General features: G+C 73.5%; 102 protein-coding genes, 1 pseudogene and 1 riboswitch (1 of these 104 running past the window's edge). Of the genes and pseudogenes, 49 read left to right on the top strand and 54 right to left on the bottom strand.

Features of this window, described 5'->3' with window-relative positions; genetic code table 11:
- Positions 1 to 36 precede the first annotated feature (36 nt).
- The gene (locus tag ACFZAU_RS01245) at positions 37 to 2,214 is read left to right on the top strand and encodes a pectate lyase-like domain-containing protein (protein ID WP_500550518.1); all 2,178 of its coding nucleotides are present in this window, start codon (positions 37 to 39) and stop codon (positions 2,212 to 2,214) included.
- Between the two features lie 53 nt (positions 2,215 to 2,267).
- Here ACFZAU_RS01245 and ACFZAU_RS01240 read toward each other — a convergent pair whose 3' ends face one another.
- A complete protein-coding gene (locus ACFZAU_RS01240; protein WP_500550517.1) occupies positions 2,268 to 3,464 on the bottom strand; it encodes a low temperature requirement protein A in 1,197 nt (398 codons plus the stop codon).
- 78 nt (positions 3,465 to 3,542) lie between these two features.
- A complete protein-coding gene (locus ACFZAU_RS01235; protein ID WP_499602962.1) occupies positions 3,543 to 4,412 on the bottom strand; it encodes an RNA polymerase sigma factor SigF in 870 nt (289 codons plus the stop codon).
- A 181-nt stretch (positions 4,413 to 4,593) separates the two neighbouring features.
- Here ACFZAU_RS01235 and ACFZAU_RS01230 point away from each other — a divergent pair, with 181 nt between their 5' ends.
- From ACFZAU_RS01230 to ACFZAU_RS01220, 3 genes are all read left to right on the top strand, one after another.
- On the top strand, positions 4,594 to 5,001 hold the full coding sequence (locus ACFZAU_RS01230; protein WP_500550516.1) for an ATP-binding protein: 408 nt from the start codon (positions 4,594 to 4,596) through the stop codon (positions 4,999 to 5,001).
- A gap of 144 nt (positions 5,002 to 5,145) precedes the next feature.
- Positions 5,146 to 5,790, top strand: a complete 645-nt coding sequence (locus tag ACFZAU_RS01225) for a hypothetical protein (protein WP_500550515.1) — start codon at positions 5,146 to 5,148, stop codon at positions 5,788 to 5,790.
- Positions 5,787 to 6,443 carry a hypothetical protein gene (locus tag ACFZAU_RS01220; RefSeq protein ID WP_500550514.1) on the top strand — a complete coding sequence of 219 codons (657 nt, stop codon included), beginning with the start codon at positions 5,787 to 5,789 and terminating at the stop codon, positions 6,441 to 6,443. The genes ACFZAU_RS01225 and ACFZAU_RS01220 overlap by 4 nt, the downstream gene beginning before the upstream one ends.
- Positions 6,444 to 6,569: 126 nt before the next feature.
- On the opposite strand, the gene ACFZAU_RS01215 is transcribed toward ACFZAU_RS01220, so the two are convergent.
- Positions 6,570 to 7,073, bottom strand: coding sequence for a DUF6328 family protein (locus ACFZAU_RS01215; protein WP_500550513.1), 504 nt, complete (start codon positions 7,071 to 7,073; stop codon positions 6,570 to 6,572).
- 162 nt (positions 7,074 to 7,235) lie between these two features.
- Positions 7,236 to 7,499 (bottom strand): GlsB/YeaQ/YmgE family stress response membrane protein, encoded by a 264-nt coding sequence (locus ACFZAU_RS01210; RefSeq protein ID WP_500550512.1) that lies wholly within the window; start codon positions 7,497 to 7,499, stop codon positions 7,236 to 7,238.
- A gap of 171 nt (positions 7,500 to 7,670) precedes the next feature.
- On the opposite strand from ACFZAU_RS01210, the gene ACFZAU_RS01205 reads away from it, so the two are divergent.
- On the top strand, positions 7,671 to 8,498 hold the full coding sequence (locus tag ACFZAU_RS01205) for a DUF1206 domain-containing protein (protein WP_500550511.1): 828 nt from the start codon (positions 7,671 to 7,673) through the stop codon (positions 8,496 to 8,498).
- A 16-nt stretch (positions 8,499 to 8,514) separates the two neighbouring features.
- Here ACFZAU_RS01205 and ACFZAU_RS01200 read toward each other — a convergent pair whose 3' ends face one another.
- The 4 genes from ACFZAU_RS01200 to ACFZAU_RS01185 form a co-directional block, all read right to left on the bottom strand.
- Positions 8,515 to 8,952 (bottom strand): response regulator, encoded by a 438-nt coding sequence (locus ACFZAU_RS01200; RefSeq protein ID WP_499603288.1) that lies wholly within the window; start codon positions 8,950 to 8,952, stop codon positions 8,515 to 8,517.
- 2 nt (positions 8,953 to 8,954) lie between these two features.
- A complete protein-coding gene (locus tag ACFZAU_RS01195) occupies positions 8,955 to 10,568 on the bottom strand; it encodes a sensor histidine kinase (protein ID WP_500550510.1) in 1,614 nt (537 codons plus the stop codon).
- Positions 10,565 to 11,782: a PP2C family protein-serine/threonine phosphatase gene (locus tag ACFZAU_RS01190; protein WP_500550509.1), complete on the bottom strand. Its 1,218-nt coding sequence runs from the start codon at positions 11,780 to 11,782 to the stop codon at positions 10,565 to 10,567. The genes ACFZAU_RS01195 and ACFZAU_RS01190 overlap by 4 nt, the downstream gene beginning before the upstream one ends.
- Positions 11,783 to 11,978: 196 nt before the next feature.
- Positions 11,979 to 12,470 carry a MarR family winged helix-turn-helix transcriptional regulator gene (locus ACFZAU_RS01185; protein ID WP_500550508.1) on the bottom strand — a complete coding sequence of 164 codons (492 nt, stop codon included), beginning with the start codon at positions 12,468 to 12,470 and terminating at the stop codon, positions 11,979 to 11,981.
- A gap of 136 nt (positions 12,471 to 12,606) precedes the next feature.
- Here ACFZAU_RS01185 and ACFZAU_RS01180 point away from each other — a divergent pair, with 136 nt between their 5' ends.
- The 5 genes from ACFZAU_RS01180 to ACFZAU_RS01160 all read left to right on the top strand — a co-directional run bounded on the left by ACFZAU_RS01180 (position 12,607) and on the right by ACFZAU_RS01160 (position 18,164).
- Complete coding sequence (locus ACFZAU_RS01180; protein WP_500550507.1) at positions 12,607 to 13,764, top strand: PP2C family protein-serine/threonine phosphatase; 1,158 nt, start codon at positions 12,607 to 12,609, stop codon at positions 13,762 to 13,764.
- A 230-nt stretch (positions 13,765 to 13,994) separates the two neighbouring features.
- Positions 13,995 to 15,587, top strand: a complete 1,593-nt coding sequence (locus ACFZAU_RS01175) for a PP2C family protein-serine/threonine phosphatase (RefSeq protein ID WP_500550506.1) — start codon at positions 13,995 to 13,997, stop codon at positions 15,585 to 15,587.
- Entirely contained in the window at positions 15,584 to 16,681 is a 1,098-nt protein-coding gene (locus ACFZAU_RS01170; protein WP_500550505.1) for a cobalamin B12-binding domain-containing protein, read from the top strand. The genes ACFZAU_RS01175 and ACFZAU_RS01170 overlap by 4 nt, the downstream gene beginning before the upstream one ends.
- On the top strand, positions 16,678 to 17,070 hold the full coding sequence (locus ACFZAU_RS01165) for an STAS domain-containing protein (RefSeq protein ID WP_500550504.1): 393 nt from the start codon (positions 16,678 to 16,680) through the stop codon (positions 17,068 to 17,070). The genes ACFZAU_RS01170 and ACFZAU_RS01165 overlap by 4 nt, the downstream gene beginning before the upstream one ends.
- Positions 17,071 to 17,387: 317 nt before the next feature.
- Positions 17,388 to 18,164, top strand: a complete 777-nt coding sequence (locus ACFZAU_RS01160; protein ID WP_500550503.1) for a MerR family transcriptional regulator — start codon at positions 17,388 to 17,390, stop codon at positions 18,162 to 18,164.
- A gap of 50 nt (positions 18,165 to 18,214) precedes the next feature.
- Here ACFZAU_RS01160 and ACFZAU_RS01155 read toward each other — a convergent pair whose 3' ends face one another.
- The 4 genes from ACFZAU_RS01155 to ACFZAU_RS01140 form a co-directional block, all read right to left on the bottom strand.
- Positions 18,215 to 20,398 (bottom strand): 3-hydroxyacyl-CoA dehydrogenase NAD-binding domain-containing protein, encoded by a 2,184-nt coding sequence (locus tag ACFZAU_RS01155; RefSeq protein ID WP_500550502.1) that lies wholly within the window; start codon positions 20,396 to 20,398, stop codon positions 18,215 to 18,217.
- A 45-nt stretch (positions 20,399 to 20,443) separates the two neighbouring features.
- On the bottom strand, positions 20,444 to 21,658 hold the full coding sequence (locus tag ACFZAU_RS01150; protein ID WP_500550501.1) for an acetyl-CoA C-acetyltransferase: 1,215 nt from the start codon (positions 21,656 to 21,658) through the stop codon (positions 20,444 to 20,446).
- 83 nt (positions 21,659 to 21,741) lie between these two features.
- Positions 21,742 to 22,884, bottom strand: a complete 1,143-nt coding sequence (locus ACFZAU_RS01145; RefSeq protein WP_500550500.1) for an acyl-CoA dehydrogenase family protein — start codon at positions 22,882 to 22,884, stop codon at positions 21,742 to 21,744.
- A 30-nt stretch (positions 22,885 to 22,914) separates the two neighbouring features.
- Positions 22,915 to 24,132 carry a CaiB/BaiF CoA transferase family protein gene (locus tag ACFZAU_RS01140; RefSeq protein WP_500550499.1) on the bottom strand — a complete coding sequence of 406 codons (1,218 nt, stop codon included), beginning with the start codon at positions 24,130 to 24,132 and terminating at the stop codon, positions 22,915 to 22,917.
- A 140-nt stretch (positions 24,133 to 24,272) separates the two neighbouring features.
- Here ACFZAU_RS01140 and ACFZAU_RS01135 point away from each other — a divergent pair, with 140 nt between their 5' ends.
- The 5 genes from ACFZAU_RS01135 to tgmB all read left to right on the top strand — a co-directional run bounded on the left by ACFZAU_RS01135 (position 24,273) and on the right by tgmB (position 28,753).
- Positions 24,273 to 25,178, top strand: coding sequence for an amidohydrolase family protein (locus tag ACFZAU_RS01135; RefSeq protein ID WP_500550498.1), 906 nt, complete (start codon positions 24,273 to 24,275; stop codon positions 25,176 to 25,178).
- Positions 25,175 to 25,729 carry a GNAT family N-acetyltransferase gene (locus ACFZAU_RS01130; RefSeq protein WP_500550497.1) on the top strand — a complete coding sequence of 185 codons (555 nt, stop codon included), beginning with the start codon at positions 25,175 to 25,177 and terminating at the stop codon, positions 25,727 to 25,729. The genes ACFZAU_RS01135 and ACFZAU_RS01130 overlap by 4 nt, the downstream gene beginning before the upstream one ends.
- Positions 25,730 to 25,893: 164 nt before the next feature.
- Entirely contained in the window at positions 25,894 to 27,381 is a 1,488-nt protein-coding gene (locus tag ACFZAU_RS01125) for a cryptochrome/photolyase family protein (RefSeq protein ID WP_500550496.1), read from the top strand.
- A gap of 242 nt (positions 27,382 to 27,623) precedes the next feature.
- Entirely contained in the window at positions 27,624 to 27,815 is a 192-nt protein-coding gene (tgmA, locus tag ACFZAU_RS01120) for a putative ATP-grasp-modified RiPP (RefSeq protein ID WP_018562451.1), read from the top strand.
- A 14-nt stretch (positions 27,816 to 27,829) separates the two neighbouring features.
- Entirely contained in the window at positions 27,830 to 28,753 is a 924-nt protein-coding gene (tgmB, locus tag ACFZAU_RS01115) for an ATP-grasp ribosomal peptide maturase (RefSeq protein WP_500550495.1), read from the top strand.
- 54 nt (positions 28,754 to 28,807) lie between these two features.
- Here the strand turns inward: tgmB and ACFZAU_RS01110 are convergent, their stop codons facing one another.
- The gene (locus ACFZAU_RS01110) at positions 28,808 to 30,034 is read right to left on the bottom strand and encodes a saccharopine dehydrogenase family protein (RefSeq protein WP_500550494.1); all 1,227 of its coding nucleotides are present in this window, start codon (positions 30,032 to 30,034) and stop codon (positions 28,808 to 28,810) included.
- A gap of 116 nt (positions 30,035 to 30,150) precedes the next feature.
- Between ACFZAU_RS01110 and ACFZAU_RS01105 the strand changes: the two genes are divergently transcribed.
- From ACFZAU_RS01105 to ACFZAU_RS01095, 3 genes are all read left to right on the top strand, one after another.
- Complete coding sequence (locus ACFZAU_RS01105; RefSeq protein ID WP_500550493.1) at positions 30,151 to 30,861, top strand: TetR/AcrR family transcriptional regulator; 711 nt, start codon at positions 30,151 to 30,153, stop codon at positions 30,859 to 30,861.
- A gap of 206 nt (positions 30,862 to 31,067) precedes the next feature.
- Positions 31,068 to 31,889 carry a DUF3152 domain-containing protein gene (locus tag ACFZAU_RS01100; RefSeq protein WP_500550492.1) on the top strand — a complete coding sequence of 274 codons (822 nt, stop codon included), beginning with the start codon at positions 31,068 to 31,070 and terminating at the stop codon, positions 31,887 to 31,889.
- A 397-nt stretch (positions 31,890 to 32,286) separates the two neighbouring features.
- On the top strand, positions 32,287 to 32,547 hold the full coding sequence (locus tag ACFZAU_RS01095; RefSeq protein ID WP_500550491.1) for a hypothetical protein: 261 nt from the start codon (positions 32,287 to 32,289) through the stop codon (positions 32,545 to 32,547).
- A gap of 612 nt (positions 32,548 to 33,159) precedes the next feature.
- Here the strand turns inward: ACFZAU_RS01095 and ACFZAU_RS01090 are convergent.
- Both ACFZAU_RS01090 and ACFZAU_RS01085 read right to left on the bottom strand, forming a co-directional pair.
- The gene (locus ACFZAU_RS01090; RefSeq protein ID WP_500550490.1) at positions 33,160 to 33,654 is read right to left on the bottom strand and encodes a hypothetical protein; all 495 of its coding nucleotides are present in this window, start codon (positions 33,652 to 33,654) and stop codon (positions 33,160 to 33,162) included.
- Positions 33,655 to 33,930: 276 nt separating this feature from the next.
- The gene (locus tag ACFZAU_RS01085; RefSeq protein ID WP_500550489.1) at positions 33,931 to 34,767 is read right to left on the bottom strand and encodes a DUF1963 domain-containing protein; all 837 of its coding nucleotides are present in this window, start codon (positions 34,765 to 34,767) and stop codon (positions 33,931 to 33,933) included.
- A 432-nt stretch (positions 34,768 to 35,199) separates the two neighbouring features.
- Between ACFZAU_RS01085 and ACFZAU_RS01080 the strand changes: the two genes are divergently transcribed.
- From ACFZAU_RS01080 to ACFZAU_RS01060, 5 genes are all read left to right on the top strand, one after another.
- Positions 35,200 to 36,564 carry a cytochrome P450 gene (locus ACFZAU_RS01080; protein WP_500550488.1) on the top strand — a complete coding sequence of 455 codons (1,365 nt, stop codon included), beginning with the start codon at positions 35,200 to 35,202 and terminating at the stop codon, positions 36,562 to 36,564.
- Positions 36,565 to 36,600: 36 nt separating this feature from the next.
- Positions 36,601 to 37,755, top strand: a complete 1,155-nt coding sequence (locus ACFZAU_RS01075) for a spore photoproduct lyase family protein (RefSeq protein WP_500550487.1) — start codon at positions 36,601 to 36,603, stop codon at positions 37,753 to 37,755.
- 163 nt (positions 37,756 to 37,918) lie between these two features.
- Positions 37,919 to 38,575 (top strand): TetR/AcrR family transcriptional regulator, encoded by a 657-nt coding sequence (locus ACFZAU_RS01070; RefSeq protein WP_500550486.1) that lies wholly within the window; start codon positions 37,919 to 37,921, stop codon positions 38,573 to 38,575.
- Between the two features lie 48 nt (positions 38,576 to 38,623).
- A complete protein-coding gene (locus ACFZAU_RS01065; protein ID WP_500550485.1) occupies positions 38,624 to 40,870 on the top strand; it encodes an MMPL family transporter in 2,247 nt (748 codons plus the stop codon).
- Between the two features lie 123 nt (positions 40,871 to 40,993).
- Positions 40,994 to 41,761, top strand: a complete 768-nt coding sequence (locus tag ACFZAU_RS01060) for a uracil-DNA glycosylase (protein ID WP_500550484.1) — start codon at positions 40,994 to 40,996, stop codon at positions 41,759 to 41,761.
- A gap of 36 nt (positions 41,762 to 41,797) precedes the next feature.
- Here ACFZAU_RS01060 and ACFZAU_RS01055 read toward each other — a convergent pair whose 3' ends face one another.
- Complete coding sequence (locus tag ACFZAU_RS01055) at positions 41,798 to 42,676, bottom strand: DcsG N-terminal domain-containing protein (protein ID WP_500550483.1); 879 nt, start codon at positions 42,674 to 42,676, stop codon at positions 41,798 to 41,800.
- 113 nt (positions 42,677 to 42,789) lie between these two features.
- On the opposite strand from ACFZAU_RS01055, the gene ACFZAU_RS01050 reads away from it, so the two are divergent.
- Positions 42,790 to 43,233 (top strand): YchJ family protein, encoded by a 444-nt coding sequence (locus ACFZAU_RS01050; RefSeq protein ID WP_500550482.1) that lies wholly within the window; start codon positions 42,790 to 42,792, stop codon positions 43,231 to 43,233.
- Between the two features lie 507 nt (positions 43,234 to 43,740).
- Here ACFZAU_RS01050 and ACFZAU_RS01045 read toward each other — a convergent pair.
- Both ACFZAU_RS01045 and ACFZAU_RS01040 read right to left on the bottom strand, forming a co-directional pair.
- Positions 43,741 to 44,460, bottom strand: a complete 720-nt coding sequence (locus tag ACFZAU_RS01045; RefSeq protein WP_500550481.1) for a response regulator — start codon at positions 44,458 to 44,460, stop codon at positions 43,741 to 43,743.
- Positions 44,457 to 45,347 carry a sensor histidine kinase gene (locus ACFZAU_RS01040; protein WP_500550480.1) on the bottom strand — a complete coding sequence of 297 codons (891 nt, stop codon included), beginning with the start codon at positions 45,345 to 45,347 and terminating at the stop codon, positions 44,457 to 44,459. The genes ACFZAU_RS01045 and ACFZAU_RS01040 overlap by 4 nt, the downstream gene beginning before the upstream one ends.
- 140 nt (positions 45,348 to 45,487) lie before the next feature.
- Between ACFZAU_RS01040 and ACFZAU_RS01035 the strand changes: the two genes are divergently transcribed.
- The 3 genes from ACFZAU_RS01035 to ACFZAU_RS01025 all read left to right on the top strand — a co-directional run bounded on the left by ACFZAU_RS01035 (position 45,488) and on the right by ACFZAU_RS01025 (position 50,584).
- Entirely contained in the window at positions 45,488 to 46,195 is a 708-nt protein-coding gene (locus tag ACFZAU_RS01035) for an ABC transporter ATP-binding protein (RefSeq protein WP_499603009.1), read from the top strand.
- Complete coding sequence (locus ACFZAU_RS01030; RefSeq protein ID WP_500550479.1) at positions 46,192 to 48,504, top strand: ABC transporter permease; 2,313 nt, start codon at positions 46,192 to 46,194, stop codon at positions 48,502 to 48,504. The genes ACFZAU_RS01035 and ACFZAU_RS01030 overlap by 4 nt, the downstream gene beginning before the upstream one ends.
- A 796-nt stretch (positions 48,505 to 49,300) precedes the next feature.
- Complete coding sequence (locus ACFZAU_RS01025) at positions 49,301 to 50,584, top strand: tetratricopeptide repeat protein (RefSeq protein WP_500550478.1); 1,284 nt, start codon at positions 49,301 to 49,303, stop codon at positions 50,582 to 50,584.
- 18 nt (positions 50,585 to 50,602) lie between these two features.
- Here ACFZAU_RS01025 and ACFZAU_RS01020 read toward each other — a convergent pair whose 3' ends face one another.
- Complete coding sequence (locus ACFZAU_RS01020) at positions 50,603 to 50,980, bottom strand: RNA-binding S4 domain-containing protein (protein WP_499603013.1); 378 nt, start codon at positions 50,978 to 50,980, stop codon at positions 50,603 to 50,605.
- A gap of 167 nt (positions 50,981 to 51,147) precedes the next feature.
- Here ACFZAU_RS01020 and ACFZAU_RS01015 point away from each other — a divergent pair, with 167 nt between their 5' ends.
- Positions 51,148 to 52,464, top strand: coding sequence for a M28 family metallopeptidase (locus tag ACFZAU_RS01015; protein WP_500550477.1), 1,317 nt, complete (start codon positions 51,148 to 51,150; stop codon positions 52,462 to 52,464).
- A gap of 583 nt (positions 52,465 to 53,047) precedes the next feature.
- Positions 53,048 to 53,434, top strand: coding sequence for a hypothetical protein (locus tag ACFZAU_RS01010; protein ID WP_499603015.1), 387 nt, complete (start codon positions 53,048 to 53,050; stop codon positions 53,432 to 53,434).
- 98 nt (positions 53,435 to 53,532) lie between these two features.
- On the opposite strand, the gene yczR is transcribed toward ACFZAU_RS01010, so the two are convergent.
- Complete coding sequence (yczR, locus tag ACFZAU_RS01005; protein WP_500550476.1) at positions 53,533 to 55,023, bottom strand: MocR-like transcription factor YczR; 1,491 nt, start codon at positions 55,021 to 55,023, stop codon at positions 53,533 to 53,535.
- Positions 55,024 to 55,121: 98 nt separating this feature from the next.
- Between yczR and yczE the strand changes: the two genes are divergently transcribed.
- Entirely contained in the window at positions 55,122 to 55,802 is a 681-nt protein-coding gene (gene yczE, locus ACFZAU_RS01000; protein ID WP_500550475.1) for a membrane protein YczE, read from the top strand.
- Positions 55,799 to 56,590 (top strand): glycerophosphodiester phosphodiesterase family protein, encoded by a 792-nt coding sequence (locus ACFZAU_RS00995; RefSeq protein WP_500550474.1) that lies wholly within the window; start codon positions 55,799 to 55,801, stop codon positions 56,588 to 56,590. The genes yczE and ACFZAU_RS00995 overlap by 4 nt, the downstream gene beginning before the upstream one ends.
- Before the next feature lie 31 nt (positions 56,591 to 56,621).
- On the opposite strand, the gene ACFZAU_RS00990 is transcribed toward ACFZAU_RS00995, so the two are convergent.
- Entirely contained in the window at positions 56,622 to 57,227 is a 606-nt protein-coding gene (locus ACFZAU_RS00990; protein WP_500550473.1) for a class F sortase, read from the bottom strand.
- Positions 57,228 to 58,737: 1,510 nt separating this feature from the next.
- Here ACFZAU_RS00990 and ACFZAU_RS00985 point away from each other — a divergent pair.
- From ACFZAU_RS00985 to ACFZAU_RS00975, 3 genes are all read left to right on the top strand, one after another.
- Positions 58,738 to 59,973 (top strand): hypothetical protein, encoded by a 1,236-nt coding sequence (locus ACFZAU_RS00985; protein ID WP_500550472.1) that lies wholly within the window; start codon positions 58,738 to 58,740, stop codon positions 59,971 to 59,973.
- 167 nt (positions 59,974 to 60,140) lie between these two features.
- Positions 60,141 to 61,580, top strand: coding sequence for an MFS transporter (locus ACFZAU_RS00980; protein WP_500550471.1), 1,440 nt, complete (start codon positions 60,141 to 60,143; stop codon positions 61,578 to 61,580).
- A gap of 256 nt (positions 61,581 to 61,836) precedes the next feature.
- Complete coding sequence (locus ACFZAU_RS00975; protein ID WP_431949087.1) at positions 61,837 to 62,211, top strand: RNA polymerase-binding protein RbpA; 375 nt, start codon at positions 61,837 to 61,839, stop codon at positions 62,209 to 62,211.
- A 62-nt stretch (positions 62,212 to 62,273) separates the two neighbouring features.
- On the opposite strand, the gene fxsA is transcribed toward ACFZAU_RS00975, so the two are convergent.
- From fxsA to lnt, 3 genes are read right to left on the bottom strand one after another with little or no spacing between them, the layout of a single operon-like run.
- Positions 62,274 to 62,918: an FxsA family membrane protein gene (gene fxsA, locus ACFZAU_RS00970; RefSeq protein WP_500550470.1), complete on the bottom strand. Its 645-nt coding sequence runs from the start codon at positions 62,916 to 62,918 to the stop codon at positions 62,274 to 62,276.
- Between the two features lie 43 nt (positions 62,919 to 62,961).
- Positions 62,962 to 63,756: a polyprenol monophosphomannose synthase gene (locus ACFZAU_RS00965; RefSeq protein ID WP_500550469.1), complete on the bottom strand. Its 795-nt coding sequence runs from the start codon at positions 63,754 to 63,756 to the stop codon at positions 62,962 to 62,964.
- Positions 63,753 to 65,411: an apolipoprotein N-acyltransferase gene (lnt, locus tag ACFZAU_RS00960; RefSeq protein ID WP_500550468.1), complete on the bottom strand. Its 1,659-nt coding sequence runs from the start codon at positions 65,409 to 65,411 to the stop codon at positions 63,753 to 63,755. Before lnt ends, ACFZAU_RS00965 begins: the two co-directional genes overlap by 4 nt.
- Positions 65,412 to 65,641: 230 nt before the next feature.
- Between lnt and ACFZAU_RS00955 the strand changes: the two are divergent.
- A pseudogene (locus tag ACFZAU_RS00955) lies at positions 65,642 to 65,875 on the top strand (cytochrome P450); the annotation flags it as partial.
- An 822-nt stretch (positions 65,876 to 66,697) separates the two neighbouring features.
- Here the strand turns inward: ACFZAU_RS00955 and ACFZAU_RS00950 are convergent.
- The 3 genes from ACFZAU_RS00950 to ACFZAU_RS00940 form a co-directional block, all read right to left on the bottom strand.
- Positions 66,698 to 68,248 carry an amidohydrolase gene (locus ACFZAU_RS00950; RefSeq protein WP_500551098.1) on the bottom strand — a complete coding sequence of 517 codons (1,551 nt, stop codon included), beginning with the start codon at positions 68,246 to 68,248 and terminating at the stop codon, positions 66,698 to 66,700.
- A gap of 188 nt (positions 68,249 to 68,436) precedes the next feature.
- Positions 68,437 to 68,877 carry an Lrp/AsnC family transcriptional regulator gene (locus tag ACFZAU_RS00945; RefSeq protein ID WP_018562423.1) on the bottom strand — a complete coding sequence of 147 codons (441 nt, stop codon included), beginning with the start codon at positions 68,875 to 68,877 and terminating at the stop codon, positions 68,437 to 68,439.
- Between the two features lie 80 nt (positions 68,878 to 68,957).
- Complete coding sequence (locus ACFZAU_RS00940) at positions 68,958 to 71,375, bottom strand: PP2C family protein-serine/threonine phosphatase (RefSeq protein WP_500550467.1); 2,418 nt, start codon at positions 71,373 to 71,375, stop codon at positions 68,958 to 68,960.
- Between the two features lie 271 nt (positions 71,376 to 71,646).
- On the opposite strand from ACFZAU_RS00940, the gene ACFZAU_RS00935 reads away from it, so the two are divergent.
- From ACFZAU_RS00935 to ACFZAU_RS00915, 5 genes are all read left to right on the top strand, one after another.
- Entirely contained in the window at positions 71,647 to 72,108 is a 462-nt protein-coding gene (locus ACFZAU_RS00935; protein ID WP_500550466.1) for an SRPBCC family protein, read from the top strand.
- Positions 72,109 to 72,426: 318 nt separating this feature from the next.
- Complete coding sequence (locus ACFZAU_RS00930) at positions 72,427 to 73,683, top strand: carboxylate-amine ligase (RefSeq protein WP_500550465.1); 1,257 nt, start codon at positions 72,427 to 72,429, stop codon at positions 73,681 to 73,683.
- Positions 73,640 to 74,755 carry an iron-containing redox enzyme family protein gene (locus ACFZAU_RS00925; RefSeq protein ID WP_500550464.1) on the top strand — a complete coding sequence of 372 codons (1,116 nt, stop codon included), beginning with the start codon at positions 73,640 to 73,642 and terminating at the stop codon, positions 74,753 to 74,755. The genes ACFZAU_RS00930 and ACFZAU_RS00925 overlap by 44 nt, the downstream gene beginning before the upstream one ends.
- Positions 74,756 to 74,922: 167 nt before the next feature.
- Positions 74,923 to 75,804, top strand: a complete 882-nt coding sequence (locus ACFZAU_RS00920) for a YhjD/YihY/BrkB family envelope integrity protein (protein ID WP_500550463.1) — start codon at positions 74,923 to 74,925, stop codon at positions 75,802 to 75,804.
- Entirely contained in the window at positions 75,758 to 75,892 is a 135-nt protein-coding gene (locus ACFZAU_RS00915; protein WP_499603291.1) for a CsbD family protein, read from the top strand. The genes ACFZAU_RS00920 and ACFZAU_RS00915 overlap by 47 nt, the downstream gene beginning before the upstream one ends.
- Before the next feature lie 134 nt (positions 75,893 to 76,026).
- Here the strand turns inward: ACFZAU_RS00915 and paaE are convergent, their stop codons facing one another.
- The 6 genes from paaE to ACFZAU_RS00885 all read right to left on the bottom strand — a co-directional run bounded on the left by paaE (position 76,027) and on the right by ACFZAU_RS00885 (position 81,125).
- Positions 76,027 to 77,136: a 1,2-phenylacetyl-CoA epoxidase subunit PaaE gene (gene paaE / locus ACFZAU_RS00910; RefSeq protein ID WP_500550462.1), complete on the bottom strand. Its 1,110-nt coding sequence runs from the start codon at positions 77,134 to 77,136 to the stop codon at positions 76,027 to 76,029.
- Positions 77,136 to 77,657, bottom strand: a complete 522-nt coding sequence (paaD, locus tag ACFZAU_RS00905; RefSeq protein WP_500550461.1) for a 1,2-phenylacetyl-CoA epoxidase subunit PaaD — start codon at positions 77,655 to 77,657, stop codon at positions 77,136 to 77,138. Before paaD ends, paaE begins: the two co-directional genes overlap by 1 nt.
- On the bottom strand, positions 77,654 to 78,511 hold the full coding sequence (paaC, locus tag ACFZAU_RS00900; RefSeq protein ID WP_500550460.1) for a 1,2-phenylacetyl-CoA epoxidase subunit PaaC: 858 nt from the start codon (positions 78,509 to 78,511) through the stop codon (positions 77,654 to 77,656). The genes paaD and paaC overlap by 4 nt, the downstream gene beginning before the upstream one ends.
- Before the next feature lie 9 nt (positions 78,512 to 78,520).
- Positions 78,521 to 78,829, bottom strand: a complete 309-nt coding sequence (gene paaB / locus ACFZAU_RS00895; RefSeq protein WP_396571443.1) for a 1,2-phenylacetyl-CoA epoxidase subunit PaaB — start codon at positions 78,827 to 78,829, stop codon at positions 78,521 to 78,523.
- Positions 78,826 to 79,809 carry a 1,2-phenylacetyl-CoA epoxidase subunit PaaA gene (gene paaA / locus ACFZAU_RS00890; protein WP_500463363.1) on the bottom strand — a complete coding sequence of 328 codons (984 nt, stop codon included), beginning with the start codon at positions 79,807 to 79,809 and terminating at the stop codon, positions 78,826 to 78,828. The genes paaB and paaA overlap by 4 nt, the downstream gene beginning before the upstream one ends.
- 110 nt (positions 79,810 to 79,919) lie before the next feature.
- Complete coding sequence (locus tag ACFZAU_RS00885; RefSeq protein WP_500550459.1) at positions 79,920 to 81,125, bottom strand: thiolase family protein; 1,206 nt, start codon at positions 81,123 to 81,125, stop codon at positions 79,920 to 79,922.
- Between the two features lie 110 nt (positions 81,126 to 81,235).
- On the opposite strand from ACFZAU_RS00885, the gene paaI reads away from it, so the two are divergent.
- Positions 81,236 to 81,649 carry a hydroxyphenylacetyl-CoA thioesterase PaaI gene (gene paaI, locus ACFZAU_RS00880; protein WP_499603035.1) on the top strand — a complete coding sequence of 138 codons (414 nt, stop codon included), beginning with the start codon at positions 81,236 to 81,238 and terminating at the stop codon, positions 81,647 to 81,649.
- Complete coding sequence (gene paaK / locus ACFZAU_RS00875; RefSeq protein ID WP_500550458.1) at positions 81,646 to 82,992, top strand: phenylacetate--CoA ligase PaaK; 1,347 nt, start codon at positions 81,646 to 81,648, stop codon at positions 82,990 to 82,992. The genes paaI and paaK overlap by 4 nt, the downstream gene beginning before the upstream one ends.
- Positions 82,993 to 83,085: 93 nt before the next feature.
- On the opposite strand, the gene ACFZAU_RS00870 is transcribed toward paaK, so the two are convergent.
- Genes ACFZAU_RS00870 through ACFZAU_RS00840 form a run of 7 tightly spaced genes read right to left on the bottom strand, consistent with a single transcriptional unit; the run spans position 83,086 to position 92,391 of the window.
- Positions 83,086 to 84,342, bottom strand: coding sequence for an MFS transporter (locus ACFZAU_RS00870; protein ID WP_500550457.1), 1,257 nt, complete (start codon positions 84,340 to 84,342; stop codon positions 83,086 to 83,088).
- 57 nt (positions 84,343 to 84,399) lie between these two features.
- Positions 84,400 to 85,368, bottom strand: coding sequence for an acetylxylan esterase (locus ACFZAU_RS00865; RefSeq protein WP_500550456.1), 969 nt, complete (start codon positions 85,366 to 85,368; stop codon positions 84,400 to 84,402).
- A gap of 10 nt (positions 85,369 to 85,378) precedes the next feature.
- Entirely contained in the window at positions 85,379 to 86,983 is a 1,605-nt protein-coding gene (locus ACFZAU_RS00860) for a glycoside hydrolase family 43 protein (RefSeq protein ID WP_500550455.1), read from the bottom strand.
- Positions 86,980 to 89,277: a beta-xylosidase/alpha-l-arabinosidase gene (locus ACFZAU_RS00855; protein WP_500551097.1), complete on the bottom strand. Its 2,298-nt coding sequence runs from the start codon at positions 89,275 to 89,277 to the stop codon at positions 86,980 to 86,982. The genes ACFZAU_RS00860 and ACFZAU_RS00855 overlap by 4 nt, the downstream gene beginning before the upstream one ends.
- A gap of 47 nt (positions 89,278 to 89,324) precedes the next feature.
- The gene (locus ACFZAU_RS00850) at positions 89,325 to 90,143 is read right to left on the bottom strand and encodes a carbohydrate ABC transporter permease (protein ID WP_500550454.1); all 819 of its coding nucleotides are present in this window, start codon (positions 90,141 to 90,143) and stop codon (positions 89,325 to 89,327) included.
- Positions 90,143 to 91,072: a carbohydrate ABC transporter permease gene (locus ACFZAU_RS00845; protein WP_500550453.1), complete on the bottom strand. Its 930-nt coding sequence runs from the start codon at positions 91,070 to 91,072 to the stop codon at positions 90,143 to 90,145. The genes ACFZAU_RS00850 and ACFZAU_RS00845 overlap by 1 nt, the downstream gene beginning before the upstream one ends.
- A gap of 14 nt (positions 91,073 to 91,086) precedes the next feature.
- Positions 91,087 to 92,391: an ABC transporter substrate-binding protein gene (locus ACFZAU_RS00840; RefSeq protein ID WP_500550452.1), complete on the bottom strand. Its 1,305-nt coding sequence runs from the start codon at positions 92,389 to 92,391 to the stop codon at positions 91,087 to 91,089.
- 140 nt (positions 92,392 to 92,531) lie between these two features.
- Between ACFZAU_RS00840 and ACFZAU_RS00835 the strand changes: the two genes are divergently transcribed.
- Together ACFZAU_RS00835 and ACFZAU_RS00830 are read left to right on the top strand one after the other, a co-directional pair.
- Positions 92,532 to 93,581 carry a LacI family DNA-binding transcriptional regulator gene (locus tag ACFZAU_RS00835; protein ID WP_500550451.1) on the top strand — a complete coding sequence of 350 codons (1,050 nt, stop codon included), beginning with the start codon at positions 92,532 to 92,534 and terminating at the stop codon, positions 93,579 to 93,581.
- Between the two features lie 214 nt (positions 93,582 to 93,795).
- A complete protein-coding gene (locus ACFZAU_RS00830; protein ID WP_500550450.1) occupies positions 93,796 to 94,233 on the top strand; it encodes a hypothetical protein in 438 nt (145 codons plus the stop codon).
- 64 nt (positions 94,234 to 94,297) lie between these two features.
- Here ACFZAU_RS00830 and ACFZAU_RS00825 read toward each other — a convergent pair whose 3' ends face one another.
- The gene (locus ACFZAU_RS00825; RefSeq protein ID WP_500550449.1) at positions 94,298 to 95,476 is read right to left on the bottom strand and encodes an acyl-CoA dehydrogenase family protein; all 1,179 of its coding nucleotides are present in this window, start codon (positions 95,474 to 95,476) and stop codon (positions 94,298 to 94,300) included.
- A gap of 341 nt (positions 95,477 to 95,817) precedes the next feature.
- Between ACFZAU_RS00825 and ACFZAU_RS00820 the strand changes: the two genes are divergently transcribed.
- The gene (locus ACFZAU_RS00820; RefSeq protein ID WP_500550448.1) at positions 95,818 to 96,276 is read left to right on the top strand and encodes a hypothetical protein; all 459 of its coding nucleotides are present in this window, start codon (positions 95,818 to 95,820) and stop codon (positions 96,274 to 96,276) included.
- An 87-nt stretch (positions 96,277 to 96,363) separates the two neighbouring features.
- Here ACFZAU_RS00820 and ACFZAU_RS00815 read toward each other — a convergent pair whose 3' ends face one another.
- From ACFZAU_RS00815 to ACFZAU_RS00795, 5 genes are all read right to left on the bottom strand, one after another.
- Entirely contained in the window at positions 96,364 to 96,738 is a 375-nt protein-coding gene (locus ACFZAU_RS00815; RefSeq protein ID WP_089223338.1) for a hypothetical protein, read from the bottom strand.
- 116 nt (positions 96,739 to 96,854) lie between these two features.
- Positions 96,855 to 97,247, bottom strand: a complete 393-nt coding sequence (locus ACFZAU_RS00810) for a roadblock/LC7 domain-containing protein (protein ID WP_499603048.1) — start codon at positions 97,245 to 97,247, stop codon at positions 96,855 to 96,857.
- A gap of 80 nt (positions 97,248 to 97,327) precedes the next feature.
- Positions 97,328 to 98,314, bottom strand: coding sequence for a transcriptional regulator (locus tag ACFZAU_RS00805; protein ID WP_500550447.1), 987 nt, complete (start codon positions 98,312 to 98,314; stop codon positions 97,328 to 97,330).
- Positions 98,311 to 98,694, bottom strand: coding sequence for a hypothetical protein (locus ACFZAU_RS00800; RefSeq protein WP_499603050.1), 384 nt, complete (start codon positions 98,692 to 98,694; stop codon positions 98,311 to 98,313). The genes ACFZAU_RS00805 and ACFZAU_RS00800 overlap by 4 nt, the downstream gene beginning before the upstream one ends.
- Before the next feature lie 135 nt (positions 98,695 to 98,829).
- A complete protein-coding gene (locus tag ACFZAU_RS00795; protein ID WP_500550446.1) occupies positions 98,830 to 100,170 on the bottom strand; it encodes an aminotransferase-like domain-containing protein in 1,341 nt (446 codons plus the stop codon).
- A 132-nt stretch (positions 100,171 to 100,302) separates the two neighbouring features.
- Between ACFZAU_RS00795 and ACFZAU_RS00790 the strand changes: the two genes are divergently transcribed.
- Positions 100,303 to 101,103 carry an alpha/beta fold hydrolase gene (locus ACFZAU_RS00790; RefSeq protein ID WP_500550445.1) on the top strand — a complete coding sequence of 267 codons (801 nt, stop codon included), beginning with the start codon at positions 100,303 to 100,305 and terminating at the stop codon, positions 101,101 to 101,103.
- Here the strand turns inward: ACFZAU_RS00790 and ACFZAU_RS00785 are convergent.
- The 3 genes from ACFZAU_RS00785 to ACFZAU_RS00775 form a co-directional block, all read right to left on the bottom strand.
- Positions 101,100 to 103,256 carry a putative bifunctional diguanylate cyclase/phosphodiesterase gene (locus tag ACFZAU_RS00785; protein WP_500550444.1) on the bottom strand — a complete coding sequence of 719 codons (2,157 nt, stop codon included), beginning with the start codon at positions 103,254 to 103,256 and terminating at the stop codon, positions 101,100 to 101,102. The two genes, ACFZAU_RS00790 and ACFZAU_RS00785, sit on opposite strands and share 4 nt — an antisense overlap.
- Positions 103,253 to 104,068: an SAM-dependent methyltransferase gene (locus tag ACFZAU_RS00780; protein WP_500550443.1), complete on the bottom strand. Its 816-nt coding sequence runs from the start codon at positions 104,066 to 104,068 to the stop codon at positions 103,253 to 103,255. Before ACFZAU_RS00780 ends, ACFZAU_RS00785 begins: the two co-directional genes overlap by 4 nt.
- A gap of 208 nt (positions 104,069 to 104,276) precedes the next feature.
- Positions 104,277 to 105,428, bottom strand: a complete 1,152-nt coding sequence (locus ACFZAU_RS00775; protein WP_500550442.1) for a transglycosylase family protein — start codon at positions 105,426 to 105,428, stop codon at positions 104,277 to 104,279.
- A gap of 2 nt (positions 105,429 to 105,430) precedes the next feature.
- A riboswitch (cyclic di-AMP (ydaO/yuaA leader) is annotated at positions 105,431 to 105,622 on the bottom strand.
- Positions 105,623 to 106,254: 632 nt separating this feature from the next.
- Here ACFZAU_RS00775 and ACFZAU_RS00770 point away from each other — a divergent pair.
- Positions 106,255 to 107,262, top strand: coding sequence for an aldo/keto reductase (locus ACFZAU_RS00770; protein WP_499603056.1), 1,008 nt, complete (start codon positions 106,255 to 106,257; stop codon positions 107,260 to 107,262).
- Between the two features lie 64 nt (positions 107,263 to 107,326).
- Here ACFZAU_RS00770 and ACFZAU_RS00765 read toward each other — a convergent pair whose 3' ends face one another.
- Complete coding sequence (locus ACFZAU_RS00765; RefSeq protein WP_500465139.1) at positions 107,327 to 107,959, bottom strand: GNAT family N-acetyltransferase; 633 nt, start codon at positions 107,957 to 107,959, stop codon at positions 107,327 to 107,329.
- Positions 107,960 to 108,052: 93 nt separating this feature from the next.
- On the opposite strand from ACFZAU_RS00765, the gene ACFZAU_RS00760 reads away from it, so the two are divergent.
- Positions 108,053 to 108,550 carry a peptidylprolyl isomerase gene (locus ACFZAU_RS00760; RefSeq protein WP_018562386.1) on the top strand — a complete coding sequence of 166 codons (498 nt, stop codon included), beginning with the start codon at positions 108,053 to 108,055 and terminating at the stop codon, positions 108,548 to 108,550.
- Between the two features lie 63 nt (positions 108,551 to 108,613).
- Here ACFZAU_RS00760 and ACFZAU_RS00755 read toward each other — a convergent pair whose 3' ends face one another.
- From ACFZAU_RS00755 to ACFZAU_RS00745, 3 genes are all read right to left on the bottom strand, one after another.
- Entirely contained in the window at positions 108,614 to 109,063 is a 450-nt protein-coding gene (locus ACFZAU_RS00755) for a phospholipase (RefSeq protein ID WP_499603058.1), read from the bottom strand.
- A 253-nt stretch (positions 109,064 to 109,316) separates the two neighbouring features.
- Positions 109,317 to 109,955 (bottom strand): cytochrome b/b6 domain-containing protein, encoded by a 639-nt coding sequence (locus ACFZAU_RS00750; protein WP_500550441.1) that lies wholly within the window; start codon positions 109,953 to 109,955, stop codon positions 109,317 to 109,319.
- Complete coding sequence (locus ACFZAU_RS00745) at positions 109,939 to 110,649, bottom strand: molybdopterin-dependent oxidoreductase (protein WP_500550440.1); 711 nt, start codon at positions 110,647 to 110,649, stop codon at positions 109,939 to 109,941. The genes ACFZAU_RS00750 and ACFZAU_RS00745 overlap by 17 nt, the downstream gene beginning before the upstream one ends.
- 190 nt (positions 110,650 to 110,839) lie before the next feature.
- Between ACFZAU_RS00745 and ACFZAU_RS00740 the strand changes: the two genes are divergently transcribed.
- On the top strand, positions 110,840 to 111,412 hold the full coding sequence (locus tag ACFZAU_RS00740; protein WP_500550439.1) for a TetR/AcrR family transcriptional regulator: 573 nt from the start codon (positions 110,840 to 110,842) through the stop codon (positions 111,410 to 111,412).
- 96 nt (positions 111,413 to 111,508) lie between these two features.
- Here ACFZAU_RS00740 and ACFZAU_RS00735 read toward each other — a convergent pair whose 3' ends face one another.
- Positions 111,509 to 111,601, bottom strand: the final stretch of a protein-coding gene (locus tag ACFZAU_RS00735) for an SDR family NAD(P)-dependent oxidoreductase (RefSeq protein WP_500550438.1). It continues 702 nt past the right edge of the window; only the last 93 of its 795 coding nucleotides appear in the window; its start codon lies off the right edge, out of view — the gene reads right to left on this strand; its stop codon occupies positions 111,509 to 111,511.

Raw genomic sequence — 111,601 nt, 5'->3', positions numbered from 1 at the left:
CCTAAATTAAGTCGTGAGGCTGACACAGGAGTTCCTATGAGACCCGAAGTCAACGCCGCCCGCCGCAGACCCCTTTGGCTGATCGCCCTGCTGGCGGTCCTGCTCGCCCTGATCACCGTCCCGGCCGGCCCCCTCACCGGGGCCCACGCCGCCGCCTGCGGCACCGCCAACGCCGCACAGGGCAGGACCGCCACCGCCTCCTCCTCCGAGAACGGCTCCTTCACCGCCGCCAACGCCGTCGACGGCAACGCCGGCACCCGCTGGTCCAGCGCCTTCAGCGACCCCCAGTGGATCCAGGTGGACCTCGGCAGCTCACAGACCGTCTGCGAGGTCGTGCTGAACTGGGAGGCCGCCTACGGCAAGGCCTACCAGATCCAGCTCTCCGCCAACGGCACCGACTGGACCACCGTCGCCTCCACCACCACCGGCGCCGGCGGCACCGAGACCCGTGCCGTCAGCGGCACCGGCCGCTACCTGCGCGTGTACGGCACCACCCGCGCCACCGGCTACGGCTACTCGCTGTGGGAGCTGGCCGTGCACACCACCGACGGCGGCACCGGCCCGGTGATCCCCGGCGGCGGCGACCTCGGCCCGAACGTCCTGGTCTTCGACCCCTCCACCCCGGGCATCCAGGCCAAGCTGGACCAGGTCTTCCAGCAGCAGGAGTCGGCGCAGTTCGGCACCGGCCGCTACGCGCTGCTGTTCAAGCCCGGCACCTACAACAACATCAACGCCAACATCGGCTTCTACACCTCGATCGCCGGGCTGGGCCTCTCCCCCGACGACACCACCTTCAACGGCGACGTGACCGTGGACGCCGGCTGGTTCAACGGCAACGCCACCCAGAACTTCTGGCGCTCGGCGGAGAACCTCGCCCTCAACCCCGTGAGCGGCACCGACCGCTGGGCCGTCGCCCAGGCCGCGCCCTTCCGGCGCATGCACGTCAAGGGCGGCCTCAACCTGGCGCCCAACGGCTACGGCTGGGCCAGCGGCGGCTACATCGCCGACAGCAAGATCGACGGCACCGTGGGCCCGTACTCGCAGCAGCAGTGGTACACCCGCGAGAGCTCGGTCGGCGGCTGGACCAACGGCGTGTGGAACATGGTCTTCTCCGGTGTGCAGGGCGCCCCGGCGCAGAGCTTCCCCAACCCGCCGTACACCACGCTCGACACCACCCCCGTCTCCCGTGAGAAGCCCTTCCTCTACCTCGACGGCAACGACTACAAGGTGTTCGTCCCGGCCAAGCGGACCAACGCCCGCGGCACCAGCTGGGGCAACGGCGCGCCGCAGGGCTCCTCGATCCCGCTGAGCCAGTTCTACGTGGTCAAGCCGGGCGCGACGGCCGCGACCATCAACGCCGCTCTCGCCCAGGGCCTGAACCTGCTGTTCACCCCGGGCGTCTACCACGTCGACCAGACCATCAACGTGACCCGCGCCAACACCGTCGTGCTCGGCCTCGGCCTCGCCACGGTCATCCCCGACAACGGCGTGACGGCGATGAAGGTCGCCGACGTCGACGGCGTGAAGCTGGCCGGCTTCCTGATCGACGCCGGCGCGGCCAACTCCCAGGTGCTGCTCCAGGTCGGCCCGCAGGGCGCGGCCGCCGACCACGCCGCCAACCCGACGACCGTGCAGGACGTCTTCATCCGGATCGGCGGGGCCGGCCCGGGCAAGGCGACCACCAGCATGGAGGTCAACAGCGACGACACCATCATCGACCACACCTGGATCTGGCGCGCCGACCACGGCGCCGGCGTGGGCTGGGACACCAACCCGGCCGACTACGGCCTGCGCGTGAACGGCGACGACGTCCTGGCCACCGGCCTGTTCGTCGAGCACTTCAAGAAGTACGACGTCCAGTGGAGCGGCGAGCGGGGCCGGACGGTCTTCTTCCAGAACGAGATCGCCTACGACGCCCCCAACCAGGCCGCCATCCAGAACGGCGCGACGAAGGGCTGGGCCGCCTACAAGGTGGACGACTCGGTGAACACCCACGAGGCCTGGGGCCTGGGCAGCTACTGCAACTTCACCACCGATCCGACGATCCGCATGGACCACGGCTTCGAGGTCCCGGTGAAGTCGGGGATCAAGATGCACGACGTCCTGGTGGTCTCGCTGGGCGGCATGGGCCAGTACGACCACGTCATCAACGGCACCGGTGCCGCGACCTCGGGCACCTCGACCGTACCGTCCACGGTGGTCTCGTTCCCCTGACGGCTCCGGGCAGGGGTGCCCCGTCCTCCGGCGGGGCACCCCGTCCGCCGTCCTCAGGCGGCCGGCCGGTGGCGGGAGTGCAGCACCTCGCCCACGGCGACCGCCGCCGCCGTGGCGGCCCCCGCCAGCGGCACCGCCGCGCTCCCGCAGAAGGTGCTCGCCAGCACCAGCAGGGCGCAGGCGGGCAGCACCGCGTGCTCGGCGAACCCGCGCTTGGCGCTGCGGGAGTGGATCAGCCAGACCGTCAGCAGGAAGAGCGCGGTCGGCACCGTGACGGCGGTCGCGGCGGCCGTCTGCGAGATGTGCGCCTTGTGCACGGCCTGCTCGACCACCACCTCCAGCCCCGCCCCGATGGCGGCGGCCGAGCCGAAGACGAGGTAGTGCCCGTAGCCCCACAGGAACGCCCGCGCGCTGCTGGTGAGGTGCTGGTGGACGGGGATGGCGAAGTACAGCCAGTAGGCGGAGAACACGATGAGCAGTCCTCCGAGGCCGACCGGCAGCAAGTCGCCGAGCGCGGAGAACTCGTCGACGGCCGACTGCACGGCCACCGTCGCGGCGGCCACCGACTCACCGAGCACGATGAGGGTGAAGAGGCCGTAGCGCTCGGAGATGTGGTGCGGGTGCCAGGTGGTGCGCTGCGCCCGCTCGGCCCAGACGGGAACCACCAGTTCCGCGACGGCCAGGATCAGGAACCCCCAGTACCACAGCCCGCCGACGGGCTGCAGCAGCAGGACGACCCATCCCACCTGGACGACGACGAGTCCGGCGGCGTAGCTCAGCGCCGTGGTCCGTGCCGGTCCGGTCGCGTTGCGTGCCGCGCGCAGCCACTGGAAGGCCAGTGCGACGCGCATGATGACGTAGCCGGCCACGGCGATCGAGAAGTCGTTGGCGTCGAAGGCACGGGGGACCCCGGCCGCCAGGACCAGGACGCCGGTGATCTGGACGAAGGTGGCGATGCGGTAGGGCACGTCGTCGGTGTCGAAGGCCGAGGCGAACCAGGTGAAGTTCAGCCACGCCAGCCAGATCGCGAAGAAGACCAGGCAGTAGCCGAGGACACCCTGCCCGGCGTGCCCCTCGGCGACCGCGTGCACCAGCCGCGCGCCGGCCTGCGCCACCGCCACCACGAAGCAGAGGTCGAAGAACAGTTCCAGCGGGGTGGCGACCCGGTGCGGCTCGTGCGGGTCGCGGGGCGTCATCCGGACCAGCGGGCGGAAGCGGCGGTCCGGCGCCGCCTGATCGTGATCGGTCATCCGCGCATCGTAGGCGGTGCGCACGTGCCCGCGCCCGGAGGACCGGGCGCGGGCACGTGACGGGGGACGGGGCGGAGGTCAGCCGGTGCTGCCGTCCTGGAGCATTCCGGCCCGCAGCCGGGCCAGGGTGCGCGAGAGCAGCCGGGAGACGTGCATCTGCGTGCAGCCCATGATCTCGCCGATCTGGGACTGCGTCAGTTCCTCCACGTAGCGCAGGTGGAGCAGCCGCCGGTCGCGCTCGTCGAGCTCCACGACGAGCGGGGCGAGCGAGCCGAGGTCCTCGACCAGTTCCATGGCGGGGTCGACCGCGCCGATGAAGTCGGCGAGCACGGTCTCGCCGTCGTCGCCGTCGTCGCCGTTCATGGCGGCGTCCAGGGAGGACGCGGTGTAGCCGTTGGAGGCCACCTGGGCCTCGACGACCTCGGCCTCGGAGATGTCCATCAGCGCCGCGAGCTCGCTCACCTTAGGGGCGCGGCCCAGCCGGGAGGACAGCTCGTCCCGCGCGCGGGCGAGTTCCACCCGGCGCTCCTGGAGGCGGCGCGGCACGTGCACGGCCCAGGTCGTGTCGCGGAAGAAGCGCTTGATCTCACCGACGATGTACGGCACCGCGAAGGTGGTGAACTCCACCTCGCGCGAGATGTCGAACCGGTCGATGGCCTTGATCAGCCCGATCGTCCCGACCTGGACGATGTCCTCCATCTCGTCGCTGCGCTCGCGGAAGCGCTTGGCCGCGAACCTCACGAGCGACATGTTCATCTCGATGAGGGTGTTGCGGGCGTACTGGTACTCGTGGGTGCCCTCCTCGAGCACCGTCAGGCGCTCGAGGAAGAGCTTCGACAGGCGGCGCGCGCTCGTGGGAGCCACGCTGCTCGGGTCGGTGATCTGCGGCAGTACGTCGACCTCGGGGCTCTCGACCCCGGTGCTCGTCCCGCTCACCTCGGCGATCACGGCTCCTCCTCGCACCTCTGCACCTCTGCGTCGTGTTCGTACGTTGCCCCTCGGGTACCCCCTCCGCGCGGAAGCATTCCCCCCGATCCCGGAAGAACGTGAATCCCGCCGGCGGCAGCGTAGGACCGGCCGGCCCGGGCAGACCAGAGAGGGACCGATGATGCCTACGGGGTGATCGTGCGTGTACATCATTGACCTAGACGCGGAGGGCGGGGGGCTCCTGCGGCCCACCACCGCGGAGCGGACGCTGCCCACCACCATCGGCGAGGCTCGTGACTTCGCCCGGACCAGACTCAAGGACGTCGATCCGGAGCGTGTCGAGGACTGCCTGCTGGTCGTCTCCGAACTGGTCACCAATGCCTTCCGCTACGGCGGCGGGCTGGCGGGCCTCGACGTGGAGGCGGCGCAGGACGCGATCCGCGTGTCCGTCCAGGACCGCAACGACGAGCTGCCGGCCGCGCCGCCGCCGTCCGACCACTTCCTGCCCGGCGGCTACGGGCTGCGCCTGGTACGGCGGCTGGCCCGGGACGTCCGGGTGACGCTGCTGCGCGCGGGCGGCAAGGTCATCCACGTGCACCTGCCGCGCTGACGCGCCGCTCCCCCGGCCCCCTGCCACGACGTCGTACGTGTGGGCGAACGGATTGCGGTAACACGCACCCTTGGTGCAAGGAGACCCGCACCACGGTCAGTTCGAGCGTCGGGGCCGGACGACGGCCCCCGGGAGGCAGACACCATGACCACGGGCATCATCATCGGGGCGGTCGTCGTCGTTGTCCTGATCGCCCTCGCCGCGGTCGCCACGCAGCGGCGCGGCGGCGGCACGGGACGGTTCAGGCGACGCTTCGGACCGGAGTACGAACGCACGGTCGCCCGGCACGACGGCGACACGGAGGCGGCGCACCGGGAACTGCAGGAGCGCGTCGACCGGCACGGCGGCCTGAACCCTGAGCCGCTGAGCGCACGTCAGACCGAGGAGTACCGCGTCGAGTGGGCCGCCCTGCAGGAGCGGTTCGTCGACTCCCCCGCCCAGGCGGTCCGGGACGCGTCGCTGCTGCTGGACCGGCTGGCGCACGACCGCGGGTTCCCGGAGCACGGCTCCGGCGAGCAGATCGACGCCCTGTCGGTCCACCGCCCGCGGCACCTCCAGGCCTACCGCGACCTGCGCGGGGTCGCGGAGACCCGCAACGACGGTGACCGCACCGCGGCGGACACCGAGGAACTGCGCGCGCGGCTGCTCGGCGCCCGGGCGCTGTTCGACGACCTCATCGCGGTGGACAAGGAGCCCAGCACCGCCTCGCGCGAGGACGGCGCGGGTGAACCGGGCTCCGGCCGACGCGGCTCCCACCGCTTCCACCTCCCCTCCTGGAGCAGCCGATGAACCCCACGCACGAGCACCACGACACCGACCGGGACGACGCGCCGGACCGTACCGACGCCACCGGCACGCCCGACCGGACCGACGCCACCGACACCCCCGCCACGGCGACGGACGGCACCGGACGCGAGGAACGCAACGCATCGGCCGGACGGACCCCCGGCACGCCGAAGTCCCCCGCGCGGCGCGGCGCGCAGGAGACGGCCGAATCGCCCGCCGCGCGCCGGCCCGCCGGATGGTCACGGCCCGAGGACGGCGAGGAGCAGGCGGGGGCCCGGAAGACCGCCGGCGGCACGTCATCGGCGGAGGAGGGGCCCGGCACCCCTGAGCGGCCCGCGGCCGCCCCGCGTCCGGCGCGGGACGAGCGGGTGCCCGCCCCCGGCACGCCGGCACGGCCGGACGGCACGGGGGACAAGCTGCGGCAGCGGCTGCAGCACGCGGTCGGCGGCTTCGTCGACGAGCCGCGCCACGCCGTGGAGGAGGCCGACGAGGTCCTCGGTGAGGCCACCGAGCGGCTGATCGGAGAACTGCGCGGCCGGCGCGAGGAACTGCGCACGGGCTGGCGGGCCGACGGGCACGACGGCGGCGACACCGAGAAGCTGCGCGTGGCCCTGCAGGGCTACCGCGACCTCGTCGACCGCGTCCTGCACGTCTGAGGACCGCGACGTGCGCACGACGCACCATCCGCGCACCACGCGGACTTGAGCGCACCACGTGAACGACAGGAACGCGGTGGCCGGGAGACCCGAGGTCTCCCGGCCACCGCGTTCCTCGCGCACCGGTCAGTCGCCCGCGTGGCGGTACCGGGCCCACAGCGGCAGGCCGTACCAGCAGACCAGGTACCAGACCAGGACGGCGGCGACGAGCCAGGGCACGTACGCGTCGTGGGTGGCGGCACGCAGCACCAGCAGCAGCGCCGATGTCATCGTGGCCAGCAGCAGCACGAGTCCGACGAAGGTGAGCCGCGAGGCCCAGCGCACCGCCTGCGGCTTGATGCGGCTCCCGGAGACGATCCGGTGGAAGGAGACCGGGCCGATGAGCGCCCCGGTCGCGCAGGCGCCGAGCACCACGGTGACGATGTAGATCGTGTGGTCGGTCGTCCCGAGCCGCTGGTAGTGCGGGGTGAACACGACGGTCAGCAGGAATCCGAAGAGGATCTGCACGCCCGTCTGGGCGACCCGCACCTCCTGGATGAGCTCTCCCCACTTCCGGTCGGCGCGCTCTTCCTCGGTCTCGTCACGCCCGGTTGCCGGGCCGGTCCGTCCGTCCGCGTCGTCACTGGGCACGGCACCCTCCCATTGGTCGATCGTGCGCCTCATGGCTGACTTACCACCGGCCGCTCCTGCGTCGCGCGTCGAGCCCCGGGTACGCCGAGGGACGGCGACCGGTCCGGCCGCCGTCCCGTACGCGGTCCGGCCGCCCCCGCGGGGGCGGCCGGACCGCGGTGCTCACCGCCGCGACCTGCTCCGCGACAGCAGGCTCACTCCGACGGCCGCGAGGCCGATCTGTATCAGCCACTCGATCCAGTCGACGCCGTCGGTGTCGGCGACGCCGACACCGTGGGCGATCGCGCTGCCGATGAAGGCCGCGACGATGCCGACGACGATCGTCCACAGCACTCCGATCGGCTGCCGCCCCGGCGCCACCAGACGCCCCAGCACACCGATGATCAGACCGATCACGATGGCACTGATGATGCTCGAGATCTCCATCTCCACCTCAACCCCAGCTTCGTCCGGCGCCTGGCCGGAAGTGTGTTCGCACCACGCGGATACCCCCGGTCGGACACTCCACGCAGCCCACCCGGCGCCCGGTCGCCGGGTGTGTTCCGGCCGCGACGGGGCACCCGGTGCACCGAAGGCAGTCGGGGCAGGGAGGCCGGAGTGGACACGACGGTGGGTGCGGGCGCGGTACGGCCCGGGACGCAGGGGAGGAAGGCGATCCGCGCCGGGGCGCGGGCGGGCCTGACCGCGCGTGGGGTCATCTACGCACTGCTCGGGGTGCTGGCGCTGCGGGTCGCCTTCGACGGGTCCCGTGAACAGGCCGACCGGGGCGGCGCGGTGGCCCAGCTCGCGGACCGGCCCTTCGGCGGGTTCCTGGTCTGGGCCCTGGCGGTGGGGTTCGCCGGGATGACGCTGTGGCGGTTGTCGGAGGCGGTGTTCGGTGCGGCGGGACCGGACGGGGACAAGGCCGGCAAGCGGCTGATGTCCGGGGCCCGCGCGGTGTTCTACGGCTTCGTGACGTACTCCGTGGTGACCTTCGCGGTGAACGGCTCCTCCGCCGGCGGTTCCAGTGACGAGACCTCGAAGGACGTCACCGCGCACGCCCTTGGCTGGCCCATGGGCCGCTGGCTGGTGGGCGCGGCGGGCCTGGTCCTCGCGGGGGCCGGGGCGTGGATCGCGGTGCGGGCGATCATGCGGCGCTTCCGCAAGCACCTGCGGACCGGAGCGATGTCACCGCGGGTCCGCAAGGTGGTCGACTTCCTCGGGGTCGCCGGCGGGACCAGCCGGGGTGTGGTGTTCGCCGCCGCGGGCTGCTTCGTCGTCGTCGCGGCGGTGCGCTTCGACCCGGACCGGGCGAAGGGCCTGGACGACACGCTGCGCACGTTCCGGGACACCCCGGCCGGACCGTGGCTGCTGGCGGTGATCGCGGTGGGCCTGGCGCTGTTCGGGGTGTTCTCCTGGGCGATGGCCCGCTGGCGGCAGGTCTGAACCGCGCCGGGCCGGGTCAACGGCCCGGGAGCTTCACCACCGTCACGAAGAAGTCGTCGATCTGGCGGACCACGTCGATGAACCGGTCGAAGTCCACCGGCTTGGTCACGTACGCGTTGGCGTGCAGCTTGTAGCTGCGCAGGATGTCCTCCTCGGCCTCGGAGGTGGTGAGGACGACGACCGGGATGGTGCACAGGTCGGCGTCGGCCTTGATCTCGGCGAGCACCTGGCGGCCGTCGAAGCGGGGCAGGTTGAGGTCGAGGAGGATCAGCCCGGGGCGCGGCGCACCGGCGTGGGCGCCGCGCCGGTTGAGGAAGTCGAGGGCCTCCTCGCCGTCCCGTACGACGTGCAGGACGTTGCGGACCTTGTTCTCCTGGAACGCCTCGCGCGTCATCAGTTCGTCGCCGGGGTCGTCCTCCACGAGCAGCACGATGATCGGTTCCGGTTCCTGCACGTTCACGCGGACCCCTCCTCCGGTGCGGGTTCCCACTCGGCGGTCGCCGGCAGGGTGAAGCGGATGCGGGTGCCCTCCGGCCGCCCGGGATCGAGCCAGATCCGGCCGCCGTGGTACTCCACGATCTTCTTGCACAGCGCGAGCCCGATGCCCGTACCGCCGTAGCTGTCGCGGCTGTGCAGACGCTGGAAGATGACGAATATCTTGTCGGCGAACTCCGGCGCCACACCGATGCCGTTGTCGGTGACGGAGAAGCGGAGCATGCCGTCCCCGTCCGAGGGCTCAGCGCCGTCCGGCGTCCCCGGGTCGTCCAGGGTGATGGTCACCCGCGGCGGCCGGTCCTCCGCGCGGAACTTGACGGCGTTGCCCACCAGGTTCTGCCAGAGCATGGTCAGCAGGGTCGGGTCGCCCACGGTGGCGGGCAGCGCGGGCGGCCGCTCGACGACGGCGTCCGACTCCTCGATCGCGACGGACAGGTTGCCCAGCGCGCGGTCCAGCGGCTCGTCCAGGGCGACCGGCACACTGGCGTCGCCCAGCCGCCCGACCCGGGAGAACGTCAGCAGGTCGTTGATGAGCACCTGCATGCGCTTGGCGCCGTCGACGGCGAAGGCGATGTACTGCGTGCCGCGTTCGTCGAGGCTGTCGCCGTAGCGCTTCTCCAGCAGCTGGCAGAAGGACGCCACCTTACGCAGCGGTTCCTGCAGGTCGTGGGAGGCGACGTAGGCGAACTGCTCCAGCTCCGCGTTGGAGCGGCGCAGTTCGCCGGCCTGCAGCTCGCGCAGTTCGCCCTCGTGGCGCAGTTGTTCCGCCTTGCGCCGCGACTCCCCGAGCTCCGTGACGATGCGCAGCCGCATCCCCTCCACGGCGGTCCCGACGGCGTGCAGGTCGGCGGGGCCCTGGGCCTGGATGCGGCGGTCGTACTCGCCGCCCGACACCTCCTGCACGGCCTCCCGGAGCCGGTTCAGCGGGCGGACGACCACCAGCCGCACCACGGCCGCGAGCGCGACGGCGGTGAGGAAGAACGCCAGGACCATGAGCCCGAAGACCCGGTCCCGCAGGGTGCGGGCGTCCGCCAGCTGCCGCGTCCCGGCGGCCCGTTCGGCGTCCAGCCGGCGGACCTGCGCCGCGGACAGGACGCGCACCCGGTCGAAGGCCTCCTTGCCCCGGCGGGTGGTGGCCGCGTCGGGGGTGCCGCCGCCGAGGGCCTTGGTGCGGTCGACGACCTGCTGCGCGTACCGCCGGCGCCAGTCGGCGGCGGCCTGCCGCAGCGCGTCGAGGTCGCGGACGAGTTCGGGCAGGCCGTCCACCAGGCCGCGCGTGCGCCGGGCGGCGTCCTCCTCGACGGCGCGGCCGCGGGTGTAGGGCTCCAGGAAGTCCAGGTCGCCGGTGATGGCGTAGCCGCGGACCCCGGTCTCCTGGTCCACCAGGGCGGTCTGCAGGCGGTAGGCCTCGACCCGCGCGGGCGAGACCCGGTCGATGAGGTGGTCCGAGACCTCCGCCGTGCGGCGCAGCTGGGTGAAGCCGACGCCCGCGGCCACGGTCATGAACACCCCCAGGGCGGCGAGGACCAGCACGATCCAGCCCTGGACGGTCAGCCGCGCGCGGGCGGCCCTCACGACGAGGCGTTCCAGGTGAGGTGGACCACGGCCAGGTCGTCGTCCAGGCCGCCGTGGTCGGCGGCCAGGGCCTCGGCGCGGGCGATGATGGTGTCGACGAACTCCGAGGCGGGCAGCGTGGCGTGCGCTCTGGCCAGGGCGAGCAGGCCGTCCTCGCCCAGCCGTCCCTGGTCGGTGCGGCCCTCGAACAGCCCGTCCGTGAAGAGCATCAGCGACTGGCCGGGGCGCAGTTCCAGCCGGCCCTCGGGCCAGTCCCCCTGGCCGGGCACCACACCCAGGGCGGGCCCGCGGGGCGGTTCGATGTACTCGACGGTGCCGTCCGGGATCAGGCTGAGCAGTCCGTGGTGCCCGGCCCGCCACACACGGGCGCTGCGGCGGTCCGGGGCGAGGGTGAGGATGGTGGCGGTGGCGAAGATCTCCGGGGCGGCGCGTTCGGCGACCAGCACCTGCTCCAGCAGGGCGAGCTGCCGGGAGCCCTCGACCCCGGTCAGCACCAGGGTGCGCCAGGCGATGCGCAGTCCGACGCCGAGCGCCGCCTCGTCGGGCCCGTGCCCGGACACGTCCCCGATGAGGGTGTGGACGACGCCCTCGTCGGTCTCCACGACGTCGTAGAAGTCGCCGCCGAGGAGGGCGTCCGCCCGGCCGGGACGGTAACGGGGCGTGACGGTGACGTCCTTGGTGCGCAGCATGGGCAGCGGGAGCAGCCCGCGCTCCAGGCGGGCGTTCTCCTGGGCCCGCATCTGGCTGGCCCGCAGGGCGACGGCCGCGCGTTCGGCCTGCTTGCGTTCGACCGCGTAACGCAGCGCGCGGCCGAGGAGTTCGCCCTCGACGCGTCCCTTGACCAGGTAGTCCTGGGCCCCCGCGGACAGCGCGGCCAGGCCGGTCCGTTCCTCGGCGAGACCGGTGAGCACGACGACGGCGGCGCGGTCGGTGAGCGACAGGGCGCGGCCGAGGGCGTCGAGGCCCTGGCCGTCGGGCAGGTGCAGGTCGAGCAGGACGCAGTCGGCGGGACGCGCGGCCAGTTCGACGCCGGCCTCGGCCAGTGTGCGCACCCAGCGCAGGTCGACGGGCACCCCGCTGTCGGCGACCAGTTCCTCCACCAGGAGCGCGTCCCCCGCGTCGTCCTCGACGAGCAGGACGGCGAGCCGGGTGCGCCGGCCGTCCCCCTGTCTGGGGACGACGCCCTCGGGGGGCGTCAGCGTGTTGCCTTCCACATCGTCTCCCACCCTGCGGTGGCCCCGGGTGGGGCGATCGGATCGTACGCGACCGGCACCCGGGCCGGGTGGCCTTTGGGACAGTGCCGGTCATCTTCGATCATTGCCGTTTGGCAACAGTAGTCGAACGCAACAATTGCACGAAGGGCCGCCCGCACGCCAACGTGTCCGGACGCCGTCAGCACGTCCCGGTCGGCTACGCGGTGTGACTGTGCTCCCCGGCAGCCGGCACGGCACCGAGCCCCGTCGACTCGGCGGCCGAACAGAACGCGGTCAGCCCCTCCAGCAGCGCGCGCCGGGCCCGTTCGGGCATCGCCGCCACGACCGTCGACAGTTCCCGCTCGCGGCGTTCCCGCAGCTGGGCGAGGAAGGCGACACCGCGCGGGGTGAGCCACAGGCACACCTCACGGCGCGAGGTGGGGCTGGTGTCCCGGGTGAGGTACCCCACCGCCTGGAGGCGGTCGCAGAGCCGGCTCACCGCGGGCGGCCCGGCGCCCAGCACGTCGCACAACGTCCGCAGGTTGATCCCCTCGTTGCCCTCCAGCGCGAACAGCAGGCGCAGCTGCGAGGGCGGCACGGGAGGATCCCCCGCGTCCCTGCCGCGGCCCCACAGCACCTCGAGTGCCTCGACCACGGACGACGCCGCGTCCACGGCGGCGTCCCGCTGCGATCCGGCGGTGGCGGGCAAGAGACCCTCCTCACGGCGTGCCGCCCGCGGGATACCGCCGGCGAGCGGGTAGACGAAGACAGGACAGGGCGCGCCAAACCGCGCGCCACCACGCTAACCGACCCGCCCACCGACCCAGAAGGACCGTCACACCCCGGTGAACCGACACACCCCGCTCGCCGCCGAACGCGCCCTGCGCGCGGCGCCCCCGCACGCCCTGCCCGCCGCCCTCGCGGACGTCCTGCGCACCCACTGCGCGGCCCGCTCCGTGGAGGTCCTGCTCGCCGACTACGGCCTGGCGGCGCTCCAGCCGGTCTCCGCCCCCGAGTCCGCGGAGGCCGCCGTACCCCTCGCGGCGACGCCCGAGGGCCGGGCCTTCGGATCCCAGCAGCCGTTCGCCGAGCCGGCGGGCGACGGCGGCGTACGCCTCCACCTGCCGGTGAGCGTGCGCGGCGACCGGATCGGCGTGCTCAGCGTCACACTCCCCGGTGAGCCCGCGCCCGAGGAGGTGCGCGACCTCGGCGAGGTCGCCGAGATCCTCGGCCACCACCTCCTCGTCGCCGACCGGGACACCGACCGCTACCTGCGCGCCCGGCGCCGGGACCGGCTCACCCTCGCCGCCGAGGTGCAGTGGGAACTGCTGCCCGGACGGGCCTGCGCCCGGCCCGAGTACGCCCTCGGCGCCCAGCTGGAGCCCGCCTACGACATCCACGGCGACAACTTCGACTGGTCGGCCTCCGCGACGGACCTCACGCTGTCCGTCACCAACGGCATGGGGCAGGGCATCGAGGCCGCCCTGCTGACCAGCCTCACCGTGAACGCCCTGCGCAACGCACGGCGCGCCGGCGTCCCCCTCGCCGACCAGGCCATGCTGGCCGACCAGGCCGTCTACGCCCGCCACCGGGGCGAGCAGTACGTCTCGGTGCTGCTGATGCGCTTCGACCTGGTGACCGGCGCGGCCGAGGTGGTCGAGGCCGGGTCGCCGCGCGTGTACCGGCTGCGCGGCTCGGCGGTGGAGCGGATCGGCTTCGAGGCGCAGTCGCCGCTGGGCATGTTCGAGGACACCCCCTACGTCCCGCAGCCCTTCGAGGTCCGCTCCGGGGACCGGCTCCTGGTGGTCAGCGACGGCGTGTACGCGACCGCCTCACCCGGCGGCGAGACGTACGGCGAACGGGCGCTGTCCCGTGCGGCGCTGGCCACCCGGCTGCTCCCGGCCGCGGACGTCCCGCGCGCGATCCTGGGTGAACTGCCGGGCCACCGCGTCCTGCCGGAGGCGGAGGACGACGCCCTGGTGGTGTGCCTGGACTGGCGGTGAACCGCAGGGTGGAGCTTGCCTGGTGAGGGGCGATGGGGAAGACTCTTGCCGAAGGGCAACTGTTTGCCCAGCCAACCTTCGTCCAGGTACGAGAGGGTGACCGGAGCGAGCCCGACGGTCCCACACGGCCCCGGCCTTGCTGCTACCGCATTGTGACGTCTCTCCCGCCTCCGCGCTCCTCAGTGGTTCGAGAGCAGGGGTCAGGCACCTCCGCTCGGGTCGGACTGCGGGTGCTGCGCGCGCTGATCGATTCCCTGACCGAGACCGCCGTCGTGGTGTGCGACCGTGCCGGGGTGATACGTGCCGTGAACGCCGTCGTCACCTCCTGGGCCCCGCAGGTCGTGGCCGGCCGTCCGCTCGCCGGCACCGCCCCGGCGTGGCTGACGGCCGCGGACGCCTCCGGTGCCCCCACCGCCCACGGCGGCGTGGGGGGCCGGCAGGTGACCGCGCGCCGCGCCGACCTCCCGGGCGGGCACCACGCCTGGTACCTCACCGACGTCACGGACGCCCGCAGCACCGACCGGGAACTGCGACTCGCCCACGAGCACACGGAGTTCCTCGCCGAGGCGTCCGCCCGGCTGCTCTCCTCCCTCAACCTGCGCAAGTGCCTGGCCGCGACGGCCGAACTCGCCGCCACCCGGCTCGCCGACGCCGCGGTGGTCATCACCCCGCCCGACCGGCGGGGGCTCCGGCTGACCCGGGCGGTCGGGGACCGCACCGGCGTGGAGGAGTGGTGCCTGTCCGCCGACCCCGCCGAAGTTCCCGGGCTGGCCGAGGCCCTGGCCGGCTTCCCCCCGGTGCCGTCCCGCTGGATCGATCCCGCGCAGGCACCGGACTGGCTGCTCCCCGAGGACTTCGGCACGCCGGAGTCGCTGCTGGTGACCCCGCTCCCGGGCAACGGGGTCCCCTCGGGCGCCCTCGTCCTGATGCGCCGCTCCGGCGGGCCGTTCACCGTCGAGGAGGAGACCTTCGCCCGGGTCTTCGCCGCCCGGGCCGGAGCCGCGATCTCCGCGTCCGTCCTCTACACCGAACAGGCGCGCAGTGCCGCCGTGCTCCAGGAGGACCTGCTGCCGCCGCTCCTCAAGCCCATCAAGGGCACCGAGGTCGCCGGCTCCTACCGGCCGTCCCGCGAGACGCTCCGCGTCGGCGGGGACTTCTACGACGCCTACCCCGCCGAGGACTCCGACGGCGAGAGCACCGTGGTGCTCGGGGACGTGTGCGGCAAGGGCCTGGAGGCGGCCGTCCTCACCGGCAGGATCCGCAACACCCTCAGCGCCCTGCGGCTGGTCGAGACCGACCACGTACGGCTGCTGACGCTGCTCAACCACGCGCTCCTCAACACCGCCCACGCGCGCTTCGCCACCATGGTGCTGGCGGGCGTCACCCCGCTCGGCCACGGCCAGGTGCGGCTGCGGCTGACCGCGGGCGGGCATCCGGCCCCGCTCATCCTGCGCGCCTCCGGCGAGGTGGAGGAGGCCGACACCTCCGGCACCCTCATCGGCGCGGTGCCGGACGTACGGGCCACCACCTTCACCACCGTGCTGCAGCCCGGCGAGAGCTGCCTGCTCTACTCGGACGGCGTCACCGAGGCCCGCGGCGGGGTGACGGGCCGTGAGTTCTTCGGCTCGGAGCGGCTGAAGACGACCGTGGCCGGCTGCGTCGGCATGCCGGTGGAGGCCCTCGTCGAACACGTGGAGATGCGCACCACCGAGTGGCTCGCCGACGGCCCGCACGACGACATCGCGCTGGTCGGCATGGCCGCCCCGCGCGGCACCCACCTGAGCGCGGTGAACGGCCACGGACCGGGCAGGTTCACGGGATGAGCACCGTGAACACCCACCGGGCCGCCGCCGGCCCGGCCGAGGACCGGGCCGGCGCCCTGTTCGCCGCCATCGCGGACGGCGACGAGTACGCGGCCGTGGCCGTCGTCGAGGCGGCCGTCGGCGACGGACTCCGGCCGGAGCGCATACTGCAGGAGGTCGTCGCCCCGGCGCAGCGGCGGATCGGCAGGGAGTGGGCGGCCGGCCGGATCACCGTCGGCCAGGAGCACGCCGCGACCGCGATCAGCGAGCGCGCCGTCGCCGCCCTCACCGGCGGCCCGCCGGACCGGCGTGCCTCGCCGCCGCTGGGCCGCGTGGTGGTCGCCTGCGTGGACGGCGAGTGGCACACCATGCCGGCGCGGCTCGTCGCCGAGACGCTGCGGCTGCGCGGCTGGCACGTCGACTTCCTGGGCGCCCACGTGCCGGCCCGGCACCTGGTGGCGCACCTGCACGAGACCGGCCCCGACGCCGTGGCGCTGAGTTCGTCGCTCAGCGTACGGCTGCCCAAGGCGCACGCCACGATCACCGCCTGCCAGGCGGCGGGCGTGGCGGTGCTGGCGGGCGGCCGGGGCTTCGGCCGCGACGGCCGGTACGCGTTCCGGCTCGGCGCGGACGCCTGGGCGGCGTCGGCCCCGGACGCGGCAGACCGGCTGGCGTCGGCCTGGCCGCCGCAGATGCGGCAGCCGCACGAGACCCTCGCCCACCTCGCCGACGACGAGTACACCCTGGTGGTACGGGCCAGGTCCCGGCTCGTCGCCGGGACCATGGAAGCGCTGCCCGGCGTCCTCCCGGCGAGCCGCTCGTACACCGGGCACCAACTCGACCGCACCGCCGAGGACCTGGGCCACATCGCCGACCATCTGGCGGCCGCGCTGTACGTCGACGACGCGGAGCTGTTCGGGGACTTCCTCGTCTGGACCGCGCGGATCCTCGCGGCCCGCGGGGTTCCGGCGACCGCGCTGACCGTGAGCCTGGAGCTGATGGCCACGAGCCTGCGTGACTTCCCCCGGGCGCTCGCGCTCATCGCGTCGGGCGTCGCCGCGATCCGAGGGACGGAGGAGGTGACCGGCCCGGAGCGGCCGGCGAACACCGCATGACGCACTCGCACCTGCCACCCCTGCACCTGACGACCGAGCGCCCCGGCCCCGGCACCGGCACCGGCCCGGGCACCGTGGTCCTCCGCGTCACCGGGGACCTCGACCACGAGACCGCGCCGGACCTGCTGGACGCCGTGTCGGGCGAACTCTCCCCCGGCGACGCGCCCGCGGAGCTGGTCCTCGATCTGTCCGGGGTCGCCGTGTGCGACTCCTCGGGCCTGTCCGCGCTGATCGTCGCCCTGCGCAGGACGTCGGCCGCGGGCACGGCCCTGCGGCTGACCTCCCTGCCGCCGCAGTTGCTGCGGGTCGTCAAGGTCACGGGCCTCGCGGCGCACTTCGCGGCCGCCCTCGACGCCGACCCCCACTCCCGCCGCCCCGCGGAGTCCTGAGCCCCACGTCCGACGACCCTCACGGGATCACGCCGCACGCGTGTCGTCGACCGGCTTCCGCGACGGGCGCGGCACGCGACCCGAGTTCGACAGCCTCGCCGGGTCGTCCCGGCACCGCCCGCCGGCCGCCGCGGGATCACGCCGCACCGTCCGTGCATCGCCGACGGCGGCACACGTGCCCCGGAGGCACAGCCGCACGGGACCGGCGCACGGTCGTCGGGCGCCGCCTCCGGGCCCGCGCGGCCCCGGCTGAGGACCCCGACCGGTCATACTGGTGTCATGACCAGCGCGGCGAGGCAGAGAGCGAGATCCGGCGCATGACGCAGTCCCCCGCCCGGCAGACCGCGCCGGCGGCCGAGGAGCCGCGCCTGACGGTGGACGAGCTGGCGGCACGGTCCGGTACGACGGTCCGCACGATCCGCTTCTACAGCGCCAAGGGCCTGCTGCCGCCGCCCGAACTGGGCACCCGCCGCATCGGTCTGTACGGTCCCGACCACCTCGCCCGGCTGGCGCTGATCGAGGAGCTGCAGCGGCAGGGCCTGACGCTCGCCGCGATCGGCCGCTACCTGGACCAACTGCCCGCCGACATCACCCCCGAGGACCTCGCGCTGCACCGGGCGCTGGTGGCGACGTGGATGCCGGACGCCGCGGAGGAACTGGCCCGTGAAGGGCTGGAGCAGCGGGCGGGCCGGCCGCTGAGCGGAGGCGACCTGGACCGGCTCGCGGCCATGGGCGTGCTGCACCCCACCACGGACCCCAGGGTGCTGCTGGTGAATCCGGCGCTGCTGCACCTGGGCGTGCGCCTGCTGGACGTGCCGATCCCGCTGGAGACGCTGCTCGCCACCCGGGAGATCGTGCTGAAGCACGCCCGCGCGGTCGCCCACGAGCTGCATCGGCTGTTCCAGCAGGAGGTCTGGCAACCGTACGTGGCCGGGCGCCCGGCGCCGGAGGAGCGGGCCCGGATGCGCGGGCTCACCGACGACCTGCAGCCGATGGTCGTCCAGGCCCTGGTCACGGCCTTCCAGCGGTCGCTCGCCGAGGAGCTGCGGGCCACGGCCGCCGGGCTCGGCGACCGGGGGCGCGGCGAGGAGTGACGGCGGCGCCGCGGCCCCCGGTGCGGGGGCCGCGGCGCCGGTCGGTCGGGTCAGCCGTCGGTGAAGGTCTCGCCCCGCTCGGCCTTGCGCACCAGCAGCTCCGGTGCCGCGAAGCGCTCCCCGTAGGCGGCCCTCAACTGCTCGGCGCGGGCGAGGAAGCCGGCTGGGCCACCGGGGTAGCCGTTGACGTACTGCAGGACGCCACCGGTCCAGGCGGGGAAGCCGATGCCCAGGACGGAGCCGATGTTGGCGTCGGCGACGGAGGTGAGGACGCCCTCCTCCAGGCAGCGCACGGAGTCCAGGGCCTCGACGAAGAGCATGCGCTCCTTGAGGTCCTCGAAGGGTACGGCCGCCGCCTCCGGCTCGGTGAAGTGCTCGCGCAGTCCGGGCCACAGGCCGGCCCGCTTGCCGTCCGTGTAGTCGTAGAAGCCGGCGCCGCCGCTGCGTCCGGTGCGTCCGAACTCCTCGACCATGCGGTCGACGACGGCGTCGGCGGGGTGCGGCCGCCAACTGCCCCCGGCCTCCTCCACCGCCCGCCGCGACTCCTCGCGGATCTTCCGGGGCAGGGTGAGCGTCAGCTCGTCCATCAGGGAGAGCACCTTGGCCGGGTAGCCGGCCTGGGCGGCGGCCTGCTCCACGGTGGCGGGGTCGACGCCCTCGCCGACCATCGCGACGCCCTCGTTGATGAAGTGCCCGATGACGCGCGAGGTGAAGAAGCCGCGCGAGTCGTTGACGACGATCGGGGTCTTGCGGATCTGCCGGACCAGGTCGAAGGCGCGGGCGATCGCCTCGTCGCCGGTGCGGGCGCCCTTGATGATCTCGACCAGCGGCATCTTGTCGACCGGCGAGAAGAAGTGCAGGCCGATGAAGTCCTCGCGGCGCTGCACGCCCTCCGCGAGGAGCGTGATGGGCAGGGTGGAGGTGTTGGAGCACAGCAGGGCGTCGGGGGCGACGACGCCCTCGATCTCCTGGAAGACCTTGTGCTTCAGGGCGGGGTCCTCGAAGACCGCCTCGATGACGGCGTCGCAGCCCGCCAGGTCCTGCGGGTCGGCGGTGGGGTGGATCCGGGCGAGCAGTTCGTCCCGCTTGTCCTGGGTGGTGCGGCCCCGGGCCAGGGCCTTGTCGAGGAGGCCCGCGGAGTACGCCTTGCCGCGCTCCGCCGCCTCGGCGCTGACGTCCTTCAGGACGACCTCGATGCCGGCCCTGGCGCAGGAGTAGGCGATGCCGGCGCCCATCATGCCGGCGCCGAGCACGGCCACCTTGGTGACGGTGCGGGCCGGGACGTCCTTGGGGCGGCTGGCTCCGGAGTTGACGGCCTGCATGTCGAAGAAGAAGGCCTGGATCATGTTCTTCGCGATCGGGCCGGTCACCAGCTCGGTGAAGTAGCGGGCCTCGATGGCGAAGGCGGTGTCGACGTCGACCTGGGCGCTCTCCACGGCGGTGGCCAGGATGTTGCGCTGCGCCGGGTAGGGGGCGCCGGCGAGCTGCTTGCGCAGGTTCGCCGGGAAGGCGGGCAGGTTGGCGGCGAACGCGGGGGTGCTGGGGGTGCCGCCGGGGATGCGGTGGCCCTTGACGTCCCAGGGCTGCGCGGACTCGGGGTGGGCGTCGATGAAGGCGTGCGCCTTGGCGAGCATGTCGTCGCGGTCGGTCGCGACCTCGTGGACCAGGCCGTTCTCCAGGGCGCGCCGCGGCTCGTACTGGTTGCCCTGCAGCAGCACCTTCAGCAGCGCGTCGGTGATGCCGAGCAGCCGCACCGTGCGGACCACCCCGCCGCCGCCGGGGAGCAGGCCGAGCGTCGCCTCGGGGAGCCCGATCTTCGAGCCGGGGGCGTCGAGCGCGACCCGGTGGTGGCAGGCGAGCGCGATCTCGTAACCGCCGCCGAGGGCGGCGCCGTTGATCGCGGCGACGACGGGCTTGCCGAGGGTCTCGATGCGGCGCAGGTCGCGCTTCATGCCCGTGCCGGCCTCGAAGATCTGCGGGGCGTCCTCGGGACCCGCCTTGATCATGTCCTTGAGGTCGCCGCCCGCGAAGAAGGTCTTCTTCGCGGAGGTGACGATGACGCCGCGGACGGCGTCGCGTTCCGCCTCCAGGCGGTCGGCGACGGCCCGCAGGGACTCCCTGAAGGCCTGGTTCATGGTGTTCGCGGACTGGTTCGGGTCGTCGAGGACGAGCGTGACGACCCCGGTCTCGTCCTGTTCCCAGCGGATGGTGGTGTTCGTCGGAAGTGCGCTCATGTTCGGTCGGCTCCGTAGCGGGTGAAGCGGGACGGGACGGGGGTGTCAGAGGCGTTCGACGACGGTGGCGATGCCCATGCCGCCGCCGACGCACAGCGTGGCGAGTCCGTACCGCTGGTCGCGGCGCTCCAGTTCGTCGACCAGGGTGCCCAGGATCATGGCGCCGGTGGCACCGAGGGGGTGGCCGAGCGCGATGGCGCCGCCGTTGACGTTGACCTTGTCGTGGCTCAGGCCCATCTCGCGCATGAAGCGCAGGACGACGGCGGCGAAGGCCTCGTTGATCTCGACGAGGTCGATGTCGTCGACGGTCAGCCCGGCCTTGGCGAGTGCCTTGCGGCAGGCGGGGGCGGGGCCGGTGAGCATGATGGTGGGGTCCGAGCCGGACACCGCGGCGGAGACGATGCGGGCGCGCGGGGTCAGTCCGTAGCGCTCCCCCGTCTCGCGGTTGCCGATGGCCACCAGGGCGGCGCCGTCCACGATGCCGGACGAGTTGCCCGCGTGGTGGACGTGGTCGATCCGCTCGATCCAGTGGTACTTCTGCAGCGCGACGGCGTCGAAACCGCCCGCCTCGCCGATCGTGGCGAAGGACGGCTTGAGCCCGGCCAGGCTCTCGGCGGTGGTGCCGGGGCGGATGTGCTCGTCGCGGTCGAGGACGACCAGGCCGTTGCGGTCGAGGACGGGGACGACGGAGCGGTCGAAGCGGCCCTCCTTCCACGCCTCGACGGCGCGGGCCTGCGACTCGGCGGCGTAGGTGTCGACGTCGTGGCGGCTGAGGCCCTCGATGGTGGCGATGAGGTCGGCCCCGACGCCCTGCGGCACGAAACCCGTGGTGTAGCTGGTCATCGGGTCCATGGCCCAGGCGCCGCCGTCGGAGCCCATCGCGACGCGGGACATCGACTCGACACCGCCCGCGAGGACGAGGTCCTCCCAGCCGGAACGGACCTTGGCGGCGGCCATGTTGACGGCCTCCAGACCGGAGGCGCAGAAGCGGTTCTCCTGGACGCCGGCCACGGTCTCGGGCAGCCCGGCGGCGATGGCGGCGGTCTTGGCGATGTCGGAGCCCTGGTCGCCGATCGGGGTGACGACGCCGAGCACGATGTCGTCGATCGCGGCCGGGTCCAGGCCGGGCAGGCGGCGGCGCAGTTCGTCGATGAGCCCGGTGACCAGGTCGATGGGCTTGGTGCCGTGCAGGGAGCCGTTGGCCTTGCCGCGCCCGCGCGGGGTGCGGATGGCCTCGTAGACGTAGGCGTCGGTGCTCAACGTCGGGTGCCTTTCGGTGAGGGTGCCGGTGTGGGCAGGGTCCGGGTGGGTCTGTGGGGTGGGGCGGGACGGGGCCGCGGTGGTCAGCCGAGCAGCGAACGGCCGATGATCTCCTTCATGATCTCCGTGGTACCGCCGTAGATGGTCTGGACGCGCCCGTCGGTGAAGGCCCTGGCGATCGGGAACTCGCGCATGTAGCCGTAGCCGCCGTGCAGTTGCAGGCAGCGGTCGGTGACCCGCTTCTGCAGTTCCGTCGCCCACCATTTGGCCATCGACGCGTGGACCGCGTCGAGGCGGCCCGCCGTGTGCTCGCCCACGCAGCGGTCGACGAAGGTGCGGGTGACGGCGCATTCGGTGGCCATCTCGGCGATCTCGAACCGTACGTGCTGCAGCCGGGCGAGCGGCCGGCCGAAGGCCTCGCGCTGCTTGACGTAGGTGGTGGTGAGCTCCAGCAGGTGCTCGGCGGCGGCCGCCGCGGCAATGGCGATGGTGAGCCGCTCCTGGGCGAGGTTGGCCATGAGGTGGAGGAAGGCCTGGTTCTCGGTGCCCAGCAGGTTCTCCTTGGGCACCCGCACCTGGTGGAAGAAGAGTTCGGCGGTGTCCTGGGCCTTCTGGCCGATCTTGTCGAGGTTGCGGCCGCGCTCGAAGCCGGGCATGCCGCGTTCCACCACGAGCAGGCTCAGCCCGCGCGCACCGCCCTCGGGGGTGGTGCGGGCGACGACCACCACGAGGTCGGCGAGGATCCCGTTGGAGATGAAGGTCTTGGAGCCGTCGAGTATCCAGGCGTCGCCCGCGTCCGTGGCGGTGGTGCGGATGCCCTGCAGGTCGGAGCCGGCGCCGGGTTCGGTCATGGCGATGGCCGTGATGGTCTCGCCGCTGCAGAATCCCGGCAGCCAGCGCCGCTTCTGCTCCTCGGTGGCCAGTCCCGTCAGGTAGGGGCCGACGATGTCGTTGTGCAGGCCCAGGGCGAGCCCGTGCGCACCGGCGCGGGCGAACTCCTCGGCCAGCACGACCGCGTGGCGGAAGTCGTCGTTGCCCCCGCCGCCGTACTCCTCGGGCACCGCGGGGCCGAGCAGGCCCTGGCGGCCGGCGGCGAGCCAGGCCTCCCGGTCGACGATGCCGGCCTTCTCCCAGCGCTCGTGGTGCGGCAGCACCTCCTTGGCCAGGAAGGCCCTGACGGTAGCCCGGAACGCCTCGTGCTCGGCCGTGAAGAGCTCGCGCTGCATGCTGGTGCCTGCCTTCCGCCGCTGGCCCGGCTACGGGAGCCGGTCCGCGGCCCGCTCGACGAGGGAGGTGACGGGCGTCGCGGCGGCGGGCGCGACCGCCCGCGGCACCGGGAGGTCCCAGTCGCGGGCGACCTCCGCGGTGTGCGCGCCGGGCAGGGCGGGCGGTCGCCGCAGCGCGCCGGGGGTGACGGAGAAGCGCGGGGCGGGGGCGGGCTGGGTGACGCCGCCGGGGCCGGCGAAGGTGCCGCGGGCCGCCAGGTGGGGATGGGCCGCGGCCTCGGCCAGCGACAGCACCGGCGCCGTGCAGGCGTCGCTGCCCTCGAAGACCTCCGTCCACTCCTGGCGGGTACGGGACCTGAAGCGGGCCGCGATCACCGCGCGCAGTTCGTCCCAGCGTCCGAGGTCGCCCCGGTCCGGCGCGTCCTCGGGGAGGCCGAGCAACCGGGCGAACTCGGCGTAGAAGGCGGGCTCCAGGGCGCCGACGGCCATCCATCCGCCGTCGGCCGTCTCGTAGACGGCGTAGTAGGGGCAGCCGCCGTCCAGCAGGTTGACGCCCCGCCGGTCCTGCCAGCCGCCGGCGGCGGCCATGCCGCGGATCATCGCGCCGAGGTGGGCGACACCGTCGACGATCGCCGCGTCGACGACCTGGCCTGTGCCGGTGGTCCGGGCGTGGTGCAGGGCGGCGAGCACCCCGGTGACCAGGTAGAGGGAGCCCCCGGCGTAGTCGCCGAGCAGGTTGGCCGGGATCGCGGGCGGTCCGTCGCCGGGGCCGATCATCCCGAGGGCCCCGGCGACGGCGATGTAGCCGATGTCGTGCCCGGCGCGCGGGGCGAGCGGCCCGTCCTGGCCCCAGCCGGTCATGCGGCCGTAGACGAGGCGGGGGTTGCGGGCGTGGCAGTCGGCCGGGCCGACGCCCAGACGTTCGGCGACGCCGGGGCGGTTGCCCTCCAGCAGGACGTCGGCGCGGGCGGCCAGGTCCAGGACCAGCCGTACGCCCTCCTCGCTCTTGAGGTCGGCTACCACGGAGCGCTTGTTGCGGTTGGTGACGTCGTGCGCCGGGTCGATGCCGAGCCGGGAGCCGCCGGGCCGGTCGACGCGGACGACGTCGGCGCCGAGGTCGCCGAGGAGCATGGCGGCGAACGGGGCTGGGCCGACCCCGGCCAGTTCCACCACGCGCACACCGGTGAGCGGCCCGCCCGCGGTGGACGCCTCGGACGCCTCCCGCGGTCGCGTTCGCGCCTCGGTCATCGGGGGCCTCCGGCTTCACGGCGAGCATGACAGTATTGCTGTAACACTGGCGATGCTATGGATGCGCGATGCCGTTGACAAGGGCCGCAGCCCCGGCGGGCCGCGGTTCGTGTGAGGATCACCACCATGGAGGAGGCACAGTGGCAGAGGTGACGGACGCAGGCCCGCCGGACGACGCCGTACGGGTGAGGGAGCTCTGGCAGGGCCTGGGCCTGCCGGGGATCGTGGACGTGCACACGCACTTCATGCCGGACCGCGTGCTCGCCAAGGTCTGGGCGTACTTCGACTCCGCCGGCCCGCTCACGGGCCGGCCGTGGCCGATCGCGTACCGCACCGGCGAGGAGGAGCGGGTGGCCACGCTGCGGGCGTACGGGGTTCGCGCCTTCACCTCGATGCTCTACCCGCACAAGCCGGCGATGGCCGCCTGGCTGAACGCCTGGGCCGCGGACTTCGCCGCCCGGACGCCCGACTGCCTGCACACGGCGACCTTCTTCCCGGAGCCGGAGGCGCCCGGCTACGTCCGGCAGGCCCTGGAGGCCGGCGCCCGGGTCTTCAAGTGCCACGTGCAGGTGGGGGCCTTCGACCCCAACAACCCGCTGCTCGACCCCGTCTGGGGGCTGCTCGCAGACGCCGGCGTCCCCGTCGTCACCCACTGCGGCTCGGGTCCCGTCCCCGGCCGGCACACGGGTCCCGGCCCGATCGCCCGGCTGCTGGCCCGGCACCCCCGGCTGCGGCTGGTCGTCGCGCACATGGGCATGCCCGAGTACGGGGCGTTCCTGGACCTCGCCGAGCGGTACGAGGGCGTGCACCTGGACACCACGATGGCGTTCACGGACTTCAGCGAGGCCGCCGCGCCCTTCCCGCCCCCGGAGCGCAAGCGGCTGGCCGACCTCGGCGAACGCGTGCTGTTCGGCAGCGACTTCCCCAACATCCCGTACGCGTACCTGCACGCGCTGCGGGCGCTGACGCGGCTGGAGCTGGGCGACGCGTGGACGCGGGGCGTCCTGCACGGCAACGCCGTACGCCTCTTCGGGATGCCGCGATGATGCCGCCCGGGCGGCCCGCGGGGCCGGAGGCGATCACCACGCCGCGGCTGCTGCTCGAACCGCTGCGGGTGGAGCACGCGGAGGAGATGGCCGACGTGCTCTCCGACCCCGGGCTCCACGAGTTCACCGGCGGCACCCCGTACGACGCGCCGGGCCTGCGCGCCCGCTACACGCGCCTGGTCGCCGGCTCAGGGGACCCCGCGGTCTCCTGGTGGAACTGGGTGCTCCGGCTCCGCGAGGACGGCCGCCTCGCCGGCACCGTGCAGGCCACGGTGGGGTGGGACACCCCTGACGGCACGGTCGCGGAGGTCGCCTGGGTGGTCGGCACGCCGTGGCAGGGCCGCGGCATCGCCACCGAGGCGGCCGTCGCCCTGGTCAGATGGCTCACGACGCTCCCGGTCGGCCACGTGATCGCCCACGTCCACCCGGAGCACGGGGCTTCCGGGGCGGTCGCGGCCGCCGCGGGCCTGGCGCCCACGTCCGTCGTCGTGGACGGCGAGACCCGCTGGCGGCGCGACGTCACCCCGCCTTCCGGCGCCGCACGGGGCTGACCGGCCCGGGCGCACGGAGGAGGGTGCGGGGTAGGGCACGGTACGGCGACACCGGCGGGCCGCCACGGGCGCCGTTGCGGGCGCCGGCCGCCGGCGTGATGAAGGATGTCCCCGCCCGGAACATCCCGTTACGTCCCGCCGCACACGCCCCGGAGGTACCCCTTATGGCGCCACGTCCGCACTGGCTCTTCGGCGACCAGTTGGGGCCGCACTTCCTCGGCCGCGGCGTCCCCGTGGTGATGATCGAGGCACGCTCGGCGTTCGCCCGGCGCCGCTCGCACCGCGCCAAGGCACACCTCGTGCTGTCGGCGATGCGGCACCGGGCGGCGGAACTCGGCGACAGGGTGCGCTACGTGCGGGCCGCGACCTACCGCGAGGGGCTGCGCGAGGCGGTCGGCGACGCGCGGGTGACAGTGTCCCGGCCGGCCTCGCGGGCCGCGCTGCGCCTGGTGGAGGGGCTGGACCAGGTCGAGGTCCTGCCGGACCGGGGATTCCTGGTGTCGCGCGAGGACTTCGCCGGCTGGCTCGAAGGGCGCCGCGGCGGACGCCTGCTGCTGGAGGACTTCTACCGCTGGGTGCGCCGGTCCCACGACCTGCTGATGGACGGCGGCGAACCGGCGGGCGGCCGCTGGAACCTGGACCACGACAACCGGGAGCCGCCGCCGCGCGACCGGGACGACCTCGGGGTGCCGCCGCCGTGGCGGCCGCGCGAGGACGAGATCGACGAGGAGGTCCGGCGCGACCTGGACCGCTGGGAGCGCGAGGGCCTGGTCCGCTTCGTCGGACGCGACGGCCCGCGGCTGTTCCCCGCGACCCGGCACGAGGCGCTGGCGGCGCTGCGCGCCTTCGTGGCGCACCGGTTGCCGGATTTCGGCCGGTACGAGGACGCGATGCTGGCCGGGGACCCGGTGATGAGCCACAGCCTGCTCTCCGCCCCCCTGAACCTGGGGCTGTTGCACCCCGCCGAGTGCGTCGAGCGGGCGGAACGCGCCCTGCGCAGCGGTGAGGCGCCGCTGAACAGCGTGGAGGGCTTCGTCCGGCAGGTCGCCGGATGGCGGGAGTACGTGCAGCAGGTCTACTGGCACTTCGGCGCGGACTACCGGCAGCGCAACGCGCTGGATCACCACACGCGACTGCCGCGGTGGTTCCTGGAACTGGACGCGGACGCGGTGCGGGCCCGCTGCCTGTCGACGGTGCTGGCCCAGGTCCGGGACACGGGCTGGACCCACCACATCCCCCGGCTGATGGTGCTGGGCAGCCACGCACTCCAACAGGGCTGGGACCCGGCGGAGTTGACGGACTGGTTCCACCGATGCTTCGTCGACGGCCACGACTGGGTGATGGCGCCGAACGTGGTCGGGATGTCCCAGTACGCGGACGGCGGGCTGATGACGACCAAGCCGTACACCTCGGCGGGCGCCTACATCCACCGCATGAGCGACCTGTGCGACGGCTGCGCCTACCGGCCCGCCGAACGGACGGGCGAGCGCGCCTGCCCGTACACGACCGGCTACTGGTCCTTCGTGCACCGGCACCGCGATCTGCTCGCCGCCAACCACCGTACGGCGAGGGCGGTTCGGGCTCTGGAGCGGCTGGGGAACCTGCCCGAGGTGCTGGCGCTGGAGGAGGAGCGCGGGCGCCGAACTCCGTGACGGAGTGCAACCTCGGCCGCGCAGCGGGTACCCGAACACAGGTGCCCCCGGGCGACACCTACGAAAGAGAGTCACCGTGTCACTCTGCGTAGCGAACCGATGCACTTCAGGCACGTATAGTTACCTGCGTCACAGCAGTAACAGGGAACGGTTCAGGGCACCACGTGAGTCTCATACGTAGGGCCGCAGTTGGGCGCTGGAGCTGGTTGCTGCCCGACGCGCAGGAGAAGTGAGGAGAAGCCATGCGACCGTTCGCGCTGATTCATGCCCGACCGGCCACACCCGAAACATTTGTAGCGCCGTACACCTACGATTCCGCCCTGCAGCTGAACGTGCTCCCCGACGGCCGCCCCGTCATCACCGACCGCGCGCTGCTGCTCGCCACGGCCGCCACCGTCTCCACCGCCGGCTCCAAGACGCACTTCGACGACTGAGCACCCCGAACCCGATGACCGTCCTGATCCTCACCTCTCCCGAGGACGTGACAGCCGACCTGGTGGTGGCCGCGCTGCACGACCGCGGGACGCCGGTGGTCCGCCTGGACCCTGCGGACCTGCCCGGCGAGGTGTCCATGTCGGCCGAGTACGTACGCGGTGACGTACGCGGGTACCTCTCGGTCCAGGAGCGCATGGTGAGCATGGACAGCGTGCGCTCCCTGTGGATACGAAGACCCGGCACACCCGGCGCGGGCGCGGTGGAGCAGTCCGAGTGGCTGACCGCCGAGGCCGGCGCGGCACTGTACGGGGCGCTGCGCTGCGTCCGGGCCCGGTGGATGAACCACCCGGCCGCCGCGACGCAGGCCCGCTACAAGCCGTGGCAGTTGTTCACCGCGCACCACTCGGGGTTCGCGGTCCCCGCCACGCTCATCACCACCTTCCCGCAGGCGGCACGGGAGTTCGCCGAGCAGCACCCGCAGCTGGTCGTCAAGTCGGTCTCCGGCACGCACCCGGGCGATCCGCCGATGGCGCTGCCGACCACGCTGGTCGCCCCGGACGCCGACTTCTCCGCGGTCGCGGCCGGGCCGACGCTGCTGCAGCAGTACATACCCAAGGCCGCCGACATCCGCCTGACCTGTGTCGGGACGGAGTTGTTCGCGGCCCGCAAGAAGTCCGGTCCCGACCAGGTGGACGGCCGTTTCGGCAGCCCCGCGGACGTGGACTGGGAACCCGTGCAGCCGCCGGTGCGCATCGCGCGCTCGGTGCGGGAGTACATGACCGCGGCCGGACTCGCCTACGGCGCCTTCGACTTCGCCGAGGACACCGACGGGACCTGGTGGTTCCTGGAGTGCAACCAGGGCGGTCAGTTCGGCTTCGTCGAGCTGGCGACGGGGCAGCCCATCACCGCGGCCATCGCCGGCTGGCTGACCGGCTGATCACCCGGCCGACAGATCACCTGGCCGGCTCACCTGCCGACGGCTGACCACACGTCAGGACTCGCGCACGCCCCACGGGGCGCCGTAGGAGGTCAGCAGGTCGAGGAACGGCCGCGGGGCGAAGGCCTCGGGGCCGAGGACACCGATGCCCGCCCAGGTGCCCGCGGCCATCAACTCCAGCGCCACCACGGGGTTGACGGCCGTCTGCCAGACGACGGCCTGCGAGCCGTACTCGCGCATCGACCACTGGTTGTCGACGACGTGGTACAGGTACACCTCGCGCGCCCGGCCGTCCTTCGTCCCCTTCACCCACGTGCCGGCGCAGGTCTTGCCGTGCATGCGCTCGCCCAGCGTCGCCGGGTCGGGCAGGCAGGCGGCCACCACGTCCCGCGGGCTGACCAGGACGGATCCCCCGCCGCTCGGCACCTGGACGGGCTCGGTGCGGTCCAGGCCGAGCTGGTGGAGGGTCCTGAGCGTGCCGATGAACTCCTCCCCCAGGCCGTACTTGAAGGTGACGCGCCCCGCGTCGACCCAGCGCGGCATCAGCAGCACCTCCTCGTGCTCGACGTTCACGCAACCGACGGGGCCGATGCCCTCGGGGAAGTCGAAGACCTCCGGCTCGCTGAAGGGCGGGGTCGTGAACCAGCCGCGTCCGGCCTCGTACACCACCGGCGGGTTCAGGCACTCCTCGATCGTGGTCCAGATGCTGAACGACGGTGCGAAGTCGTGGCCCTCGACGGTCAGGTTCGCCCCGTCGCGCACCCCGATCTCCTCGATCGCGTCGAACAGTTCGTCGGCGGCGTAGCGGGCGAAGACGTCCGAGAGGCCCGGCTCCACGCCCATGCCGACCAGGGCCAGCCGGCCGGCCCGCTCCCATTCGGCGGCCCGCTCGAACTGGGCGTCGCCGAGCTTGACCCCGCACTCCTCGTAGGGGCGCTCCGGATGCGGGCGGGAGAGCGACATGGCCATGTCCAGGTAGTCGGCGCCGGCGGCGAGGGCCGCGCCGAACAGGGGCATCACGAAGCGCGGGTCGGTGGCGTTGAGCAGGACGTCGCAGCGCTCCTGGGCGAGCAGCGCGCCGACCGCCGCCTGGTCGGAGGCGTCGACGCGGGCGGCGGAGAACCGGCCGCCGCCGTCCGCGGACGCCACGGACGCCACGGCCGCCTCGGCGCGGACGAGGTCCCGGTCGGCGACGACCATGGCCTCGAAGAACGGGCGACGGGCGGCGATCCGGGCGATGGCGGTACCCACCCCGCCGGCTCCCACGAGCAGTACACGCATGGCTGACAACTCTCCGTTCCGAGGCGGAGGCGCCTCTGCCCAGGGATGAAACGCCGCCCGTCACCGTATGGTCAATGGTGTTGGCATAAGGACGCACGCCGGGAAGGGAGGGCCTCGTGCCCAAGAAGGTCGTCGAGGAGGCGGCACGCCGGCGCCGCCGCCCCACCAGGAACGGGGCGGTGCTCTCGCACCGGCTGATCGTCGACACCGCGCTGCGCATGCTGCACGAGCACGGCCCCGCCGGGCTCACCGTGCGGCGGCTGGGCACCGCGCTCGGCGCCGACCCGAGCACGCTCTACCGGTACTTCCGCGGCATGGACGACCTCACCCTGGCCATCGCGGACGACCTCATGGGCCGGGCGATGGAGGGCTGGCGGCCCACCGGCGGCTGGCGCACCGACCTGCGCGACCTGGGGATGCGCATCCACACCGCGTACCTCGCCCACCCCCAGGCGGCGGTGCTCACCGCCAGCCGGGTCTCCGGCCGGGCCCACGAGACGGCGGCCGACGAGGCGGTCCTCGGCGTCCTGCGCACCGCCGGGTTCCCCGACCCCGCCGCGGTGGCGATCTACCAGGCCCACATCGACCAGGCCCTGGCCTTCGCGGCGCTGGACGCGGCGACCCTGGCCCTCCCCGAGGCCGCCCGGGCCGCCGACCGGGACGTGTGGCGGGAGACGTACGCGCACCTCCCGGCACGGACCCACCCGCACATCGCGGCCACCGCGGACCTGCTGGTCGCCCGGATGAACCGCAGCGCCTACCCCACCGCCCTCGACATGCTGCTCGACAGCGCCGCCGCCCGGCTGGCGGCGTCGCGCCGGGGCTGAGGGCTCGCCCGACCCTCCCGCCGCCCCCGCATACTGGAAGGCCGGACCCGCCCCTGACCTGCGCGGGTCCCGGAACGACAGAGCGAGTGGGGTTGGTGGAACGTGCGGATGCCGGTCGTCGAGGACGAGGAGACACGCACGGACGCGACGACCGGGCGAGCGCCGCGGCGGACGTCCGGACCGGGCGCCCGTGGGGAGTGCGACGCATGACACGCATCCGCACCGAGCAGCGTCGCGCGACCAGGCCCCGGCGGCGCCTGACGGCGTCGCGCCTCACCGTCCTCGCGGTCCTGGCCGTCTGCGCCGTGGGACTGTGCGCCATGCTGGCCGGGCGGGACGCCGGCGGGCGGACGGCCCCCGCGGCCGCCCAGCACGGACCGGCCGCCTCCGCCGTGCCGTACACGGCATCCACGCCGACGACCGCCACGGCACCGACCGCGACCCCGACGCACAGGCCGGCCCGGGTGCCGGAACACGGCGACGGCCGGTTCACCGAGGCCCCCGGCACCTCGCGGACCATCGGGCACGGCCCCCTGCTGCGGTACGGCGTGGAGGTCGAGGACGGCACCGGGTTCACCGCCGCCTCGGTGGCCGCCGAGGTGGACCGCATACTCGCCGACAAACGCGGCTGGACGAGGGCCGGCGCCGCCTTCCGGCGCGTCGACGCGCCGCCGTACGACTTCCTCGTGCGCCTGGCCACCCCGGACACCACGGACGACTTGTGCGCGAAGTACGGCCTGGACACCGGCGGCGAGGTGAACTGCAGCGGCGGCAAGGACGTCGTCGTCAACCTCAAGCGCTGGGTGCTGCTCAGCCCCTACTACAAGGGCCGCCCGGCCGAGTACCGCGCCCTGATCATCAACCACGAGGTGGGCCACCGCCTCGGCCGCGGTCACCGCGGCTGCCCCGGCCCCGGGCGCCCCGCACCGGCGATGATGCAGCAGATCAAGGGCCTCCACGGCTGCACGCCCAACGCCTGGCCCTTCGACCGCCACGGCCGCGCCGTCACCGGCCCCGCCGTCCCGTGACCGGAACGGCGGGCGTGCGCCCGGCGCGGCGCTCAGCCTAACCAGCCGCCCCGGCGCGTACCGCGCCACCGGGCCTCCCCCTCGGCCGTGAGCCGGAAGCCGGCGTCTCGGCCAAGGTCGGCATACGAAGCAACGGGGACGATATATCGAATTTGCGGGCACAGGGTACGACGTTGGCGGCTCCTACAACCAGGGACCCGATATTTGCGGGAACCGCGATGCAAACCAAGAACTCTCAAGGAAACCAGGTCGGCGCGGTAGAGTACGGTCTCGGGTTGAGGCTCGGGGACGCCTGTACACAGGCTTCAACCGAACCCGGAGCGATTGGTTCCAAGACGATGTCGGCGGGCGCACGGGGTGGTTTCCGTGTGCCCGCCGTGGATGATTGAGGTCTCAGATGGGCATCTTCTTGTCGGCCGGCACAGCGGGAGATGATGGCGATATCTGGGTTCTGTATATCGGTGCGTCACTCATAATTCTGGTGGGGCTGTTTTTCGCAATGAACGCGGCAGGTATTGCATATCGCTTCTTTGGTTTTGTGGTGAAGTACATGCAGCCTGGTCGCGCCACCCCAGGAACCTTGAGACTTGTCGGCGCTGGATGGGTCGTGGTGGGCACTCTGATGCTGATGCCGGAGATTGTCCAAGCGTTCCGGTAACCGCTGGAGAAGCTTGAGGGAACATCATCAGCCCACTGGGCAAGTTCGACACCGGTGGATGTCTCAAAACCCTTACAGTCGGCGGCGGAGGCATCGCGGCAGGGGTGCGACACACACTTGGTCACCTTTGGCTGGGGTTCAATATTCTGACCGGTCCTGATGGATCAAGATTGGGCTGCGCATGTTCTCCCTCTCTGTCTCGCACCTGACTGCTGACCGCCGGGGAAATCCGTGGATCGCGCTGCTGCTCAGTTTTCCGCTGGTATCCGTTGGCGCGTTCGTGGCAGGTAATGTGCTAGGACTTCCGGCCCGCTTGTTCGAAGCTTTCTCTGGACGGTCGGCGGACGACAATGAATCCGTCTCTAGATCCTTTTCGTTTCAGAGGATGGGTGGAGCTTTCATGGCGTGCGGTGGAATTGTGGGAGTGATCGTTTCAATCGTGCGATTGCTCTAGGGTGGGACACTCCGGCAGGTAAGTGAGAGTCGCCCGTTTCCGATCCACCGTTCCGGCGGCATCGGGGTGGCGGGATAGCTAATGGAACACGTCGTCCGCCCGAACGCACCATCAGGCGGGACGACTGCGTTCGTCATCGATTGCTGAAACGTCGCAAGCTATCCGCAAATATTTGGCGGGTGACCTGCCCGCGGCCTGTGGTTCAGATGGCTAATGCCGATCGACCTCATCCCCTTCATTGCGGGAATTCTGTTCGGCATATTGTGGCTAATTCCCGTAGGTGCTGTAGCGATGGGTGATGGCTGGGGGCGGAAAAATCGGCGCCGGAAGAACAAGGCTCGCAGATTTAGCCAGGAGCGGTACAACAGACGGCGGGTGGTTGGGGTGGTTGGGGATTGAGCGCCCCCCAAGTACTCCTCCAGCAGCCGACCGCTGTCGCTGAAGCTGTGGGTGGTGTCAGTAAGGGACAAAGCCTCGCCCCAGCGGCCGAACCCACCGTCGGCGACTTCGAGATAGATCCGCTTGAGGAGTGGCGGCATCGGATGCCCCACTGCGGTCTCAAGCTCGGCCACGGCCTCGGGCGGCCCGGGTGTCGGCAGCTCGCCAGCCGCATCCTGCTCTCGGATCCTGTGGATGATCTCGTCGTCGGTCAAGCCGGCATTCGTAGCAGCTGCCACCGACATCAACCACACCGCCCCCGGGACAACGAGGGCCTCGGTCAGGTACGCGGAGACCCGGGCGCGGGCTCCGCCCAGCGACCCGCGCTGGGGAGTCCGGCGAGTGACCAGCTCGCAGCCAGCCTCTCGTTCCGCACCATCAGGACCGAATTCATGGCGCGCCGTGTCCGACCGCCGCTGGTGGGCTGCGGCAGGGCTTGACGGCCCGGCGAGCCGGTGACCGTTCGTCACGTCACAGGCTCGCCGGCCGGGTCAGGGGTTGTAGTAGCCGGTCACGTAGGTGCGGTCGAAGCGACCGGCCTCCAGGTCCGCGCGCTGGATAGACCACTGCATTTTCGTGCCTTCCCGGTCTGCGACATCCGCGTCCCAGTGAACCAGCGCAACCCAGTCCTCGGGGTCGCCCGACACCGGCTCACCGCCGCCCCACCGCCCTTGCTCGGCCTGCTGCACAGCGCAGCTCACGATCTCCTCCAGCGGGTCCGGGTACGCCGCGTAGCCGCCGAGCTGCAGATGCCGGTTCCTGCCCGCGACGTCCCTCCAGACAGCCTGGAGCCCGTCCTGGTGCGGGAAACCGTCAGGTGATTGGTCAGGCAGGTCCGGTTCGGCCGTGACTCTCAACTCGCCCTGCGGGAAGTTGTCGAAGTTCTCCCGGAACTCGCCGACGTAGTTGACCCCGTGGGCCGTCCAGGTATATCTGTCGCGCTCTGTCACCGGGGTGCCGGCCGGGACATAGACGGCATGGCCGCGGTTGTCGCCGTCCCATAGCTCCCAGATCTCGGCGAAGAGCAGCAGGCGTCCGTCCGGCGGCAGAGGAAGGTCCGTCGAGCCCTTCGGCAACGCTGCGAAGTCGATGTACCCGACGTACGGGTGCCTGGGGTCCGGGACGTCGGCGGGCAGCAGCAGTGGCCCGCCGAACCTCCCCGCGACCGGCCCCTCTCCGTCCAACCTGAGGATCGCGCAAGGCCGGGCGTGGCCGATCCACCGGTCCACCTCCTCCGCCGGTATCGGGTCCACGCTGTGGAACACACTGCCCACCTCAACGGCCCTTGTACGAAAGGGAATCAACGCTTTACGAAGCTCATCTGTCACACCGGCAAAGGTAGTCGCCGCCAACGACAACTTGCCCGGGCTGCCCGAGGCAACTCATAGCGGTGGCATCCTTGATCATCGTGAGTTGTCGGGGCCGGTGACGGCGCGGCCGTGGCGGTCACACGATCTACAGCTGGAGTATTAAGGGATGCCGGGTCCGGGCGTGTGTTGAACGGTTTCGAGCGCCTTGCTCGGGGTGAGCTCGAAAATCCCTAGGGGGCGGTTGGGTCAGCCGAATGACAGCGCCCCGCGGCGCCGTGGGTCCGCACTCACGTCCTGCAGCACCGTCACCCCCGCCCGTCCGGACCGCCCGGCGACGCGCTTCGGGGGGGCTCGTCCCGAGGCCCCCTGGCGCACGGCGCGCCGCGCCGCTTTGCTGGGGGGCGGACCGCTCTGCCCGTGCCCCGCCGTCGAGCCCGAGGACAGGACGACATGACCGCGGAGACCACCGCACAGCCCGAGGACGCCGCAGGCGTCCGGCCCGTCCCCGGCCCGCGCGGGCTGCCGCTGCTCGGCAGCCTGCCGGCCTTCGCCCGCGACCCGCTCGCCTTCTTCGTCAGGCTGCGCGGCCACGGCGACCTGGTGCGCTGGCGGCTCGGCCCGCAGCGCGCGCTGTTCCTCTCCCGGCCCGAGCACATCGGCGAGTTGCTCACCGGCGTCGAGACCGTCTTCCGCCATCCCGAACTCGGCTGGGCCTTCAAGCTGGTGCTCGGGGACGGCGTCGTCACCAGCGAGGGTCCCGCGTGGCGCCGCAAGCGGGCGCTGGTGCAGCCCGCCGTGCGCCCTCGGCAGGTGCGTTCGTACGCGGGCACGATGGCCGAGTGCGCGGCGGCCACCGGCGAGCGGTGGCAGGCCGGCCGGCGCCTGGACGTGCGACGGGAGATGCTGGCGCTCACCCAGCGGATCGCGGTGCGCACCCTGTTCGGCGCCGACACCGAGGGGCGGGAGGACGTGATCGGCCGGGCGATGGACGTCGCCCAGCGCGCCATCGGCGACGAGTTCCGGGGCATCACCCTGTTCCTGCCGCCGTGGGTCCCGACGCCGGGCCGTCGGCGGCTCAAGGCCGCGGTGAAGGTGATCGACGCGGAGGTGGCCCGGGTCACCGGGGCCCGGCGGCGCGGCGGCGAGGAGCGCGACGACCTGCTGAGCCGGCTGCTGGCGGCCGTCGACGAGGAGGGCCGTCCGCTCACCGACCGGGAGGTCCGCGACGAGGCGGTCACGCTCTACATCGGCGGCCACGAGACCACGGGCACCACCCTCACCTGGGCCTGGTACCTGCTCGCGCGGAACCCCGCCGCGCGCGAGCGGCTCACCGACGAGCTCGCCCGGGTGCTGGGCGACCGCGACCCGGGGTTCGACGACCTCAAGGAACTGAGCTGGACGGAGCAGGTCGTCAAGGAGACCCTGCGGCTCTACCCTCCCGTGTGGCTGATGACCGGGATCGCCACGGCGGACTCCGTGCTCGACGGACGGCCGGTTCCCGAGGGCACCGTGCTGTGGTCCAGCCAGTGGAGCGCGCACCGCGACGCGCGCTGGTTCCCCGCGCCCGGGGAGTTCCGGCCCGAACGGTGGGAGGGGGAGGAGGCGGCCGCGCTGCCGGACCACGCCTGGTTCCCCTTCGGCGGCGGCGCGCGGGCCTGCCTGGGCGCCCGCTTCGCAATGGTGGAGGCGGTGCTGGTGCTGGCAACGCTCGCCCGGCGCTTCCACGTGGACGTCGACCCCGGCGAGATCCCGCCGCGCCCGGGACTTACCCTGCAGCCGGGCCGGGAGGTGACCGCGACGCTGCGTGCCGTGTGAGCCGACGGCCCCGCCCGTCCGGGTAGGGTCGGGATGATGGCACCGGAACCGGAAGGGCTGTTCCCGCTCGACGACGTCCTGCCCACGCGGCACACGGCGCAGGCCCCCACGTCCTTCCGCGACTCCCCCGCCGCGGCGCGCCTGCTGGACGTCCGCACCGTGTACGCCGAGCCGGAGGCGGCCGCCTCGCCGCGGGGGCGGGAGATCCTGGCCCGCTTCCCGGACGCCGAGGTGGTCGAGGTGCCGTCGCACTGGCGGATCCCGGGCCTGCACGGCAACGAGGGCAACGCCGCGCGCTGGGTGCGGATCAAGGCGGGGACGCTCGTCCTCGGGGTGAAGAAGACCCTGGCCGTGCGCCCCAACGGCCGCTCCGCCGACTGGATCGCGCCCGGCGCCTCCAACGGCTGCGCCATGGCCTGCGCCTACTGCTACGTCCCGCGTCGCAAGGGCTACGCCAACCCGGTCACCACCTTCACCAACGTCGACCGGATCATCGCCCGCGTCGCACGGCACGTCGCGGAGCAGGGCCGCAAGCCCGCTCCCAACCAGTGCGACCCGCGCGCGTGGGTGTACGACGTCGGCGAGAACGGCGACTGCTCGGTGGACGCCCTGATCGGCGACAACACCGCCGACCTCGTGGCGGCCTTCCGGCACTGGCCCACGGCGAAGGCGTCCTTCGCGACCAAGTTCGTCAACCCCGACCTGCTGCTGCTCGACCCGCGCGGACGCACCAGGATCCGCTTCTCCCTGATGCCGCCCGAGGACTCCCGGCTGCTGGACGTCCGGACCAGCCCGGTGGCCGAACGGATCGCCGCCGCGGGCGACTTCCTCGAGGCCGGGTACGAGGTGCACTTCAACCTGTCGCCGGTCGTCGTGCGGCCCGGCTGCCAGGACGCGTGGGCGGAGCTGTTCCGGCGGCTGGACGACGTCCTTCCGGCGGCGGTGAAGGCCCAGGCGGCGGCCGAGGTGATCATGCTCACCCACAACGCCGGGCTGCACGAGGTGAACCTGGGCTGGCACCCCCGGGCCGAGGAGGTGCTGTGGCGCCCGGAATTGCAGGAGCCCAAGCGGTCGCAGAACGGGGACCTCAACGTGCGCTACCGCGCCGCGGAGAAGGCGGCGTCCGTGCGCCGGCTGCTGGACCTCGCCGCGGAGCACGCGCCGTGGCTCCGCATCCGCTACGCCTTCTGAGGCCGGCCCCGGGCTCCCCTTCTCACGTGCCTTGCGCGCGTTCCCCCCGGGAGTTCCCGTTCGCGGCGTGATGCAGGCCACGTACGAAACCGTTTCGTTTCGACGAGCCGGAGCTTAGCCTCTGAGGAGTACGAAACGGTTTCGTTCAGGACGGAGAGGGTTCATGACCGCACCGGTCGCCGCCCGCCGCGGCAGCCGCCTCACCCCGGAGCGCGAGGCCGCGGTCTACGCGAGCACCCTCGACCTGCTCCGCGAGGTCGGCTACGAGGCCCTGACCATGGACGCCCTCGCCACCCGCGGCCACTGCAGCAAGGCCACCCTGTACCGGCAGTGGGGCGGCAAGGCACAGCTGGTCGCCATGGCCCTGCACCACGAGCAGCCGGCCGGCGCCGGTGACGTCGACACCGGGAGCCTCAGCGGCGACCTCCGTGCCCTGCTGACCCTCGTGGACGACCGGCGGATGGAGCGCCAGTGCGCGCTCATGCGCGGCCTGACCATGGCCCTGCAGGGCAACCCCGACCTGATGCGGGCCCTGCGCGAGGTCATGGTCCAGCCGGAGCGCTCGGGCCTGGACGCCCTGCTGCGACGTGCCGTCGACCGCGGGGAGATCAGCGCGGACAACCCGGCGCTCCCCCACCTCCTGCAGATGCTGCTGGGCGCCTTCGTCACCCGGCAGGTGCTCGAGGGCGAGCCGCCCACGCAGGCCTACCTGCTGGCCTTCCTCGACGCGGTCGTGCTGCCCGCGCTCGGCGTCCGCCCCGCACCCGCCGACGGACCTCCCGCCCCCGCGTCCGCCCCCGCCGCCGCACCCGCTCCCTGACGGCGCCCCTCCACCTCCGCCCCCGAACCCGACAGGGAGTACGCCCCCGTGGCCACGTTCCTCTACCGGACCGGCCGGTTCGCCTTCCGGCGACGGCACTTCGTCGTCCTGATCTGGGTGGCGCTGCTCGCCCTCGCCGGCGTCGGCGCCGCCAACGCGCCCGCCGCGGGCAGCTCCTCCTTCTCCGTGCCCGGCACCGAGTCCCAGAAGGCCTTCGACCTCCTCGACGAGCGCTTCCCCGGCACCGGCTCCGACGGTGCGACCGCCCGCGTGGTCCTCAAGGCCCCCGCGGGCGGGAAGATGACGGAACGCGCCACCAAGAAGACCGTCCGGAAGGTCGTCGACGAGCTGCGGCGCGGCTCCGAGGTCGCCTCCGTCGACGACCCGTACACCGCGAAGGCCGTGAGCGAGGACCGGACCGTCGCCTACGTCCGCGTGGCGTACGAGGTCCCCGGCATGGAGCTGCGGGACTCCTCCCGCGAGGCGCTGGAGACCGCCGCGGAGCACGCCCGTGACACCGGGCTGACCGTGGAGATCGGCGGCGACGCACTGCAGACGGCCCCCGAGACCGGGGCGACCGAGGTGATCGGCATCGCCGTCGCGGCGGTCGTCCTGGTGATCACCTTCGGTTCCCTGGTCTCCGCCGGCCTGCCCCTGGTCACGGCACTGATCGGCGTCGGGATCGGCGTCAGCTCCATCACCGCGCTGGCGAGCGCCCTCGACCTGGGCTCCACCACCTCGATCCTGGCCATGATGATCGGCCTGGCCGTGGGCATCGACTACGCCCTGTTCATCGTGTCCCGCTTCCGCGCCGAACTCGCCGAGGGGCGCCGGGGCGAGGAGGCGGCCGGGCGCGCCGTCGGCACCGCCGGCTCCGCCGTGGTCTTCGCCGGACTGACCGTCGTGATCGCGCTGGTGGGCCTGTCGGTCGTCGACATCCCGATGCTGACGAAGATGGGCGTCGCCGCCGCCGGAACCGTCGTCATCGCCGTCCTCATCGCCCTCACCCTGGTGCCCGCGCTCATCGGCTTCGCCGGCCGGCGGATCCGCCCGGCCGACGCCGGCGGGCTGTTCCGCCGCCGCGGCAGGAACGCCCACCATGCCCACCGCAGGCCCCCGGCCGAGCGGCCCAACATGGGCACCCGCTGGGCCCGTTTCGTCATCCGGCGTCCCGTCGCCGTGCTGCTGGTCTGCGTCGCGGCGCTCGGCGCGGCGGCCGTACCCGCCGCGTCGATCGAGCTCGGCCTCGGCGACGACGGCTCCCAGCCCGCCTCGACGACCCAGCGCCGGGCGTACGACCTGCTGTCCGAGGGCTTCGGCCCCGGCTTCAACGGGCCGCTCGTCGTGGTCGCCGACGTCAGGGGCGCGGACGACCCCCGGGGCGCCGTCCGCGAGACGACCACGGAAATCAAGGGCCTGGACGACGTGGCGGCCGTGACCCCGGCGAGGTTCAACAAGGCCGGGGACACCGCGACCATCACCGTGGTGCCCGCGTCCAAGCCGAGCAGCACCGAGACCGAGGACCTGGTCGCGGCGATCCGCGGCACGGGCGACCGGATCACCGACCGCACCGGTGCCAAGGTCTCCGTCACCGGCACCACGGCGATGAACATCGACACCTCGCAGAAGCTCACCGACGCGCTGCTGCCCTACCTGGCGCTCGTCGTCGGCCTCGCCTTCGTGCTGCTGATCGTCGTGTTCCGTTCGGTGCTCGTCCCGCTGAAGGCCGCCCTGGGCTTCCTGCTCTCGGTGACGGCGGCCCTCGGCGCGGTCGTCGCGGTGTTCCAGTGGGGGTGGCTGGCCTCCCTGCTGGGTGTGGAGCAGACCGGGCCGATCATGTCGATGATGCCGATCTTCCTGGTGGGCGTGGTCTTCGGCCTCGCCATGGACTACGAGGTCTTCCTGGTCACCCGCATCCGTGAGGCGCACGTCCACGGCGAGCGGCCCGGGCAGGCGATCGTCACCGGCTTCCGGCACGGTGCCCGGGTGGTCACCGCGGCCGCGGTCATCATGATCGCCGTCTTCGCCGGGTTCATCGGCTCCGGCGAGGCGATGATCAAGTCGATCGGCTTCGGTCTGGCCATCGCCGTCTTCTTCGACGCCTTCATCGTGCGCATGGCCGTCGTCCCCGCGGTGCTGGCGCTGCTGGGCCGGCGGGCCTGGTGGCTGCCGTCCTGGCTGGACCGGATCCTGCCGGACGTCGACGTCGAGGGCGAGGGGCTGCGCCCCGCGGGCGCGGCGGACGGGGCGGAGCCGTCCGGTCCGGCGGTGGAGCCGGAGCCGGCCCGCGCCTGACCCCGCGTACGTCCCACGCCTCCCCGGCCCACGCCGCCCCCCTGCGGCGTGGGCCGGGGGCTGGGTAGCGTGGGGCGCGGGGCCGTACGACCGACGTACGGGCAGTGAAGGGACGGCGCGCAGGTGCAGCAGGAATCGGCGGACTTCCCCGCACTCGCCGCGCCCGCGGCGGCGGACCTGACCGCGCTCGACGAGCGGCTGACCAGCTGCCGCGCCTGCCCGCGGCTGGTCGCCTGGCGCGAGGAGACCGCCCGGGTACGGCGCCGCGCCTACGCCGGGTGGGAGTACTGGGCCCGTCCCGTGCCGGGCTTCGGCCCGCCGGACGCCTCACTGGCCCTGGTCGGCCTGGCCCCCGCGGCGCACGGCGGCAACCGCACCGGCCGGATGTTCACCGGCGACCGCTCGGGCGACGTGCTCTTCGAGGCGCTGCACGCCGTGGGCCTGGCCTCCCAGCCCACCTCCGTCGAACGAGGCGACGGCCTGGAGCTGTACGGGGTACGGGTGACCTCGCCCGTCCACTGCGCGCCGCCCGCCAACAAGCCCACCACCCAGGAACGGCTGACCTGCCGCCCGTGGCTCGTACGCGAACTGGAGCTGCTGCGGCCCACGCTGCGCGCGGTCGTCGTGCTCGGCGCGTTCGGCTGGCAGGCGCTGCTGCCCGTGCTCGGCGGCGCCGGATACGGGCTGCCGCGCCCGCTGCCCCGGTTCGGGCACGGCGTGCACGTGGAACTGGCGGGCCCGGAAGGGGAGCCGCCGCTGCACCTGTACGGCTGCTACCACGTCAGCCAGCAGAACACCTTCACCGGGCGGCTCACCCCCGCCATGCTGCGCGAGGTCCTGGCGGCGGCCGGCGAGCAGGCCGGGCTGCCCGTGACGCGCCGGGACGGCTGAGACCGGCCGGGAGCGACGTGACCCGGCGGGTCCCGCTCAGCCCGCCGCGCGCACGATCGCGCCGGCGACCACCGGCAGCGAGTCCGGGTGGTCGGTGAGGAACAGGTTGGGCTCGATCAGCTCCAGCTCCATCACGCGCGGGGTGCCGTCCTCGGCATCGACCAGGTCCACCCGGGCGTAGAGCAGCTCCGGCCGTCCCGGCACGGCGGCCAGCGCCCGCTCCGCGGCGGCCAGTTCGGCCTCCGTCGGGCTCCAGGGGCGCACCCCGGGGTGGGCGACCTTGCGCTGGTCGTAGCGCGTGTCCGGGGACAGCACGGCGTTCTTGGCGATGGCGTGCAGGAAGCGGCCGCCGAGGAAGACCAGGGCCCGCTCGCCGGTGGTGTCGATCCGCGGCATGTAGGGCTGGACCATCGCGGTGATGCCCTCGTCGTGCATCCGCGCCACGTGCGCCCGCGCCTCCTCGTGCTGCTCCGGACGGTAGCGCGCGGCGTAGCGGGCCCCCGCGCCCGCGGCGGGCTTGACCACGAACTCGTGGCCGGCCGGCAACCCGTCGGTGCCGCCGCCCGGTGGCAGGTAGCTGGTGGCGACCGCGGGCACGCCGAGGGAGGCCAGCTCGCCCAGGTAGCGCTTGTCGGAGTTCCAGCGCACGACCTCGGGCGGGTTGAGCAGGGTGGTGGCGGCACCGCAGCGGTCGGCCCAGGCCAGGAACTCCGCGGTGCGCCAGGTGTAGTCCCAGGTCGACCGTATGAGCGCCAGGTCGAACCCGGCCCAGTCGACGTCCGGGTCGTCCCAGTTCACGACCGCCGCCCCGGCGTCCGCGGCGGCGACGGCGTCCCGCAGCAGGGACAGGTCGCGGTCGACGGTGCCCTCCGGAAGGTGCGCGGTCGTCACCAGGGCGATCCTCGGCTGCGGCACGGTGGCTCCTCGGGGTCGGGCGGGGATCTTGCCGTCCCGCAGGCTACCCGGGCGGAATCGCCGGTGGTCACCGGGCCCGCGGGCACGCCCCGGCAGCCGTGCACAATGGCGGCATGCCCAAGTCCCGCCCCGGCCGCCGCTCCGCCCCGCGCCCCCACTCCCGTCCCGTGCCGCACTCCCCCGGCACACCCTGCCCCTGCGGGCTGCCCGCCGCGTACGGGGACTGCTGCGGCCGCTACCACTCCGGCCACGCCGCCGCCCCCACCGCCGAGGCCCTGATGCGCTCCCGCTACAGCGCCTTCGCGGTGCACGACGCGGCGTACGTGCTGCGCACCTGGCATCCGGAGACCCGGCCCGCGGAGCTGGACCTCGACCACCACCTGCGCTGGGAACGGCTGGAGGTCCTCGCGACGACGGACGGCAGCGCCTTCCACAGCGAGGGCACCGTCGCCTTCCGCGCGCGCTACAGCCTGCGCGGCAAGCACGACGTGATGGAGGAACGGAGCCGCTTCGTCCGCCACGACGGCGCCTGGGTCTACGTGGCGCCCCTGCCCTGAGCGCCACCGCACGACGGTGCGGCCGAGCCGTCGGTGGGGCTCGCGTTCGGATCGCCGCGGCCGGCGTACGCCACGAGCCCGACGGGCACGTGGTACGCGCTGGACGCCGTCTGTCTGCTGCAGAGCAGTTCGGCCGTCGCCGCAGTACCCCGGCGGCGGCACGATGGCGTCCGGCCCACCGCCCTCGCCATGCCCGCGGTCCGGCACAGCGGCGAACACCCGTCGGCACCCGGGCGATCCGGTCGCACCTTCGCGGCCCTGGAGCCACGACCAGGCCACGCAATCGCACCGGGCGACACCACCGCCGACGCACCGGGCGCGCGGTCCCGCCCGGACGACGCCGCCATCGGCCGCACGCAGCCCCCGATGCCTCACCGGCGGCACGGTGGCGTCCGGCCCACCGCACTCGCCGTGCCCCCCGCAACAACGAACACCCGTCGGCACCCGGGCGATTCGGCCGCACCTTCCGGCCCTGGCGCCACGGCCGGCGCACCGGACACGGCAAGGTCACTGCTGCGGAAAGCCCCCGCCGGGGAGGCCGCCGGGGCGGACCAGGCCCGTCTCGTAGGCCAGGACGACCGCTTGGGCCCGGTCGCGCAGCGCCAGCTTGGCGAAGATACGGGCGACGTGCGACTTCACCGTCGCCTCGCTCAGCGTCAGTTCCGCGGCCAGTTCGAGGTTGGACAGACCCCGGCCCAGCAGCGTCAGGACCTCCCGCTCACGGGGAGTCAGGGCGGCGAGGCCGGCGTGGGCCGCAGGCCCGTCCGGAGCCGCCGCCCCGGAGGCGAAGCGTTCCACCAGTCTGCGGGTGATCGACGGTGCCAGCAGGGCGTCCCCGGTGTCGACGAGCCGTACGGCCGCCGCCAGGTGCTCGGGCGTGACGTCCTTGAGCAGGAAACCGCTCGCCCCCGCCGACAGCGCCGTGTAGACGTAACGGTCCAGGTCGAAGGTGGTCAGCATGAGCACCCGGCACTCCGGGGCCTGCTCCAGGATGCGGCGGGTGGCCTCCAGGCCGTCCATGACGGGCATGCGGATGTCCATCAGCACGACGTCGGGCCGCAACCGGCGTGCCTCGGCGACCGCCTCCGCGCCGTCCGCCGCTTCGCCGACCACCGTGATGCCGCGCGCGGTGAGGATGAGCCGGAAGCCGGTCCTGATGAGGGTCTGGTCGTCGGCGATGAGCACACGGGGAGCCGGTCCCCCCTGCCCCTCCGCTGCCGCCGTCACGGCCGGTCCAGCGGGATGCGCGCCCTGACGCGGTAGCCGCCGCCGAGGCGGCGCCGGGCGTCCAGGTCTCCCCCGTACACCGCGACCCGTTCGCGCAGGCCCAGCAGTCCGCGCCCGGTGCCCTCCCTGCGGCGCCGCACGGCCCCCGACCCGGCCCCCGTCCCGGCCGCGGCACCGCCCCCGTCGAGCACGCTGGGGCCGGTGTTGAGCACCTCGACGCGCAACGCGCGCTCCGCGTACCGCACCGTCACCTCCGCCTTTCCGCCGTCGCCGTGCCGGAGCGCGTTGGTCAGCGCCTCCTGGACGATGCGGTACGCCGTCACGTCGATGCCCTGCGGCAGCGGGCGCGGTTCGCCGGAGACGCGCACCTCGACGGGCAGGCCGGCGAAGGAGATCCGGTCGACGAGCGCGCCCAGCCGGTCGAGGCCGGGCTGCGGGGCCAGCGCCTCGGCCGCGCCGTCACCGGGCCCGTCCGGACCGCCTTCCCCGCCGGCGTCGTCCACGCCGTCCGGGGACGGCGCCAGCAGCCCGAGCATGTGCCGCAGGTCGGTCATGGCGCCGCGGCCCGCGTCCTCGACCGACCGGAGCGCGGCCGCGGCCTCCTCCGGCATCGTTCCCAGCACCTCACGGGCGGCGCCTGCCTGGACCACCATCAGGCTCACGTTGTGACTGACGATGTCGTGCAACTCCCGGGCTATGCGCTCCCGTTCCGCGGCCACCGCGGTGCGCGCGGCGCTCTCCCGCTCCCGCTCCAGCAGCCAGCCACGCTCCCCCACCGCCGACCGCCAGCGGCGCCGCGTACGCGCGAGGGCCACCGCCAGGCACACGGCGACCGCGCACACCACCCCCAGCGCCACGACCAGCACGTCCGTCCCCCCATCCGCCACCGGTTCACCTTCCCAGACGGCCGGCGCGGGCACATCAGCCCCTGGATGCAGGGCTCCTGCATCCCCAGGATGAGATCCCCGGCGCTTTGCCATCCGGGGAGTGATGCCCGGAACCGCGCCGCACGCCTAGCGTCCTGTGCATGGTCACTGAGGACAGCAGCGGGAAGACCGTCGTACGACTCGACGGCGTACGCAAGGAATACGGCGGGACGACGGCCCTGAACGGCGTCTCGCTGGAGATCCGCGCCGGCGAGGCGGTCGCGGTGATGGGCCCCTCCGGGTGCGGCAAGTCCACCCTGCTCAACATGATCGCCGGCCTCGACCGTCCCACGGCCGGGACGGTCCTGGTGCACGGCGAGGACCTGGGACGGATGAACGAGAAGGGCCTCGCCCTGTACCGGCGTCGCCGCATCGGCATGGTCTTCCAGTTCTTCAACCTCGTCGACGACCTGTCCGCGCTGGACAACGTCGCGCTCGCCGCCCAGCTGACCGGCACCCCCGCCCGGCCGGCCCGGCGCCGCGCCATGGAGCTGTTCGAGGAGCTCGGCATCGCGGACCGCGCCAACGCCCATCCGGCCGTGCTGAGCGGCGGCGAACGGCAACGTGTCGCCGTGGCACGCGCGTTGATGAACCGGCCCGCGCTGCTGCTCGCCGACGAACCGACCGGCGCCCTGGACAGCCGGGCCGGCGAGCAGGTGATGGATCTGCTCCTCGACCTCAACCAGATCGGCCAGACCCTCGTCATGGTGACGCACGACGAACACCTGGCGCGCCGCTGCGCCGGGCGCGTGGTCACCCTCGCCGACGGCCGGGTGACCGGGCAGCACACCCTGGAGCCCTCGGCATGAGGGCGGTGTGGCGGGCCGCGCGGGCGGCCGTGCGCCGGCGCAGGCTCCAGACCCTGGTCATCGCGCTGGTCACGCTGACCTCGACCGGGGCGATCGTCGTCGCGCTCGGGCTGGTCGACGCGGCCTCCGCGCCCTTCGACAGGGCCTTCGGCGCGCAGCGCGGCCCCCATGTCGTCGCCGCGTTCGACCGGTCCGTGGCCTCGGACGCCCGGCTGGCCGACGCCGCGCAGGCGCCCGGCGTCGAGTCGGCCGCGGGACCGTTCCCACGGGCCACGGTCGACCTGCCGCGGGACGACGCGGCGTTCGGGGTCTTCGGCGAGGTCACGGTCGTCGGACGGGCGGACCCGGGCGGGGCGGTGGACCGGCTCGACGTCTGGGCGGGCCGCTGGGCGACCGGGCCCGGCGAGGTGGTCCTCAACCGGCAGTCGGACTGGACGTCCGACGACCTGGGCCGGCGCATCCGGATCCCCTCCGGCCCCACGCTCACCATCGTGGGCTTCGCCTTCGACCTGAGCCGCACCGCGGACGCCTGGGTGGCGCCCTCCCAGATCGGCGCGCTGCGTCCCACCACCACGCAGGTGCTGTTCCGCTTCTCCGACGCGTCGTCCGACACCCGACTTCGCGAGCGGATGGGGACGGTGACCGCGGGGCTCCCGCAGGGCGCGCTCGTCGGTTCCGAGTCGTACCTCACGCTCAAGCACCGCATCGGCGGGGCCGCGCGGGCGTACGCGCCCTATCTGATGGCCTTCGGCATCCTCGGCATCGTGGTGTCGGTGCTGATCGTCGCGAACGTCGTCAGCGGTGCCGTGATCTCCGGCTTCCGGCACATCGGCATCCTCAAGGCCCTGGGGTTCACCCCGGGACAAGTGCTCACCGTGTACCTGGTGATGGTGACCGCGCCGGCGGTCGCGGGCTGCGCCGTCGGCGTCGTCGCGGGGAACCTGCTGGCGGCGCCGTTCCTCCGGTTCACGTTCACCGGGCCCGACGCGGGCGTGTTCCACGACAGCGTCGGCATCGCGCCGTGGGTGAACGTGCTCGCCCTGCTCGGCATGCCGGCCGTCTGCGTGCTCGCCGCGCTCGCCCCCTCGTTGCGGGCCCGTGGACTCTCCGCGGCGCGGGCGATCAGCGCGGGCACCGCCCCGCGGACGGGGCGCGCCCTGGGCGTGCAGCGGCGCCTGGCCGGCAGCGGCCTGCCACGCTCGGTGAGCCTCGGCGTGGGCCTGCCGTTCGCCCGGCCCGGCCGCAGCGCCCTCACGGTGGCCGCGGTCGTCCTGGGCGTCACCACGGTGACGTTCGCGACCGGCCTGGCGACGACGATGACCCGGTTCGGCGACGCGGGACGGGACGCGTACCAGGTCACCGTGTACGCGAGCGCCGTGCGGCACGGCGAGGTCGTCGGGCCGGAACACTCCGACCCCCGACTCCACTCCCTGCTCGGCTCGTTGCCCGGCGCCGCCGGGATCACGGCGCGGGGGGACGTGGAGGTGACGGTCGCCGGGTCCACCCGGAAGGCGATGCTCGAGGGGCGCCGCGGTGACGGGCCCGAGCTGGACAGCGTGCTCACCGAGGGCCGCTGGACGCGGCGGGCCGGCGAGGTCGTCGCGGGGACGGCCTGGCTCCGGCAGTCGGGCCTGCGCGTCGGCGACGCGGTGGGGCTGCGGAAGGGCGACCGGAGCGAGGAGGTGACCGTCGTCGGCGCGTTCATGGAGAGCAACGGCGAACTGCTCGTCTCCGACTGGCCGACGTTCACGGCGCTCGCCCCCGAGGAGAAGCCCCTCGCCTACCACGTCAGGCTCCGTGACGGCACCGACCCCGCCGCGTACGCCCGCGCGGCCGCGGCCGCCGACCCGGGCGTCAGCCCGGCGGTCACGGGCCCGAACACGATCACGCAGACCGTCGTCGGCTCGGCCTCGGTGCTCACCGCGATGCTGGCCGTCGTCGCGGCCCTCGGCGTCTTCAACACGGTCGTCCTCAACACCCGTGACCGGCGCCGCGACCTGGGCATGCTCAAGTCCATCGGCATGACCCCGCGCCAGGTCACGGTGATGATGACGACCTCGATGGCGGCCCTGGGCACCCTCGGGTCGGCGCTCGGTGTCCCCCTCGGCATCTGGGGCTACCGGCAGGTCGTCCCCCGCATGGCCGACGCCGTCGACCTCACCCTCCCCCCGTACATGACGGACGTCTGGCACCCCACGGCCCTGACCGCCCTCGCCCTCACCGGCGTCGCCATCGCGGTCCTCGGCGCGTACCTCCCCGCCCGGCGCGCGGCCCGCCTGACGATCGCCCAGGTGCTCCACAACGAGTGACGACGCGGGCCGCAGCACCCCGTGAGCCCCTGCCCGTCCGGCGGCAGGGGCTCACGGGGTGGGGCCTGGACCATGGTCTGGAGGTGGTCCGTGGGTGAGTAGTCGATCTTCCAGTCGGCGTAGACCGCGGAGAATCCGTCCGCCACGCACCGCAGGCCCAGGGTGACCCAGCGGACCGACAGGTCGCCGCCGAGTGTGAACGCGACCGCCGCCTCGAACTCCTCACCGCCGCAGGGACAGCCGGCCGCACCGGGTTCGTCGTCCTCCCAGGACTCCTCGTCCAGTACTCCTCGCTGTCCGCGATGAACGCACGACTGCCGCAGCCGGTGCATTCCCGCTCCGCCGAGGAGTCGTTGACCAGCACGGAGAACACCCGGCCGCCGCAATCCCCGCACACCGAAGCGGTGATCCTCACCGGGCGGCCGTCGACCTCATCACGGAGAACCGCCGCGAGTTCCGCGGGAACACCCTCACCGACCTGATCATCAGCATGCACCCTCAGATCGTTCCAGACGCGATACGGCACCGCCCGACCGCGGGGCATCAGCCGGTTACGCACCAGGCAAGCCGGGTCCCTTCCGCCAGGAGGGCCCACACGGGCACCTCGCCCGGCGCAGAGCCCTGCGTCGGCCGGCGGCGCGAGCAGGGCACGGTCGACCTCCGCGGAGCCGTCGCCCACACAGTCACGAGGCCGGGTCGATCCGTTGGCGGGAAGGACCGGGCACTTCCCGGGGGGAGGGAGTTCGCGGGATCCTGCGCGGGGACCGGACGGCGGTGGCACGGGGGGGGTGGCGCGGTGGGGCGGGGCTGGGTGCTGGGGCTGCTGGCGCTGGCGTCGGGCGTGGTGTCGGTGGCCCTGGCCGTCGCGGTGAACGTCGCCACGGGAGGCGTACTGCCCCCGGCCCTGCGCCCGCTGGCCGGCTGGGCCTGGCCGGCCGTCGGCGCGGGGGCGGTCGCCGCCGCGGGGCTGGCCCTGTGGCAACAGCGGCTCCAACTCCCCGTGCCGGCGCCCACGACAGCGCCGGCGGACCCTCCCCCGCCGCTCACTCCCGCGCAACTTCCGTCGGAGGTCGCGGACTTCACCGGTCGGGAAACCGACGAGGCTTCGCCGCGAGCCGCGTTCGCGGGCGGCGCGCGCGTGGTGGCCGTCGCGGGCCCGCCCGGGGTCGGCAAGTCGACCCTGGCCAACCGGCTGGCGCACGTGCTGCGCGAGCGGTGCCCGGACGGCCGGCTGTACGTGAACCTCGGCGCGGGGCGCGGCGACCCGATGCCCCCGGACGAGGCGCTCGCCCGGTTCCTCGCCGCGCTCGGCGACACCGAACCGGCCCCGTACGGCGACGCCGAGGCCCTGGCGGCGCGGTACCGCAGCATGGTGCCGGACCGGCGGCTGCTGGTCGTCCTGGACGACGCCCACGACGCCGCCCAGGTGCGTCCACTGCTGCCCGCGGGCCCGCGCTGCCTGGCAATCGTGACCAGCCGCCCGCTGCAGGCCGACCTCCCCGAGGCGGTCACGTACGAGCTCGCGCCGCTCGGCACCGCCGACGCGCTGGCGCTGCTGGCCCGGGTCAGCAACCCGGAGGGCGACGGGGCCGACGCGGAGGCCGGGGCCGCGGCCGAGGAGGCCGTCGCCGTGCACCGCCGCGCGGGCAACCGGCTGGGCGAGGCGTACGGCTTGGCCGGCGTGGGCCGGGTGGCGTGCGAGGAAGGGGACACGGCGACGGCGCTGGCCCGTCACCGCGACGCGCTGCGGCTGTTCGAGGAGCTGGGCGACGCCCCGGGGACCGCCGACGCCCACGGCGACCTCGGTGGCCTGTTCGTCCTGCTGGGCGACCACGCCGCGGCGGTCCGGGAGTTCGAGGCGGCCCTCGCCGTGCTCAGTGGGCTGCGCCATCCCGTGGCCGCGGGGTTGTGCCGGCTCCGCCTGGCCGAGGCGCTGGCCCTGGCGGGTGACCTCGCGGGCGCCGCCCGGGAGCAGCGTTCCGGTGAGGCGCTGCTGACCGGGACGGACGGCTGGCGGCAGCTCGACGAGGCACGGGAGCGCCTGGCCGCGCTCGGCCTCCGGGCCGGCACCACCGGCTGAGCGGCCGGCCGCGCCGCCTCAGCGGGGGCCGCGCAGCCGCTCCATGTCCCGCCGGTCGCGCTTGGTCGGCCGGCCCGTACCGCGGTCGCGGACGACGGGCGCCGGCACCTCCTCCGGGGTGGGCGGCGCCGGACTGTTGTCGACGAAGCACTCCGCCGCGGCGGGGGCGCCGACCCGCTTGCGCACCAGACGCGTGACGACGACGATCCGCTCGCGCCCCGCGCCGCGCAGCCGCACCTCGTCGCCGGGGTGGACCGCGTGCGCGGGCTTGACGCGCTCGCCGTTGACCCGCACGTGCCCGGCGCGGCACGCGGTGGCGGCCAGGGAGCGCGTCTTGGTGAGCCGTACGGACCAGATCCAGGCGTCGACCCGAACGGGGCCCTCGTCGTCAGCCATGTCACGACCCTAGCGCGCCCGCTTCCCGGAACGCGGCGTCCGGTATGCGCTCTTGACGGCAGGCCCCGCGGCCCACAGGATGCGCGCAGGCATGCACACGTCAAACGTGCCGACGTACCGCCCGCACAGTCCCGCGCAACTCCATCCCCCACACACCGGAGTGACCTGTGCCCGCATTCAAGATCGTCGCGGCCGGGGCCGCCACCGCGCTCGCGGCGGCCCTGCTCACCGCCTCCGCGACACCCGCGACCGCGACACCCGCCGCCGCGCGGCCCGCCGCCCTCGCCGCCCCCGACATCCCGGTGGCGAACGTCAAGGCGCACCTCGCCCAGCTGCAGTCGATCGCCACCGCCAACGGCGGCAACCGGGCCCACGGCAGAGCCGGCTACCGGGCCTCGATCGACTACGCCAAGGCCAAGCTGGACGCCGCCGGATACACCACCACGCTCCAGCAGTTCACCTCGAGCGGCGCCACCGGCTGGAACCTCGTCGCCGACTGGCCCGGCGGCGACACCAACCACGTGATCATGGCGGGCGCCCACCTCGACTCGGTCACCGCGGGCCCCGGCATCAACGACAACGGCTCCGGCTCCGCCGCGGTCCTGGAGACCGCCCTGGCCGTCGCACGCGAGAACCTCCAGCCCACGAAGCACCTGCGGTTCGGCTGGTGGGGCGCCGAGGAACTCGGCATGGTCGGCTCCAAGGCGTACGTCAACGGCCTGGCCTCCGCCGACCGGGCCAAGATCGACGGCTACCTGAACTTCGACATGATCGGCTCGCCGAACCCGGGCTACTTCGTCTACGACGACAACGCCGCCCTGGAGAAGGTCTTCAAGGACTGGTACGCCGCCAAGGGCATCGCGACCGAGATCGAGACCGAGGGCGACGGCCGCTCCGACCACGCGCCCTTCAAGAGCGCGGGCATCCCCGTCGGCGGGCTGTTCTCGGGCGCGGACTACACCAAGACCTCCGCCCAGGCGCAGAAGTGGGGCGGCACGGCAGGCCAGGCCTTCGACCGCTGCTACCACTCCTCCTGCGACACGACGGCGAACATCAACGACACCGCGCTCGACAACAACAGCGACGCGATCGCCAACGCGATCTGGACCCTGGGCACCGCCACCGCTCCCCCGCCCGGCACGGTCTTCGAGAACACCGCGGACGTCAGCATCCCCGACAACGGCGCGGCCGTGACGTCCTCGATCACCGTCAGCGGGATCAGCGGCAACGCCCCCGCGGCCCTCGCCGTCGGCGTGGACATCCGGCACACCTGGCGCGGCGACCTCGTCGTGGACCTGGTCGCCCCGGACGGGAGCAGCTACCGGCTGAAGAACTCCAGCGGCAACGACTCCGCGGACAACGTCATCACGACCTACACGGTCAACGCCTCCAGTGAGGTCGCGGCCGGCACGTGGAAGCTGCGCGTGCAGGACGTGGCGTCCCAGGACACGGGCTACATCAACAGCTGGAAGCTGACCTTCTGACCGCCCGGCCCCGGTGACGGCCCCCGCCCCCACGCGAGCCGTCACCGGGCCCGTGACGGCGCCCACGCGACCAGGCGGCCGTGTCCGCGGCGGTCGAGGAGGCCACCGAGAGCCGGCCCGCGCCACCTTCGACACGGACGTCTTCGGCGTGCTCACGTGCTCCGGACCGAGCACCCACTCCGGGGGTCGGGCTCCTGGCCCTGTCGGACGCCCTCGCCGCGCCGTTCCCGGCCGGTTGGACGGCCGGGGCCCGCCACGACACCGTGTGCGTGACCTGCACGAAGGTACGGGTACCGGCGGGGCAACGGGTACTCGCCGTCGCGGACGCCCGGCGGCAGAACGCCGGAGCCGCGCACGACCTCGCAGCGCCCCCGGCGGTCCCGGCCCCGCTCACCGGCGCTGGGCTCACGCACCTCGTGTGAGGACACCGCGGCCGCGGGTAGGCGCACAGCCGACCGGCAGCCCGGCGGCGCGGGGCGCCCGCTGCGGGTGGACGGTCGCCGTCCTACGCTGAAGAGGGGGCGCGGCGTGCAGTGGCAGTGGCGAACGCACCGTGCCGGGCCTCCCGAGAGGAGAACCGCAGATGAGCAGCCACCACTCCAACTCCCACGTCGACGTCCTCCTCACCGGCTGCGAGCGGCAGGACGCCGGAGCCGTGCTGGGCGCATTGGAGGCGGCCTTCCCGACGCGTCCGGGCGAGTCGCTCACCGAGGCCGTGGAACCCCGCCCCGGGTCCTCGCACCCGACCGTGTGGGCCGCCTCCGTCGACACCCGCAGCCACGGGCACGAGCTGGGCCCCGTCCACCTCGACGGCGCCCTGATCGCGGACCTCTCCGGCGGGCCCCGTCACGTCCGCGAGGTCAAGAAGGTGCTCGGCGACTCCTTCCGCCTCGAGGAGCAGGGTTCCGTCTCCGGTGACCAGGAGGTCGAGCTGCGGCTCCGCCTCACGGAGCTGTCCGACGGCCGCTGAGCCGGAGGGCGTCCCCGGGCCCGGGACGGCCCGCCAGGCGGCGGGCGGTCCCGGGCCGCATGGGCGTCGCACCGGTGCCGGGCCCCGCCCCGCCCGGTTCAGGCCACGAAGAGCCCCGACCCCTCGCCCTCGGAGCCGCCGCCGTCGCGGACGGTCTGCGCGGCCGCCGCCAGCCGCTCCACGGCGTCGCGCGCCACCGGCCCGCCGACGGTGAAGGGCAGCCGGACGTACCCCTCGAAGGCGCCGTCGACGCCGAACCGCGGGCCCGAGGGGACGCGTACGCCGAGGCGCTCGCCCGCGACGGCGAGGCGTGAGCCGGACACGTCCCCGGTCCGCACCCACATGGTCATGCCGCCGGACGGGACGGCGAACTCCCAGTCGGGCAGCCGCTCGCGCAGCGCCGCCACCAGGTCGTCCCGGTGGGCGCGCGCCCGTTCGCGCCGGGCGGCGACCGCGTCGTCCCACGCCCCGGTGCGCAGCAGCCACGCCACGGCGAGCTGGTCGACGACGGGCGAGCCGAGGTCCAGGTAGGCGCGGGCGCTGACGAGGCGGCGCACGACGTCGGGCGCCGCGCGGACCCAGCCGATGCGCAGCCCGGCCCAGATGGCCTTGCTCGCCGAGCCGACGGTGATGACGCTGCCGCCGCGGTCGAAGGCGGCCATCGGGCGCGGCGCGGACGCCGCCCCGTCGAGCGGCAGCTCGGCCATGGTCTCGTCGGCGACCAGGACGGTCCCCGCGGCGCGGGCGGCCTCGACGAGGGCGCGGCGCTGGTCGTCCGGGACGAGGGTGCCGGTGGGGTTGTGGAAGTCGGGCATGACGTAGGCCATGCGCGGCGCCGCGTCGCGCAGGACGCGCTTCCAGGCGTCGAGGTCCCAGCCGCCGAGGCCCTCGCGCATGGCGACGGGGACGAGCCGGGCGCCGCTCTCCCGCAGCAGTTCCAGTACGTTGGCGTAGCTCGGTGACTCCACGGCGACGCGCTCGCCGGGGGCCCCGAGACGGCGTACGGCGGCCGCGATGGCGCCCATGGCGCCGGTGGTCACCATGATCTGCTCGGGAAGGGTGGGGATGCCGCGCGCGGTGTAGCGCGCGGCGATGGCCTCGCGCAGCACGGGCAGCCCGGCGGGGAAGTCGCCGTGGGTGGCCGAGTACGACGGCAGGTCCGCCAGCGCGCCCTCGACGGCGCGGGTCAGCCACGGCTCGGGCGCGGGCAGCGCCGCGCAGCCGAGGTCGATGACGGTGCCGGCGGCGTCCGGCGGAAGCGGCTCCAGACCGCGGGTCGGCAGGGCGTGCCCGTCCGGCACGGCGGTCCAGGTGCCGGCGCCGCGCCGCGACCGCGCGAAGCCCTCGGCGCGCAGCGCCTCGTAGGCGGCGGCGACGGTGGTGCGGCTGACGGCGAGGGCGAGGGCCAGTTCGCGTTCCGCGGGGAGCCGCGCGGCCACCGGCACACGCCCCTCCAGGACGGCGACCCGGATGCCGTCGGCGAGCCCGCGGTAGGCGGGGACGCGGCGGCCGGCGGCGCTCCGGCCCGGACGAGGCTCCAGGAGACGCGCGAGATGGGCGACCCCTACCGTTGCGGTCCACTGCGACATGGTTTCCGGTCCACCTTCCGCATATTGGCCATGGATTTCTCCCAGGACCATGCCACATAGTGTCGCGCATCGACTCGTCACGGCCAAAGGGGGGTCCCGTGGAGGGCCAATCCAGAACCGCACGCCGCCTGTTGCACCTCTACGCGGGACTGGCCCTCTACGGGGCGAGCGCGGCCGTGCAGGTGCGGGCCGCGCTGGGCCTCGACCCCTGGGACGTCCTGCACCAGGGCATCTCGCGGCACACCGGTGTCAGCATCGGCCTGGTCTCGGTGGCGGTGGGCGCGCTCGTCCTGCTGCTGTGGTGGCCGCTGCGCCAGCGGCCGGGCCTGGGCACCGTCTCCAACGTCTTCGTCGTCGGCCTGTCGATGGACGCGACGCTGGCCCTGCTCCCCCAGCCGCACGGCCTCGGTGTGCGGATCCCGCTGCTGGTGGCGGGCGTGGTGCTGAACGGCGTGGCGACCGGCCTCTACATCACCGCCCGGTACGGCCCGGGCCCCCGCGACGGACTGATGACGGGCCTGCACCACCGGACGGGCCGCTCCATCCGCCTGGTGCGCACGGCGATCGAGGTCACCGTGCTGGCGGTCGGCTTCGTACTGGGCGGCAGCGTCGGTGTCGGCACGGTCGTCTACGCGGTGTCGATCGGGCCGCTGGCCCAGTTCTTCCTGCGGCTGTTCGAGCTGCCGGCGTCCCGTCCGGAGGACGACTCCGTGGTCGTCGCCCGAGGGGGGCGGCCGGTGGCGGACGCCGCGGAGGGGCGCGCCATACTGCCGGAGTGAGCGACACACGCCATCCGTACCTGGACAGCCCGGCCCCGATCGCCTTCGCCCACCGCGGCGGCACCGCGGACGGCCTGGAGAACACCGCCTGGGCCTTCCGGCGCGCCGTCGACCTCGGCTACCGCTACCTGGAGACCGACGTCCACCTGACCTCGGACGGCGTGCTGGTCGCCTTCCACGACGCGTCCCTCGACCGGGTCACCGACGCCGGCGGGCGGATCGCGGAACTGACGTGGGGCGAGGTGGCCCGGGCCCGGGTGGCCGGGCGCGAGCCGGTGCCGTTGTTCGAGGAACTGCTGGAGGAGTTCCCGGACGCCCGCTGGAACGTGGACACCAAGACGGACGCCGCGGTCGAGCCCCTGGTGGAGATGGTGCGCCGCACCGACGCGTGGGACCGGGTCTGCGTGGGCTCGTTCTCCGAGGCCCGGCTGGTCCGGGCCCGCGCGCTGGGCGGCCGGCGGCTGGCCAGTTCCCTGGGCACCCGCGGCGTGGCCGACCTGCGGCTGCTCTCCCGGGGCGGCCGCGCGGCCGAGCGCCTGCTCCTCGCCGCGGCACGGCGGCGCGGCGCGGTGTGCGTGCAGGTGCCCGAGCGGGCGTACGGCATCCGGGTCGTCGACCCCGCGTTCATCGCGGCGGCGCACGGGCTGGGCCTGCAGGTGCACGTATGGACGATCAACGACGAGGCCCGGATGCGCGCGCTGCTGGACCTCGGCGTGGACGGGATCATGACCGACCGTCTGGAGGCCCTGCGCTCGGTGTTCAGCGAACGCGGGGTCTGGACCACCTGACGGCCGGTCCCGGCCGTGCGGCCGGGACCCGTCACACCTTGGCCTGCTTCGTCTTGGACATCCGGGCGAAGACCACGACGTTGCCCGAGTAGCCCGAGTCCTTGCTGTAGGTGCCGCCGCAGGTGATCACGCGCAGTTCGGGGTCCTTGGTGTCCCCGTAGACGCGCTTGGAGGGGAACTCCGCCTTGGTGAACACCTCGATGCCGTAGATGGTGAAGATCGCCGTGGTGCCGTCGTCGCGCACCACGTCGATGGTGGATCCCTTCTTCAGCGCCCCGAGGCTGTAGAAGACGGCGGGTCCGCTCTCGTTGTCGACGTGGCCGACGATGACGGAGGAGCCCCGGGCCCCCGGGCTGACCGAGTCCTTGAACCACGCGGCCTCGCCCGCCTTCTCCAGCGGCGGTGCCGCGATCACGCCGCGGCTGTCCAGGCCCACGTTCATGATCGGCGCGTCGATGCTCACGCCGGGGATGCGGATGCGCGTCGGCTGGGCGGGCGGCAGCGGGGGCGGCGCCTTGATCGCGGCCGCGTCGGAGAGCGCCGCGGAGGCGGCGGAGGGCTGGGGTGGCCCGTCCATCCCGGTGAAGCCCTGGAAGGTCAGCACCACCCCGGTGACGAGGACCGAGCACACGAGCACCCCGACCGCACCACGCCCGCGCCGGGTCAGCGTCAACCGCCCGGGGCGCGCCGCCCCGGGGCGCCCGGCCGTTCCGCCGCCGGGACGGCCGGGAAGGCCCGGGCGCGGCACCGGACGACGCCGGGGCGCCGCCGGCGGTTTCGCGGGCGCCGCCGGCGGTTTCGCGGGCGCCGACGCCGGGGGCTTCACGCCGGCCGGGGCCGGGGGCTTCACGGCAGCGGGGGCGGGGGGTGTGACGGGAGTGGGCGCCGGCGGCTTCGGCGGAGCGGGTGCCGGCGGTTTCGCACCGGCCGGAGCCGGCGGCTTGGCCGTGCCCTTCGGCGGAGCCGGCGCCTTCGCGGCCGGCCTGCCCTTCCTCTTCTGCCTCTGCTTCTTCGCGGGCGGCTGCCCCGTCCGCGCCGGCGCCGGGTCGGCGGGCCGGGCGCGGGCCGGGGGCTGCGGGGTGCGGTCCGGCCGGCCGGGTGCCCGCGCCACGCCGGCGGTGTGCTCCGGCACGAAGGGCTGGCCGAACCACGGGTCGGGCTGCCCGTACCAGGCGTCGGGCTGTCCGTACCAGGGCACGGGGGTGGTCTGGTCCCCGGAGTTTCGCAGCATCGCAGTCCTCAGCTCCGACCGGTGGGTCACGAGTGACAGTCCGTCATAAATGATGTTAAACCGAAGTATGCGTCAAACGCGGATGGATCAGTGCTAACCGGGCAATGTACGCCCCACTCGATCGAGTGGCGGCGCTGCGGCAGCGGGGCCAACCGGGGCGGCGGCGCCCGGAGCGGCGCCGATGATGCCGAGCGTGTCCTGACGGGTGCTCATCACCCGTGCCCGCCGCGGTCCGACGATCCGCACGCACTGGCCGTGGCCACGGCCGTCGTGTACCACGCGCGCGCCGAAGGGCTGCCGGGCGGCACGGGCACCGCCGGTACGGGGTCCGCCGCTGTCGCCAACGCGGTCCCGGGTCCCGCGGGTTCACGGCACGCACGGTCCATGAGGGTCGCTGCGCCGGCGTCCGGAAGGCGCCGGGCCGCGGGGAGGCCCGGGCGGAACCGGCCATTCGGTGCGTCCGGGCGAATTCCCCTGCCGCGCCGCTCCGGTGAACGCCGGTGAAATCACCTTTTCCGCAGCGGTTTTCCCGAGTGGACGGGGACAGCCGAACCCCGCCCCGTAGGGGCGCTCGTTCCCCGGGCGTATATCGCGCCCCTGGGGAGGCGTTCTGACGAGACGTGGCCTGATGGTTCCTCGGCTGACTGGACGTCCGCTGACGCCGTTTCCGGCGGACGTCCGGTCACCCGTTTGACGAGCTCTTCACATTTTTCTGATGTCGCCGTGGGTATGGCTCCCACCTGCGACAACGCTGTTCCGGGCGGAGTGGTGATGCCCCGTCCGGGGGAGGCCCTGTGCCGATTCCGAGGTGCGTGAAGATCCCCGCCCTCGTGCCATGGATCTCAAGGACGCGGTCGCAGTTCGTGTCGCGGTGATCCCCAATCCCGCCTGCCCCGTCCGCAAGGAGGTTCCCCCCATGCGTGGTTCACGCATTCTCGCAGCGGCGACCATGACGGCCGCCGCAGTGATTCTCCCGGCGTCGCATGCGTTCGCCCTCACGAACGTCAACATCATTCCGGAAGAGGCCGTCGCCGGGCAGCCGGTCGCCATCACCGCCGACGGGGCCACCTGCCTGACCGGCACCGTGACGGCCGTCTCCTCCCCCGGTGGGCTCTTCCTCACCACCGGCAGCCTGACCGGTGACGTCTGGCAGCCGACCGCGACGGGCAAGCGCGCGGTCTTCGACGTCCCGCAGGGGATCGACCCCGGTACCTACACCGTCACCGTGACGTGCACCCCGGCCACCGGCAGCACCGGCACCACCGAGTCGGACACCGACACCCTCAAGATCCTGAGCGCCAGCGGCGAGCGGGACGGCGAGAACGGCCGTGACGGCGAGGGTCAGGGCGAGGGCCGTGACAGCGGCGGCCGGGGCGGCGAGCACGGCGGCGGCGAGCACGGCGGTTACGGCGGCGGCCACGGTGGCGGCCACGGCGGCGGTGGCGGCGGCTACGGACGTGGTCACGGCTACGGCGGCGACGACCGGTGCGAGTCGTGGTGGGGCAGCGACGACGACAACGGCCGTGGTGGCGGCGGCGGTTACGGCGGCGGCGGTGACAACGGCGGCGGCGGTTACGGCGGCGGCGGTGACAACGGCGGCGGTGACAACGGCGGCGGCGGTGGCGGCCGGGGCAACGGCGGCGACAACGGCGGCGGCGGCAACGGCGGTGGCGGCAACGGCGGTGGCGGCAACGGCGACCGCAACGGCGGCGGCGACAACGGCAACGACGAGAACGGCAACGACGAGAACGGGGGCGACGGCAACAACGGCAACGACCTGACCGCGCAGAGCTTCGGCGGCGGGTCCGACGACGGCCGCAACATGGACGACTCGTGGGGCGGCAACGGCGGCGGCCGTGGCGGCGACGACAACGGCGGCTACGGTCGCGGCAACAAGGGCTGCAAGGGCGGCCACGGCGGCGGCGGTTACGGCGGCGGCAACGGCGGCGGCGGTGGCGGCAACGGCGGCGGCGGCGGCAACGGCGGCGGTGGCGGTGGTGGCGGCAACGGCGGCGGCCCCGACACCGGCTTCGGCGGTTCGATCGGGATGAACACCCCGGAGACCCTGCTCGGCGCCTCGTTCCTGGTCGCCGGTGCCGGTGCCGGTGTCTACATGCTGCGCCGCCGGCGCATGAACGGCGGTCGCGCCTGATCGCCGCGGACCTCCGCGACACAGGCTGACCGTCCTGCCCCCGGGCCGCCCGCGTGGCGCCCGGGGGCAGTCCCGTGCACGGGCCGGACGGACGGGAGGAGTCCGCCGGATGAACGCGTGGATCCGGTGGATGATCCCCCTCCCCCGCCCCGGCCGTCGATGGCATCATGACCGATCACATCGGCACGGCGCACGACACGGATCGGCAGGAACCACGGGTGACCACGGGCGAGGCGCAGGACACGGCGGTGCACGACGGCACCACCGCCCCGGCGCACGAGCGGCGGCGCGCACAGCGCGGCTGGTACTTCTACGACTGGGCCAACTCGGTCTTCTCCACGAGTGTGATCACGGTCTTCCTGGGGCCGTACCTCACGGACATCGCGGAGACGGCCGCGGGTCCCGACGGTTACGTCCACCCGCTCGGGATACCGGTCCGCGCCGGTGCGTACTTCGCGTACGTGGTCTCCGCCTCCGTGCTGCTGTCGGTGCTGGTGATGCCGCTCGCCGGGGCGGTCGCCGACCGCACGGGCCGCAAGAAGGCGCTGCTCGGGACGTTCGCGTACATCGGCGCGGCCGCGACGACGGCGATGTTCTTCGTGACCGGGGACCGCTACCTCCTCGGCGGCGGACTGCTGATCGTCGCCAACGTCGCCTTCGCGTCGGCCATGGTCCTCTACAACGCCTTCCTGCCCGAGATCGCCGATCCGCACGAGCGCGACGCGGTGTCCTCGCGAGGCTGGGCGTTCGGTTACGCCGCCGGGGCGTTGATGCTCGTCGCCAACCTGGCGCTGTTCCTCGGGCACGACGCGGTCGGCGTCTCCAAGGGCATGGCGGTGCGCATCTGCCTGGCCTCGGCGGGCCTGTGGTGGGCGGCCTTCACCCTCGTCCCGCTGATGCGGCTGCGCGACACCCCGGCGGGCGCGCGGTCCGCCGGGCAGGCCGTCAAGGGCGGGGGCTCGCTGCGCCAGGGCTGGCGTCAACTCGCGGACACGCTGCGGGACATGCGCCGCCACCCGCTCACCCTGGGCTTCCTGCTGGCGTACCTCGTCTACAACGACGGCATCCAGACCGTGATCTCGCAGGCCTCGCTCTACGGCTCCGAGGAGCTGGAGCTCGACGAGACGGCCCTGATCGGGGCGATCCTCCTGGTGCAGGTGCTGGCGGTCTTCGGTGCCCTGCTGCTGGGCCGGCTGGCGGCACGCTACGGGGCGCGCCGTACCGTGCTGGGCTCTCTGGTGGCGTGGACGCTGACGATCGGCGCCGGCTTCTTCCTGCCGGCCGGCGAGCCGGTGGCGTTCTACTGCCTGGCGGCGGCCATCGGGATGGTCCTGGGCGGCAGCCAGGCGCTGTCCCGCTCGCTCTTCTCACACCTCATCCCACGCGGCAAGGAGGCCGAGTACTACTCGGTGTACGAGGTCAGCGACCGGGGAACGAGTTGGCTGGGACCGCTGCTGTTCGGCCTGACGTACCAGCTGACCGGGAGCTACCGGGACGCGATCGTGTCCCTGGTGGCGTTCTTCGTCATCGGCTTCGTGCTGCTGGCGAGGGTGCCGATGCGGCGGGCGGTGGCGGCCGCGGGCAATCCGGTCCCCGAGACGATTTAGTGCGGATGGGCGCGGCGCGGTAGTGTACGCCGTTGGCCGTCGGACGGACCGTTACTGCGCGCTAAAGATACCAGAACGCAGGGTGACATCTCACGTTAGATGTGACAAAACGGGCGTTGATGGGTACAAAAAGGGGCGACACGACGGGCGACGCACCTCCCGAGACCGGGAATCTTCACCGCCGACCGGACGTTGACCGGATGACGACGACAGCGACACCTGTCCTGTGGGCGACACAGCCCGGGAGGCACGATTCATGAGTGAGCGAGCTCTCCGCGGCACGCGACTCGGGGCGACGAGCTACGAGACCGACCGCGGCATCGATCTGGCACCGCGCCAGACCGTTGAGTACGCATGCCGGAACGGACATCGATTCGAGATGCCGTTCTCGGTGGAGGCCGAGATCCCGCCGGAGTGGGAGTGCCGCGCCTGCGGCCAGATCGCACTCCTGGTCGACGGAGAGGGCCCGGAGGAGAAGACGAGCAAGCCCGCGCGTACGCACTGGGACATGCTCATGGAGCGGCGCACGGTCGAGGAGCTGGAGGAAGTGCTGGCCGAACGGCTCGCCGTCCTGCGCTCCGGCGCCATGAACATCGCGGTGCATCCGCGCGACAACCGCAAGAGCGCCTGACAGAAGGAGACGGGCCCGTGAGGGGCGGGCCCGGGAGACGTGCGCCCCGGGCGAGCGTGGCCTCAGTGCCGCGGCCCGGGGTTTTCGTCGTCCTGATCCGGCCCGGGCTCGACGACCTCACCCTGGATGACCTTGCCGTCCGGGCGGTGGATGCGCATCTGCTCCTCGGCGGCGCGCGCCTGGGCGAAGAGGTCGCCCAGCGAGCCCTGGCCGGAACCCCGCCCGCGGGCCGCGGAGGCCCGCCGGTCGAGGGCGCGCCTGCCCGCCCTCGTCAGCAGGGAACGCGTCGGCGGGAAGAGGAAGAGCAGCCCCGCCACGTCGGAGACCAGCCCCGGCACCATCAGCAGCAGCCCGCCGGTCATGACTGGCGCCGCGCCGCTGCCGCCGTTCCCGGCGCCGGACGCCTTCCGGGCCTCCTCGGGGTCCCGTCCCTGCTGCGCGGACCGCATCGCCTCGTTCAGCGAGCGCCAGGCGCTGCGCCCGGCGTGGCGTACGGCCAGCGCCCCGCAGACGAAGCCCACGACGAGCAGCAGGAGGACGGTGAGGCCGCCGGCGGCGCCGGCGACCAGGATGAGCAGCCAGATCTCCAGCAGCACGTAGGCGGCCACTGCGAGCGGTATCCACCTGCCGGGTCGCGAACGCCGCTGCGGACGCGCGTCGCCGCCCGGTTGCCGCGGACCGGCCGGCGGCGGGGAGCTGATCGTCATACGCACCATTGTGCCTGCTCCCCGCCGAAGTCCCGAGGGCCGGTCAGCCGCGGCGCCGCCCCGACGTCAGCCGCCTCACGCGGGAGCCGACGCCCCAGGCGGTGACCCGCCACAGCGCCTCGGCGACGATCTCCCGGCTCATCTTGCTGTCGCCGCGCTCGCGCTCCACGAAGGTGATGGGGACCTCGACGACGTGGAAGCCGGACTTCACCGCCCGCCAGGCGAGGTCGACCTGGAAGCAGTAGCCCTGGGAGGCCACCTCGTCCATGCCCAGGCCCAGCAGCGTGTCCTTGCGGAACGCCCGGTAGCCCCCGGTGACGTCGCGCAGCGGCACGTCGAGCAGCAGCCGCGAGTAGGTGCTGCCGCCGCGCGACAGGAACTCGCGGGACTTGGGCCAGTTCACCACCCGGCCGCCGGGGATCCAGCGGGAGCCCAGCACCACGTCGGCGCCCTTGAGCGCGGTCAGCAGACGCGGCAGCTCCTCGGGCTGGTGCGAGCCGTCGGCGTCCATCTCCACGAGCACGCCGTAGTCCCGCTCGATGCCCCAGCGGAAGCCCGCCAGGTAGGCGGCGCCCAGCCCCTCCTTGCCCTTGCGGTGCAGCACGTGGACGTGGTCGTCGGCGGCCGCCAGCTCGTCGGCGAGCTTGCCGGTGCCGTCGGGGCTGTTGTCGTCGGCGACGAGGACGTGCGCCTCGGGCACGGCCGCACGGACGCGGGCGACGATCGGCTTGACGTTGTCGGCCTCGTTGTACGTGGGGATGATCACGAGGACCGAGCCGAGCGGCCCGAAGGCCCTCCCCTGGGCTGCGCCACGGGTGACCCCACCGCCATCGCTCACTGCTGCTCCTCCGTCTCGTTGCGTCCCCGCCTGCCCAGCATGATCGCCGCGGCCCAGGACAGGAGGCCCACCATAGCGAGGGTCCATTCGGGAGCGGAGCCGACGCGGTCGGCGACGGTCAGATCGTCGCGGAGCGGCAGCCGCGCGCTGAGCACGGTCTGCGTGAACTCCTCGGTCTGCTGCTCGATGCGTCCGTCGGGGGCGACGACGGCGGTGATGCCGCTCGTCGCCGCCGTCACCACGGCGCGACCGTGCTCGACGGCGCGCAGCCGGGACATCGCCAGCTGCTGCTCGGGCTGGCCGGTGCGGCCGTAGGTGGCGTTGTTGGTCTGGATGATCAGGGCGCGGGCACCCGCGGTGACGGTGTCGTGGACGATCCCGTCGTACGCCACCTCGAAGCAGATGACGTCGCCGAGCCTGGCCGGGCCGATCTGCAGGACGCCGCTCCCCTGGCCCGGGTAGAAGTCCCGCGGGACCTGGTCGAGCCGCTTGATGACCTTGGTGAGCTGCTCGCGGAAGGGCACGTACTCGCCGAACGGCACCGGGTGCTGCTTGGTGTAGTGGTCGCCGGGGCCGCTCTCCGGGTCCCAGACGATGCCCTCGTTCTGGACGTGGTCGGCGTCCGGGCCGTCGACCAGGGCGCCGACGAGGACGGGGACGCCGACCGCCCGGACCGCCTCCGTGATCAGGGCGTAGGCCTGGGGCTCGGAGAACGGGTCCATGTCGGAGGAGTTCTCCGGCCAGATCACCAGATCGGGCTTGGGCACGCGGCCCGCCTTGACGTCCTCGGCGAGCTTCAGGGTCGCCTCGACGTGGTTGTTGAGGATCTTCAGCGGCCGGCCGAGGAAGTGCATGCCCGGCTGCTGGACGTTGCCCTGCACGATGGCCACCCGCACGGAGTCGTCGGCCGCGGTGGGCACCGGCACCGCGTACCCCGCGGCGAAGGTTGCCACGGCCAGCACGGCGGCCGTCGTCGCGGGCACGAAGCGGCGCGCGCCGAAGACGACCGGGCCCTTGCGCAGCCGCCACACGGCGACCGCCGCCGCGGCCAGCAGCGACCCGCACAGCGCCACGGCGAAGGTCACCAGCGGCGCCCCGCCGAGCGCGGCGAGCGGCGTGAAGGGCGTAGCGGTGTTCGCGAAGGCGAGCCTGCCCCACGGGAAACCGCCGAACGGCAGCCGGTCCCTGGCGAGTTCCTCCGCCACCCACAGGCAGGCGCCCCACAGCGGCCAGGCGCGCAGCCGCGACGTGACCGCCAGGCCCGCGCCCAGCACGGCGACGAAGGCCGCCTCGATGACGGACAGGCCCACGACGGCGTCCCAGCCGATCACCCGCAGCCACAGCAGCAGCCACACGAAGAACGGCAGCCCGAAGGCGAAGCCCAGCCAGGCGCCCTGACGGGCGGTACGGCCCCGGGTCAGCAGTGCCAGGCCGGCCACGGCCGCGACCGACAGCGGCCACACCCCGTACGGCGGGAACGCCGCCGCCAGCGCCAGGCCGCACAGCGCGGCGAGCCCCGACCGCCGCGCGTTCGCCCGCAGGGCGCGCGCCATGCGGGCGGTACGGCCGGGTGCCGGGGCGGGTGGCGGCGGCGGTTCTACGGACGTCGCCGGCGGCGCGGCGGGGGCCGGTGCGGCGTCGGAGCGCGGTCGCAAGGTTCGCGGCCTTCCTGCAGGTGGTCACTGTGTGAGAGTGACCGTACCTCCAACGGCCGTGTCCGCGGACCCCGGGCGGGCAAAGCCTCCCGCCCCGGGCACGCCCGGGGCGGTGGGCGTCAACGCGGGGCGTCGCCGGCCTGCCCGGCGGCGACCGGCCGCGGACCCTGCCGACGTGGGGGCGCTGTCGGCTCGCGCCCGGGCGAGGGCCGAACGCCACGGCGGCGTCGCCGGAGCGCTTCGCCGACCCCGACCGGCTGGACCTCTCCCGCGCGGACAACCCGCACATCACCTTCGGCGCCGGCATCCACTACTGCCTCGGCGCCCCGCTGGCCCGCATCGAACTGGCCGCGTCCTTCACGGCGCTGCTGCGCCGCGCCCCGCGGCTGGAACTCGCGGCGGAACCCGCCTGGAACGAGGGCTACGTCATCCGGGGTCTGCGCGAACTGCGCGTCACCTGCTAGCACCCGGCCCGGTGCGGCTGCGGGACCCGGCCCGAGGGCCGGGTCCCCCCGCTCACGCCGTGATGTCCCGGCGGCGCAGCGCCGCGAGCCCCGTCGCGGCGAGCCTCGTCCGACGGGCCGAGCCCTCTCAGGCCGGCCTGGCGGCAGTCGGCCGCCTTCGCCGCCCGCCTCCGTGGGGTGAACGCGGTCCCGACCCACCCGGGCACGGGCCGCGCGTGCGGGTGGCGGTGCGGGAGCGGCGTGGCCGACACCGGGCGCCGTCCGTCCGCACCCCGGCCACGGCCGACGCCGGCCCGATGCGCGCGTCCCGGGCGACGCGGCAGCCGGGGTACCGGCGTTCCGGTCGCGCGCGGGGCGTACGGCACGGCAGGGACACCCGGGCTGCCCGGGAGGGGGGCGAGGGCGGGGCGAACTGCTCGGGGCCCGGAACGCCCTTCGGGCCGACCTGGGACCCGCTGGCTGCGGATCGGCGACAAGGCCGTTGTCTACTGGGCGTCCGGGCCCCTCCCGGGTCACACCTGCCGACCGGGCGGAGCCTCTCGGCGAGGCGGACCGCGTTCCGTGCCGCGAGCGCTGGACCTGGCTCCAGTGACGCACGCCGTTCGGCGCGACGCCCGGTGGCCCAGCTGCGGCCGTCGGCGCACGGAGATCCGGTCGGACGTCCGGTGGTGGACCCGGCCGAACCTACTCGCCCCCGACCGCCGCCTGTCAACAGCCGTTTGACCTGCGCAGATTGACCAAATCAGCAGGTCAACGCGCGGCTAGGGAAAGTTCCACGCCATCCCGACGGAGAACCGTTCGGAGGCATCGGCCGTTGACCCGTCACTCGTTCGGCCGTGCGAAGACCGTACGGCCGCCGACCACCGTGCGCAGCGCCGTCGGCAGCGGGAGCCCGGGGGTGAGGTCGGGCAGGCCGGGGGTGCCGGAGCGGGGGTCGGTCGACCAGTTGGCGACCCGCTCGTCGGGGGCCTGGACCACGAGGTCGCCGGCCCGCCACACGACGTAGTCCGCGGGTGCGCCGGGCACGAGGACGCCCGCCTCGTCACGGCCCACCGCGCGCCAGCCTCCGCGGGTGTGGGCGTTGAACGCGCCGCGGACGGAGATGCGGTGCTCCAGCGTCCGGTGGAACGCGGCGGCGCGCACCGTGCCCCAGGGGTCGAGCGGCGTGACAGGGCTGTCGGAGCCGAGGGCGAGCGGCACACCGGCCCGGGTCATGGCGGCGAAGGGGTTGAGGGTGCGGGCCCGCTCGGCGCCGAGCCGCTGGGCGTACATGCCGTCCTCGCCGCCCCAGGCGGCGTCGAAGGCGGGCTGCACGGAGGCGACCAGGCCCAGTTCCGCGAAGGCGGCGACGGTGTCGCCGGTCATCATCTCGGCGTGCTCCACACGGTGCCGCAGCGCGCGCACCCGGCCCAGGCCCACCCGGCGGGCGGCCTCGCGCACGCCTTCCGCGACGGCGGCCACGGCGGCGTCGCCGATCGCGTGGAAGCCCGCCTGCACCCCGGCCTCGGTGCACAGCGCCACGTGATCGGCGATCGCCGCCGCGTCCAGGTAGGCGGTGCCGCCCACGGCGAGCGCGTCGGTGTACGGGGCGTGCAGGCAGGCCGTACGGGAGCCGATGGAGCCGTCCACGAAGAGGTCGCCGCCCGCGCCGACGGCGCCCAGGTCCCGGATGCGCTCCAGGTCCCCGGCACCGGTCACGGCCTCGGCCCAGTAGCCGTACACCCGCGGCCCGGGCTCGTCCGCCGCCAGCCGGAGCAGCGCGGTCAGGTCGCCCTCGGAGGAGATGTCCGGGCCCGCGCACTCGTGGACGGCGCCGATGCCGAGCGAGGCGGCGTGGGCGAGCGCGGCGCGCTGGGCGGCGGCGCGCTGCTCGGGCGTCACGGCGGCGTAGGCGGCGCGCCGGACAGCGTGGTGGGCGTCGCGGGTCAGCGGCCCGTCGGGGTCGTACCCGGCCATGCCCTCGGCACCGGGGGCCAGCGCCAGCAGGGCCGTGGTGACGACCGCCGAGTGGACATCGGCGCGCGTCAGGTACAGGGGGCGGCCGCCGGTCGCGGCGTCCAGTTCCGCGCGGGTCGGCGGGCGCCGTCCCGGCCAGCGGCTCTCGTCCCAGCCGTGGCCGAGCAGCACCTGGTGCCCGGGGTGGGCGTGCGCGTACGCGGTGACGCGGGCGAGGGCGTCCGCCAGGTCGGAGGCGGGGGCCAGGTCGAGGCCGGTCAGCGCCAGGCCGGTGGCGGTGGTGTGCACGTGGGCGTCGGTGAAGGCCGGGGTGACCAGCGCCCCGTCGAGGTCGATCACCTCGTCGACGCCGGACGCGTAGGACTCGGCGGCGCCCTCGGAGCCGACCCAGGCGACCGTGCCGCCGTCGACGACCATGGCCGTCGCGAAGGGGTCGGCGGGGCTGTAGACGTTGCCGCCGCGCAGCAGCACGGTGGTGGTCGGCTCGTTCGTGGTGTGCGGCACTGGGTTTCGCCTCGCGATGTGATGGTGGGCCCGCCCGGGCCCCGGTGGGGGCGGGGGACGGGATGGTGCGGTGGGTCGGGTCCCGGGGGCCGTGGGGCCCCTCAGACGCGCGGTGGGCGCGCCTCGTACGGCGTGGAGAGGACGACCGTGGTGCGGGTGGAGACCCCGGCCAGGGTGCGGATCCGCGCGAGCAGGTGCTCCAGCTCGATCGGCGTCGCGACCCGGACCTTGAGGATGTAGTTCTCCTCGCCCGCGACGCTGTGGCAGGCCTCGATCTCGGGGACCTCGGCGAGCCGGTCGGCGATGTCGTCGGGGGCGCTCGGGTCGAAGGGCTTCACCGAGATGAACGCCGTCAGCGACAGCCCCACCGACTCCGGGTCCACGATCGCCGCGTACCCGCGGATCACCCCGCGCTGCTCCAGGCGCCGGACGCGCTGGTGCACCGCGGAGGTGGACAGGCCGGTGGCCTTGCCCAGGTCGGTGTAGCTCATGCGCCCGTCGGCCACGAGAAGTTCCACGATCTGCCGGTCCAGCTCCTCCACAGCGCAAGAACCTACAGGGTCCGCGGTCGTCGGCGGTATCCGGCCGCCCCGACCCCCCGCACGTACGGGACCGGCGCCGGTCAGGAGCGGATGCGGACGCACAGCAGGCAGGTGTCGTCCCGCGGGTTCGCGGGGCCGAGTGCCCGCGTGAGGACGGCGGCGACCGTGTCACAGTGCTCCGCGGCGACGCGCTCGGCGCAGCGGGCGAGGTCGGCGAGACCGGTGCCGAGGTCCTGGCCGCGCCGCTCGATCAGGCCGTCGGTGAAGAGGAACAGCCGGTCCCCGGGCGGCAGCCTGGTCTCGCACAGGCCGTAGACGCTGTCCCGGCCGGCACCGAGGATGCGGCCCTCGGGGCGCTCCAGGTACCCGGCGCGGCCGTCGCGAAGGTGGAGCACGGGCAGGTGCCCGGCCTGCGCCCAGGTGAGGACGCCCTCGGCGGGCCGGTACTGGGCCAGAACCATGGTGGCGGTCGCGGAGCCCGTGTTCATGAGCACCTGGTTGAGACGCTCCAGCAGGCGGTGCGGGGGCGTGCCGCTCAGGGCCATGGCCTCCGCGCCGTAGCGGAGCTCGGCCATCGTGGCGACGGCCTCGACGCCGTGGCCGGCGACGTCGCCGACCGCGAGCAGCACGGAGTCGTCGGGGAGGGCGACGGCGGTGAACCAGTCGCCGCCGATCTGGATCGTGCTCTCGGCCGGCAGGTAGGAGACGTCGCAGCTGACGCTGCCCAGCTGGAAGGGTTCCTCGGGCACGGGCAGCAGGGCGCGCTGCAGCCGCCGGGCCAGGATGTGCTCGGCGTTCAGGGTCCGTTGCTGCGTGCTGAACGCGCGGTGGGCCTCGTCGAGCGCGATCTCGCCGTGGCGCAGTGCGGTCAGGTCCTGGAAGAAGCCGTGCACCAGCACGGGTGTGCCCTCGGCGTCGGTGACGGCCTCGGCGACCATGCGCAGGTGGCGGGTGCCGTGGCCGGTGCGGATGCGGAAGGGCGCGTCGACCGGGTCCCCGCGTTCGAGCAGGGCGTTCACCGCGGCGCCGAGGACGGGCACGTCCTCCGGGAAGAGGTGCTGCGGCAGCTCGTCCAGCGGCATGGGCCCGAGCGCCGGGTCCCGGTCGAAGACCGTGAACACCTGTGGCGACCAGCTCAGGGAGCCGGCCACCAGGTCCCAGTCGGCCCAGCCGAGGTTGCCCAGGTGCTGGAGCCGGCGCAGCCGTTCGATCTCGCGGTCCGCCGTGTCGTGCCGCAGCCAGGAGACGACCAGGCCGTCGCCCAGCCGTGCCACGGCCACGGAGTAGGTCGCGGTCCGCGGCACGCCGGCGGCCACCTCGTGGTACTCGTAGGGGTCGGTCTCGTACGGTTCGCCGGTCGCCAGGGTCCCGAGGTACCCGTCCCACAGCGGGGTGCCGGCCACGGTCGGGTAGCACTCCAGGATGCGCCGCCCGACGAGTTCGCGCCCGGTGCGCCCGGCCACGTCCACCGAGGCGGGGGCGGCCGCCTCGATGCGGAAGTCGGTGACCTGGCCCTCCTCGTCGCGTACCGGGACGAGGAGGACGGCCGCCTCGTACAGAGTGTCGAGCACGGCCTGCACGGTCGCGGGCCAGGTGGTGGCGGGGGCGGGTGACAGGCAGGTGGCGCAGGCGCGCGCGGCGGCCGTCAGCAGGGCGCGGTCGGCGGGGTGGAAGTCGTCGGGGCGTTCGCGGAGGAAGCCGGCCACGCCGACGACGTCCTCGCCGCGGCGCAGCGGCAGCCAGGCCCGGGAGGCCCACATGCCGGGGCGGTCGCCGAGGAGGGCGCGGTCGGCGCCGTCCTTGTCGAGACCGCACAGCCACACCGGGCGGCCGAGGCGCACCGCCTCCACGGGTGCCAGTTCCGGCAGCGGCGGCACGTGTCCCCAGGCGGAGGCGGTGCCGGCGTCGATGCCGGAGTGGGCGACCAGGTCGAGGCCGCCCGCCGGTGCGCTGGTGTAGAGCAGCACGGCGTCGACGTCCGCGGTGTCCACGAGTTGCCCGACGAGCAGCCAGGTCAGCTCCTCCGAGGTGCCGGCGGCGCTGCGGACGCCGTCGATCCCCCGCGGACGCGGACGCGGTGGCGGTGGCGGTCGGTGGTGGCGGGAGGTGTACCGGGACGAGGTGAAGGCGGACGGGGGGTCGCCCTCGGGCCCGGGCACGGGGACCTCGGGCCCGGGCGGCGCTTCCGGCTGCGGCGGCGGGGTGACCGGGGCGCGGGAGGTGTGCAGCTCGGCCAGCAGCTCCCAGGCCTCCTCAAGCACGGTGCGGCCGGCCCGGTCCGCGCGGCGTTGCAGTTCCTCCTGGGCGCCGCCGGGACCCAGCCCCAGGCGTCCCATGAGCACGCCCCTGGCCCGCTCGGCGGCGGCCCGCGCGGGTGCGGCGAGCCGCTCCTCGTCGAGTTCGGCGCGCAGCCGGGCGACGGTACGAGCCAGCTGGTCGGCCGCGGACCGCTCGTCGGGCCGGCCACCGGACGCGGAGGCGACTCCGTCGTGGCTCACTCTGTGAGCATCGCACAATCACCCCGGGGAGAACCCCCTCGCCGGAACGGCCTCGGGAACCAACGCCGGTGGCCCGGTCGCCCCCGCGGCGGACGCCACGGACGGGGCCCTCGCCGGGCCCGGGCCGTGTCAGCCACCCGGGACCTTCGGGCCGTGGGCCCGAGCCCCAGCGCTGCCGGCGCAGGCGCGGTCAACCCCCGTACCGCGGACGGTTAGGCGCATCCGCACCGGGAAGCCGACCCAGCGACGCATCCCCGAAGGGAGAGGACCCATGGGCACGATCAGCGAATCCGTGGACGTCGACGTCCCGCTGCACACCGCGTACAACCAGTGGACGCAGTTCGAGGAGTTCCCGAACTTCATGGAGGGCGTGGAACAGGTGACCCAGGTCGACGACCGGCACAACCACTGGGTGATGAACGTCGCCGGTGCCCGCCGGGAGTTCGACACGGAGATCGTCGACCAGTTGCCGGACGAGCGGGTGGCGTGGCGCACCGTCACCGGGGACGTCCGTCAGCGCGGTGTCGTGACCTTCCTGGAGCTGGACCCGTCGCACACCCGGGTGAACCTCGCCATGGAGGTGGAGACCTCGGGGCTCGCGGAGAAGGCCGCCGACGCGCTCGGCGTCGTGGACCGGCGGGCGCGGGGCGACCTGCGGCGGTTCAAGCACTTCATCGAGGAGCGGGGCAGCGAGACGGGGGCCTGGCGCGGCCGTGTCGCTCCGGGTGGCTGACCCGACGGACGACCTCGGCGGACGATCCCCGGGCCCGGGTCGGTGTCCGCGGGCTGAGTTCAGCGGCCCCGGTGAGCACGGCGAACTCGGCCACGGCGTCGCCGCGGTCCAGGATGCGCCGCGCGGCGCGCTCCAGCAGGAGGGCCACCTCCTCGTCGGGCTGGAGGGTGGCCTCCCCCAGGTGCCGGGCCCGTCGTTCCGCCGTTCCGGCCTGTACCTCCGCCGGCGCCCGGTGTGCCGCGCGCCGTGGGCTGCCGGTGGCGGCCTCGACCACGGCCGGGCGGGTCCGGTACGGCGCGGGCGGGGTAGGTGGGGTGCATGGGCAACGTGGACGACCGAGCGCCGGCGGGGGGCCTGACCTTCGGGGTCGAGGAGGAGTTCCTGCTGGTCGACCCGGGGACGGGGCGGCTGGTCGACGGCGCCGCCGCCGTCATCGCCCGCGCGTCGAGGCTCCCGCCGGCCGCACCGGACGTGGCGCTGCAGCACGAGCTGTCGGCCGCCCAGATCGAGTCGGCCACCGGTGTCGCCACGCGCCTGCCCGAGCTGACCGGCCAGCTGGCGGCCACGCGGCGGCTGCTGGCCGACGCGGCCGCGGCCGAGGGCGCCCGGCTGGTCTCGTCGGGCACGCCCGTCCTCGACGGCCGTTCGGGGATCAGCGCGGGCGCCCGCTTCGCAGCGATCGCCGGCCTCTACGAGAGCCAGGCGACCGGCTACCGGGCGTGCGGCTGCCATGTGCACGTGGGCGTACCGGACCGGGACACCGCGGTCGCGGTCGTCAACCACCTGCGGCCGTGGCTGCCCACGCTGCTGGCGCTGTCGGCCAATTCGCCGTACGACCGGGGGCGCGACTCCGGTTACTCCAGTTGGCGCGTACTGGACCAGGCGCGCTTCCCGGGTTCCGGGATCCCGCCGTGGTTCGCCTCGGCGGCCGAGCACGGCGCCGAGGTCGACCGGCTGGTGGAGTGCGGGGTGCTGGTGGACCACGCCATGACGTTCTGGCTGGCCAGGCCCTCGCCCCGGGTGCCCACGGTGGAGGTGCGGGCCGCCGACGCGCTGGGCGCGACCTGGGAGACGGCGTTGCAGGCGGCCCTCACGCGGGCGCTCGTGCGCACCGCGCTCGGCGACCTCTCCCGGGGCGTTCCGGCCCCGCCCAAGACACCGCAGCTCGCCGCGGCCGCGCTCTGGTCGGCGGCCCGCTACGGGCTGTCGGGGCCCGGGATCCATCCCGTCCTGGAGATCCGCGTGCCCGCGACCGCGCTCCGCGACGAGCTGCTGGAACGCGTCACGCCCGCGCTGGAGGAGACCGGTGACCTGGCCTTCGTCCGCGACGCCGTGGCCGCGCTGGCCCGTGCGGGCAGCGGCGCGGACCGGCAGCGACGGGCCGGGGAGGCGGGCGGGCCGCGCGCCGCGGTGGACATGCTGGTCGAGCAGACGGCGGCGGAGGGCCGCATGCCCCCGGCGTCACCGGGCAGGGGCACCAGCGGACGCCCGTACCCCGAGGACGTCACCGCACCGACCGACGGAGGACCCGATGGACGTGGTCTCCGACCTCCCGACCGATTCCCGGACCACTGAGCCCCCACCGCCCGCGCCGAGGGGCCCCCTCTCCCGGGCGGTGCTGGACGCGCTCACCGGGGGCCCGCCGGGCACCGCACCGGCACCGGCCGCGGGGGCGGTCGAGGACGCCGACCCGTTCGGCGAGGACCTGCAGCTGGCCCTGCACGTCTGCTACGAGCTGCACTACCGGGGTCTTGCGGGAGTGCACCCCGGCTGGGAGTGGGATCCGGGACTGCTGGGGCTGCGCGGCGCCATGGAGGCCTCTTTCGGGGCGGCGATCCGCGCCGGGCTGCCGGAGGCACCGGCGGGCGCCGCGGCCCGGACAGCCCTCGACCGTGAACTGGAGGCGCTGCTCACCGAGCCCCGTGACGCCCGCGGCGTGTCGCACTTCCTGCGCGACGAGGCCACCTGGGAGCAGTTGCGGGAGTACTTCGTGCACCGGTCGGTCTACCAGCTGAAGGAGGCCGATCCGCACGCGTGGGTGATCCCGAGGCTCACCGGCCGGGCGAAGGCCGCGCTCGTCGCCGTCGAGTACGACGAGTTCGGCAGCGGGCGCGGGGAGCGCGTCCACGCCCGGCTCTTCGCCGACCTGCTGCAGGACGCCGGGCTGGACCCCTCCTACGGGCACTACGTGGACGTCGTGCCGGCCGTCACCCTCGCCACCGTCAACCTGATGTCCTGGCTGGGCCTGCACCGGGAACTGCGGGGGGCGCTCGTGGGGCACTTCGCGGCCGGCGAGATCACCACGGCGCCGGCCGCCCGCCGGACGGTGGAGGCCATCGACCGGCTCGGCGGCGGCCCGGCCTGCCGGCACTTCTACGACGAGCACATCGAGGCCGACGCGGTCCACGAGCAGGTGATGCGTCATGACGTCATCGGCGACCTGCTGGCCCGCGAACCCGGCCTCACCGCCGACGTCGTCCTGGGGATCCGCGCGACGGCGCTGCTGGACGGGCGCGTGGAGGAGCACCTGCTGGGGGCGTGGCGCGCCGGGCGCACCTCGCTACGCGCGGCGCCGGGGCCGGCCGGGCTGCCGGGGGCGTCCGGTTCGTCCGGACCGTACGGGGAAAGTGCACCTCAGGAGGCCTGAGCAAGGAGGTCGCGCGATGCGCTCAGCACCCCTGGGGACCCGGGTGGGGACGGCACGCCGCGGGGCGGCCGGCGCCACCGCGCGCTGAGGCCGCCGCGATGGCAGGTGGGGCGGCCCGATGGCTCCGCCATCCGTACCGGTCGTGGCGGGAGTCGCGGGCGGGCCGCATGTGGCACCAGGGCGGCGAACTGGAGCTGCTGCAGCGCTCCATGGGCTTCGCCGCGCTCGGTCTGGTGACGCTGGTCCCGCTGCTGATCGTGGTCGCCGCGGCCGTGCCCTTCCACGGCTACGGCTTCGCGCAGTGGGTCGTCGACGGCATGGGGCTGTCGGCCGAACCCGCGCGGGCCGTGAAGGAGCTGTTCGCGGCCCCGCGCAAGGTGATCAGCAGTACGAGCGGCCTGAGCCTGCTGGCGCTGGCGCTGTTCGGGCTCTCCTTCGCGGCGTGCGTCGAGGTGGGGTACACCCGGATCTGGCAGGTGCCGCCCACCCCGTGGCACCACGTGTGGCGGCGCGCGGTGTGGCTGGCGGCGCTCACCGCGTACCTGTTCGCGGAGGCGCAGAGCGGGGCGGTGCTGGGCGGGGAATGGCCGGACACGGTGCTCCGCGGCGGCACGGCCGTCATCCTGGGCTTCGTCTTCTTCTGGTGGGGGCAGTACTTCCTGCTGGCCGGGCAGGTGCCGTGGGCGGCGCTGGCGCCCGGGGCGGTCGCGACGATGGTCGGCCTCATCGGTCTGCGGGTCTTCTCGTCGTTCGTGTTCTCCCCGCTGATCGTGACCAACGCCGTCTCGTACGGGGCCGTGGGCACGGTGCTGATCGTGCAGTGCTGGCTGATCGGGGTGGGCTTCGTGGTGTTCGGGGGCGCCCTGCTCGGCCGCCATCTCCAGAATCCGAGCAAATGGTTTCATCAGGGACTTTCCGGGCAGGCGCAGGGAAGCGCCGATCGACCCCCGGAAGGAGAACCCCATGAGTGCCGAGAAGAAGGTCAAGAACACCGGCCAGAAGATGAAGGGCAAAGCCGAGGAGGCCACGGGCAAGCTGACCGGCGATGACAGCTTGCGGATGAAGGGCAAGGCGGACCAGGTCAAGGGCGACGCCAAGCAAGTAGTGGAGAAGGGCAAGGACACCCTCGACCACTGACGCCGGCCCCGCCGCACACCGTTCGTGGGAGTCCCGTGGGGCCGGGGGCGCACAGCGCGCCCCCGGCCCCACGGTCATGCTCGCGTCCCCGACCGTCCCTGCCGACGGCTTCCCGGGGCGGGGCGGAGGGGGTGTCAGCTGTCGTAGTCGACCGTCAGCTCGTCGGAGACCGGGTAGCTCTGGCAGGTCAGCACGTAGCCCGCGTCGACCTCGGACTCCTCGAGGGCGAAGTTGCGGCGCATCTCCACCTTGCCGTCGGTGACGAGCGCCCGGCAGGTGCCGCAGACGCCGCCCTTGCAGGCGAAGGGCAGGTCGGGGCGGGTGCGCTGGGCGCCGTCGAGGACGCTCCGGTCACGCGGTAGGGCGGCCGTGGTCGTCCGGCCGTCGAGGACGACGGTGACCTGGCTGACCGGGCCCTCGGCGACGGCGTCCTCGTGGCGGACGGGGGTGACCGGCTCGTCGTCCGCGTAGAACAGCTCCTGGTGCACCCGGTCGCCGGGCACGCCGAGGCCGGCGAGGACCTGCTGGGCGTCGACGACCATGCCGTGCGGGCCGCACAGCCACCAGTGGTCGGCGTTGGGCACGTCGACGAGGCCCTCGACGAGCGTGGCGAGCCGTCCGGCGTCGAGGCGGCCGGAGAGCACGTCGGCCTCGCGCGGCTCCCTGGAGAGCACGTGGGCGAGCTGGAACCGGGCGGGGTGCAGGTCCTTCAGCTCGGCGAGTTCGTCGGCGAACATGACGGTGTCGGTGCGCCGGTTGCCGTAGAAGAGCGTGACCCGGGAGCCGAGGTCCGCGGCGAGGACGGACTCGGCGATGGAGAGCATCGGGGTGATGCCGGAGCCCGCCGCGATCAGCACGTGGTGCCCGGGCGCGGTGAGGTCGGGGGTGAAGGCGCCGGTGGGACCCATCACCTCGACGGTGTCGCCCGCGCGCACCTCGTGCACGAGCCAGGCCGAGAAGAGCCCGCCCGGCACCACGCGGACCCCGATGCGGGGGGTGGCGCCGGCGGGGGAGCAGATGGAGTACGAGCGCCGCTCGTCCCGGCCGTCGACCTCGCGGCGCAGGGTGAGGGACTGCCCGGGCGCGAAGGCGAACTCCTCGGCCAGCTCCCGCGGTATGTCGAAGCTGACGGCGGCCGCGTCCTCGCAGAGCGACTCCACCGCGGCGACCCGCAGGGCGTGGAAGGCCGGACGGCGGCGGACCCGCGGGGCCGGCGCCTGCGGGGCGGGGGTGGTCGGGGCCATCAGATCTCCTTGACGTACTCGAACGGCTCCAGGCAGGCACGGCAGCGCCACAGGGCCTTGCAGGAGGTGGCGGCGAAGCGCGAGGTCTCCTCGGTGTCCGCCGAGCCGCAGCGGGGGCAGGAGACGGAGCGCCGGGTGGGGGTGAGCACCAGCGGCACCGGCCCCGCGGTACGCCGGGGCGCCGGCCCGGGGGGTGCGATGCCGTGCTCGGCGAGCTTGCGGCGGCCCTCGGGGGTGATCCAGTCGGTCGTCCACGGCGGGTCCAGGACGGTGCGGATCTCGACCCGGTCAAAGCCGGCGGCGCGCAGCCGGGCGGCCACGTCGGCGCGCATCTCCGCCATGGCGGGGCAGCCCGAGTAGGTGGGGGTGAGGGCGGCGACCACCGTGCCGTCCTGGGCGACCTCGACGTCGCGCAGGACGCCCAGGTCGGCCAGGGTCAGCATGGGCAGCTCGGGATCGGGCACCTCGGCGGCCACACGGGCCGCCCGGTGTGCGTCGGTGAGGGCGGTCACGGTGCTCACCAGACCGCTCCGGGGTGCGCGCGGGCGACGCCCTGCAACTCGGCGAGCAGCGGGGCGAGGTGCTCCGTGCGGTCGCCCTCGCGGCCGTGGCCGGGCAGGGGTTCGGCCCCGACGGGGGGCAGCCCCGCCGTCGCGGTGACCTGGCGCAGCGCGGCGGTCACCTCCTCGCGCACCTCGGCGGGGTCGGCGCCGCACGTCGCGGCGGCGGTGAACAGCTCCTCCAGGTAGGGGGCGACCTCCTCCAGGCCGGCCCGCATGCGGCGGTGCGACTCCTCGGTGCCGTCGCCGAGCCGTACCGTCCACTCGGCGGCGTACTGCCGGTGGTAGGTCAGCTCGTTGACGCCCTTGGCGGCGATGGCGGCGAGCACCGGGTCCTGCGCGGTGCGGGCGAGCCGCTCGAAGACGGCGAGCCGCCAGCTGGAAGTGACGAGCAGCCGGGCCATGGAGAACGCGAAGTCCCCGCAGGGCAGTTCGGCGAGGCGGACGTTGCGGAAGTCGGCGGCGTCCCGGAAGTAGGCGTAGGCGTCCTCGTCGCGGCCGCTGCCGTCCACCTGGCCGGCCCGGGAGTAGAGCAGGCGGGCCTGGCCGAGCAGGTCGAGCCCGATGTTGGCGAGGGCGACCTCCTCCTCCAGCTCCGGCGCGCGGGTGCACCACTCGGCCAGGCGCTGGGCGCCGACCAGGGCGTCGTCGCCGAGCGCCAGGCAGCGGGCGGCCAGTTCCGCGGCGTCCACGCCCTCCGGCACGGTGGTGTCGACGCCGTGCAGCGGGTCCTCGAAGCCGGTGCCGAAGGCCCAGCGGGCGTCGCTGTCGTCGTGCCCCTCGGCCAGGGACAGGTAGACGTGCTCGTCGCTCATGCCCTGCTCCTAGATGTGGGGGACGTCTTCGGGGATGTCGTAGAAGGTGGGGTGCCGGTAGACCTTGTCGGCGCTGGGGGCGAAGAAGGGGTCCTTCTCGTCCCGCGTCGACGCGGTGATGTGCTCCGAGCGCACCACCCAGATGCTCACGCCCTCGTTGCGCCGCGTGTACAGGTCACGGGCGTGGGTCAGCGCCATGCGGTCGTCGGCGGCGTGCAGGGAGCCGACGTGGACGTGGTTCAGGCCGCGCTTGCCGCGGACGAACACCTCGTACAGGGGCCACTCGGCCCGGGTCGTGCTGTCGCCGGTGGTGCTCATGCCACGGCTCCTTCCTCTGCCCGGGCCGCCTGCTTGGCGGCGTGGGCGGTCGCGGCCTCGCGCACCCAGGCGCCTTCCTCGTGTGCGGTGCGGCGGCGTTCCATCCGCGCGTCGTTGCACGGTCCGTCGCCGCTGATGACCCGCTGCAGCTCCGACCAGTCGGGGGTGCCGAAGTCGTGCCGGCCGCGCTCCTCGTTCCAGCGCAGCTCGGGGTCGGGCAGGGTCACGCCGAGCCTGTCGGCCTGCGGGACGGTCATGTCGACGAACCGCTGCCGCAGCTCGTCGTTGCTGTGGCGCTTGATCTTCCAGGCCATCGACGCGGCCGAGTTGGGCGAGTCGCCGTCGGGCGGGCCGAACATCATCAGCGACGGCCACCACCAGCGGTCCACCGCGTCCTGCACCATCGCCCGCTGGGCCTCGGTGCCGCGCATCATCGTCATCAGCAGCTCGTAGCCCTGCCGCTGGTGGAAGGACTCCTCCTTGCAGATGCGCACCATGGCGCGGGCGTAGGGCCCGTAGGAGGAGCGGCACAGCGGCACCTGGTTGCAGATGGCGGCGCCGTCGACGAACCAGCCGATGACGCCGACGTCGGCGAAGCTCAGGGTCGGGTAGTTGAAGATCGAGGAGTACTTCTGGCGGCCCTCGATCAGGCGCTGCGTGAGGTCCGCGCGGTCGACGCCCAGGGTCTCGGCGGCCGAGTACAGGTAGAGCCCGTGGCCCGCCTCGTCCTGGACCTTCGCGAACAGGATGGCCTTGCGGCGCAGCGACGGGGCGCGGGTGATCCACTCGCCCTCGGGCTGCATGCCGATGATCTCCGAGTGCGCGTGCTGCGCGATCTGCCGGACCAGCGTCTTCCGGTAGCCCTCGGGCATCCAGTCCCGCGGCTCGATGCGCTGGTCCCGCGCGATCGTGGCTTCGAAGTGCTCCTGGAGCGGCGCCTGCGCGCCCTCCGCCGGCACGGTGGCGTTCGGTGTGGTCATCGATACCAGCTTCCCCTACCGACCATTCGTTCGGTTACAGTCTGACGAACTTTGCCGTACCCGGCAAGCCCTGTGGACGACGGCCGCGCCCGGCCCGCGGGAGGCCCCGCTCACACCCGCTCCACCAGCATCGCCACGCCCTGGCCGACCCCCACGCAGAGGGTCGCGAGGCCGCGGCGGCCGCCCTCGCGCTCCAGGCGGCCGAGGAGGGTGAGCAGGATGCGCGCGCCGGAGCAGCCCAGCGGGTGGCCGAGCGCGATCGCGCCGCCGTCGGCGTTGACCCGCTCCTCGTCCAGTTTGAGCCGGCGGACGACCGCCAGGGCCTGGGCGGCGAAGGCCTCGTTGAGCTCGACGGCGTCCAGCTCGCCGGCCTGCCATCCGGCACGCTCGAGGGCCTTCTCCGTCGCCGGGACGGGTCCGAGGCCCATCAGGTGGGGCTCGACGCCGGCGGTGGCGGCGGTGACGATCCTGGCGCGCGGCGTGAGCCCGTACCGCTCGACCGCCGCGCGGCCCGCGACCACGAGGGCGGCGGCGCCGTCGGAGAGCGGCGAGGAGGAGCCCGCGGTCACGATGCCGTCCTTGCGGAAGATCGTGCGCAGGGTGCCGAGCTTCTCCAGGGTGGTGGAGGGACGCGGGCCCTCGTCGCGGGTGACCTCGCCGTCCTTGACGGAGACCGGCACGATCTCGCGGTCGAAGCGGCCGGCCTCCTGGGCCGCGACGGCCCGCCGGTGGCTGCGCAGCGCGAAGGCGTCGGAGTCGGCGCGGGTGATCCCGTCCAGGGCGGCGACCTCCTCCGCGGTCTCCCCCATGGACAGCGTCTCCATGGCGCCGAAGCGCGGGTTGGTGAAGCGCCAGCCCAGGGAGGTGTCGTGCACCTCGCCGGGCTTGGCCCACGGGGTGCCGGGCTTGGCCATGACCCACGGGGCACGGGTCATCGACTCCACACCGCCGGCGACGACCAGATCCGCCTCGCCGGAGCGGATCGCCTGCGCCGCCGAGGCGACGGCGGTGAGCCCGGAGGCGCAGAGCCGGTTGACGGTGTAGCCGGGCACCGTGTGCGGCAGGCCGGCCAGCAGCACGGCCAGCCGGGCGACGTCGCGGTTGTCCTCGCCCGCCTGGTTGGCGGCGCCGAGGATCACCTCGTCCACGGCCGCGGCCGGCATCCCGGCCCGCCTCACCGCCTCGCCGACCACCAGGGCGGCGAGGTCGTCGGGGCGGACGGAGGCCAGGGCGCCGCCGTAACGCCCTTGCGGGGTGCGGGCGCCGTCGATCAGGAAGACCTCGTCTGCGGGCCGCGCGGGGAGGTGCTGGGACATGCGTTCCACCTCTTGACAGGCAGTTCGGATGCTGGATTACCTTGGGCGTGCCGCACGCTAACCGAATGTTCGGTCGGTCCACAAGGGCGGTGACGATCGTGAGGGGTGCCATGGACACGACGCAGGGCCCGGCGGAGATCATGTTCGCCGCAGACAAGGCGTCGCAGAGCCTCGGCATCGAGCTGCTGGAGACGGGCGAGGGGACGGCCGTGCTGCGCATGACCGTCACCGCGGCCATGGTCAACGGCCACGGCATCGCCCACGGGGGCTACCTCTTCCTGTTCGCCGACACCGCCTTCGCCTGCGCCTGCAACAGCCACGGCCCGGTGACGGTCGCCGCCGGGGCCGACATCACCTTCGTCGCCCCCGTCCACGAGGGGGACGAGCTGGTCGCGACCGCGCAGGAGCGCACCCGCTTCGGCCGCAGCGGCATCTACGACGTGAGCATCCTGCGGGGCGACCAGGTGGTCGCCGAGTTCCGCGGGCGCAGCCGCAGCATCGGACGCACGGAGGAGAACGGATGAGCAGCGAGCCGACGGACCGGTCGACGGCGGGGGCGCGCCTGGGAGAGCCGCTCCCTCACGGCCTGCTGGACGCCGCCGAGAAGCTGGACCCGGCGGAACTGCGGGAGCTCCAGTTCACCCGGCTCCGGGCGACGCTGCGCCACGCGTACGACAACGTCGAGGCGTACCGGAAGAAGTTCGACGAGGCCGGACTGCGCCCCGAGGACTGCGGGAGCCTGGACGACCTGGCGCGCTTCCCCTTCACCACCAAGGCCGACCTGCGCGACAACTACCCCTTCGGCATGTTCGCCGTCCCCATGGACCAGGTGCGCCGCGTCCACGCCTCCAGCGGCACGACCGGACTGCCCACTGTCGTGGGGTACACCGAGAACGACCTGTCCATGTGGTCCGACGTGGTGGCCCGCTCCATACGTGCCGCCGGCGGCCGGCCCGGCCACAAGGTGCACATCTCCTACGGCTACGGCCTGTTCACCGGTGGCCTGGGCGCGCACTACGGCGCCGAGCGCGCCGGGTGCACGGTGATCCCCGCCTCGGGCGGCATGACGGCCCGCCAGGTCCAGATCATCCAGGACTTCAAGCCCGAGATCATCATGGTCACCCCGTCGTACATGCTCACCCTGCTGGACGAGTTCGAGCGCCAGGGCGTCGACCCGCGCGGCACCTCGCTGCGGGTCGGCATCTTCGGCGCGGAGCCGTGGACGGAGGAGATGCGCCGGGAGATCGAGGAGCGCATGGACATCCACGCCGTCGACATCTACGGGCTGTCCGAGGTGATCGGCCCGGGCGTCGCCCAGGAGTGCGTGGAGACCAAGGACGGCCTGCACGTGTGGGAGGACCACTTCTACCCCGAGGTCGTCGACCCGGTCACGGGCGAGCCGCTGCCCGAGGGCGAGGAGGGCGAACTGGTCTTCACCTCCCTCACCAAGGAGGCGCTGCCGATCGTCCGTTACCGCACCCGCGACCTGACGCGGCTGCTCCCCGGAACCGCCCGCCCGGCCTTCCGCCGCATCCAGAAGATCACCGGCCGCTCCGACGACATGATCATCCTGCGCGGGGTGAACGTCTTCCCGAGCCAGATCGAGGAGATCGTGCTGCGTACGCCCGGCGTGGCCCCGCACTTCCAGATCCGGCTGACCAAGCGCGGGCGCATGGACCACATGGAGGTCGTCGTCGAGGCGCGCCCCGACGCCCCCGCCGGTCTCCGCGAGGAGGCGGCGCGTTCCGTGGCGGCCGGCGTCAAGGACGGCGTGGGCGTCAGCGTCGAGGTGACGGTCGTCGACCCGGACACCGTCGAGCGCTCGGTCGGCAAGATCCGCCGCGTACGGGACCTGCGCGCCGATTAGCGGCGCCGGCCCGCCAGGGGGCCGCCGCTCGCAGGTGACGTTCGGGATCGGACCGCTCCGGGAGGCCCGGGCGCACGGTCCACGACCCGGCGCCTACGGGCCGGGCCGGGCGTCGCTCCGATCGCTCACCGGCGTGCCTTCCGCCGCGGTGCCGGGGCCCGGGCCGGCCCCCGCGCCACGCCCGCGCGTCGCCCGCTCCCCGGCCGCCGCGACAACGGTGAGCAGGAGGGTCAGGCCCACACCGGCCAGGATCGCGACGTCCGGACCGGTCGCCTTCAGCAGCGCACCCGAGAGACTGCCCGCCGCGGCGTAGCCCGCGCCCACGGCGGCGTACATCACGGAGTAGCCGGCGGCCAGCGCGCTGGCGGGCAGCACCTGCCGCAACTGCAGGTTCCGGGTCAGCATCGCCCCGGCCTGCAGTACACCGGCGACCAGCAGGATCGCGCCCATCCAGGGCGCCGACGGGAGTACGGCGACGAGGGCCACGCACGCCGACACCGCGAGCAGCAGGACGAGCGACTGCACGGGCAACCGACCCGGCCAGCGGGCGCGCAGGCCGTAGAGGAAGGACCCGACCCCCGAACCCGCCGCGAACCCGGCGAGCAGCGGCCCGGCGAGGCCGATCGCGATCCCCCGGTGCTCCAGGAGCGCCGGCAGGATCAGTTCGGCCAGGGCGAGCAGCGACAGGGACGCGGCGCCGGTGACGTAGACCGGCCAGGCACGGGCCGTGATCCGCAGCATCGACTCACCGCCGCGGTCCCGTCGGTCGGCCTGCCATCCCGCGGGAAGCGCCCACAAGCCGGCCGCCGAGGCCGCCATGAGGACCGCGGCGAGCACCAGCGGGGTGTACGGGGCCACACCGAGCGCGAGCCCCGCCACCGCGGCCGGGCTCACCGCCCAGATCGCGAAGGTCAGCACCGACTCGGCGCTCAGGGCCTGCGTCACGGCCCGCTCCGGCACGATCGAGGTGAGCAGTTGCCGCATGCCGCCCGGGGCCGCCGCGGGAGCCGCCCCGGCCAGGATCGCGAACCCGGCCAGCACGGCGGGGTGGGCATCGGGCAGGACGCCCAGCCCGGCGAAGCCCACGGCCCCCACCGCGAGCCCCGCCGCCAACTGCGGCCGTGCCCGCCCGGCATCGAGCCGCATGCCGAGCAGTGGCGCCCCGACGATCTCCCCGATCACATAGGCGGCGGCGAGCAGCGCGCCGAACGTGTAGCCGCCGGGCCGCTCCCGCACCAGGAACACCAGCGCGAGCGGTGCCATGGCCACCGGCATCCGCGCCCCCACGGCCACGGCCCCCCAGGTCAGGACGGGCCGGACGAGGACGTGGCGGTACATGCCCAGGGACATGGGGGCGAACGTAGCCGGGTGTCCGCTCCCCGGCAACGGGTTTGCCGGGGAGGGGCGTCAGAGCTGCGCGCGCAGGAAGGCCAGTGCCTCCGCGTCGTCGTCGATGGCGCCGCCCTCGTGCCCGTTCCACGGCCAGACCGCCATCTCCTTGGGCCCCGCGTAGGCGTTGTACGCCGCGAAGACCGTCGAGGGCGGCGTGATCTCGTCCATCAGGGCCGCGGAGAAGCGCGCCGGCACCCGGGCGCGGGCGGCGAAGTTGACGCCGTCGAAGTAGGACAGGGTGCGCATGGCCCGCTCGGCGCCGCCGCGGTGGACGGCGAGGTAGCGGCCGATCTCGCGGTACGGGTCGGCGTCCGTGACGACCGTGGCGCGGGGGAAGTCGCACAGGAACGGGACGTGGGCGACCAGGGCGTGGACCCCGGGGTCCAGCGCGGCCACCGCGAGCGCGGTGCCGCCGCCCTGGCTCGCGCCGAGGACGGCGATCCGTCCGGGGTCCACCGAGGGCAGCGTGCGGACCGCGTCCACGGCACGGACGGCGTCCGTGAACAGACGGCGGTAGTAGTACGTGCGGGGGTCGTCGATGCCCCGGGTCATCATCCCCGGGGCCTGCGGGCCCGTGGTGCCGGAGTCGGGGGTGTCGCCGCGGCTCCAGCCCGAGCCCTGGCCCCGGGTGTCCATGTGGAGGTGGGCGAAGCCCGCGGACGCCCACAGCAGCCCCTCCAGGGCGTGGCCCCGGCCGCCGCCGTAGCCGACGTACTGGACGACCGCGGGCAGCGGTCCCTCGGCGCCGTGCGGCAGCCGCAGCCAGGCCCGTACGGGCTCGCCGCCGAAGCCGGGGAAGGTGACGTCGAAGACGGCCACGGTGCGCAGCCGCGGACCGGGTGCGGTGGTGACGGTGACGGCGGCGGTGCCGGCGGCGCGCGACTCGGCGAGCGTCGTCCGCCAGAAGTCGTCGAAGTCGGCGGGCGCGGTCTGGGCGCTGCGGTAGTCCCGCAGTTCGGCCTCGGGGAGATCGGTGAACAACACGGCTCCGTGGTCAGGGGGCGAGCGGCCGGTAGTCGACCCAGTCGACGTCGGCGACGGTGGTGGAGGGGGCGCCGTGGGCGGTGGCGTACGGGCCGAGCCATACGCCGAGGAAGCCGCCGGCGCGGGGCGAGCTGAGGAATCCGCCGTCCACGGCGGTCAGTTCGGTCTCCGCCTCCGGGTCCGCGCCCGCGGGGGCGTGGCGCAGCCCGTAGCGCTGGCCCTCCACGTGGATGCGCAGCACCACCGGGCCGGGGGGCAACGGCGCCTGCGCGACGACGCGTTCCTCGCCGCCGGTGCGGACCGCGGCGAGCACCCGGCGGCCACCGCGGCCGTCACCGGCCACCGCGAACACCAGGTGGTCCGCCTCCGACTGGCGGACGGCGATTCCGGCCCACTCCAGCGGCGTCCGGGGCGAGACGTCGAGGAGCGCGGACACGCTGACGTCCTGGTGCTGCTGACGCCGCCCGAGGAAGCCGGGGGTGCCGCCCTCGGCGAGCGTCGTGGCGCCCAGCGGCAACCGGAGCCGGCCGGGACGTGCCGTGAGCGACCAGAAGGGTTCCGCGGTGCGCACCTGGTTCCACTTCGGGTCCAGCCGGGGTCCGTCGAAGTCGTCGCGCACCGGCTCCGGCTGGGGCGCCTCCGGGGGGCCGGTGACGACAGGCGGGCGGAAGGGGCCGAGCGTGGTGCCGCTGCCGGGCGCGAAGAGCGGCCAGCCGTCCTCCCAGGACACCGGGACGAGGAAGGTCTCCCGTCCGAGGTTGGGGTGGTAACCGCCGTAGGGGCGGCTGCCGAGCAGCACCGCCCACCACTCCCCCGCCGCCGTCCGCACCATGTCGGCGTGGCCGACGCCGACGACGGGGAAGTCGCGGCCGAGGTGGCGGTGGGTGAACACCGGGTTGGCCGGGTTGCCGGTGTACGGGCCGGTGACGTGCTCGGCGCGGGCCACGCTGACGGCGTGCCCGTGCTCGGTGCCGCCCTCCGCCGCCAGCAGGTAGTAGCGGCCGTCCACCTTGTACAGGTGGGGTCCCTCGGCCCACACCGCGCCGTGCAGCGCCCCGCGCCACAGCAGGTGCTCGGGGCCGGTGAGGGTCATCCGCCCGGTGTCGAACTCCCGCAGCCAGACGTCGGTCTGCCCCTCCCACTCGCCCGGTTCCGCGAGCCGGGTGCCGGTGCACCAGGCGCGGCCGTCGTCGTCGAAGAAGAGGGAGGGGTCGATGCCGGGCGCGTCGTCCAGCCACACCGGGTCGCTCCACGGCCCGGCGGGATCGGTGGCGGTGACGACGAACGTGCCGTTCCGGCCGCTGCCGCCGACGAGGGTGGTCACGACGTGGAAGCGGCCCCGGTGGTGCCGGATCGTCGCGGCGAAGATCCCCTCGGAGGACGCGACGGTGCTCAGGTCCACCTGCGAGGGCCGGTCCAGGACGTGCCCGATCGGCCGCCAGTCGACCAGGTCGCGGCTGTGGAACACGGGGATGCCGGGGAAGTACTCGAAGGTCGAGGTGATCAGGTAGTGGTCGTCCCCGACCCGGCAGACGCTGGGGTCGGGGTGGCAGCCCGGCAGGACGGGGTTGGCGACGGTCGCCGCCGCCTCCCCCGTCCCTTCGGGCACGCTCACCTGGACTCCTCCGGCGCGCCGGCGACCAGCGCGTGCAGCCGCCGGGTGTGGTCCACCTGCCGTGCCGGGCCGGTCAGTTCGGCCCGTACGGCGAACCGGACGTCGGTGCTGGAGGCGGCCAGCCGCACCTCCAGCTCCCCCGGTTCGACGACGCGGCGGCCGTCCCGGCCGGTGAAGGCGGCGACGTCGGCGGGGACGGTGACGTCGACGCGCCGTGCCTCGCCCGGCTCCAGCGGCACCCTCAGGTAGCCGACGAGCCGCTGCACGGGCTGGACGACGGAGGCGATCGGGTCGTGCAGGTAGACCTGGACGACCTCGCTGCCGGCGCGGTCGCCGGTGTTGCGGACGGTGAAGGACAGCTCCACCTCGCCGTCGGTGCCGGTCACGGGCCGGCCGTCGGCGGCACCGTGCACCTGGGGCGCGGACCATTCGAAGCTCGTGTACGTCAGCCCGTGGCCGAAGCCGAAGGCCGCGGCCGGGTCGATGTTGGAGACCTCGCTGGCCCGCGCGAGCGGCGCCGCGAGGTAGGTGGAGGGCTGGACGCCCGGGTGCCGGGGGACGCTCACCGGCAGCCGCCCGGACGGGGCGATCCGTCCGCTCAGCACTCCGGCGAGCGCCGTGGTGCCCTCCTGCCCGGGGAAGAAGGTCTGGACGACGGCCGCGGCCTCGTCCACGGCCCGCCCGAGGGCGTAGGGGCGGCCGGACAGCAGGGTGAGCACGACGGGCGTCCCCGTGTCGAGGAGCGCGTCGAGCAGCCGCTGCTGCACTCCGGGCAGGGTGAGCGACTCCGCGTCGCAGCCCTCGCCGCTGGTGCCGCGGCCGAAGAGCCCGGCGCGGTCGCCGAGCGCGGCGACGACCACGTCGGCGTCGAGCGCCACCCGTACGGCCGCGGCGATGCCGGAGACGTCGTCGTCGTCGATGCCGCAGCCGGCGACGGTGACGATCTCGGCGCCGGGGAACTCCGCGACCAGGGCCTGGCGGAGCGTGGGCAGGTCGATGCCGAGCGGGACCTCCGGGTGCTGCGCGCCGACGTGGACGGGGAAGGAGTAGCAGCCCAGCACGGCGGTCGGGGTCTCCGCCTGGGGGCCGACGAGCGCGATGCGCGCGGGCCGCCCCAGGGGCAGGGTGCCGTCGTTGGAGAGCAGGACGGCGGACCGCTCGGCGAGGCGCCGCGAGAGGTCCCGGTGGGCGGCGGAGTTCAGGTCGACCGTGCCGCGCAGGGCCTGCGGGTCGGTGAGGTCGGCCCCGGCGAGCACGGACGGCACCGGGCTCCATCCGGGGTCCAGCAGGCCGAGCTGCGCCTTCTGGGTCAGGACGCGGCGCAGCGCGCGGTCCACCAGCTTCTCGTCGACCAGGCCCGCGGCGACGGCGTCCCGCAGCGGCTGCCCGAAGGTCTTGACGGTGGGCAGTTCCACGTCGACGCCGGCGTGCAGGGCGGTGCCGGCGGCGTCCGCCCAGTCGGCGGCGACGCCGTGCAGGGTCTTGAGGAATGCGATCCCGAAGTAGTCGGCGACGACGGTCCCGTCGAAGCCCCAGGTGTCGCGGAGCAGCCCGGTCAGCAGTTCCTCGTCGGCGGCCGAGGGCACGCCGTCGGTGTCGGTGTACGCGTGCATCACGGACCGGACGCCGCTTTCCCGGACCGCCATCTCGAAGGGCGGCAGGACGACGTCGGCGCGTTCGCGCGGGCCCATGCTGACCGGCGCCAGGTTGCGCCCGGCGCGGGAGGCGGAGTAGCCGGCGAAGTGCTTGAGGGTGGCCACGATGCCCGCGGACTCCAGGCCCTGGATGTAGGCGGTGGCGATGGTCCCGACGAGGTAGGGGTCCTCGCCGATGGTCTCCTCGACCCGTCCCCAGCGCGCGTCGCGCACGACGTCGAGGACGGGGGCGAGGCCCTGGTGGACGCCGACCGAGCGCATGTCGCGGCCGATGGCCGCGGCCATCACCCGGACCAGCTCGGGGTCGAAGGAGGCGCCCCAGGACAGCGGGACGGGGTAGGTGGTGGCGCCCCAGGCCGCGAAGCCCGCGAGGCACTCCTCGTGGGCCATGGCGGGGATGCCGAACCGGTTGGCTGCGGCGATCCGTTCCTGGGTGCGCATGAGGGACAGCGCCCCCAGGGCGGGGTCGACGGGGACGGTGCCGAAGGGCCGGGTGAGCTGCCCGAGGCCGTCCGGCAGGAGGTCGTCCAGGCTGGGCGGCTCGTCCATGTCGTGCTGGTGGGGGGCGACTTCGGCGCCTTCGCCGGAGGCGCCGACCCAGACGCCGTAGAGCTGGGCGATCTTCTCGTCCAGGGTCATCTCGCGGATGAGCGCCTCGACGCGGGAGTCGGCGGTCACGTTGTCGTTCACTTTCCTCCGACGCCCATGAGCCCCTGGACCAGGGCACGGCGGGCGAACAGGTAGACGAGCAGGACGGGGATCGTGGACAGCACCACGGCGGCCAGCAGGCCGGGGATGTTGATGCCGTACTGGGTCCGGAAGTTGTAGAGGCCCAGCGTGATCACCTTGGTCCCCTCGGACTGGGTGAGCACCAGGGGGAACAGGAAGCCGTTCCACGCCTGCAGGGCGGAGAAGACGACGATCGTCGACAGTCCGCTGCCGGACAGCGGCAGGACGAGCTGGAAGAAGGTCCGCCGGACGGACGCGCCGTCCATGGCCATCGCCTCGAACAGGTCGGAGGTGATGTCGCGCATCGTGCCGGTGAGGATCAGCGTGCAGACCGGCAGGCAGAACGCCGCCGTCGGCAGGATGACGCCGATGAGGTTGTCGTAGAGCCCGGCCTTGCTGATGACGTAGAACATCGGGACGATCACGGCCTGCGCCGGGATGGCCAGGCCCAGCAGGAAGAGCCGGAACACCCCGGAGGTGCCGCGGCCCCGGTTGCGGACGATGGTGAACGCCAGCGGCGGTACGAGCAGCAGCACGATGGCCACCACGCTGACCGTGACGACGACCGTGTTGAGGAAGTACTGCCCGAAGCCGTTGCTGAAGTCCTGGACGTAGTTGTCCAGCGTGAAGGAGCGGGGGAAGGCCAGCGGGCCGCCCGCGCTGTACGCCTCGCGCGTCTGCACGGTGGCGCCGAGCATGACGTACAGCGGCAGGCCCACGAGCGCCAGCCACAGCAGGGCGCCTATTCCCGCCAGGTAGTTGGGGCGTCGCCTCATCAGAGCCCCTCCTTGGTGCCGGCCATCTTGTCGTAGCCGGAGACCTTGACCACGACCAGCGAGATCACGGTGGCGACGACGACGAGCATCAGGGCGACCGCGGCGCCCGCGCCGAAGTCGAAGCCCTTGAAGGCCTTGTCGTACATGTAGTAGGCGCTGATGGTGGTGTCCGTGCCGGGGCCGCCCTGGGTGAGGATCAGCACCGTGTCGAAGGTGGTGAGACCGCCGACGATCATCAGGATCATCGAGGTGATGATCGAGTTGCGCAGCTGCGGCAGGGTGACGTGGAAGAACTGCCGCACGGTGCCCGCGCCGTCGATCTGCGCGGCCTGGTAGAGCACCTGCGGGATCGCCCGGGTCGCGCCCTGGTAGATCAGGGCGTGGAACGGGGTGAACTGCCAGGTGCTGACGAACACCAGCACGCCGATCGCGGCGGTCTGCGTGCCGAAGAGGTTGCCGTCGCCGAACAGCCAGCGCGCCTGCGAGGGGACGCCGAAGTTGGGGTCGAGCAGCGCGCGCCACAGCACCGAGACGGCGGTCGCGGAGAGCAGCAGCGGCACGAAGAAGATCGCGGACAGCACGGCGCGGTTGCGCTGGGGGCCGGCCGCCCAGACGCCGAGCAGGATGCTCAGCGGGGTCTGGACGACGACGCCCAGCACGGTGAGCACCAGGCTCAGCCAGAGGCTCTTGATCATCACGGGGTCCTGGAAGACCCGGACCCAGTTGTCGAAGCCCGCGTACTCGGGCGAGCCCAGTCCGCTCCAGCTGGTGAAGGAGAGGACCGCCACCAGCACCAGCGGTACGACGGCGAAGAGGGCGAAGAAGATCGTGGCGGGGAGCGCCCAGGCGAGGCCCGGCCGGCCGACGGTGCGGCCGGCCGGGCGCTGCGTCTGTCGCTTGCCCGTCACGGTGGCGGTGAGGGAGACCATGCGGGACGTCGCTCTCAGGAGGTGGGCAGGGCCTGCATGGCCTTGATGAAGCCGTCCGCGTCGACCTGGCCGTTGAAGAACTGCTGCACGGCCTGGTGGATCGGCGTGATGCCCGACGGCGGGTAGGCCTGGTCCCACGACAGCTGGAACGAGGGCGCCTTCTGGACCAGGTCGAACTGGTACTTCAGGTAGTCCGGGTTGTCGGCCGAGTCGAGGAACTTGGTGGTGTTCGTGGTGGTCGGCAGGTTGCCGATGGCCAGCTGCTGCTTCACGAAGTCGTCGGAGTACATCAGCTTGAGGAAGTCCGCGACCGCTTCCGGGTGCTCGGTCTTCTTCAGCACCGAGTAGAAGTTGTTGGTGTTGCCGACGACGTTCGCGGCGTCACCCTTGCCGCCGGTGATGGTCGGGAAGTTGGTGTAGCCGAGGTCGTTCTTGGCGAAGTCCGGGCTGGCGTCCTGCTGCGTGGAGTACTCCCAGGAGCCCATGAGCTCGAAGCCGGCCTTGCCGCTGGCGAGGAGCTGCGGGGAGCCGCCGTCGGTGAACTTCACCGAGTCGAAGTTGGTGCCGAAGGCACCGGCGTCGATGAGCTCCTTGAGCATGCCCAGCGCCTTCTTGCTGTCCTCGCTCTCCCAGGCGCTCTTGTCGCCGCCGAGCGCCTTGGTGAACAGCTCCGGGCCGGCGACGCGGTCGTAGAGGTACTCGAACCACATCAGTGTCGGCCACTGGTCGCCGCCGCCGAGCGCGATCGGGGTGACGCCCTTGGCCTTGAGCTTCTTGACGGCGTCGATGAGCTCGTCCCAGGTCTGCGGGGGCTGCACGCCGGCGTCCGCGAGGACCTTCTTGTTGTTGAACATCAGGACCGGCTGGGTGCCGCGCATGGGCACGCCGTAGGACTTGCCGTCGACGACCGCCGTGTTGAAGACCGAGGACAGGAAGTTGTCCTTCAGGCCCGGGTCCTTCGCGATGAAGTCGTCGAGCGGGAGCAGCAGGCCGGCCTTCACGAACGGCTGGATGCTGCCGCCACCCCAGTTGAAGAAGACGTCGGGTGCCTGCTTGGTGTTGATGACGGTCTGCAGCTTCTGCTGGTAGTCCGCACCGGGGACCGTGTCGAGGACGGCCTTGACCTTCGAGGTCTTGTTGAACTCGGCGACGATCGCCTTCTCCACCTTGTTCGCGGAGTCGCCGTACACGAGGACGTGAATCGTCCCGGAATCGCCTCCCGCGGAGGCGCCATCGCCGCCGCAGGCGGTCAGGGTCAGGCCCAGTGCCAATGTCGCGCCGCCGGCGACGGCACGGGGGAACCACGCACGCTTCTTCATGATCGACCTCTCGAAAGTTTCGGCCGCTTTGCCGAAATTCGCCTGACGACGGACCGTAGGCTTCCCCTCCGCTGGGGTCAACAGCGTGGAATTGACGCGACCAAACCGTTACCGAACGGCGGTGCTCTATCCTGTGCCGCATGCGTGATGATGAGACCGAGGGCAGGATCACCCTGGCCGACGTGGCTTCGAAAGCGGGCGTGTCACTTTCGACAGTTTCGAAGGTGCTCAACGGACGTCCCGATGTGGCCGCGCCGACCCGGAGCAAGGTCGAACGCCTGCTGGAGGCGAACGGCTACCAGCGTCCCTCCCCCACCCAGCCCGAGTCGCGGCTGATCGAGATCGTCTTCCACGAGCTCGAAAGCGTCTGGGCGATGGAGCTCATCCGGGGCGTGGAGAACGTCGCCAAGAGCCGCAACATGAGCGTGGTGCTCACCGAGAGCGGCACCCGGCACGCCCCCGGCCCCGAGTGGATCGAGGGTGTGCTGCGCCGCCGCCCGCTCGGCGTCGTCCTGGTCTTCTCCTCGCTGCCCGACGACATCAAGCGAAAGTTGCGGTCACGGGCCATCAACTTCGTGATCATCGACCCGGCGGGCGACCCCGAACCCGACGTCCCCTCGGTGGGCTCGGCGAACTGGGCCGGCGGCGTCGCGGCCACCCGGCACCTCATCGACCTCGGTCACCGCCGGATCGGGATCATCACCGGCCCCGACGACATGCTGTGCTCCCTCGCCCGCCTCGACGGCTTCCGCTCGGCCATGGGCATGGCGGGGCTCACCGTCGACAACGACCTGATCCGCTACGGGGACTTCCACGTCCAGGGCGGGCACGACGGCGCCCTCGCCCTGCTGGAACGACCCGAACCGCCGACCGCCATCTTCGCGGGCAGCGACCTGCAGGCACTCGGTGTCCTGGAGGCGGCCCGGGTCAAGGGACTGCAGGTGCCCCGCGACCTGTCCGTGGTGGGCTACGACGACATCCCGCTCGCCCAGTGGGCGAGCCCGTCGCTGACCACCGTCAACCAGCCGCTGGTCGAGATGGCCGAGGAGGCCGCCCGGATGCTGCTCCGGCTCTCGCAGCCCGAGGAGACCGGCGACAAGAGCAACACCCGTATGGAGCTGGGCGTCAGACTGGTCGTCAGGAAAAGCACGGCGCCCCCGCACGAGTCCGGCGCGACCCCGGAGGACTGACGCCGGAAGGGCGCGGAGCGGGCGCACGGCGTCGTCCGCGGGGGCACGGAGAACCCCTGCGGACGGCTGTGTGACGAAGGCCACACCCAATGTCAACGCTCTTCGGAGTGGCGGTGATTACCGCGGGCGCACGGCGGGAAATGCTCGCTATGGCCGAGGCCAAGCGCCCGGCCGGCCCCGCTGGTGGGCGTTCTTCTGAGGGGGAGATGCACCCATGCGCACCCATGCACGACACAGCCGCGGCGAACGCTCGCTGGCGGTGCTCGAGGAGGAGCACGAACGTCGCGAGTCGTTCGAGCTGCTGACGGCGGACGACGCCGACGACGCCTTCGACGAAGAGGGTTATGAGATCTTCCGGGTGCACTGCCCCGACTGTGCCCGCCCGATCGCCCTCCTCGCCGACGAGGACGCCCTGCCGCAGCACGCGCTGTGCGCCTCGCCGTGGAACCCGTTCGGCCTGACGGTCTGCCCCGGCTCGGGGCGTCCCGCCGCCGAGGCCACGCCGTCCGACGACGACGCGCAGGGCGAGGAGGCCGAGTGGGGCGCCCTGCTGACGCTCCCCGCCGGGCTGGACTGGCGCACGCAGCCGTTCTCCCACGTGGGCGGCCCCGGTTCGCGGCCGATCCGCGTACCGTTCCAGCGCGCGGCCTGACCCGCGCCCATCGCGTACCCACGGTGCCGCGCCGCCCCCGCCGAGGCGGCGCGGCACCGTCGTGTCAGCGCTCCTTGCTCTCCGGGCCGGCGAGGCTGCGGGCGATCACCATGCGCTGGATCTGGTTGGTGCCCTCGACGATCTGCAGCACCTTGGCCTCGCGCATGTACCGCTCGACGGGGAAGTCGGCGGTGTAGCCGTAGCCGCCCAGCAACTGGACCGCGTCCGTGGTCACCTGCATCGCGGCGTCCGTGCAGAACAGCTTCGCCATGGCCGCCTGCCGGGAGAACGGCCGGCCGGCGTCCCGCAGCCGGGCCGCCGCGAGGTACAGCGCCCGGCCGGCCTCGATCTTGGTGGCCATGTCGGCGATCATGAAGCGCAGCCCCTGGAAGTCGATGACGGGACGGCCGAACTGCTGCCGTGTCATCCCGTACGCCAGCGCCTCGTCGAGCGCCGCCTGGGCGACGCCGACGGCGCAGGCCGCGATGCCGAGGCGGCCGGAGTCGAGGGCGCCCAGCGCGATGGTGAAGCCCTGGCCCTCGTCGCCGACGCGGCGGCTGTCGGGGACGGTCACGCCGTCGAAGTGGACCTGGGCCGTCGGCGAGCCCTTCATGCCCATCTTCTTCTCCGGGAGCGCAGCGGTCAGGCCCTCCGCGTCGCCGGGCACCAGGTAGGCGGTGATGCCGCGGGGGCCCTCGACGCCGCTGCGGGCGAGCACCGTGTAGTAGTCCGCGACACCGCCGTGGGTGATCCACGCCTTGGTGCCGTCGATGCGCCAGGCGTCGCCCTCGCGGGTCGCCCGGGTGCGCAGCGAGGCGGCGTCCGAGCCGGAGGCGGGCTCGGAGAGGCTGTAGGCGCCGAGCAGGGAGCCGCCGAGCATGGCGGGCAGGTGCTCGGTGCGCTGCTCCTTGCTGCCGAAGTGGGCGACCGCGTGACAGGCCAGGGTGTGGACGCTGACGCCGAGGCCGACGGTGAGCCGGGCCGCGGCCAGTTCCTCGAGCACCTGCAGGTACACCTCGTACGGCTGGCCACCGCCGCCGTACTCCTCCGGGTAGGGCAGTCCGAGCAGACCCGCCTCGCCGATGAGGCGGAACACCTCGCGCGGGAAGACGCCGGCGTCCTCCTCCTCGGCCGCCCGGGGCTTGATCTCCCGCTGGGCCAGCTCGCGTACGAGCGCGAGCAGGTCGCGGGCCTCCTCGGTGGGAAGCTGTCGGTCCACCGGCTGAAGGCCGTCGTGGGACATGGCGGCACTCTCCTCCCTGTCGGGCGCTGCGGCGGCGTCCGCTCAGGGTGTGGCGGCGCTGCCGGGTCGTCGACCGTCGACCGATGGTCTCCCGCCGGGTCACGGCATGGTCCGACCTGCGGCTTCGGCGCGTTGGAGTATGCCCGATCGGAGGCGTCGGAGTCACGGGGTGCCAGGCCCTCCGGAGCGTGCGACGGCGGATTTTTCCACACCGGACAGCTGCGGGGCGGCTTTTCGCAAGGCTGTACGGGTCATGGGGCCGTTCGGGTTAACGTCGACGCGCGCGGTGCGCGTGCGGGACGTGAGCGAACCGCGTCAGGAGTCGACGAAAGGTGATGCCGGTGTCCGTGTTCCCTGCGTGGGGCCCGAAGGTGGCCGCGGTGGCGGTCGTCGCGCTGGCGGTGACGGGCTGCGGCGGCCAGGACACGGATGCGACGGGCGGACCCGTCGCCCTGGAGCGGATCGGGGAGGCCGCCGGCTGCACCCCGCAGCTGCAGACCGACGTGGAGGAGCTGCGCCAGGGCGCGTGCACGACGGCACGCGGTGCCTATGTGATGCTCACGTTCGCCAGCGCCGCCGGCCAGAAGTCGTGGCTGGAGGAGGCGGAGCCGTACGGCGGTTCCTACCTGATCGGGGAGCGCTGGGTGGTGGAGGCCGACCCCGAGGCGCTGGAGCCGGTCCGCGAGAAGCTGGGCGGCAGGGTCGAGGAGGGCGCGCACCACGGCCACTCCGCCGCGTCGCCCTCGGTCCCCGACCCCTCGGCGTCCGCGTCCGCGTCGGCGTCCTCCGCGAGCCGGTAGCCGGTCCCGCGAGGGCGAGGCCCGGCACACGTCGGCCTGCGCCTGGTGTGCCGGGCCGCCGTCGGCCGCGGGCTCGCCGGGGGCGGGTCAGACCTCCAGGTCGGCTTCGATGCGCCTGAGCTGGTGGCGGGCCATCGCCAGGTTCGCGCGGTCCTTGTCCAGCGCGACGTAGAGGAACAGGCCCTTGCCCGAACGCCCGGTCAGCAGCCGGATCATGTGGATCTGGGTATTGAGCGTGATCAGGATGTCCTCGATGTGCTCCTTGAGGTTGAGCATCTCCATCGTGCGCATCTTGGCGCGGACGACGTCGGTGTTGCCCGCGGCCGCGACGGTCAGGTCGAGGTCCTTGGAGCCCCCGAGGGTGCCCAGGGCCATGCCGCTGCCGTAGTCCACGAGAGCGACGCCCAGGACGCCCTCGATCGACGTCATTACATCCTTCAGCGCGGTCTCGGTGTTGGCCATTGCGGTCTCGCTTCCTTGTCGTTGGGTTCTCTGACGTGACGAATGCCTGGGCCCGGTGGCGGCGCGGCCGCGTACGGTGCCCGGCGGCTTGTCGGCTGGTGAGCTGGGTCGTACGGTCATTTCCGCTCCTGACGTTGGAGCGCGAGGTCGACGAGATCCTCGATCCGTCGACTGGATCGACGGGCCTCCAGGTGGAGGCGGCCCACGTTGGAGGCGGGTCCCGCCACCAGGGCGAGGGCCATGGCGCCGCCGGCGGCGTAGGCGGCGATGTAGCCGCCGTCCCCCCTGACCAGCAGTTCCCGGAAGCCGCCGCGTTCGGTGGCCTCCGTGATCCGGGCCGCCACGCCCAGCGCCGCCGCGGTCAGCGCGGCGACCCCCTCCGGCTCCGGCCCGCTCAGGTCGTGCGCGACGACCAGGCCGTCGACGCTGGCGACGAGCCCGCCCGTCAGGTGCGGCACCCTCGCCCGCAGGCTCCGGAGTTCGGCCAGTACGTCGGCTTCGAGTGCCACCAGCTGTCTCCTTCCGGCGAGCTGCCGCAGAGCCTTCCTCCACGGTCGTTCGGCGGGCGCCGGGCGGGTCGGCAGGGCGCTCACAGGCGGGCCTCCAGGGCGGCACGAAGTCGTAGCAACAGGGCGACTGAGGGGTCGGAGGACGGCAGGACCGCCGGCTGCGGTCCACCGTGGACGAAGGGCGGGGGCGGCGCCGGGGCCGGGGCCGGTGGCGGCTCGGGGGGCGCCGGCGGGGGCGGCAGCGGCGGGGCCGGGGCCGGGAGCGGGGCCGGGGCCGGGAGCGCCTGGGCGCGGACCGGCATGCTGATCCGGCCGTTCGCTGCCAGCCGGCGTACGTCCAGCAGGGTCGCGAAAGCGGAACGCCCCAGGTGCCAGGCGATCTGCACGGGCGTACGGGAACCGTCCGCAGCCGCCAGCACCGCCAGCTGGGCGGGCGTGGGGGCCCTGGCCCGGCCGCCGCGCACCTCGCGCTCGGAGCGGGGGACGACGGGGCCGGCGTCGGTGTCGTCCCAGGGCCAGGCCCGCTCCAGTTGCGCGCGGCGCCGCTGTGTCTCCCTGGCCACCCGCTGGGCGGGGACCGGCCGGGAGATGGGTCCCAGCCGGGAGGTGGCGCCCGGCTGGAACCGGTCGGGCTCGGAGTCGGGCAGGAGCGTGAAGTAGGCGGCGTCGAAGAGCGCCAGCAGGTGGCACAGCTCCAGTTCCCCGCGGGCCACCCGCCCGGTGTCGACGAGGTGCCCGCCGACGCCGCGCTCGGCGCTCGCGGTGGTGACCGCCTCGCGCCACTGGTCCGGGGAGAGCAGCCCGCAGGCCATGAGCCGCACCCCGAGGTCCGGGGCGCAGGGGCTCTCGGCGTGGACGATCGCCCCGTCGCGCAGGTAGACCGCCCCCGCCGATCCGTACAGCGCCCCGCTGGCCCGCGCCTCGGCGAGCCGGGCCAGCGCGGCGGTGAAGGCGTACGCGCCCACCACTCCGGCGCGGACCTGGGTCGGCGCGCCGCCGCGCGCCGGAGTGCGCCGGGGCAGGGAGCGCACGGCCAGCGTCGGCCTGCCGGCCTCCGTGCCCGTCATACGAGCACCAGCCGCTCGGCGATGGCCTGCAGCCCCAGCCGGGCGACGGCCAGGTTGGCCATCGAACGGTCCAGCCACAGGTAGAGGATGACGTCGCTGTCGAAGGAGGTGTCGAGGAAGCGGATGAGGTGGTAGCTCCCCGGGGCGGTGATGATGATGTCCTCGACCGGCACCCTTCCGGATTCCTTCGCGGTGAAGGTGCCGCCCTCCACGACCGCCCGCGCCGCCTCGGTGGTGTCCGCGGCCGCCGCCTCGTAGCCGTGTCCCGGTTCCTGCCCGACCGCCCCGAGGAGGAGGCCGCTGCTCCAGTCGACCACGCTCGCCCCGAGCACACCGGGAATCGCCAGCGCCTCGGACAGGCACTCGTCTATGCCGGGCACGCGCACCCCTTCGCCGCGACTTCTGGTATACGGAACAGCACGGAACGTTACTCATCCCGTACGCGAAAAAGGTGAGTTGGGGCATTTTCCAGAGGCATGTGCGGGCGACTCGCTAGGATTCGCCGCCGCTTGTGATCAGTCGGCGCAATTGTCCTCGGGTCGGCCCCCGGCGATCCGGGCGAGGACGTCCAGCGCCTCGCCCAGGACCTGCGGCGACGGCGAGGCGAGGCCGATCCGTACGGCGTGCGGCGCGCTGCCGCGGCCCACCGCGAAGGCGGCGGCCGGGGTGACGGCGATGCCCTGCCGGGCGGCGGCCGCGACGAAGGTGTCGGCGCGCCAGCGTCCGGGCAGCCGCCACCAGCAGAAGCAGGCGCGCGGATCGGCCGTGACGGAGAACCCCGCGAGGCGTTCGGCGGCGATGCGGGCCCGGGCCGCCGCGTCGTGCCGTTTGGCCGCCACCACCGCGTCCACGGCGCCGTCGCCGATCCAGTGGCAGGCGGCGGCGAGCGCGAAGCCGGAGGCGGTCGCGCCCGCCGAACGCAGGGCCGCGGAAACCGGGGCGGTCAGCTCCGGCGGGGTGAGCGCGACGCCTGCGGTGAGCCCGGGGGCGAGCCGCTTGGAGAGGCTGTCCACCAGGACCACGCGGTCGGGGGCGAAAGCCGCGAGCGGCGGCGGGGCGTCCGGGGCGAGGAACGCCCAGACGGCGTCCTCGACGGCGGGCAGGCCCAGCCGGCCGAGGGTGCCGGCGAGTTCGGCCCGGCGCGGCTCCGGCATGGTGACGCCGAGCGGGTTGTGCAGGGTGGGCTGGGCGTAGAGGGCGTGCAGCGGGGCGTCGCGGTGGAGTTCGGCGAGGGCGTCCGGGCGTATCCCGTGCTCGTCGCCGGGGACGGGCACGAGGGTGATCCGGAGCCGTGCGGCGAGCGCCTTGACCACGGGGTAGGTGAAGGCCTCCACGGCCAGCCGGCCGCCGGGCGGGACGAGCGCGGCCAGGGCGGCGGCGATGGCCTGCCGGCCGTTGCCCGCGAAGAGCAGGCGGCCGGGGTCGGGGCGCGGGCCGGTGCGGGCGAGCAGCGCGGCGAAGGCGTCGCGTGCGGCCGGGGTGCCGGCGGCGGTCAGCGGGCGCAGGGCGGCGTCGAGGACGTCCGGGCGCTGCAGCGCGGCGAGGCCCGGGGCGAGCAGCCGTGACTGGCCCTCGGCGACGGGGTGGTTCAGCTCCAGGTCGATCCGCTGGGCCGAGGGCTCGGCGAGGGCTGGCCCCGTGGCGGGCGGTGCGGCACGGACGAAGGTGCCGCGCCCCACCTCTCCCACGACCAGGCCGCGGCGGGCGAGTTCGGCGTAGACGCGGATCGCCGTGGAGTTGGCGATGCCGTGCCGCCGCGCGAACGTCCGCTGCGGTGGGAGCCGGTCGCCGGGACGCAGGCGTCCGGCGGCGATGTCGGCGGCGACGGCGTCCGCGGCCGTGCGGTAGTCGTCCATCGGTTCCTCCTTCGAGGCGATCCCTGCATTGCACCGAGAGCAAAGATCCTATTGCACCGAGCAGGCAGGGGAACCTAGCATCGCGGTCAACTCCCTTTCGGGAGCGGGCACCTTCGAGGCGAGGAGATCCCCGTGGCAACGGCTGTGGTCAACGGTGTGACGTTGGCGTACGACGACGAGGGGGAGGGTTCCGGCACACCTCTGGTGCTCGTGCACGGCCATCCCTTCGACCGTTCGATGTGGGCGCCGCAGGTGGCCGCCGCCGCGGCCGGCCGCCGGGTGGTCGTACCGGACCTGCGCGGCTACGGCGCGAGCGAGGTGGTCCCGGGCATCACCCTGCTGGAGACCTTCGCGCGCGACCTCGCCGCCCTCATGGACCACCTGGGCGTCGCGGAGGCCGTGGTCGGCGGGCTGTCGATGGGCGGTCAGATCGTCATGGAGTTCCAGCGGCTGTTCCCCGGGCGGACGACCGGTCTCCTGCTCGCCGACACCTTCCCGGGCGCCGAGACGGAGGAGGGACGACGGGCCCGGGAGGCGATGGCGGAGCGGCTGGTGGCGGAGGGGATGTCCGGCTACGCCGACGAGGTGCTGGACCGGATGATCGCGCCCCGCAACGTCACCGCGCTCCCCGGCGTGGCCGCGCACGTGCTGCGGATGATGCGCGGCACCTCCCCCGAGGGCGCGGCGGCGGCCCTGCGCGGCCGGGCCCGGCGGCCCGACTACGGGGCCGTGCTGGCCGCGGTCCGGGTGCCCACGCTGATCGTGGTGGGCCGCGACGACGTGTACACCCCGGTCGCCGAGGCCGAGGCGATGCACGCCGCCGTGCGCGGTTCGCGGCTCGTGGTCGTCGAGGGCGCCGGGCACCTGCCGAACCTGGAGCGCCCCGACGCGTTCGACGCCGCGCTGCTGGGGTTCCTCGGTACGTGTGCCTAGGTCGTGGTGTCGACCAGCGAGAGCGAGTGGAGGCGGTCGGGCGGGCCGGGCCGGGCGTAGTACCAGCCCTGCGCGGTGTCGCAGCCCAGCGCCCGCAGGTGTTCGGCCTGGGCGCCGGTCTCGACGCCCTCCACCGTCACCGACAGCCCGAGGGTGTGCGCCAGGTCGACGACGATCTCCACGATCTTCACGTCCACCGGATCGGCCGGCTGCTGCTGCATGCCGCGGGTGAAGGACCGGTCGAGCTTGAGCGTGGTGATGGGCAGCCGACGCAGCGAGGCCAGGTTGGAGTAGCCGGTGCCGAAGTCGTCGAGGGCGATGGCCATCCCGAGTTCGGCGAACTCCCGCAGCGGGCGCATCAGTTCCTCGTCGGCGCCGATGAAGGCGCTCTCGGTGACCTCCAGGCACAGCGCGGCCGGCTCCAGCCCGGCGTCCTTGATCACCGCGAGGGTCTCCGGGACGAGGCCGGGGTGGCCGAGCTGGGCCGGCGAGAGGTTGACGTTGATGCGCAGCGGATGGCCGTCGCTGCGCGGGAACTGCCAGTCCCGGGCCTGCCAGGCGGCCTGCTGCAGCACCCAGTGGCCGAGCGGCACGATCAGCCCGGTGCTCTCGGCGAGCGGGATGAACTGGTCGGGGCCGAGGATCCCGTGCACCGGGTGGCACCAGCGCACCAGTGCCTCCGCCCCGCGGACGCTGCCGTCCCCGAGCCGTACCAGTGGCTGGTACTCGATGAAGAACTCGCCGCGCTCCAGCGCGGTCGGCAGCCGGTTGGTCAGCCCGTGCCGGGTGATGGCGCGCGCGTCGGAGTCCGGGTCGGCCAGTTCGAAGCGGTTGCCGCCCGCGGCCTTGGCCCGGTACATCGTGATGTCGGCGCTGCGCAGCACCTCGGCGGGGCCCAGGGAGCCGGCCCGGCCCTCGACGATGCCGATGCTGCAGCGCACGGACAGGTCGCGGCCCTCCACCCGGATCGGGTCGGCGAGCGCGGCCAGGATCAGGTCGGCGAGGCCGGTGATGTCCGCGCGGCTGGCGGGGTTGACGACCAGTGCGGCGAACTCGTCGCCGCCGATGCGGGCGACGAGCTGGTCGGGTGAGGTGACGCAGGCCTCCAGGCGTTCGGCGACGGCGACCAGGAGGCGGTCGCCGACGGCGTGGCCGAGGCTGTCGTTGACGTCCTTGAAGCCGTCCAGGTCGAGGTAGCAGACGCCGACGCCCACGCCGTCGGGGCCGTTCAGCGTCTGCTCCAGGCGCTCGAAGAAGAGGTTGCGGTTGGCCAGTCCGGTGAGCGCGTCGTGGGTGGCCTCGTGCCGCAGCCGCTCGCTGAGCAGGCGCTCCTCGGTGATGTCCTCCATCAGCGCGAGCATGTACTGCGGGGTGCCGGCGGCGTCGCGCAGCAGGGAGACCGTCAGGTTGGTCCACAGGGCGGTGCCGTCGGGCCGGTAGTAGGCCTTCTCGATGCGGTAGTGGTCGCGTTCGCCGCGGTTGAGCTGGCGCTGCATCTCCCAGACCTCGGGGGCGTCGTCGGGGTGCACCCAGTCGTAGACGTTCCTGCTGCGGATGTGGTGTTCCAGGCCGCCGAACATAGTGGTGAGGGCGGCGTTGACGTCCAGGACGCGGCCGTCCATGTCGGCGATGCCGATGCCTATGGAGGCGTCCTGGAAGACCGCGCGGAAGCGGACCTCGCTCTCGTACAGCGCCTGTTCGGTGGCGGCCCGGGCGGCGAGCGCCGCGCGGGACAAGGCCTCCTGCTCCGTCCGCGTGCGTTCCTGCAGGGCGCGGGCGTATCCGGCGGCCACCCAGTGCTGCAGGCGGTTGCAGCGGGTGCGGCTCTCCTCCGGCGGGAGGGCGGGGCCGGGCGGGCAGTACAGGAGCAGGTAGGCGTCGACGACGTCCAGGATCCGCGCCAGCGCCTGGGGGTCGGTGCAGTGCGCCGCCACCAGCGCGGCGCCGACCTCCGCGGCCGGTCGGGGGTCGAAGGGCTGCGCGCGCAGGGCGGCGTTGAGACGCGCGGCGAGCGGGAGCAGGTACTCCTCGAACTCGCCGCGCGTCATGGAGGTGGCGGTGGCCAAATAGATCGCCCGGCTCCAGATGATCGCGAAGCGCCGCAGGCTGTCGGCGGGCTCCGGCTCCGGGCCGGGGGCTCTCGTCACCGTCACGCCTTGCGGCCGACGCCCGCGAACCCGCTGAAGACGACCGGGTCGAGCTCGTCGTCGTCCGTGCCGTCGGGGCGCCACAACGGCGGGGAGACCAGGCCGGGTTCGACGAGGTCGAAGCCGTCGCAGAAGCGCTCCACCTCGGCCCGCGAACGCATGATCAGCGGCGAGCTCGCGCTGCGGTAGACGTTCTCGACCCGCTCCCCCTCCTCGGGTGCGCGCGGGCCTCCCTCGACGGAGGCGTGGGTGACGACCAGCAGGCTGCCGGGGGCGAGGGCGTCGCGCAGCTCCGCCACGGCCTTGACCGGCTCGTCGGCGTCCTCGAGGAAGTGCAGGACCGCGACGAGCAGCAGCGCGACGGGGCGCTCCAGGTCGATGAGCCCGCGCACCTCGGGGCTGTCCAGGATGTCGCGGGGCGAGCGCAGGTCGGCGGCGACGATGGCGGCGGCGTCGCTGCCCTCCAGCACCGCGCGGCTGTGGGCGACGGCGACCGGGTCGTGGTCGACGTAGACGACGTGGGCGCCGGGACTGGCCGCCTGGGCGACCTCGTGGACGTTGCCGAAGGTGGGGATGCCGGAGCCGATGTCGAGGAACTGGGTGATGCCCTGGCCGACGGCGAAGCGCACCGCCCTGCGCATGAAGGCCCGGTTGGCCTGCATGATCTTCGGCAGCCCGGGGAAGGCCTCGATGGCCCGCCGTCCGGCCTCCCGGTCGACCTCGAAGTTGTGCGAGCCGCCCAGGTAGTAGTCGTAGATCCGGGACACGCTCGGCACGGAAAGATCGATGCCATGGGGGGCCCAGGCGGGACGCTCCATCAACGGCTCCAGCTCGTGGTCGGCGATCGGGACGAGTGGTCGTGGACACGACCACGTGCGTCAGAGGCTACTGACCGACCGTTCGAGAAGAACAAGAAATGGAAATATTCGATCCGTTTTCGGTCACAGACCAAAGGCATGTGCCCTGTTCCCGACAAGAGGGGAACAGGGCACACGCCTACCGCCGGATGACGGTGGATCGGTTCGATCAGACGTTGACGCCGTGGGCGCGCAGGTACGCCAGCGGGTCCATGTCGGAGCCGAAGTCGGGGGTGGTGCGGACCTCGAAGTGCAGGTGCGGACCGGTCACGTTGCCGGTGGCGCCCGACAGGCCCAGCTGCTGGCCGGCGGAGACCGACTGGCCGGCCGAGACAGACAGCGAGGAGAGGTGGGCGTACTGCGAGTACCGGCCGTCGGCGTGCTTGACGACGACCTGGTTGCCGTACGAGCCGCCCCAGCCCGCGGAGACCACGGTGCCGGAGGCGATCGACTTCACCTTGGTGCCGGTCGAGGCGATGAAGTCGACACCGGTGTGGTAGCCCTTGGACCACATGGCACCGGCCTGGTGGTAGGCCGTTCCCAGGGTGACGCGGTCGAGCGGGGTGGTGTAGCCGGAGGCGCTGGCCGCCTTGGCGGCGGCCAGCTTGGCGGCCGGGGCCGCCTTCGCGGCCTTCGGCGCGGCCTCGGTGGCGGCCTTCTCGCCCAGCGACAGGACCTGGCCCGGGTAGATCAGGTTCGGGTTGCCGCCGATGACCGACTCGTTGTCCGCGTACAGCTGCTTCCAGCCGCCCTCGACCGACTGGGCGCCGGCGATCTTGGACAGGGTGTCGCCGCCGGCGACCTTGTAGGAGCCGCCCGCGCTCTTCGGCGCGCTGGTGGAGGACTTCGGCGCCTCGGCCTTCGCGGCGGGAGCGGCCGGCTTGGCGGCGGGCTTCGCGGCGGTGCCGGAGACACTCTCCGGGGTGGCCGACGGGTCGGCCATCGCCTTGGTCAGACCGGCCTTGGGGCCGCACACGGGCCAGGCCTGCGGGCCCTGCGTCGCAAGGACCTTCTCCGCGACGGCGATCTGCTGCGCCTTGGTCGCGAGGTCAGCGCGCGGCGCGTACTTCGTGCCGCCGAAGCCGGCCCAGGTGCTCTGGGTGAACTGCAGGCCGCCGTAGAAGCCGTTACCGGTGTTGATGGACCAGTTGTTGGTGCTCTCGCAGGCCGCGACCTTGTCCCAGACGCTCACGGGAGCGGCGTGGGCACCGGTGGCACCGACGATCGGGAGCGCCACGGCCGCACCGGTGGTGCCGGCCAGCGCGCTGATTCGGGTGATACGGGTGTTCCGCGGACGACGGTGCTTTCCCTTACCGGGCATGCCGAATTCCTCTCCGACGCCTGCGAGGTAAGCTGTCGGGTTCGGGCTGGAGATGCCCGGCCGCAAAATGGCACGCCACATAAAGGCATGTCGCTGCGACTTCACCCCTAGCCGTCCCGAGACCAACGGGAACGGCAAACTACCTGGGTCCCCCGCTCCTGCCGTGCGGTCTTGTCATCCGGCGTCCGGGCGGCGGCAGGACTAGGCGTTCCGCCCGGAAGAATCTCGCAGGCATTTGTCCTGCGAGATCTGGAAGCTAAACGACGGAATCGTTCCGGAGCAAGGAGCGGAATCACGCCCCCCGGCGGACCGCAAGTCGATCATTCGCATCTGTGACTTTACGTGAGAAGTGTCCGCTCTGCGTAGGCGAAAATTTGGCCGACGGTAATCGGCCGATATCACCCGGTGAAATTCAGCGGGAAATGTGGACGATGCGTCGCCCGCGGTTTCCGTTGCGTGACCGGCACGTGACAACCATCACGTACCGATTGCCTACGCATGCACTGTGGGCGCATATGTCCGGTTAGACACCTCAATGCCGGATAAGGCGGGACCTGTTGTGGTTCAACCCGCCCCCGGCCGCACCGCCCTGACTGCCCGCCCGAACGGGCACCCCCGGTCCAACCGCCGGGGGCGGCCGGCGATTCCCGGATGCGCGGTTCACACGCCGCCGTTGGTGTGGTGTGCGCCACAACCGCCCCCGCGGCGGGGCGAGAACGGCGGGCGGACGGCGGGCCGCGTCCGAAGAACGGACGTGACAGCGCCGATTCGCCGACGGTAGCCTCCCAATCCCGCACATTTTCTTACATCGCCAGGGAGCCCTCGCGTGCCCTACCTCGCCGCCGACGACCGCTACGCCTCGATGGAATACCGCAGGACCGGGCGCAGCGGGGTCCTGCTGCCCGTCGTGTCCCTGGGCCTGTGGCACAACTTCGGCGACACCTCGCCGCTGGAGAACCAGCGCGCGGTGCTGCGCCGCGCCGTCGACCGCGGCGTGGTCCACATCGACCTCGCCAACAACTACGGCCCGCCCGCCGGCTCGGCCGAGGCCAACTTCGGCACGCTCTTCGCCCAGGACTTCCGGCCTTACCGCGACGAGCTCTTCATCGCCACCAAGGCCGGGTACGACATGTGGCCGGGCCCCTACGGCGAATGGGGCAGCCGCAAGTACCTGCTGTCCTCGCTCGACCAGTCCCTGGGCCGCATGGGCCTGGACCACGTGGACGTCTTCTACTCGCACCGCTTCGACCCGGACACGCCCCTGGAGGAGACCATGGGCGCCCTGGACTCCGCGGTCCGCCAGGGCAAGGCCCTCTACGCCGGCATCTCCAACTACCCCGCGGAGGCGCACCGCCGCGCCACCGAGATCCTGCGCGGGCTGGGCACCCCGCTGCTGATCCACCAGGCGGCCTACAGCATCCTCCAGCGCGACCCGGAGGACGGTGTCCTCGACGCCGTCGGCGACACCGGCACCGCCCTCATCGCGTACTCGCCGCTCGCCCAGGGCCAGCTCACCGACCGCTACCTGGACGGTGTGCCGGCGGACTCCCGGATGGCGCTCGGCCACTTCCTCAAGCGCGACGCCCTGACCGAGCGGAAGCTCGGCCTCCTGCACGCCCTCAACAAGCTCGCCGGGGAGCGCGGCCAGACGCTGGCCCAGCTCGCGCTGACCTGGGTGCTGCGCGACCCGCGGGTCGTCTCCGTGCTGATCGGCGCGAGCAGCGTCGCCCAGCTCGACCAGAACCTCGCCGCGCTCGACGCGGGCCCGCTCGGCGCCGACGAGCTGGCCGAGATCGACCGCCTCTCGGCCGAGGCGGGCGTCCGCATCCCGTGACGGCGGCTCTCCGCGCGCAGGGGCCGGCTCCGGCGGGAGCCGGCCCCTGTGCGTCGGTGCCGGGTCACCCGAGCCGGGCCTCCAGTGCGGCGCGCACGCCGGGCCACTCCCCGGCGAGGATCGAGTAGTACGCGCTGTCGCGGACGGTGCCGTCCACGGCGAGGGTGTGGGCCCGGCGGATGCCCTCGAAGCGGCCGCCGATGCGCTCGATGGCGGCCCGGGAGCGTGCGTTGCGCGCGTCCGTCTTCAAGGTGACGCGGAGCACACCCCACACGTCGAAGGCGTGGGTGAGCAGCAGCAGCTTCGCCTCGGTGTTGCAGGGGGTGCGCTGGGCGGACGCGGCGAGCCAGGTGCTGCCGATCTCGGCGACCGTGGGCACCGCGCCGGTACGGGGCACGGAGCGGCCGGCGGGCCAGGCGGGGGTGGCCGTCCAGTAGTCGAGGTCGAGGAAGCGGGTGGAGCCGATCAACGCGTCGCGCCGGACGTCCCGTACGGCGAAGGGGAGCGAGGCCCCGGTCGCCTGCTCCTGGAGGGCCTCCTCGATGTAGCGCGCCATCGCCTCACGGTCGTCCGGCACCTTGGTGAAGGCGTAGGTGTCGCGGGATTCGCCGGCGGCGCGCAGCAGCCCGTCCGTGTGGGTGCCGCTCAGCGGTTCCAGGCGGACGTGCCTGCCTTCCAAGATCACGGGTTCGGGCATGCTCCGGATCGTGCTGTCCGGCCGGGTCGCCCGTCAAGCGCGTTTCCGCGGGGCGTGTCGGAGGCCCGGGTCCCAGGATGCGAAAATGGGGGCATGAACAGCAACGACGTGTTCTTCGACATCACGATCGACGGCGAGCCCGCCGGACGGATCGTGTTCACCCTGTTCGACGACGTGGTCCCCAAGACCGCGCGGAACTTCCGTGAGCTCGCGACCGGCGAGCACGGTTTCGGCTTCGAGGGCTCGCACTTCCACCGCGTGATCCCCGACTTCATGCTCCAGGGAGGCGACTTCACCGCCGGCAACGGCACCGGCGGCAAGAGCATCTACGGCGAGAAGTTCGCCGACGAGAACTTCCAGCTCAAGCACACCAAGCCCGGCCAGCTCTCCATGGCCAACGCGGGCCCGAACACCAACGGCTCGCAGTTCTTCATCACCACGATCGTCACCGACTGGCTCGACGGCAAGCACGTGGTCTTCGGCGAGGTCGTCGAGGGCATGGACGTCGTCAAGAAGGTCGAGTCGCTCGGCTCGCGCACCGGCGCCACCAGCGCCCGCATCGAGATCGCCAAGTCCGGCACGGTCGCCTGACCCTGTCCCACGGTAGCGGCCCGGCACCGGAACTCCCGGTGCCGGGCCGCCGTGCTCCGCGGGTCAGCCGAAGGCCTTGACCGCCTGGTAGTAGGTCCACGCGGTGCTGTTGCAGGCGGTCGCGGTGGCGCCGCCGTAGTTCGCGCAGATGCGCTTGAGGTCCTCGTAGAAGGCGCTGTCGAGGCGGCTCTTGTTGGCGGAGAAGGTGCCCATCGCCTTGTAGTTGCGGTAGCCGAAGTCGTGCCGGGCGCAGGAGTTCTGGAACGGGAAGCCGAACGGGTTGTCCGGGGAGCTGCTGCAGTAGTCGGTGGACCAGTCGAAGCCGTAGGCGGCCCAGGCGCCCTGGTTGCCGCGGGCGGACCACCAGGTGTTGTAGCTGGAGGCGCTGGTCTGGGTCCAACTGGCCAGCACCTGGGCCTTGTCGGCGGGGGCGGCCTGGGCGGGGACGGCGAGGACGACGGTGGCGACGGCGGCGACCGCGGTGGCGGCGAAGCCGGTCGTGATTCGGCGCATGGGGACTCCAGTCACTGACGGGCGCGTTGTGACGCGCGGGCATGGGGGTGCAACCGGATGCGGAATCGAACTGGTGGTACTGGTGTGCGAAGCCAGGATGGAGCCGCGGCGGTCTATGCGAGTAGACGCCGGATGGCAAAACTTGCATGAACATGACGACGTGCCGCCGACAGCGATCGTCGACGGCACGTCAAGAGGCCGAAACCGTGGTCTGTTTCAGTTCCCCGCGGGCCCCACGGCCTGCACGCTTCCCCTACGGGGCGTCAGGCGGTCCCGGCTCCACCGGCTCCGTGTGCTCCCAGCGCGGATGATGGCGGCGGGCCCACTCCGGGGTGACGAACCCGGTGCGCATCCCCAGCCGCGCCTCGGGGTCGCCCGCCGCCATCCACAGGTGGCCCGCCACCACGGTCGCCACCGCCAGGGCCAGCCAGTCGTGGACGAAGGTCGCGCCGGTACGCCACACGACGCCGCTCAGGTGCGGGAACATCATCAGCAGCCCGGTGCCGAGCATGACGAGCACCGCGCCCGCGGCGAAGGACGCGTACAGCTTCTGCCCCGCGTTGAACTTGCCCGCCGTACGCCGGTCGCGGGGCACGCGGCGCAGTACGTCGCGCAACCAGCCCCCGTCGTACGAGGCGAACCGGTTGAGCAGCCGCAGGTCGCGCCGGAAGGCACGCGAGGCGAGACCCAGGAGGGCGGGCAGCGGCAGGGCGATGCCGGACCACTCGTGGACGGTGACCACCAGCCGCCTGCGGCCGACCAGTTCGGCGAGCGGCGGCAGGTAGAGGGCCGCGGCCGTGACGAGGCAGACGAGCATCAGCGCGGCCGTCGCCCGGTGCACCCGGCGCTCGCCGGGCGTGAACCGGCGCACCCGCTCAGGACGTCGGGTCATCGCTGCGTCCGTTCGATCGGCCGACCCAGGCGTCGACGTCGTAGCCGTAGCGCTCCCAGTAGCCGGGGCGCACGTCCCGGGTGACCTCGATGCCCGAGAGCCACTTGGCGGACTTGTAGAAGTACATCGGCGCCACGTAGAGCCGCACGGGGCCGCCATGGGCCGTGGTGACGGGCCTGTCCTGCATCCTCAGCGCGACCAGGACGTCGTCCCTGCGGGCCTGTTCGAGGGTGAGGCTCTCGCTGTACACCCCGTCGAAGCAGGTGAAGCGGACGGCCCCGGCACCGTCCCGCACCCCCGCGAGGTCGAGGAGGTGGGACAGCCGCACCCCCTCGAAGGGCGTGCCGGGCACGCGCCACCCGGTCACGCACTGCACGTCGCGCACCAGCCGGGTCTGCGGCATCGCCCGCAGGTCGGCGAGGGTGTGGGTGCCCTGCCGGTCGACGAGGCCGGAGACGGTGAGGCGGTAGGCGCCGGCGTCCCGGTGGGGCACGGAGTCCGCCACGTTGTAGATGCGGAAGCCGCCGCCCCCGGGGAGCAGCCCGCTGAGCCCCGTCGGGTCCTTCCCCGCCACCTGGGAGAGCGCCGAGTCCAGGCCGTCCTGGGCGCGGCTGCCGAACGCCACCCCCAGGGCGCCCAGCCCGAGCATCCCGAGCACCACGCGCCGGCCGACCGGCGTGCCCTTGCCATCCATGCCCCTCACGGTAATCCCGTGCGGCACGGTTGCGATGCGCCGGGGCGCTGCGTAAGCAGGGCGTAATGGGTCCGACCCCTGCGCGACCGATAGACGTCAGGCATAATCTTAAGTGTCCGGTTTCCGTCCACCGGTCGTCATCACGACCCGTGACGCGCCGGACGGCGGGCGGCACTACGGAAGGCGCAGGATGAGTCGCGTATCGCAGGCGGAGGCAAAGGCCAACCGGGAACGGGTGGTGGCGGCGGCCGCGCGGCTCTTCCGTGAGAACGGTGTGGCCTCGGTCGGCATCGCGGACGTCATGAAGGCCATCGGGCTCACGCAAGGCGGCTTCTACAAGCAGTTCGACTCCAAAGCCGCGCTCGTCGACGAGGCGACCGCCAAGGCCTTCGCCGACAACCTGCGGAACCTTGAGGTGCTGGAAGAGGAGAACGGCGAACACCAGGCGGCGTTGAGGTCGCTGCTCGACACCTACTGCTCCGTCGAGCACCGGGACGACCCCGGCGACGGCTGCCCCGGGGCCGGTTTCGCCGGCGACGTCGCCCGCCGGGCCGAGCACCGGAAGACCTACGCGGAAGGCGTCGAGGAAGTCGCGGCGTGGATAGCGCCCGGCGAGGCCGGCCTGGCCGCCTACGCCACCCTCGTCGGCGGCATCCTCCTCGCCCGCGCGACCGCGGGCACGCCTCTGTCGGAACGGATTCTTGACGCCGCGCACACAGCGGCGGCGAACACCGCCGACGGCACCCGGCCGGCGGCCGGCTGACGTCCGGCCTCTCCCGCAGGGCGGCACACATGCGACGCCGAAGGGCCGGAGGCGGTTGCCTTCGGCCCCTGGAGACGGGGATGCCCGCCGCCGGTGTCAGCCGGCGTAGCGCCCGGCGGGGTGCGTGAGCGACAGACCGGGGATGAGTTCCCGGCGGGCGTTCTCGTACTCCTCCCACCTGGCGTGCTC

It is taken from the genome of Streptomyces sp. NPDC008238, assembly GCF_042956445.1.
In the GTDB taxonomy this organism is placed as follows: Bacteria; Actinomycetota; Actinomycetes; order Streptomycetales; family Streptomycetaceae; genus Actinacidiphila.
The sequence above is the reverse complement of the archived record's forward strand: the minus strand, read 5'-3'. Positions and strand labels throughout refer to the sequence as shown.

Excerpts from the sequence above, each read along its gene's own strand:
- ACFZAU_RS00745 (WP_500550440.1), bottom strand. The coding sequence starts at position 110,649 with ATGGATGGCAAGGGCACGCCGGTCGGCCGGCGCGTGGTGCTCGGGATG.
- ACFZAU_RS00915 (WP_499603291.1), top strand. The coding sequence starts at position 75,758 with ATGAAGGGCAAAGCCGAGGAGGCCACGGGCAAGCTGACCGGCGATGAC.
- ACFZAU_RS01030 (WP_500550479.1), top strand. The coding sequence starts at position 46,192 with ATGAGGGCGGTGTGGCGGGCCGCGCGGGCGGCCGTGCGCCGGCGCAGG.
- ACFZAU_RS00845 (WP_500550453.1), bottom strand. The coding sequence starts at position 91,072 with ATGGTCTCCCTCACCGCCACCGTGACGGGCAAGCGACAGACGCAGCGC.
- ACFZAU_RS01080 (WP_500550488.1), top strand. The coding sequence starts at position 35,200 with ATGACCGCGGAGACCACCGCACAGCCCGAGGACGCCGCAGGCGTCCGG.
- ACFZAU_RS00855 (WP_500551097.1), bottom strand. The coding sequence starts at position 89,277 with ATGACCCTGGACGAGAAGATCGCCCAGCTCTACGGCGTCTGGGTCGGC.
- ACFZAU_RS00815 (WP_089223338.1), bottom strand. The coding sequence starts at position 96,738 with ATGGCCAACACCGAGACCGCGCTGAAGGATGTAATGACGTCGATCGAG.
- paaK (WP_500550458.1), top strand. The coding sequence starts at position 81,646 with ATGAGCAGCGAGCCGACGGACCGGTCGACGGCGGGGGCGCGCCTGGGA.
- ACFZAU_RS01110 (WP_500550494.1), bottom strand. The coding sequence starts at position 30,034 with ATGCGTGTACTGCTCGTGGGAGCCGGCGGGGTGGGTACCGCCATCGCC.
- ACFZAU_RS01155 (WP_500550502.1), bottom strand. The coding sequence starts at position 20,398 with ATGAGCGCACTTCCGACGAACACCACCATCCGCTGGGAACAGGACGAG.
- fxsA (WP_500550470.1), bottom strand. The coding sequence starts at position 62,918 with ATGACGATCAGCTCCCCGCCGCCGGCCGGTCCGCGGCAACCGGGCGGC.
- ACFZAU_RS00755 (WP_499603058.1), bottom strand. The coding sequence starts at position 109,063 with ATGCGCCGAATCACGACCGGCTTCGCCGCCACCGCGGTCGCCGCCGTC.
- paaI (WP_499603035.1), top strand. The coding sequence starts at position 81,236 with ATGGACACGACGCAGGGCCCGGCGGAGATCATGTTCGCCGCAGACAAG.
- ACFZAU_RS00740 (WP_500550439.1), top strand. The coding sequence starts at position 110,840 with ATGAGTCGCGTATCGCAGGCGGAGGCAAAGGCCAACCGGGAACGGGTG.
- ACFZAU_RS00840 (WP_500550452.1), bottom strand. The coding sequence starts at position 92,391 with ATGAAGAAGCGTGCGTGGTTCCCCCGTGCCGTCGCCGGCGGCGCGACA.
- ACFZAU_RS00950 (WP_500551098.1), bottom strand. The coding sequence starts at position 68,248 with ATGGTCGTCGACGGCGGCACGGTCGCCTGGGTCGGCTCCGAGGGCGCC.
- yczR (WP_500550476.1), bottom strand. The coding sequence starts at position 55,023 with ATGTCGCAGTGGACCGCAACGGTAGGGGTCGCCCATCTCGCGCGTCTC.
- ACFZAU_RS00870 (WP_500550457.1), bottom strand. The coding sequence starts at position 84,342 with ATGTCCCTGGGCATGTACCGCCACGTCCTCGTCCGGCCCGTCCTGACC.
- ACFZAU_RS01130 (WP_500550497.1), top strand. The coding sequence starts at position 25,175 with ATGATGCCGCCCGGGCGGCCCGCGGGGCCGGAGGCGATCACCACGCCG.
- ACFZAU_RS00925 (WP_500550464.1), top strand. The coding sequence starts at position 73,640 with ATGGACGTGGTCTCCGACCTCCCGACCGATTCCCGGACCACTGAGCCC.
- ACFZAU_RS01125 (WP_500550496.1), top strand. The coding sequence starts at position 25,894 with ATGGCGCCACGTCCGCACTGGCTCTTCGGCGACCAGTTGGGGCCGCAC.
- ACFZAU_RS01170 (WP_500550505.1), top strand. The coding sequence starts at position 15,584 with ATGAGCACCGTGAACACCCACCGGGCCGCCGCCGGCCCGGCCGAGGAC.
- ACFZAU_RS00850 (WP_500550454.1), bottom strand. The coding sequence starts at position 90,143 with ATGAGGCGACGCCCCAACTACCTGGCGGGAATAGGCGCCCTGCTGTGG.
- ACFZAU_RS01095 (WP_500550491.1), top strand. The coding sequence starts at position 32,287 with ATGGGCATCTTCTTGTCGGCCGGCACAGCGGGAGATGATGGCGATATC.
- ACFZAU_RS00930 (WP_500550465.1), top strand. The coding sequence starts at position 72,427 with ATGGGCAACGTGGACGACCGAGCGCCGGCGGGGGGCCTGACCTTCGGG.
- tgmB (WP_500550495.1), top strand. The coding sequence starts at position 27,830 with ATGACCGTCCTGATCCTCACCTCTCCCGAGGACGTGACAGCCGACCTG.
- ACFZAU_RS00765 (WP_500465139.1), bottom strand. The coding sequence starts at position 107,959 with ATGCCCGAACCCGTGATCTTGGAAGGCAGGCACGTCCGCCTGGAACCG.
- ACFZAU_RS01050 (WP_500550482.1), top strand. The coding sequence starts at position 42,790 with ATGCCCAAGTCCCGCCCCGGCCGCCGCTCCGCCCCGCGCCCCCACTCC.
- ACFZAU_RS00760 (WP_018562386.1), top strand. The coding sequence starts at position 108,053 with ATGAACAGCAACGACGTGTTCTTCGACATCACGATCGACGGCGAGCCC.
- ACFZAU_RS01165 (WP_500550504.1), top strand. The coding sequence starts at position 16,678 with ATGACGCACTCGCACCTGCCACCCCTGCACCTGACGACCGAGCGCCCC.
- ACFZAU_RS01035 (WP_499603009.1), top strand. The coding sequence starts at position 45,488 with ATGGTCACTGAGGACAGCAGCGGGAAGACCGTCGTACGACTCGACGGC.
- ACFZAU_RS01220 (WP_500550514.1), top strand. The coding sequence starts at position 5,787 with ATGAACCCCACGCACGAGCACCACGACACCGACCGGGACGACGCGCCG.
- ACFZAU_RS01225 (WP_500550515.1), top strand. The coding sequence starts at position 5,146 with ATGACCACGGGCATCATCATCGGGGCGGTCGTCGTCGTTGTCCTGATC.
- ACFZAU_RS01245 (WP_500550518.1), top strand. The coding sequence starts at position 37 with ATGAGACCCGAAGTCAACGCCGCCCGCCGCAGACCCCTTTGGCTGATC.
- ACFZAU_RS00830 (WP_500550450.1), top strand. The coding sequence starts at position 93,796 with ATGCGCACCCATGCACGACACAGCCGCGGCGAACGCTCGCTGGCGGTG.
- paaA (WP_500463363.1), bottom strand. The coding sequence starts at position 79,809 with ATGACCACACCGAACGCCACCGTGCCGGCGGAGGGCGCGCAGGCGCCG.
- ACFZAU_RS01100 (WP_500550492.1), top strand. The coding sequence starts at position 31,068 with ATGACACGCATCCGCACCGAGCAGCGTCGCGCGACCAGGCCCCGGCGG.
- ACFZAU_RS00780 (WP_500550443.1), bottom strand. The coding sequence starts at position 104,068 with ATGGAGCGTCCCGCCTGGGCCCCCCATGGCATCGATCTTTCCGTGCCG.
- ACFZAU_RS00975 (WP_431949087.1), top strand. The coding sequence starts at position 61,837 with ATGAGTGAGCGAGCTCTCCGCGGCACGCGACTCGGGGCGACGAGCTAC.
- ACFZAU_RS01160 (WP_500550503.1), top strand. The coding sequence starts at position 17,388 with ATGACGCAGTCCCCCGCCCGGCAGACCGCGCCGGCGGCCGAGGAGCCG.
- ACFZAU_RS00920 (WP_500550463.1), top strand. The coding sequence starts at position 74,923 with ATGTGGCACCAGGGCGGCGAACTGGAGCTGCTGCAGCGCTCCATGGGC.
- ACFZAU_RS00825 (WP_500550449.1), bottom strand. The coding sequence starts at position 95,476 with ATGTCCCACGACGGCCTTCAGCCGGTGGACCGACAGCTTCCCACCGAG.
- ACFZAU_RS00980 (WP_500550471.1), top strand. The coding sequence starts at position 60,141 with ATGACCGATCACATCGGCACGGCGCACGACACGGATCGGCAGGAACCA.
- ACFZAU_RS01070 (WP_500550486.1), top strand. The coding sequence starts at position 37,919 with ATGACCGCACCGGTCGCCGCCCGCCGCGGCAGCCGCCTCACCCCGGAG.
- ACFZAU_RS01020 (WP_499603013.1), bottom strand. The coding sequence starts at position 50,980 with ATGGCTGACGACGAGGGCCCCGTTCGGGTCGACGCCTGGATCTGGTCC.
- ACFZAU_RS00750 (WP_500550441.1), bottom strand. The coding sequence starts at position 109,955 with ATGACCCGACGTCCTGAGCGGGTGCGCCGGTTCACGCCCGGCGAGCGC.
- ACFZAU_RS00985 (WP_500550472.1), top strand. The coding sequence starts at position 58,738 with ATGCGTGGTTCACGCATTCTCGCAGCGGCGACCATGACGGCCGCCGCA.
- ACFZAU_RS00835 (WP_500550451.1), top strand. The coding sequence starts at position 92,532 with ATGCGTGATGATGAGACCGAGGGCAGGATCACCCTGGCCGACGTGGCT.
- ACFZAU_RS01210 (WP_500550512.1), bottom strand. The coding sequence starts at position 7,499 with ATGGAGATCTCGAGCATCATCAGTGCCATCGTGATCGGTCTGATCATC.
- tgmA (WP_018562451.1), top strand. The coding sequence starts at position 27,624 with ATGCGACCGTTCGCGCTGATTCATGCCCGACCGGCCACACCCGAAACA.
- ACFZAU_RS01010 (WP_499603015.1), top strand. The coding sequence starts at position 53,048 with ATGAGCAGCCACCACTCCAACTCCCACGTCGACGTCCTCCTCACCGGC.
- paaB (WP_396571443.1), bottom strand. The coding sequence starts at position 78,829 with ATGAGCACCACCGGCGACAGCACGACCCGGGCCGAGTGGCCCCTGTAC.
- ACFZAU_RS00805 (WP_500550447.1), bottom strand. The coding sequence starts at position 98,314 with ATGACGGGCACGGAGGCCGGCAGGCCGACGCTGGCCGTGCGCTCCCTG.
- ACFZAU_RS00935 (WP_500550466.1), top strand. The coding sequence starts at position 71,647 with ATGGGCACGATCAGCGAATCCGTGGACGTCGACGTCCCGCTGCACACC.
- ACFZAU_RS00775 (WP_500550442.1), bottom strand. The coding sequence starts at position 105,428 with ATGCCCGGTAAGGGAAAGCACCGTCGTCCGCGGAACACCCGTATCACC.
- ACFZAU_RS00795 (WP_500550446.1), bottom strand. The coding sequence starts at position 100,170 with ATGGACGACTACCGCACGGCCGCGGACGCCGTCGCCGCCGACATCGCC.
- paaC (WP_500550460.1), bottom strand. The coding sequence starts at position 78,511 with ATGAGCGACGAGCACGTCTACCTGTCCCTGGCCGAGGGGCACGACGAC.
- ACFZAU_RS01075 (WP_500550487.1), top strand. The coding sequence starts at position 36,601 with ATGGCACCGGAACCGGAAGGGCTGTTCCCGCTCGACGACGTCCTGCCC.
- ACFZAU_RS01240 (WP_500550517.1), bottom strand. The coding sequence starts at position 3,464 with ATGACCGATCACGATCAGGCGGCGCCGGACCGCCGCTTCCGCCCGCTG.
- ACFZAU_RS01140 (WP_500550499.1), bottom strand. The coding sequence starts at position 24,132 with ATGACCGAGGCGCGAACGCGACCGCGGGAGGCGTCCGAGGCGTCCACC.
- paaE (WP_500550462.1), bottom strand. The coding sequence starts at position 77,136 with ATGGCCCCGACCACCCCCGCCCCGCAGGCGCCGGCCCCGCGGGTCCGC.
- ACFZAU_RS01145 (WP_500550500.1), bottom strand. The coding sequence starts at position 22,884 with ATGCAGCGCGAGCTCTTCACGGCCGAGCACGAGGCGTTCCGGGCTACC.
- ACFZAU_RS00885 (WP_500550459.1), bottom strand. The coding sequence starts at position 81,125 with ATGTCCCAGCACCTCCCCGCGCGGCCCGCAGACGAGGTCTTCCTGATC.